The organism is Siphonobacter sp. BAB-5405 (assembly GCF_002872335.1).
Lineage (GTDB): Bacteria > Bacteroidota > Bacteroidia > Cytophagales > Spirosomataceae > Siphonobacter.
This window is the reverse complement of record NZ_NJAG01000002.1, coordinates 288,357-388,897: the sequence shown is the minus strand read 5'-3', so window position 1 is coordinate 388,897 and position 100,541 is coordinate 288,357. Positions and strand designations below refer to the sequence as shown.

Genomic DNA, 100,541 nt, shown 5'->3' with positions numbered 1-100,541 from the left:
CAATCACTTTCACGCCACGTCTTTCAAAATCGCCTTTCAGTAAAGCGGTTTTACCAAGCTCCGTCGTACATACAGGCGTAAAGTCAGCGGGGTGTGAAAAGAGTAAGCCCCATTTATCGCCCAGCCATTCGTGAAAACGGATGTGGCCCTGAGTGGTATCTGCTTCAAAATCGGGTGCGATGTCTCCAAGTCGTAAGGACATAATCGAATCAGTTTAAGGTTTATCGAACGTCCGCAAAGGTTCAACGTTCCGTTGAGATAAACAAGTCAAATACTCTATTAGTTTACCAGACTATTCTATTTTTTACAACTGTACTGATTGTTAGTTGGTTATCAGGCGTATTTTGAGAGGGCAGAACGAAAACGCCGAAAAATGAAAGTTTTCTTCGTCTTTTGCTTGACAAGGCCCTTTCAAAGCCACATATTTGCACCCACATTTCAGAAGGGGATGTAGCTCAGTTGGCTAGAGCGCTTGCATGGCATGCAAGAGGTCGTCGGTTCGAGCCCGATCTTCTCCACTCTTGAAAATCAAGGACTTACAGATATTTCTGTAAGTCCTTTTTTCGTCTACTGTAACATTACTGAAACGAATTCTTGAGATTTTCAGGCGTTTTAGTCGCTAAAAGTTTTTCTGTATTTGGTGAAAAATTTTCGGAGGGGACGTTCGACTCCTGTTCTTTTCTGCGGTTTACAAGCCAAAACCACAGGCCAAAGATTGTAAGCAGGCCAACAATCCAAAACCAGTTGATCCTATCATTTTCATTAGTGGGTTCTTTGTAGGAAGGGTAGCTGACTGGATGAACGACAGTCGGAGTAGAACTTGCCAAGGTGGGAAAAGATACCTGCTTAAACATGGCCTTCTTCCTTTCTGAAAGAGTTAATCAAAACGGTATACACGTCCTTCACGCTTTGTATTTTGATGGAGAGCGTCTTTCCCTGAGCATCATTAACGGATACCGTTTGTCCGTACGATGAAGTGTAGAATGCTTTTAAAATGTCGTTTTCGTAAAAGGCCAATTCCTTCTCAAGGGTGATAATTCGGCTTTTGAGCTTTTCATCCGCTGGACTTTCAGCGTAGACCTTTTTCTCAACTACTTGAGTAGTCGTGTCGTTTCTCATTAGGATTACACTCTCGACGTATTCGCTTAAATTTAAGCCTAGCTGCTGAGCTTCTTGAGCAAGGGTTAATTTGACAGAAGGTTCACACCGGAAACCAAGGGTAACTTTGCTGATGCCACTGGCGAGCTTTTCCAAATCGAGGTTTTTTGAGACTGACGTTTTCATTCGTTAACGGGGTTTGTTTACGACTGAAAATTAGCTCTGTCCATACAAATGAAAAGGCGTTAATGACCGTTAACGGTCATTAACGCCTGATAACGTTAGTTAATAGCCCTATTACGGTTCTCCTAAATGTTGAACGATGAGTTCAATCTGCTTAGGTGTTAATATTCGCTGGCCCGGTGTTAACACTAGGTTAGGTACAATCTTGAGCCATTTAGAAAAGGTACCATACGTTACTCCGTACTGCTGAGCCAATTGAGACTTGGTACAAACGCTTATCTGTTTCATGAGTTGGATAATGGATTGGTTGTAACATCTGTAACGGTTGTATCAATGGTTACGGTTGTTACACGTGTTACAGATTATTCACTAGCAGCGAGGCCTGCCTTCTTCAAGATTCTCGATACCTGTGCCCGGTACATCCCCGGAAAGTGCTCGGCAATTTTGCCAAGGGAAAGCGTAGGATCGTTCAGCTTCATCTCAACGACCTGATTTTTGATGTCTTCCGAAAGTGCAGTTCTCTCTTGAAGATGAATCTTCTCGGACTCATATCCCACAAATTCGAAGCCTAGGAAATTGTCGGGCTTATCGATCCGGCAAACCAGTACATTGTCCATATCGTAGATAATTGCATTGCTACGGCATTTCAATTGCTTAAGGTAGCGTAGATCATTGGCCTGGGTACTGCGGCCAATACAGAAGACGGAATCAGCAAAGTTGGAAAGGTTCTTTGAACCCGCCAGATCGTTCAACCCAAGAGGATTGGTTAGGTGTAGCCTTTTAGGGGTATGAGCTAAGACCAGGATAGAGAGGCCATATCGGAGCTTCATCTGATTTAGGTACCGCATTAGAGGCATAGCTTCCTTTGAGGTCTCGGTGGGTAGTGCCTTTAAGTAAGAAATGTTATCGACAATGAGAACCTTTATATTCCGGTTATAAATGATTTGCTCAATGGATTCAAACAGTTCTTTCTCAAATTGATCGAAATCAGTATAGTCCGTATTCACCGTAACCCGATGAAGCCGATTGCTAAACCTATACTCACGTTGATAATCTCTTGAATATCTACTCTGAAACTGCTTTTCAGATAATTCAAAATCAATCAATGCTACCTGTTGTGGATCTTCTTCACAGATAAGAAATGAATGGTAGCTTCCACCCGAAACTGTATCAGCTATCTGTACTGCGAGGGGAGACTTTCCTACGTTCGTATCCGCAAAGAGAATAGCAAATTCACCACTATACCAAAAGTCGCCTGCTAGCTTTTTAGGAATTGGTATAAGTTTAGCGTCTTCTATGCAAGCATTGGCAGTACGTACATTCAACAATTCCTGTTTCACAAGGTACCTCCTTTCCGTAAGAGGTTAATCGCATCCGTAGGCGTTTGAGGCGTTACGTTATGTCGATTACTTGCTAACCATTCTACCAATTCGGAACGTCTGAAATAAATCTTCTTACCTCCAGGCCGATGGAAGGGGATAGCATGATTAGAGGTTAAGCGGTAAATGGTACTTTTGGCAATGCCTAAGAAGTCGCACGCTTTGTCGATGTCTAGTACTTCTTCTGCTTGGCCTGAATGGGTAGGTAAAAGCTCTTTTAGCAGACTCCGCATTTCTTCCTGAAGCAGACTTCTTAACGCAGAGTGGGTTGTGACGATAATTTCATCTTTCATTTAATTACTACTTTTGGGTTGGATAATGATTTCGTCACAAAGGAATATAAGGAAATGAGTAGTATATACAAGAAAAAAGGCAAGTCGCCTGACGACTCGCCTTTTTCAAGTGGTTAATTTACTGGTAATCAGTAACTTGTAGTTATTTTATTTTTGAAGCTCGAATTTTCTCATAGCCCTGAGTCAAAAGCTTAAGAACCTTGGGTTGTTCTTTAGGCTTCATCTCAAGCAACGTTCTTGAATGAGTGTTTAGCCAACTGGGCCCTAACTCTATTCCAAGTAAATTTGCAACTTGTTCTACTAACTTCGTTCGTTCATTATCTTCGTTGGTAAGCAAACCAGCTCCGTACAAACTATATATTAATTGAACAAAGTTTATATCACTGCCTTTCCATATAATATCAGTAACTGTGACAGTTGATGCGTTTAATTGGATCAACTCATCTTCTAAATACTGTATATACTTATAGGCAAAGTACTGTTCTAAGAGGCCAGATGTATAAATAGATAGTTCATCATTAAGGGTATTGTCCGCTATTTCAACAGATAGGGCTTCTTTATTAAATGTTTGAAGCGTTTCTTTCATAGAATCTTCATTAATAGAATCGTTCTCAGTTAAATTTTCAATTACTTTTAAGTTAACACCATCAAGGTTTATAATTCCAGCTTGAATAAAAAGTACGAACCCTTTTAATATTTCAGGTGAGAAAGATTTCGCGTAGTGTGGATTGCTTTTTATAGTGGCTAAATAAGTTGAGAAGTTTTTATTAGCTTCATATGCAGTATAACTTAATATCTGCATAATTACTTGATTTGTGTCTCCTTCAAAATCTTCAATCTCAGATTTGATTATTAAAATAACATTTTCCTTACTATTATGCAGTTGGATCTTTCTCAATAAGTCATTTGAGTGCTTTTTATATTTAAGGTTTAGAAAATCAATTATACTAGGATTAAGAAATGCATATACATCGATAAACGAAAATGATTTTTGATCTTCTTCAGTCAAAGGTGAGTTTGTTGAAAAGGCTTCGGGTAAAGGGTTGAACGTGAGTTCAGAAAAGGGCTTCATGATTGGTAAATTATTGATATGCAGTGAGTTAATATTTAAATAGAAACGTTTTTATTTTTAAACCTACTTTATTTGTATTTCCTTGTTTTTTTATAAAAAATACTTTTATCAATTTTATAAAAATTGATTACGAGACTTTAGTAATGAATGCAGTTTTTATCAGATTTTTTTGATTTCTATATCGCTTATTGTTTTATTTGAACGTCAATGGCTGCTTCTTCACAACGTACTTCGTATTTCCGCTCAGGCTTTGAGTACACGTTTACAGTTTGGTGAGATGTAGCAAAAGAATTGTCATACACATAAGTATCAATGCCAAACATGATTTTTTCAATTTTGGAGGAGTCAAAGACTGTATGATTTTCTGGAGCTAAGCGATAAATCAATCTTTCTATTTTTTTGATTTTGTAAAGGTTCTCAATGTCCTGAGTATTGTCGTCTGGCATTAAGATAAACAAATAATCTTTTGCCCGGCTAATGGAAACATTAAGTATGTTTTGCTTATTGAGAAACATACCGGGATGTTTACTTATCGAGTATGGAGGATTAAAAATTGATACAATAATATCGCATTCATCTCCTTGGAAGCCGTGAATTGTACCAATTATAATTTGAACTTTTTCAGTATCTTCAAATTGTTGGGCAAGTAGCTTTTCTATTAAGGTAGCCTGAGCTTTGTACGGACAAATAATTCCGATTTTGAATTTGTCTTTGTGGCTTGATTGAATCTGAAAAGCAAGTGATTGGGCGAACTCAACCGTGAACAAAGCTGAATAGACCTGATAGTTTGATTTGTTAAGCGTACTTGGCTTGTAAATGCTTTCAAATTTTGCTACCGGAAATTTGATAATGTTAATGTCCTTGAAATCAAATCCGGTTATGGTTAATGGCTTTTGCTCTGCACTTGTTCTATGGTGTTCGAGGATGCCATTATAAGTGAAGTGACTGAAAACATTTCCAATGGTGGGAACTGCCCTATATTGCTTGCGAAGGTTAACTATTTCAAATTCATGGGGAACTGTTGTTGGCTCTACGAATCTGTCTAGATTGACCATGCTGTAGATATTCATATCCTTCCAATGGTCAATAAGTGTAATTGGTTGAATCTGAAAAGGATCACCTGCTATTACGAATTTTGCATCAGGCTTTTGATAGAGGACATAGGCTATACTGGCCAAGTTCACCATTGAAGCTTCATCAATGATAATGTAGTCCCATTCAAGAAATTTCAGGTGCAGGCGTTCATCATGGATTTCTGGTTGGAAATAGTCGTAAGCAAATCTTGCAATTGTGGTTATTGTGGTATTCTTCGGCTTGGTTCTAATATCGAAAGTTTTATCAATTACAACCGAACTATTTTCCAGTGATTCATCACTGGTATTTCCAAAGCGGAGCAACCAATGGTGATAGGTTTCATCAGCACCCATTTTTTCAATAATACGCTTGGTAAGAACGTCTGCTGCTTTATTGGTTGGTGTGAGTACAAGCACTTTGAGGTTTTCTTCCTGCTGCATGAGAGGTATAATCTCATTGGTTGCCAGATAGGTTGTTTTACCTGTACCAGGAGGGCCAAAGATGAAGCGTATATCCTCCTGTAGGTTTTGCTGTAAATTGTAGTCATCTTCTAAACCAAGCTGATTGAATGCCTTACGAAGTTCTTCAAGAATGAATACAGGATTCTTAATGTCAATGACTATTCGGCTTACTTTAGATAGATCAATCTCTGAAATGTCAGCAGACTTTTTCAGCTTTGCCCGAAGGGTATATTCCTTAACACTCACAACCTCCACGGTGACGATTTTGGATTCATCACCATGATATAATCGAATTTGAAGGTCACCAATATCCTCAATGGATTGGGAGATATATCTGTTTGGATGCTTAAGAATTAATGTCCTTTCTGTAGCCGGTTCTTTTTCTGCTTTTGTGAATTGGATTGAAAATTCCTTTCCCTGAGTGTTGGATTCTGAACTACTCAGATATTCCAGCTCAAGCAAGGCTTTGAACCATGCATAGGAATACATTTCATATTCATCAACAATCTCATTCAATTTTTCAATTCGGGTAAGGTCTTCAATTTGGACTTCCGTCTGTTCTTTGAGCTTGTCAATCTTCTTTTGGAGGTCAACTGAAGGTTTGGTGTATTCATCCTGATCAACCATTGATTCAGCAGATTCCTGTTCTTCCTGTTTGGGTTCTTCTTTCTGATTTTCAGCTCTGGCTTTACGCTTCTTTTTGATACCCTTTTTGAGGCGGTCTAAGGTGTCTTCAATGGCGTCATCCATGAAGTCATCTTCTTCATCTGTATTGGTATTGCCCTGAGAAGCTGCGGACTTCTTTTTAGCTTTTATCATGCTAATTAACTCCCTTAATTCTTCTTCGGTAATTCCTTCCTCTTGAAGTTTTTTGCCAATTAAGTAGCTGCTCGCTGTTCCTCTGAAAGGTCTAAGTCATCTTCTGGGCTTTCAATCCCTAAAAATTCAAGGAATGCCGAAATGTCGTAATCCTGCGATGTGTAGATTTCATTAAGGTCTTCTCGTTGAATTTCTGCGGCTGATTTTAGATTGCCTTCGGTATCATAAAGCCATTTATCATTTTTGAGGATTGATGACAGTGTAGATTCAAACTTTTGGGACTTTAGATATTGATTCCATTTGGGCACATATCGGAAGTTACCCATGATACTTGATTCGAGAGAATAAGAAGACTTCCCGTGTACATGGAATAGCATGTATTCCCAAATCAGGGTAGAAAGTTCGGGATTGATATTTGATACTGCTTCTTCTATTCCTTCCAGAATGGTATCTGTAATAGTTTGGTTTGCAACATAGGTTTGAGACACTTCGATGTCTTCAAGAGCAAATTTTTCTTTGTTTTCGTAGGTTACTAATAGCTCTTTATCAATTAGGCGGGGTTGATTGCTACAACCTAAGGCCAAAAGAAAGGAATAGAACGAGCTTTTGCGAGGGCTATGGATGAAGTCCAGATAGTAATCTTCATCCAAAATATAGACCTCCTTTGCGTGAGCAAAGTATTTGTTGAGTTTTTCGCTCGGAATGTAAATAGACTCAGGAAAGCAAAAGTAAACCGTATCAGGCTCATTGGCTTTTCGGGTTGCTATGAAACAAGTCTCTTGGAGTTTATCGAGATAGTCACTTTGGAGGGAAGCCGGGCAAGCATCATAGTAGGATAAGAAAGAATCGAAGTGGGCTAAGATTTTGTCCTTATCATCATAGTTAAATCCGTCCTTGTATTGCGGAATTATGGTCTTGAAGATTTCTGCTCGTAAGTCGGGCTTACCAATACCCAAACCCTTAAAGAAGTCAAGGGCTTCTTCATCCTCTGTAAATGGTTTGTAAATGGTGTCGTAGCTCGTTGCTCTTTCAGAAAGCAGAAAAATGTTAGGTGCTGTTAAATCATCATTAAAAGGCACAACGGCCTTTCTGTCTTGGTTTAGCAGGATTGGCCGTTTTTGAGCAAGCTTCTCTTTATCATCCCAAAGGGATTTTCGCCCTCCCAAATAGGCATAGAATTTCAATAGCCATTCATCTGATTGTGCTTCCATGAAAGGAGCATCAATTCTCCTCAGAAGTTTTTTAGGTTCTAAGGTGTCGCTAATGATTGAATTGATATAGCTTTCTAAGGTTTTATTAGCTTGGTTAAGTTGCTTTTGTCCTTTGCTTACGAACACCAATCCTGAATCAGGGTTGCCCATTAGCTTGCTGATTTGTTGGTCGGAAAAGAGTTCTGCTAATTCGGGATCTGATGCCCAATATGACTTTGCTGTTTTGTAATACTTCCCATTTCTGCCGGGCAATAATTGGTCGGCCTGAAATTTCTTTAAGATTTCGGTATAGAAAGGTTTGAATGAAATTTTCGCTTTGCTGCCTACGTCTACAAAATCACTTTCCTTGTATGGAATCAGCTCTAAAATGCTGTCGTTGAGTAGGTAGGTTTTATTTCTTTCACCAATGGTTTTGAGTATTGGTAAAGAATTGGCAGCAAGCTTTGCCGCAAGCTGTATGATTTCTATATTCCATTGCTCACCTGCTTTTATGCCCTCTCTACTGTCTGTCAAAAGGAATGGAGCCTGAATAACAAAGCCTAACTTGGTTTCTTCTTTGGTTGGAAAGAAACAAAATGCCTCATAAGTATATCCGGTTTCCAGTTCCTTTTGATCGAAAACAAAGAAACCCACATAAATGCGGTGGTGTGATTTAAGCTGTTTGTGTGAAACACCAGTAGAGAATAGCCATATCAACTCTTTTTTATTGACTTCATTTTCTACGCATTCAACCTCCGTTAAATCAGCACGGATATTGTCAAACTGTTCTGTATTTAATATCCGCTTGGAATAGATGCCTTCTTTTTCATTTGATTTCCAAGTGATCTTTTGAAGATTAGTAAGGAATAAAATGGGCTGAAAGAGTGAATCTAATTTGTCCTCAATCTCGGTATAGGCATCCCCTGGCGACTTTGAAATGTGATTGAAAGGGAAGTAGAAAACTGTTTCACCTGCTGCCCTTTGGCCATTTAAGGATTCAATTTCATTGGGTACTATGTAGTTTTCCAGTTTGAAATTGTAATTATCATCATAAATGTGCGGTGACATGCTGTAAGCAAAAACCGCCTTGAAGCCTATTCCAAACTTTCCGATTTTTTGTTCATCAATTTTGGTTGAATTGCCAATGGAAGTAATGGCGTTTATATGACCAAGGTTGCCAGTTTCTGAATCTTCATCTTCATTGTCCGGGTCTGATATAGAGAAGCGAACAGAGCCATTATGTTTAAACCAAAGTCCGTCTTCTTCAAGGCGAAAATCAACCCAAGTGGCTTTTGTATCATCTGCATTCTGAAGCAATTCATAGACGAAGTGGGCACTGTCGGAATACTTTTTAATTGCTGTTTCCCAGATACCACGGTACGCTTTTTTAAGCAAAACTTCTACGTCTTTTTGCTTAATCTCCTGTAGCCTAAGTTAAAAATTTTTTCTCTATTATCATCTCAGAATGGGTCAATTCTAATTAGATCAAACTTTTAAATCACTCACTGAGCCAACTACGCGATAATTTACATCGTCAATTACTTTAAAATGCTTTTCTGCACATGCTATTTTCAATCGCTCTCTATCGCGTAGTAAAGTGTGGTCTTTCGCTGCCTTCGGGTCTTTGGTTTCAGCAACGAAGTAGATTTTGGCATCTTCTCCGTCTTCTTTCTTTATTAGAGCCCAATCAGGGTTGTAAGGACCGATTGGAGTTTTGACAACAAATGTTCTAGGAAGCTTTACATAAAAAAGAATATCATCCCTGCTTTCGCAATCTTCAGCAAACTTCCTTTCCGGTGAACTGAGTGAATCAATAGCAATGTAATTATAAAGGGTTTTGGCTTGTTTCTTAACTTCCATCAGGTTTTCCAAGTATTGCTCTATTTCGGCTGCTTCAAAGAGTTTCATTTTGTAAACCTGTCCGTCTATCCTTTCGTATTGAATGCCATTGATCTTGATGCGATCAAACTCCTGCTTGATTATGCGTACTACGCTATCCATAAATAGCTGAGGATTGTTGAAGATTTCACCTAAGCGGTTAGATTTCAAGACGATTTGCGTAATAGTATCACGGGTAAGTTCCGTTTTAGATTGGATATAGGCGATAAAATTAGGTATGTCGTAATTTGATTCCTTTACCATTTTCTCTTTTGATCCTTTTTGCTCGCCGCCCAATTCAATCAGCTTTCCCTTAGCGTCCCTAATGAACTTTGCCACATTCTTTTCACGGTAAATCACTGGCCGTTCAATAGGGGGCATTGCTTGCAATGCAGCCACACAATTAGCAATTAGCTCTTTGGTGCTGTAATCAACTTTGTATTTTGTTTTTGCTCTGATTTTCTCCCAAAGCTCAAGGAATAGAGCATCCTCCATCCATTTGTCTTTGAGCCTTACGCTCGTTCTTGCTCTGGCATTTTTGATGCGACCTTCGAACTTTACACCACAATCATCCTCTATTTCTTTTTGTAGGGCTTTGGAGAATGATTCATAGGCTTCATTGGCTATGATGGTAAGCCTATTGATAGCACGGTCAAGGTTTCTTGCTCCGGTTTGGTCAACGCATAAGCGAAGGCCTCTACCTATTTCCTGTCGTTTCTTAATATCCGACTTGGTTTCGTTAAGCGTACAGATTTGGAATACATTGGGATTGTCCCAACCTTCACGCAATGCAGAATGACTGAATATGAATCGGAGAGGCACTTTTTCATCCAATAGCCTTTCCTTATCACGCATAATTAGATTGAAGGTATCATCATCATCCTTGGTAGTTCGGGTTTCTTTGGTGTCTTTGTATTTGCCTGCTTTATCCTGGCTAAAATATCCAGCATGCACTTCATTGGCTTTGAAGCTCATTAAGCCCCTGTAAGCTGGCATACTTTGCCATTTGGTATAGCTTTCTTCAAACCATTCGGCAAACTTCCCTTGCACGGTGTTTCTTGTATCATCATACTCACGGTAGTTTGCCACACGGTCGATAAAGAAGATTGATAAGACCTTGATTCCTTTACCGTGTAACTCCTTTTCTTTCTTGAAGTGGTTCTCTACCGTGGCATCTACCATTTCCCTTAGTATCTGGTCTGTAAGACCGCCAATGGGTTGACCCTGATAAACAATTTGACCACTTGAAAACTCAATAAACTGATTGTCGGCATCTATCTCATTTATTACATAACCGTCTTTGTATATGTCCCAATTTTTAGAAATCTTGTAAAGATTATCTCCAACTTTTGCGGAAACCTGTTTCTTCTGTACTCCTGTTTTTTCATTGACAAATATTGAAACCTTGGCAGTAACTGATTTCTTGGCCATACGGAAACCATCAACACTGATGAAGGCTCCTGAACTGTCGTTTCGGGCTACAACGGAATCAACCTCAATTTGCTTTACCAACCCCAAATCATACGCCTTTACCGGGTCGAGCTTGTAGACCAGGTTGTAAAGGTTCTTGTGGGTTGCTGAATATCTTAGCGTAAATAGGGGATTGAGATTAGCAATAGCTCGCTTTCGAATATCGGTTTCCATATTCTGCGGCTCATCAATAATCACAATCGGATTAGATTTCTGAATGTACTCTATGGGCTTTATGCCTGATTCCCTTACCTGGTTGATGACGTTGACATCTTTGGTGAAGGAATCAATATTGATAACCAAAATTTGAATGGCGTTACTTTTGGCAAAATTGCCCAAGTCTGTCAATCGGCCTGAATCATACACCCTGTAATCCGCGGGTTGGTTTTCGTAGATTTCCTGAAAGTGGTCGAAAGTGATTTGAAGTGATTTGATAACCCCTTCACGAATAGCCACTGAAGGAACTACAATTACAAACTTCTTGAAGCCATACACTTTGTTGAGTTCGTAAATAGAACGGAGATATACATAGGTTTTACCCGATCCGGTTTCCATTTCTACGGAGTAGTTGGGAAACTCGGTTACTATTGATTTACTTTCCAGAACATTTTTTACGGATACATCTTCATTGTACCAAAGCTTTTCTATGGCAGGTGATATTTCGTCTTCCCTTAGCTCATTTTCCTTTTGAACCTTATTGAGGTTTGTGAGCAATTCTTCTTCTGTAAGTGCAAGATTGTTTCCTACACCTGCCTCCGTGAAAGTAATACTGCCACTGTTAGTATCAGCCATAGAGAACTCAAAATCTGAATTGCTCAAGGGCTGGCCGTCAAACAAGTCAATGACTGATTGAATGGCTTGAAGTTGGTATACTTGGTTTTTATCGAACTGTAGTTTCATAAATTTCTATCACTTTAGAAGGTTAATTAAACCGTCTATTTCTTTGTAGTGTATCGAAAGTTCGGTTTCATAATTATCAATTTGGCTAACTGTTCCGAATCGTGTACGTGTACCGGCTTTGATAATTCTACAGGTTCGAATTACTTGTTCAGAAGTATATCCCACAATAACAAGATTTTTTAAACTCTCGATATTCTTAATGTCATCCACAACATAATATGAAAGTACCATGTGGTCTTTTCCAGGCTTATGTGCTTGTATTACCGGGTACATGAAATTCCAAGAAGATCTTGGCTCAAGCTTAGTTAATGCAGTTTTAATATCGACTAGAAGAGTAGCCGAACCTTTTCGCAGTTCTAAATCATATTTATCGTAAAAATATTCTCTCACATACAGAATGTCTGATTCATTTTTAGAATTATACTTTAAGATGTACCTAATTTGGGCTATATCAAATTTGCTTTCCCATGATTCTACTGTTACACCAATAGAAGTATAATTGTTGGATATATATTCACGTAGAAAATACTCAGTTATGTAACCTATGAAACTATCGTGTGAAACGACTGTAAATTTGTCGTAATTCATATCGAATTGCGAAAGATATTTTTTACAATTATTCCGAAGTTCCTCAAACCCGTAAGCAGCAATTACGAGATCTTGCGTTAATTTTTGTTGAAAGGAAATCATACTTTTCCTGTTATATTGTTTTGAAGGTTATTCCATTGTCCTCCAACTTGAGTTGGATATTAGTCTTTTTACTATCTTCATTTTTAAAAGACTTATCAAGGCATATGAATTGGCTTGGTTTGAGCTGGATCAAAAAATCTAAAATAGTATTGTCTATCTCTGAAAATGAAATTGCCAGTTTATAAGAAGTGCTATAATAAATTGTCTTTTCTCCTTTATTCCATTTAGAAATCTTAGATGAAAGTGGAATTCCAGATTTTAAAAGTAATTCCCATAGCATATTGCTATCCAATGAATCGGGAAGAATAGAGCTTTTAAATAACTCAACCTGCTTTTTTAATTCTTCAGAGTTTGAAATATTATCGGTACGCCAAATCTTGAAGTTAGAGTTTTCAAGACGGAAAACACGGAAACCGACTTTTTCATTGTGTTGATTAGTGAAGAGTTCCTTGGGAGAAGAATTTAAAGAATTAATTACTGATTGAATCCGCTTTATTGAAATTGAAGATATTGATTTATAGCCCTTTTGGTGTGGTATTGACTTTTCTTCAACTGGTTCGGGTAGTTGGATGCAAATGAATTTTCTGTTACCCCCGTCTTGTTTATTTAAAGCTAAAACAGCATGTGCTGTTGATCCAGAACCAGCAAAGAAATCTAATATTATATCCCCACTATTAGAGCCAAGCTTTAATAAATGCTTAATTAAATTTGTAGGCTTTGGTGCTGTAAAAAATGCATTTGAACCAAAAATTGTCTCAACTTCTTTTGAGCCCTCTTCATTCGTTGCTATGTCGTCAAGCCAAGTATTTGGTAATAATCCATCTAACTCCGAAAGGAAGATTTTTAAGCGAGGCATTCCTTCTCCTCCTTTAGGAATATATAGTCTATCTTCTTCAACGTATTTTTTAAAAGTATCTGGAGAACAACTCCATTTTGCAGTTATTTTTCTTCCATTAGGCAATTTAAGCTCATAGCTAGGATTGGATGAATTTTCAGGTTGAGCCAATGGACGAGTTTGATAAACCCCACGAGGGTCATTATCTGGATTATTAAAAGTTTTTTTGATAAAATCATCCGAATAGGGAAGCTTATTAAACTCAAGCTTTTCAATATTTTTTGCGTAACAAAGTATGTAGTCGTGTACTGGTGAGATGAACTTTGAAAGGTTAGCTTGAGTCTTCCTCCTTCTCCACATTAGTGTCGAAACAAAATTCTCTTCGCCAAAGATTTCATTTAGCAACAACTTTAGATTCGAATATTCATTATCATCAATGCTTACGAAAATAACTCCTTCATCCTTTAAGAGATTGCGTGCAAGAAATAACCTGGGTAGCATCATAGAAAGCCAATTGGAGTGAAATTGACCATTTTCTTTTCTATTTTGACGAAATAATCCTTCTCTTGTCAGTAATCCATCTTCGTCCTTTTGGTTAATACGCTGAAGATATTCCTCTTTCGATTCTGAAAATTTATCAGGATAGATGAAATTATCAGATCCTGTATTATAGGGAGGATCTATGTAAACCATTTTAATTTTACCGTAGTAAGGTTTTTGAAGAATTTTTAATGCATCCAAATTCTCTCCTTCAATGAAGATATTTTCAGTTTCTTCCCAATTTATTGATTGTTTAAAGTCGGGATTCAATGTTGATTTTGATGTTTCTTGTAGAACCTTATAAGCATCATTTTTTCCTGCCCAGTTCAAATGATACCTTTCGGAATCTGTATTGATGCTTTCACCCAAAAGGTGTTTGAGTTGTTCCACATTTATTTTGTCCTCCGTAAAGGCCCCCGGAATGATTTCCTTCAATTTGGAAATAAGGTCTTCGGTAACATTCAAAGATTTGCCGTCCATACTCATTTATTTTTTAGTGTTTTTAATCCAGTCAATTACCAAGTGAAGGGAATCTGAGGCCAAATCCTCATCATTCACAAAATCAAAAATTTTGTCTGCTAACCAAAGAGTGAGGAGCTGAGGTTTATCCGTATGGAGTAAGTCTGCCAACTGCTCTACTTGTTCACGCTTCGCCTTCCTATCACCACGCTCAATCTTGCTAAACATGGGAGTGTCTATTTCAAGATTGGCTGCTAATTGTCGCTGCAAAAGCCCCTGGCTTTCTCTCAGCTCTCTTATCCTTTCACCGAAGTACATGGCCTGTTAGTTTATGGCTTGTCAATATTTGGCTAATATACGAAACAAAAAGAACAATCAGCTGTTTTGATCGATTTTGAAAGAACAAGGTTTTAAGAGAACGGATGATGGTCAGAAATTGTATACCTAACTCCCTACATTTCCCTATAACTTAATATTCCTTTAATGAGGTATTTATGTAATGTTCATGTATTTCATAGGATATAAAGTCTAATTTGATTTATAAATAGTTTTTTGCTATAGAATTTAATTGTTCATTTTCAAAACTGTCCAAATAAATTTCAGTAGTGCGTTCTGTATCATGTCCCATCATTTCTTTAATGATAGCTGTGGATACACCGCTTTTCTTAAGAACAGAAGCAAAACTGTGGCGGGCTGTGTAGGTAGAAATGGGCAGAGCTGATTCTACCATTTCTCCGATGATCTTCAAATCACGGTTGACGTTCTTGAGAACTTTGTCAATGCGGTTATCGATCTGGATGGGGGTGAGGTGTTTTCTTTTATTCAGGATAGGAAAAATGTAACTTTCTTCGTTTTCATTCAGAATACTTTTCTTATATACGTCAAGAATAGTAACCAGCTCAGGACTCAGGCCTACGTTTAGGCTTTCGTGCGTTTTTCTTCGGATGTAATAGATACTATCATCTATAATGTCTTTCCATTTGAGGAAAGCGATGTCTGAGAAATTGATGCCCCAGGCATAATACGAAAACAGAAAGATGTGTCTGGCAAATTGTAAGGAAGGTTGTTTGGACAAATCCAATGCTTTTATTTTGTCCATGGTTTCTTTAGGTAAGGCACGCTTTTTAGTTTTGACCCTTCTGTATTTAGCGAAGTCTATGTTTTTAAATGGATTGTAATCAGGTTTTACAAAACCATCTTCCTTTGCGTAGTTTAGTACGGTTTTAAACGTTCTTAAATAAAGAAAGACAGTATTACTTTTGTTCCCTTCCGCCTGAAGGTAATCTTCGTAGCGTTTAACAAATTGAGTGGTAATATCAGAAAATTCTAAGTCCTTTCCCTTTCGGAAAATTTTTAGCTTATTGTAGGTTGATCTAATTACATTGGAATTACCTACACGGGCTGATTGAAGTTGGGTTCGAATGGTATCTTCGAAATAATTATATACGGTAATACTGCGTTTAGTACGATCAGAGAAGGCAGCCAGCTTTAATTCTTCCAATGAATATTCACGTCCTTCATTTTCGTAGTTAAGGATGGTTTTCTGAATGTGAAGCCTGAGTTGAGTAATAGCAATGGTCAGCTCTTTGTGATGGGGATGGTTCTTCTTTGGCAAACATAGTTTTTCGTCCCACTGGTCTTTTGTACAGCTTTTAGCGGAGAGGGCGATATACTTGTGCTTACGATCTTTGGTAAGACGAACGTAGATAGGAAGTTCTCCATTTTGGAGCGGTTGATCAGAATTCAGATAAAACTTTACTGTAGTTGCCATGACGTTTCTGGAGGGTGCTATTTGGAGGCAAGAGGTTGTTTCAGTAAATTATCTACTATCATAATACTGAAACATTCCTGCTTATAAACGTCATGAATGTATAACAAAACGATGAAATCAAAAAATTAATATACTGATAATCAAACATGTATAAATATAATAATAGTATCGATAAGATCTTTTTTCTAGCATGGCATGCAAGAGGTCGTCGGTTCGAGCCCGATCTTCTCCACTTCCTTGAAGGCTTTTAGAGGGATTCCTCTGAAAGCCTTTTTTGTTGCATCGGACGAACGAATACGCCTTTAGCCCAGTAATCGGCGTACTGGAAAATGAAAATAGACTTGAGTTTTCCATCACTGGTCTCAAGTCTATTTTCAGAGAATGGTTGAGTTAACCTGCCCGACAGCAAAGATTTCTTTGTCCCTATTACGAATCGCCGAGTTTTGCCCGCAGTACTTTAATTTCCCGCTCCAACTGCTGAATGTACTGATCTTTGGGTTGATTAACCTTTTCCAGCTCCTCCAACGTGTACCGAGGCGTAATGTGCTGCGGACAATTCCAATCGTACGCTTGGATGTGAAACAGCAGTAACCGCTCGGATTTGAATTTATAATCCTCGGGTTTGAGTAATGCGTAAAGCTCTGGGTTGTCGCGGATTTCCACGATTTCGGCCTCGGCATATAGCTTCAAACGGGCCCGTAACGGGTAGGAGAGCAACATCAGCGATACGTTTGGATTGTGTTCGATGTTACCGACTGAAATGTACTGCCGGTTTCCGCTAAAATCCACGATACCGATCGTCTGGTCGTCAAGTACCTTAATAAAACCCTTCGGTCCACCCCGGTGCTGAATATAGGGGAAGCCGTTCGCTCCCGAAGAAGCCAGGTAAAAGCTATCCAGCTGACCGATGAAGTTACGCTCAACGGCGGTCAAGCCTTCCGTGTAGGTCATTCTTTCCATCCGCTCGTAGGCATTGCGACTCCCCATGCGTTCCTGGATTGCTTTGATGCCATCGGTAAAGGCAAGTGCTGCGTAATTCATGGTAGTAACGGTTAAGAATCGACGGAAGTTACTCTACTACAGGGACTGAATTTGTCGGATCATCTGGTTGGTGAAGCCCCATTCATTGTCGTACCACGCCATAACTTTGACCAGATCGCCATCCACCACCCGCGTCATCTCCAAATCAACCGTTGCCGCAAAAGGGCTTTTGACGATGTCACTGGAAACCAGGGGTTCATCCGTAACGGCAAGGACTTTTTCGTACCGGGGCGTAGCCGCTTCTTCGGTCAGAATCTGATTGATTTCCTCAACGCTGGTTGGGCGTTCGGCAATAAAGGTAATGTCCGAAATGGAACCGACGGCCACGGGTACGCGTACGGCAATGCCGTCGAATTTTCCGGCGTACTGCGGTAAGGCTTTCGTGGTGGCAATGGCGGCACCGGTAGCCGCCGGGGCCAGGTTATTGGCCGCTGCCCGTCCCATCCGGGGTTCGCGTTTGGAGGGAGCATCCACTAGCGTCTGGGAGGCCGTGTACGCGTGCGTCGTGTTCAGAATGGCTTTTTTGATACCCAGCCTACGGCCCAGTATTTCGATTACGGGACTGATATTGTTGGTGGTACAGCTCGCACAGGAGAATACGGCGACTTTCCCCGCTTCGGTATTCACGCCGTGTACCACCGTGGGTGTGTCTTTCGTCGGACCCGAGATGACCACGAATTTCGCTCCGGCCGCGAGGTGTTGATTTGCCGCAGCCTGTGAGGTAAAAATCCCCGTGCTTTCAATGATTACTTCGGCTTCCAGTTCTTTCCAGGGCAGGTTTTCAATATCCCGAATGCTGGTATACTGAATGGCTTTACCATCAATTAGGATCGTATCTCCCTCGACGGTGACTTCTTTTTCGTATTTACCGTAATTGGTATCGTATTTAAGCAGATAGGCAGCGTTTTCAATGCTCATGAGGTCATTGATCCCTACCAGTTCCAGATCAGTGGTTTCAAAGATTACTTTAAGAGCGGCCCGGCCGATACGTCCAAAACCGTTAATGGCTATTTTTTTCATGATGCTATGTTTAGGAAGGAAACCAGAGTGATTTCATGCTTCAAAATAGCAGCATAATTCATTGCCGGGGTTAGGCATAGATTCCTGAGGTGGTAGCAATCTTTCCTTCCGAGGTTGTATTCGCTAAAAATTTTTCCCGATACTGAAGGGGGGAGATGCCTTCTTTTTTCTTGAAAAAGCGGCTGAAGGAATGAATGTCCTCGTAGCCAAGCTCGTAGGCAATTTCCTTGATGGACAGGTTCGTGTAGCCAATCTGTCGCCGGGCGTGCATCATAATGCGATCGTGAATGATGTGCTGCGGTCCCCGGCTGGAAATTACAGAAAATACATTCGAAATGGTCTTGGGCGATTTGTTGAGTTGAGAAGCGTAAAAAGCCACGTCGTGGTGCTCGGTAAAATGTCTTTCCACCAAATAGTTGAATTCGCGAATGAGATCGCTTTGCCCTTTTTCCAGCTTATGAAAGTCGGTAGATTTTCGCAGGATCCGGGCCGAAAGAATCAGCATCCGTTTAAGAATGGACTGTAACATATCTTTCTTCAGAATATCGGTTCGTTGCATCTCGGCTTCAAATAATTGCCAGGAGATGTCAAATTCCCAAAGTATTGCTTCATCAATGGAGATAATCGGAATTCCTGAAGCCCCAAAAAAGAGAAAGCCTTTGCTGCCTACTTCATTATCGTGATTGATGATGCAGTAGAAAGGCTGGTTGAATCGAACCATACGGGCGGATTCCAATTCAATGCTATCAATGTGATGAAATTCGGTCAGGAAAATGATCTGATTTCGAGCGAGGCGATAGGGGACTTTATCAACGGTCAGATCCAGTCGTTCTCCGGTATTCCAGATAAACGTCAAATCCGTCGCTTTAACCTCGAAAACCGATGGGCTGTTGCTTGGATCGAGTTCATACACGCGTATACGCTCGTTGGTGTCATGTTCGAAGGTCATAGGTGATCGTAAGGATGGATAGGGTGATACAAAGGAGCTCAATCTATCGTTAGCGATCGCCTCCTATGAACGTTTACCTTCTCCAATGAATAATCTAGAAAGGGATACTAAACATAGTACAGGAGAGAAAAATAGGTTCCCGGATGAATAGATACACTAACTAATAAACGGAAGCAATAGACCTCGACAACGCGTCATAACAGATTTTATATACCCGTCCTTACCTTTCCTACTAACCCTTAAAAATGGCCCCAAATAGAGCCCATCGGTAAATAGTACCATAAAAACGAGAATCTGTACGCTGAAGCGTACCTCCAGCCCTTCTACTTTTGACCCTATCTCCGTAAGCGTTCCCGGGCTTTGCCTGCCCGGCTGCGTTTTGGGTATTATCTGGATGCGATTGTTAGGACAGAGCGAGATGAAAATGCGGTTCTGAATCAACCCAGATGCTTAACGTTCCCCGTATGAAACAGTCAACCGAATCCTTCGCCATTCCCATGGTTAACATCTATTCTTTAGCCGAGTACCGGCCGGAGGATTTTTTAATCAAGCGGTTTGCGGAATATGTACAGGAGCATAAAAACTTGCGGCTGCTACATCGTCACGATTTTTACCATCTGGTTCTGTTTACGGAAGGAGCGGGGAGTCACGCCATTGACTTTGAAAGCTTTCCAGTACTGCCTTTTCAGATTTACTTTATGATTCCGGGACAGGTGCATTCCTGGGATTTTACGGGAGAGGTGGAAGGCTACGTAATTAATTTTTCCAGTACCTTTTTTCAATCCTTTCTGTTGCGTCCGGATTATCTGGACACCTTTTCTTTTTTCAGTGGAATCGCCCGGGAGAGCGTTATTCATCTGCCCGAATCTATTCAGAAATCGCTGACTAGTTTGTTTGAGCAACTCCTGGAAAAACAGCAGGAATCTGTACCGCAGCGGTCGGATCTTTTAAAGGTGCTATTACTACAAATTTTCTTTACCGTCGAAGCACACACGGCTACGAAAACGACACTTCCGATCACCAACTATAACTACGTCATTCTTAAGAATTATCAGAAGTTGATTGACCGGAATTTTATGACGCTGCGTCTGCCCATGGAGTACGCCCGGCTACTGTATATCACGCCCAATCATTTGAATGCTCTGTGTAAGGAACACCTGGGAATGCAGGCCGGAGAGCTCATCCGGAACCGAATTTTACTCGAAGCGAAACGTCTGCTGATGAACTTTGGAATGAATATATCGGAAATCGCCTATGCCTTAAATTTTAGCGATAATTCCTACTTTACTAAGTTTTTCAAAAAATATACGGGAACGACTCCCGAAGAATTCCGTAAACGTAATACCTAACCAAGCACCCAAGTCTAATGAAACGAAGTCAATTGCAGGGAATGGTACTCGCGAAATGTCCCCATTGCCGACAGGGAAATCTGTTTAAATACCCGTTCTGGAACGTAAAAAAATTCGATCAGATGTACACGTTTTGTCCGCACTGTGGACAGCGATACGAGAACGAACCCGGCTTTTTTATTGGAGCCACGTATGTCAGTTATGCCCTCTCCGTGGGGATAGTATTGGGTACGGCCATCGTTCTCTTTAACTTCTTTGGGGACCCCTCCGCCTTTGTTTACATATCCGTAGCCATTGGCTTAATGCTGGCGACTATGCCATTTAACTTTAGAGTAGCCCGCGTAATTTACATTTACTTATTCTCGGGCATTGAATATGAGGAAAATCCCCGCCTGATTACCCGGGAAAAGGAAGTGTAGTTCTAAACGTAGCAAGGAATGCTGAATGTAGTAAAAGTAGGCGTAGTACAGGCTACTCCCGTTTTGTTTGACCTGGAGCGGAGTGTCGAAGTGGTCCTTAGCTGGATTAAAAAAGGTGCCGAGCAGAATTGCGAACTACTGCTGTTTCCGGAATCTTTTCTTCCGGCGTATCCCAGGGGACTCACGTTCGAGGCGATGATTGGCCGTCGTACGGAAAAAGGCCGGGAAACCTGGCTTGATTACTGGAAAAACAGTCCCGAAGTCGATTCGGAGGCCATTCGACGCATCCAGCAAGCGGTGCAGGTGGCTGGAATCATGGTAGGGCTGGGCATTACGGAGAAGGACCCCATCGGCGGATCGTTGTACTGTACGCTTCTCTACATCGGAAGCGACGGAAAGATTCTGGGCAAACATCGCAAACTCAAACCCACGGGACTGGAGCGGTTCATTTGGGGTGAAAGCGATGGAAGTTCGCTAATTACGCTCGATACACGTCTGGGAAAAATAGGTGGACTGATCTGCTGGGAAAACTACATGCCCCTGGCCCGAACGGCATTGTATCAGAAAGGGGTCGAAATTTACCTGGCTCCCACTGCTGATTCGCGGGAATCCTGGCAGTCCACTATGCAGCATATTGCCCTTGAAGGGCGTTGTTTCGTGCTGGCCTGCAATCAATTTGTACGTAAAAGCGACTACCCCGAACGCTACCAAGCCGAGCTGAGTCAGGAGCCCGAGATCATGAGTGCAGGTGGCAGTGTGATTCTTTCACCGATGGGGGAAGTACTCGCGGGGCCGCTTTGGAATCAGGAAGGATTATTGACCGCTGAGCTGGATTTTGCAACCCTTGCCAAGAGTAAGCTGGATTTTGACTGCGTGGGTCACTATTCGCGTCCGGATGTGTTTCAACTCACCGTGCATGGTCAGCCCGATACCCAGAAAGTGGATCGGTAAATACAAAGCGTAAAAGGCCCGGAGCAACGTTCCGGGCCTTGTGCTTTTATCCTTTTGAAGAATAGGTTCTGAAAATGTAATCCCACAGCGGAGACGAAACGCCGTAGTTCAGCGTATCATCTTTATAATGGTGAATCGCGTGATTGATCCAAAGCCATTTGAATAAGTTGCGGGGCGGCTGATAGGCGTGTACGATGAAGTGTACAAACAGATAGCCCGCGTAGCCCACCAGAAAACCGGGAAAGAATGCGTAAGCCGCTTCCCCTAAAAGCAAAAAGGTAACGCCAAATAAAGAGGAGCCAATCAAAACGGCCAGAGCGGGCGGCATGGCTAATCGCGTTTGATCCTTCGGGTACTCATGGTGAATACCGTGGAAGGTATACTGCAACCGGGATTTGATGGCGTTGGTAGGATCCATGTGAAAAATGCCCCGGTGAGTGACGTATTCCACCAGCGTAAAGACGAGTATTCCCAGTCCGAACAAACCGAGTATCATGATCCGCTGTAATGCCGTATGCGTAAAGGCGTACCAGCCCAAACCAGCCGAACTAAGTAGGTAGATCGAAATAGGAACCGCAATATGCGTACGCGACAGGGCTTCCAAGACTGGATTCGTAAAAAGGGATTTGGTACCGGAGTGCTTAGGCCGGGGGTTTTCTGCGTTTATTTCCATAGAAAGACGAGTGGAGCGAATCGATCAGCAAAGGTAGAGCGGCTCTTTTCCCGGCTAATGGTACCCAATAGGGATATCCTGGTACAAGTTAGGCGAAATGCGGTTAACAAGCGGAGCGTCTATACGCCATCTCCTTACTAGGGATTCGGCGGTAAAGAAGCCAGTCATGAATCCGTACGCAAGCGAGTATGAAGTCATTTTGATTCGACGAAAAAAATTGTGTACGGACCAACTTCCAAATAGGAGTATGACCCTATACATTTATACGTAATACCTATAGTAACCTATTCTATACTGCTAATGATGATCCGACATTACCTCTGCCTACTTTTATTAATGCTACCTGCCCTGGGCTTTTCGCAGCAAAAGCCAGCCCTGAAACTTTGGTACAAAGAACCCTCCGGAACCGTCTGGGAAAACGCCTTGCCCCTGGGTAACGGCAGGCTGGGAGCCATGGTGTACGGAAACGTGGGTACCGAAACGATCCAGCTTAATGAACATACCGTCTGGAGCGGTAGCCCCAACCGCAATGATAATCCCAATGCGTTAGCGGCTCTGCCCGAGATACGGCAACTGATTTTTGATGGCAAACACAAGGAGGCGGAGCAGCGAGCCAATCAATCGATTTTGACGAAGAAATCCCATGGACAGATGTTTCAGCCCGTGGGTAATCTGAACCTTACCTTCGAGGGTCATACGGCCTTTACCAACTATTCCCGGGAACTGGATATCGAACAGGCCATCGCCCGAACCACCTACACGGTTGGGGATGTGACCTATACCCGGGAAGCATTGGCTTCCTTTCCCGATCAGGTGATCGTCATGCGGCTGACCGCCAGCAAGCCGGGCAAGTTATCCTTTACCGCTTCTTTTTCTTCCCCGCACCCGAAAGCCGAACGCAACCGGACCTCCAATCGGGAGCTTACCCTTTCCGGAATCACCTCCGATCACGAAGGCGTGAAAGGAATGGTGAAATTTAAAAGCATCGCCCGTCTGAAAACCACCGGTGGAAGCCTTTCGGGTACCGATACGTCGCTGGTTGTCAGTGGAGCCAACGAAGCCGTCCTGTATATTTCCATTGCTACGAATTTCAACAGTTACAAAGACCTGGGTGGTGACGCGGATGCCCGGGCCGCGGCGTACCTGAACAAGGCCTACGCCAAATCCTATCCGGCGATTCGGAAGCCCCATATCGAAGCCTATCAGAAGTTTTTTAATCGAGTGAAATTTGATTTGGGTACTACGGATGCGGCTAGTCATCCGACGGATGAACGGCTGAAGAACTTTCGCTTCGCGAACGATCCGCAGCTCGTGACGCTCTACTACCAGTACGGACGCTATTTACTGATTTCGTCTTCTCAGCCCGGTGGCCAGCCTGCCAACCTGCAAGGGGTCTGGAATCACCGGATGCGACCGCCCTGGGACAGTAAGTACACCATTAACATCAATACCCAGATGAATTACTGGCCGGCCGAGAAGACTAACCTGAGCGAAATGCACGAACCCTTGTTCCGCATGATTCGGGAACTGGCTGAAACAGGCCAGGAAACGGCGAAGGTCATGTACGGGGCCGGGGGCTGGATGGCTCACCATAATACGGATCTCTGGCGAATCAACGGTCCCATCGACGGAGCCTTCTGGGGAATGTGGACGGCGGGTGGAGCCTGGCTGAGCCAGCACCTCTGGGAGCATTATCTGTACAACGGCGATCAGAAATTTCTGGCTTCTGCGTATCCTATTCTGAAGGGAGCGGCCCAATTCTACGCCGATTTCTTGGTCGAACACCCCAAGTACCACTGGCTGGTCGTAACGCCGAGTACTTCGCCCGAAAACGCTCCCCAGGCTCACGGCGGTTCGTCGGTAGACGCAGGTACTACGATGGATAATCAGATTGTCTTCGACGTATTCAGCACGGCCATACGGGCAGCGGAACTCTTGAAACAGGATGCGGATTTTGTAACGATGCTCAAGGAAAAACGGCAAAAGCTGCCGCCGATGCACGTGGGCAAACACGGACAATTGCAGGAATGGCTCGACGATGTGGACGATCCGGAGGATAAGCACCGCCACGTCTCGCATCTGTACGGCCTGTTCCCATCCAGCCAGATTTCAGCCTATCGCACGCCCGAGCTGTTCACTGCCGCCCGGACTTCGCTTCTACATCGCGGTGATGTATCCACGGGTTGGAGTATGGGCTGGAAAGTGAACTGGTGGGCTAAATTTCAGGATGGAAATCATGCGTATACACTGATCCAGAATCAGTTAACGCCGCTTGGAGTCAACAAAGGGGGTGGGGGAACCTATACCAATTTATTCGATGCCCACCCGCCGTTCCAGATCGACGGAAACTTTGGCTGTACGTCCGGCATTACCGAAATGCTACTCCAAAGTGCCGACGGGGCCATTCATTTACTACCGGCCTTGCCCGATGCGTGGCCCCAGGGTAGCATTGCAGGCCTACGGGCCCGGGGCGGGTTTGAAGTCCTGGCGATGGAGTGGGAAAAGGGCCAGATCAAGAAAGTAGTCATTCGCTCGACGCTGGGGGGGAACCTGCGGGTTCGCACGCCCAATGCCTTGCAGGGAACGGGTGGACTCACGTTACATCAGGCTACGGGCTTGAATGTCAATCCCTATTACTACACGGAAGATATTCCGGCGGCGGTCATTTCGGATCAGGCTCCACGTACTAGTCTTACCCTCAAGCCAACCCAACTGTACGACATTCCCACCCGAAAAGGGGAACAGATCACGCTGATCCGTCAGTAGGATAAGGGCGTTTCATCTGTTGGGGAAAGTGGTCTCGTGCGATTTTCCCCAACAGATGGATTCATGAAAACCAACTATTTCCGCACGAGATAACAAGTAAAGATTTGAAGGAATGAGAGACGGATATACGTATACTGGATTAAAAAGATTAACTTTTGGACTTATTTGATAGCACCTCGCCAGGGTTGCTCCGTGAATCCAGCTTTTTCCAGTGGCTGAAGTCCGTTCTTACAACGGTGTATTACTATAGGCTTCACGGCTGGATCAGTGCTTCGATAGCTGCAAGTAGGCATGAAGATAGTCATACGTTTTTTCCTCCTGATCCTCCTAACGATCCTGAATGATGCGGGGTTATTCGCCCAGAAATTGCCGCTGGGTTTTAAGAGCTACTCCAATAAAGATGGACTTTCTTCCAGCACCATCTACAGTTTATGCAAGGATCATTTTGGCTTTCTCTGGCTGGCTACTGAAGATGGACTCAACCGTTTTGACGGTACGAATTTCAAAATCTACCGACATGATGCCGAAAAAAACAAGGGCTTAAAGGTTAATCATATTACGGCACTGTTTGAAAGTGCAAACGGGGATTTGTGGATTGGGACTAACGGCGGTTCGCTCAGCTATTATGACCGACTTTCCGACTCCATAATTCCGTTTGAAGCCGTAGGAGATAAAAAAAAGATACAGCCCGCCATTACGCATATTACGGCTGATGATAAGGGAAATCTCTGGGTGACCAGCTACGGAGCCTTGTACATCATTGATCCCGTTACCAAAAAACTGAATCTTCAAAAGCCCTACCAGAAGCTGCTAAAAAACTTCGAAGGGCAAACTTCGCTCTATACTTTCCAGGATCGGAAGCACCAGACGTGGATCGGGACGGATAAAGGTTTGTGGCTGTACGATAAAAGCTATACTCTCCTTCGGCACTATCGGCACGAAGACCAGGACCCCCGAAGTTTAACGCACAATTACATTTCCGCGATCGTTCAGGATAGCCGTAATCAGATCTGGGTAGGTACCATTGGCGGCTTAAGTAAGCTGGAATCGGACGGGAACCATTTTAAAAATTTCACCTACGCCTCGGGCCAAAACTCAATCAGCAGTAACACCATTTACGCCCTGGTCGCGGATGACAACGGCAAGCTGTGGGTAGGAACCGACGAAGGCCTGGACGTGCTGGATCTGAATACGGAGAACATTGTTAGCTACGGTCCTGACAGTCGCGATCCGCACAGTTTGAGTAGCCGATCCATCCGTTCCGTGCTGGTGGATGACAAGGGCATTTACTGGGTAGGAACGTATCAGGGCGGGCTGAATAAATACGATAAAAGCCAGAGCCATTTCAAACTCAAACAAAGCAACGCGTTTGATCCATTTGGCCTGCGGTCATCCACGGTGACTTCGTTTGCGGAGTACCGGGACCGCGTGTTTGTGGGAACCGATGGTGGAGGTTTACACGAATACCTACCGCAGAAAGAGGTATTCAGACAGATTCAGCTACCCGACGATCGGAAGAACATCAGACACGATTTGAGTATTCTGGCTCTGGAAATGGGCCGTAACCAGCAATTATGGGTTGGTACGTACCTGAACGGATTGTTTTGTTACCAACCCGGTTCGCAGCACTATGCCCGGTTTAAAAAAGGGCCTGGCGAAAAAGATCTGAACTGTAATGACATCTTCTGCCTGAAAGAAGATCGGCAGGGGAATCTCTGGATTGGAACGAACGGTGGGGGAATCAATATTCTCAACGTGCAGACCAGCACCATTGAAAAACTGGTGAATCCGAGTGATCATACGGATGATAAAACCAAACCTTCCAACAACTACATCCGGGCCTTTGAAGAAGACAAGTCGGGCCGAATCTGGGCGGGTACCTTCGGTGGCGGCATTTCGGTGTACGACCCCAAAACCAGAACCTTTACGTTCTACAACAAAAGAAACAGCGGTTTACCCAGCAATTACATCCTGTCCATCAAGGAAGACGCCAAAGGAACGATCTGGGTAGGAACCAACGGAAACGGGCTCGCGTATCTGAGCCCCCAAAGCAGGCAATTCCAGGTATTGTCGGAAAGTGACGGGCTGATTAACGGGGTAGTTCTGAAAATCATCGAAACCCCCACGGGCGAACTCTGGCTCAGTACGAACAAAGGTCTGAGCTGCTTCAATCCGGTTAACAAACGATTTAAAAACTACACCCATCACCACGGCTTGCAGGGTGGAGCTTTTGTGTTGGGTTCGGGTTTACAGCTTTCAACCGGGGAGTTGTATTTCGGTGGACAGGGAGGATTCAATCACTTCAAGCGATCGGATATCAAGATCAATAACCAGATTCCCGAGGTGGTACTGACGGAACTGAAGATTGATAATCAGGCCGTGGTTCCATCCCCGAAGGGGCCGATTAATCAGTCCTTACTGACTGCCAGCGAAATTCGGCTGGCCTACAAGCAGAACTTCTCCATCAATTTCGAAGCCCTCAATTTCACCGTTCCCGAGTACAATCAGTACAAATACAAACTGGAAGGCGTGGATAATCAGTGGATTGACGCGGGTAAGGAACACAGTGCTTATTACACAAATCTAAGTCCCGGGGAGTATACCTTTCAGGTGATTGCATCGAATAACGATGGTCTTTGGAATAACCAAGGCACATCCGTTCGTATCAAAGTAGCACCGCCCTTTTGGCAAACGATCTACGCGTACCTATTCTACGTACTAATCATCTTCGGAATTTTGTACTTAATCCGCCGCCGGAGCATCAACAATCTGAAACAAAAATTTGCCATCCAGCAGGAGCGACTACGGGCGAGTCAATTGCTGGAACAACAGCGTAAAGAGGCCGAATATTCGCGGGAATTTGATCGGATGAAAATCAAGTTTCTGACGAATCTCAGTCATGAATTCCGAACGCCGATTTCGCTGATTGTTGGTCCGGCCGAAAAACTACTCAAACAGAATTTTGACGAAAGTGCTGCCAGCCAGCTAAACCTCATCAATCGAAATGCCCGGCGGTTGAGCAATCTGGTGAATCAGCTGCTCGATTTCAGAAAACTGGAAGAGCAGGAGCTGAAACTTCACCTAAAGCAAGGCCCGATCGTAGCTTTTCTAAAAGACGTCGTGTATTCGTTCAATGACTTGGCAATTCGGAAGAACATCATTCTGTCATTTTCGAGTGAAATGGAGGAAGAGACGCTCTATTTCGATGAAAATAAAGTCGAGCGAATTCTGTTTAATCTGTTGTCCAACGCGTTCAAGTTTACCCCAGAGAAGGGTTCAATTCGGGTAAACCTGGAAGCGTGCCCCGAGGAATCCACCGCTGAGGTCGCCTGCATCTGCGTGTCCATCAAAGACTCCGGCATTGGCATTCCGCTCGAAGCTCAGGACCGGATTTTCGAAAGCTTTTTCCAGCATGATACGGGGCCGGCCATTCTGAATCAGGGTACCGGCATTGGTTTGTCGATTGTGAAAGAGTTTGTCAAAATGCACGACGGACACATCAGCGTGGAAAGTGCCGTGGGACTGGGCAGTAAATTTACTTTTCGGTTACGGCTAAAACGGGAGGTGAGTCAGCAGGTACCCGAAAGAACTGAAACGCTGTTGCCGGTGACGCCTGCGTTAACCAACTTCCCCGGGGTGGAGGTATCCGCCAAAAACGCAGATCAACCTTTGGTACTGATCGTCGAGGACGACGAAGATTTCCGTTTTTACATCAAGGAAAATCTCAAGACGTGTTATCGGCTGTATGAAGCTACGAATGGGAAAGAGGCCTGGCAACGCATCCTGTTTCATCACCCCGACCTGATTGTCTGCGACATCAATATGCCCGAAATGAATGGGCTGGAACTGACGCGAAAGCTGCGAGCCGATAAGCGAACCAAACACATTCCGATCATTTTGTTAACCGCGGCCGTCGAAGAGAATGGTCCGCTGTCGGGTCTGGAATCCGGGGCCACGGATTACATCACCAAACCCTTTGACTTTGCGGTATTACAGGCAAAGATGAATAGCCTGATCGCCCTCAACCGGGTCTTCAAGGATACGTACACCAAGCAGGTCGTCATGACTTCGCCCAATCCGGAAATTGTTCCGGAACGGGAGCGATTCCTGGAGAAAGTACTGGCTTACGTACACGACAATCTGGCCAATCCCCAGCTATCGGTGGAAACCCTAAGCAGTCACTTATCCATGAGCCGGGCTTCGCTGTACAACCGATTGCTTGAGTTTACGGGCATGACACCGGTTGAATACATCCGATCCATCAAGCTGGAACGGGCCGCTTTGCTCTTGCACAAAAGCGATATGAACATTGCCGAGGTCGCGTACGAAATCGGTTTCGCCAACCCGAACTACTTTACCAAGGTGTTCAAAGCTCAGTTTAACATGACTCCTTCGGAATACATTCAGAAAAATAAAGCGAAAGCAGAGAATGCGGTATAACGAAAAAGTCTGGGTATGCTGAATCCTTAACAAACGCAGGATTCGGCTGGGATGCAGCTTGCATAGGGGAGCGAAACCCTGAGATTCGATCGTTTAAAAGCGACACCTGATTGCCTGGATTAAAGCGAAAGGGCATGAGTGGCACATTCGCCACTCATGCCCTTTTTTCATCTTCCGAAAACAAGTGTTTGCTTCCGGATGAAACCGGAAGGAACGCAGAGTTACCTAATAACCCGGATTTTGCTTACCGTTGACTAAAGGGTTATTATCTAACTCCGCGACCGGAATGGGCAGTAATTCATCCCGACCCGCCCGGAAATAGGAGAATGGTTCCTGCGTGAAATAACCCTTGGGTCGCCAGCGGAGAATATCGATGCTACGCATACATTCCACGGAAAGTTCAACCATTTTCTCGTGCATGACGGCTTTGATCACCTGAGCTTTAGTGCTGGTGGGATATTGGCTCGTCGGATACGCGGGCATCGCTACACTTTTGCGGGCTCTAACCTGATTGAGGTAGCCAACGGCCGCCGTAAGATTCCCCAGCTCGGCTTCGCATTCGGCCAGGTTGATCAGTACTTCGGCATAGCGGATAATCCGCTGATTATTACCGCCGGGGTGGTAACTAGCCCGGGATTTGCCTTCCTTGTACAAAATCATAAACTTCCGGATGCTGACTTTCTTGCGAACACCATTGACTACCGATGAATTACCGTTCTGATCCGCATCCGTCAGTACATCCGCATCATTGTTGTAACGATCACCGGTTTGGTAGAAACTGAAATTGAATCGGGGGTCGGTTTTGGCGGCTCCGGTGGCCGTGTTTTCGAATTCATTCAGCAGCTTGTCCGAGGGAATCAGGTTTCGCCACGCTACCGGATTGTACTCCTGGTTACGAATGGTCGATTGAGCGGAGTTGGGGGTATCGTTGCCGCCCCAGTTAAAATCATTATCCCCCTTATCGACGTAGGCAACTTCGAAAATGGACTCGGCATTAAATTCCGTCTCCTCTTCAAAATTGTCCAGGTAGCGATCCGTTAACGTATACGCACCGGAGGTAGTGACTTTAAGCAAGGCTTCCTTGGCTCCGGCATAATCATTTCGCTGCATCAGCACCCGGCCCAGCAACGCATGGGCAGCACCATTGGTGGCTCGTCCTTTATCCGTAGCCGCTTTACCGGGTAAGGCACCGGCCGCCTGACGCAAATCTTCGATGATCAGGGTATAAATCGCATTCACCTCCGCCCGGGGCTGATAGTCGGAAGGGGACTTAACGGGTGACGTGTACAGCGGTACGCCTCCCCAGAAAGTTACCAGTTCAAAATAAGCCCAGGCCCGCAGGAATTTGGCTTCGGCCACCGCCCGGTCGCGTACGGCCACATTATCCGTCACATTAGGGCCGTTTTCGATCACGGTATTAGCCCGGTGAATGACTGTGTATAAGCCATTCCAGACCGAGTTCATGACGCTGTTGGTGGGGTCCGTATTACCGCTCAGAATCTGAAAACGGGGTACTTCCAGCTGACTTCCGCCGGCTGCCACCTCATCGCTTCGCAGGTCATGCAGGAAAAACCATTCCCGGGCCACCAGCGAAATGTTACGCACCGTGGCGTAAATGGAATTGGTGCCCGCCAGAAGTTCATCACTATTTTTGAAATAATCGGTCGTGGATACCACGTTTTCGTTGATGGTATTCAGCGTATTGTCATTACAGGAGTAGAGAATGGGCAGCATCGCCAGTACACACGCCGTCCGAATGCTTCGCTTAGATAGTTTCATACAAGTATACATTAAAAAGTGGCCTGGATTCCTGCTTGAAATGATCGGGGCGTGGGATACTGACCGTAATCCACACCATTCGTCAGTGTTCCGTTCTTCGAGCCGATTTCCGGGTCCAGACCAGAGTACTTGGTAATAGTAAACAGGTTTTGAGCGGAGAGGTAAAGACGCAATCGGCTGAGGCCCAGAGCACCGGTACGTTTCGTCCAGGATTCGGGGGCATTGTAGCCAATCATGACATTTTTAAACCGTAAATACGAGCCGTCTTCAATCCAGCGGGTCGAGGGGCGTACGTTCTGATTCGGATCCCCGTTGACGGCTCGTGGCATATCCGTATTGGTATTCGTGGGCGTCCAAGCGTTCAGGACGGCCACATCGGCGTTGAACAGGCGAGGCATCCCTTCGCGAATAATCCGGGCGGCGTTAAAGATTTTATTACCCTGTACACCCTGGAAGAAGACCGTGAAATCGAAGTTTTTGTAGTTAGCCGCGTAGTTGAGCGAGTAACTGAATTTCGGCAGGAAACTACCAATGAACGTGCGGTCATCGTCATTAATTACGCCGTTGCCATCCAGATCTTTGAACTTCAAATCCCCGGGAGCAGCTCCGCTTTGTGTCGCGTGTGAAGTAACTTCGGCTTCATTCTGAAAAATACCTTCCACGACGTACCCGTAGAATGACTGTACGGCTTTACCTGCTACGGTATTCGTTAAAGGACCACCACCACCAAAGTCGGCATCACCCCCGGCGGTAATGGAGGCATTCTCGTTATTCAGCCGTACCACCTGATTCCGGATGACGCTTACTAAACCCGTTACATTCCAGGTAAAATCGCCCCGTGTTTTCCGATAACCCACCTGAAGTTCGACCCCGTTGTTCTCCATGGCCGCTACGTTGGCCAGGGTTCCGGCCCCGCCAAAACCAAAGCTGGTTGGCGTAGGAACGGTCAGAATCAGGTTGTCCGTTTTCCGCTGGAAATATTCCGCGACAATGCTTAAGCGATTTTCCAGGAAGCCCATATCCAAACCGACGTTGGCTTGCTTGGTTTTCTCCCAGGCCAGATTCGGATTGCTCAGACCATTATAGAATGAACCGTTGCCGTTAATGACCGTACCGTTGAACGGATAAGTGGCCTGATTCCGCTGGATGGGTTGCAGATACGGATAGTTACCCAGCAGCACGCCATTGATGCCGGTGATTCCGTAACCGCCCCGGAGTTTCAGTTCCGAGATACCACGTACCTCTTTCATGAAGTTTTCCCGGTCGATTCGCCAGCCGGCAGAGAAGGCCGGAAAGTTTTCGAACTTCTTACCCGGAGCAAATACGGACAGACCATCCCGACGAAGTGAAGCCGCCAGTATGTAACGCTCGTTGTAGTCATACGTCACCCGACCCACCATGGAGCGGATGTAGTTGGTTTCATAAATGCTGTTGGCGGTCACGTTGTTGGCCCCGTTGAGCGTACGGACCACGTTCGTGCTCTGGGTACCGCTGGCGGTTTCATTCCGCACATTCTGACTCTGGGTTTCGTAGACAACCGTGGCCCCGAGGTTATGGCCTTCGAACGACTTCTCGAAGGTTAACTGCTGGGTGAATAGTTGCGTATTCGTCAACAGCCGCTGATTCTGGATACTTGCCGTTGCCGCAATGGAAGTACCGCCATCGTTGTGGATGGGTGTATAGTTCGTGATGTAGGCATTTGAATAATCCAGACCGTACGTAGACGTGAATCGGAGCCAGGGGGCAATGTTCACTTTTACGTACGCCGTCCCCAGAATGCGGGTCGTATTGTTGATGTTTTCAACGAGGAAAGCCCGCTCCACGGGATTGACCGGATCGGAGGCGTCGAAGCTATTCTGCGGCCCCATGAATCCACCCAGGTTGTTGGGGTTATACACGGGCAGATAGGGCTGCATCCGGATGAGGTTTACAATGGGCGTACGGTTTCCCTGCGAAACGTCGAAACGCTGTTTGGATTGACTGATGTACAGATTTTCGCCGAACGTAAAGATCTTGCTTAGGATATGCTCCGAATTCAAACGATAGTTGAAACGCTTGAAATTAAGGCCCTGAGCAATACCCTGCTGATCAAAATAACCCGCTCCTGTATAAAAACGCGAAGCCCCATTGCCGCCACTCAGGGAGACGTTGTACTGCTGAAGCGGCTGGTTTCTTCTGAAATACTCCCGTTGCCAGTTGGTATTGGTCTGGGCAAAGGTCTGCGTAGCACCTTCGTAAATCGGAAGATTGAAATTAGCCGATTCTAGACGGGGCGGCAATGAACTGCCCGCACCATTCAGGGCTCTTTCGTACTGCGTGTATTGCTGCGTGTTGAGCAGATTGAATTCCCGGGTGGGACTCTGAACCCCGAAATAAGCATCAAAGGAAACCCGCAAACGATCCTGCAAAGAACCTTTTTTTGTCGTGATCAGAATGACGCCATTGGTTGCTCTGGAACCGTAAATGGCGGCGGAGCTGGCGTCTTTCAGCACTTCAGCCGACTGAATGTCGCGGGGGTCGATGTTGGAAATCGCCGTGGGAAAACCGTCCACTACGTACAGCGGATCGGAAGCAAAACTAATGGAGCTAATCCCACGAATGGTAACGATAGGAGCACTCCCCGGCGATCCGTTGTTAGTCACGTTTAAGCCCGCGACCCGTCCCTGCAAGGCCTGATCGATTCCCGCCACCGGTAACTCATTGAGGGCTTTGGAGGTAACCGATGAAACGGCTCCGGTGATGGCTCCCCGGCGTTGCGTACCATAACCCACCACAACGACCTCGCTCAGGACTCGCTGGTCATTTTTCAAAACGATCTCAACCGTCGATCGCGTACCCACGACAAATTCCTGACTGGCATACCCCACGTGCGTGACGACCAGCGTCGTGTTGTCATTGGGGATCGTCAACCGAAACTGGCCCTGTTCGTCCGTGACCGTACCCTGCGTTGTGCCTTTAATGGACAAACTCACGCCCGGAACGGCCTGGCCCTGTTCATCTTTAATACTCCCGGTTATGACCCGATCCATGTTCGTCTTCAATCGACTTCTGTCATGAACGGGAGCATACCTGGCATAGTCGGGTGCTGCACTGGTCGTATGCATGTGTAAGAGCAAACAAACGACGGGCGGAATCATCATCCATCGGATCGGATGTTCTCGGAATGTTACAGGTTTATCCATAGCATTTAATGAAACTTTTGTGAAGTAATGGTATAGGATTAGGAGTGCAGTCAGGTACCTGCAAGGTGGGGTAGATACGCTAAAAATTTCGGGTTTATCGCCGTTTTGAAAAGCCTTACGCTCGTTTAGAGGAGCTGAAATTCTTTAACAAAACTAGAGGGCAGAAGAAGCCAAAAGGTAGCATAAATGTAAAAAAATATAGAAATAATGTAAAAAAAACACCCTTTGGAAGGGGGTGGTATTTAATTAATTAAACATTTTTTCTCCTTTTTTGAAGATTTTTATCCTACCGCTTTTTCTACTTAAGGCTACATTTGAAGCCGGTGCTTTTTCCGCTGACCGCTACAAATGAATGCTGGAGAGTTACGGAATAGTACCAGTACAAAGGAACCTTAACACATCATTGGATCGATCTTACAGAAACATGAGAAAACCTATCCTGTCCATTCTTTTTTTCTGCCTTTGGGGCCTGAATTCTGGAATAGCTCAGAAAACTACTTTAGTCAATCCCATTCTATCGGGTTTCTATCCGGATCCGAGTATTGTGCAGGTGGATAAAGATTATTACCTCATTAATTCTACGTTTTCCTACTTTCCCGGCATTCCCGTTTTTCATAGTAAAGACTTAAAAAACTGGAAGCAGATTGGCAATGTCATTGACCGCCCCTCCCAAATGGATTTCATGGGCGAACGGTTAACCCGCGGCCTGTTTGCTCCGGCCATCAGCTATCACAAGGGCACGTATTACGTGACCTGTACGGACATTGATCACGACGGTAACTTTGTCGTAACGGCTAAAAATCCGGCAGGACCCTGGAGTAATCCGGTCCGGATTCCGCAGGTTCGGGGCATCGACCCTTCGCTGTATTTCGATGACAACGACAAGGCCTATATTCTCTACAACAGCGACGCTCCCGACAACAAACCCCAGTATTCCGGTCACCGCACCATTCGGATGTACGAATTTGATTACCAGAATCTGAAAGTAGTAGGTGAGGAAAAACAGCTGGTCAACGGCGGGGTAGATATCAGCAAAAAGCCCGTATGGATTGAAGGGCCGCATATTCTGAAGCGAAACAACTGGTATTACCTGTATGCGGCCGAAGGTGGCACGTCGGTGAACCACTCCGAAGTAGTGTTCCGGAGTAAATCCGTCTGGGGGCCTTACGTACCCTACGAGCACAATCCCATCCTGACGCAGAAAGGCTTACCCGAAGACCGGAAAAACCCCGTTACTTCCGCTGGCCACGCTCAGTTTGTGGAAGGTCCCGATGGAAAGACGTATTCCATCTTTTTAGCCGTTCGGCCTTACGAGGGTGATTTCTACAATACTGGTCGTGAAACTTTCATTGCCCCCGTAGAATGGAAGGAAGACTGGCCAATCATCAACCCCGATCATAAGGAAATTCAGTATTCCTATCCGGTCAACTACGCCGAAAGCAAGCCGAAAGATCTGCTGCCTCAGTCAGGTAACTTTGGGTATACGATGACCTTTGAAAAATCGCTGGACCCTTCGTTATTATTCATGCGAACGGTAGATCCCGGCTCGTATACGCTTTCCAAAAAGCAGGGCCTGACGCTGAAGCTGAAACCCGAAACCTGCATGGAAATGGGTAATCCGTCTTTCGTTGGAAAACGTCAGCAACACCTGCACAGCACGGCTGAAACCGAACTAAACTTCAGCCCCAAAGCAGAGCACGAAAAAGCAGGACTGGTAGTCCTGCAGGATGAGCATCATTTCTATTTCCTGAGCAAAGGCCAGAAAGACGGAAAACCGGTTATTCAGCTTTTCAAAAGTGTACCTCGCGAAAAATCGATGGAATTAGTAACGGAAGCCCCGCTGAATACCACGGCTGAAAAAGTGAACCTTCGCATTGCTTCGCAGGGCGATTCCTACAGTTTCTCGTATACGACGGACGGTAAAAACTGGCAAGTGCTGAAAGATGAGATGGACGGAAAGTTCCTGAGTACCAAGGTAGCGGGAGGTTTCATTGGCTGCGTGTACGGCATGTACGCTACGTCTTCCGGTGAAAGTAGTTCCAATACCGCTTCGTTCCGTTATTTGAAGTACGAAGGAAAGGATCCAATGTATAAATAAAGTGAGTTGGAAAATGCAGGAATAGGTAGGTCGCCTGGGCGATGTAACCTATTCCTGAGCCCATTTAGGGCTTTCTGTAGGTCCTTTCATTACCTAACCTCTACCCGATACACATGCTAAGAAGCTTTATACTACTGTTTTTGCTTTGCTCAGGTCAGCTTTTGTTCGCCCAGGCCCATAATCCGGTCATCTTCGCCGATGTACCGGATCTTTCCATGATTCGGGTAGGGGATACGTATTACATGAGCAGTACCACCATGCACATGAGTCCGGGCCTACCCCTGATGAAGTCCAAGGATTTAATCAACTGGCAACTGGTGAGCTACGCGTATGATCGATTGGGGGAAATGGATGAACTCAATCTGACGAACGGCAAGAGTACGTACGGCCGGGGTTCCTGGGCCAGTAGCCTGCGGTACCACAAGGGTACGTACTACGTCACGACGTTCGCTCAGACGACGGGTAAAACCTATATTTATTCCACCCAGAATATTGAAAAAGGTCCCTGGAAAGAGGTCTCGTTCAAACCGTCGTACCACGATCACAGTCTGTTTTTCGACGATGACGGTCGGGTCTATATGATTTACGGCGGCGGCAAACTGAAGCTGATCGAACTTTCGGCGGACCTTTCCGGGGTAAAGCCGGGTACTACCGAGCAGGTAATCATTGAAAATGCCAGTGCACCCTCCGGTACGGGTGGAGGACTGCCCGCCGAAGGTTCGCAGTTATTCAAGGTAAATGGGAAATACTACCTCTTCAACATCACCTGGCCCAAGGGAAGCATGCGTACGGTAGTGATTCACCGGGCGGATAAAATTACGGGCCCCTGGGAAGGCAAAGTCGGCTTGCAGGATTTGGGCGTGGCTCAGGGAGGTTTGATCGATACGCCCGACGGAAAATGGTACGCTTATCTGTTCCGGGATTTTGGCGGCGTGGGTCGGATTCCGTACCTGGTGCCGGTACAATGGGAAAATGGCTGGCCCGTGTTGGGAGAGAACGGCAAAGTGCCCGAAAAGCTGGCTTTGCCCGCGAGCAAAGGACTGATTCCGGGTATCGTTGCCTCCGACGAATTCAATCGTAAAAAGGGTGAACCGACCTTGCCACTGGTCTGGCAGTGGAATCATAATCCCGAACCGAAGCTCTGGTCACTCAGCGAACGCAAAGGGTTTTTACGACTGAAAACCGGACGAATCGACACGTCCTTTACGCAGGCCCGCAATACCCTCACCCAACGGACCATCGGACCGGAATCAGCTGGTACGACGGCCCTGTATGTTTCTCAAATGAAGGAGGGTGATTTTGCTGGTTTAGGCCTGTTGCAAAAGGAGTATGGTCTGGTAGGAGTCAAAATTATCCAGGGAAAATCTTCCGTAGTGATGGTTAAAATGAAGGAAGGAAAACCGACAGAGCTTCAAACTATTCCGCTACCTCAGAAGATGGTATACCTGAAGGCTGAATGTAATTTCCGGGATCGGAAGGACACGGCAAACTTCTTCTACAGCCTCGACAACAAAACCTGGACGCGTATCGGAGAGTCGCTTAAAATGCCGTATACCATTCCGCATTTTATGGGTTACCGGTTTGGCCTGTTCAATTACGCCACGCAACAGACGGGTGGCTACGCTGATTTCGATTACTTCCACATCAGTGATACGCTCACTCAACCGTAGAAGCGACCCTTCATGATTGAAATAGCAGACCCTGCTCCAAAGCCTTTTATTTCAAGCAACATAGAAAGGCGTAAGCCAAAAAATAAAGTGGGTTGGATAGGCTTTATCGCTGGGTTTGAGTGAAATAGAGAGAAGTTTCTCCTACCATTAAATCGTGCCTTTAAAAACGCTGGAGGGTATGTCTTCCTTTGCCGGTTCAACCTTCAACCCTTTCAATTGCCCCTAAATCTATGAAAATGATCCGTATCCTTGGGTTGTTGCTCTTCGCCTGGCTTGGTCGTGAACACGCGTTTGCCCAGGACCCTAACTTTCATATTTACCTCTGCCTGGGGCAGTCGAACATGGAAGGCCCCGCGGCGATCGAGGCTCAGGATAGCACAGTCAGTAGTCGGTTTCAGGTACTGGCCGCGGTGGATTGCCCGCAGCTGGGACGAAGCCAGGGCCAATGGTACCCGGCTAAACCACCCCTGTTTCGGTGTAATACCCGCCTGTCACCGGCCGACTATTTTGGCCGTACGCTGATCGCCCATTTACCTGACTCGATACGGGTGGGTGTCGTACCGGTAGCGGTGGGTGGTAGTAAAATCGAGATTTTTGATAAAGTTCAGTATCGGGCGTATCTGGATTCTTCGGCCGCTGAAAGACCCTGGATGATCAATATGGCGAATGCGTACGGCGGCAACCCCTACGAACGACTGCTGACCATGGCCCGACTAGCCCAGAAACAGGGTGTAATCAAAGGCATTTTGCTCCATCAGGGAGAGTCCAATACGGGTGATGAAGCCTGGCCGGGTAAAGTTCAGAAAGTATACGCTGACTTATTAAAAGATCTGGGTCTGGCCCCGGATTCAGTACCCTTACTCGCGGGCGAAGTGGTCAGCCAGGATCAGGGTGGAAAATGTGCCAGTATGAATGCCATCATCGCGACGCTACCCCAAACGATTCCGAATGCCTACGTCATTTCCTCGGCGGGCCTCCCGGCGGTTCCGGATAAACTCCACTTTACTTCCCAAAGCATCCGAGAATTGGGTAAGCGTTACGCCGTGCGGATGCTGTCATTGCAGGGGTATGAGCTGAAGGAATAATGATGTTATTAGCTCTATGTTAAATTTTGATAATCAGTTGTTTGTAAACAGTTGATATTTTCGTTCCATAGGCATGGCTGGTTATTTAGTCCGTATGGAATGCGATAGGACGGGGATTGGGTTTATGCCGTCCATGAAGAGTATTGATTGAACTTTAACAACCACCAAATTCTGACAATTAGTCAAATATTGATCAACTGCCATAAGAAGAAAACCTCTCCCGCCTCTGAGCCATTCCATGGGGTAACTGAACGACCTACGATAGCTGCAACGCGTTGGGCTGAAGCGGACTATCGCCGCCATGGGATGGCCCCCATGGAATGGTTAGGCGTGGAGAGGTCCAACCTAGAAGGCTCAGGGGCTACTAGTCGGTCAGTAAAAAGGACCAAACCCCGTCTAGGTGAATAACGAGGTTTCAACAGATCAAAAGAACCAAGCTTTTTGTAATAAAGCTGCAAACTCTCTTTACTCTAAACCCCTTTAATCCATGAAAAACCATTACCTCAAACCCCGTCTGAACCGATGGCTGTTCAGCGGATTGCTGCCCAGCCTGATAGGGTTTGCCCAGGCCCAGCCACCGAGGGGACCGCTGGTGGTATCGCCCGAGGTTCATGCGGATCACACGGTTACGTTTCGGTATCTGGCTCCAACGGCCCGGGAGGTAAAGCTGAGTGGACAGTTTGAAAAGTCGGCCGTCCCCCTGACGAAAAATGAACAGGGCATCTGGAGCGTGACGGTGGGTCCAATTAAGCCTGACATCTACCCGTACAGCTTTCAGGTCGATGGCGTAACCGTTATGGACCCGGCGAACGTGGCGTTTTTTCCGAACGAGCGTTTCAAAGCCAGTCTGATTGATGTACCGGGCGATACACCGCTGATTCATGCCTTGAAAGACGTACCGCATGGAACAGTGTCGTACGAATATTATCCTTCAGTCGAAGGGACAACGGGCTCGCTGGTCGTGTATACACCACCGGGATACGATCAGAATCCTGCTAAAAAATATCCGGTATACTACCTCATCAGCGGCACCACGGATACGGAGGAAACTTTCTACAAAGTGGGTCGGACGAATCTGATTCTGGATAACCTGCTGGCCGAGGGAAAAACCAAACCGATGATCATCGTGATGCCCTACGGCAACATCGCCGCTCGGGTAGCGGAACAGAAGGGCGGGGCCAAACCCGCCGATCCCGTGGTACGCGACGAAGCCGACGCCGTGAACCGGGCGAATGCCTTTGGCGACGATCTGATCCAGAACATCATTCCCTACATCGAGAAAAATTATCGTACGCTGGCCAATCGTGAAAACCGGGCCATCGGTGGCTTCTCACGGGGTGGGGGACAAACCCTCCGGGCCGCCTTTGGTCACATGGACACCTTTGCCTGGGTATGTGCCTACAGTTCGTACCTCTCGCCTACTGAAATGGAGCGGAGCTACCGGACCATTGCCGGTAATCCAGCCCAAACCAACAAGCAACTGAAATTACTCTGGGTAAGCGTCGGAAGTGACGATTTTCTCTACAAAGGCACTCTCGAATTCATGGAGTATTTGAAGACGAAAAACGTGAACTTCAAAAGCCGGATTACGGACGGGGGACACACCTGGATGAATGTCAAAAAATATTTGGCGGAAACCGCTCCCTTACTCTTTCAATAGACGCAGCTCACCGCTATGAAAAAAGTCATCTATCTTCTGTTCGTACTGCTGGGATCAAGTTTGGCCGGAATGGCTCAGCGTCCGCCCGCTATTAGTTCTCCCGACGTACATCCCGATCATCGCATCACGTTTCGCTATTTCTCCCGGAATGCTAAAAAAGTTACGTTAAATGGTGAATTCCTGGCAGCTCCCGTAGCGATGACCAGGGATACGGCCGGCATCTGGAGTGTAACCGTACCCGCGGTGAAGCCTGACGTGTATCCCTATAGCTTTTCGGTAGACAGCGTTCAGATTGCCGACCCCAGCAATACCTACATCTTTGCCAATGAACGCTTTAAACGAAGCATCGTCGATGTACCGGGCGATCAGCCGCTGATTCATTCCTTACAAAAGGTACCCCACGGCAAAATTAGCTATCGCTACTATCCGTCGGCGACGCTCGGTCGAACGCGTAACGTATTGATTTATACGCCACCGGGTTTCGACCCCAACGGTAAAACGAAGTACCCGGTCCTTTACCTGATTCACGGCGGTTCCGACACCGAAGAAACCTGGACGAAAGTGGGACGGGCTCACTGGATTGCTGATAACCTGATTGCCCAGGGTAAAGCAAAACCCATGGTGATTGTCATGCCCTACGGGAACGTCCGGCCCAGCCCCATGGCTGATTTTACCAAAGACCTGGTCAACGATATTATTCCATTCGTGGAAGCGAATTACCCCGTTCACAAAGACAGCAAAAACCGGGCGGTGGCGGGCTTTTCGGTGGGGGGCGGCCAAACCCTCAACATCGGGCTGACGAACCCCGACAAGTTCGCGTACGTGTGTTCCTATGCCCCGTACACGGCCACGGAAGAGTTTGCGAAAAACTTCACCAACTGGTCGCCGAATGCGGAGCAGATGAACAAACAATTGAAACTGTTTACCATTAGCGTGGGTACGGATGACTTTCTGTATGAACCCGTCAAACAGAATATTGCCATGTTCCAAAGCAAGAAGCTGAATCTGACGCCCCTCATCGTTCCGGGTGGCCATACCTGGATGAACTGTAAGTTGTATCTCGCTCAAACCTTACCCCAACTGTTTAAATAAATCCTCCCTTGTTTCTGATACGGAACCAGGTAGCCAGGGAAGTTTTTTGTATAAACCTTAATAACCTCTAAAAACAAAGCTATGATTCGGAACACAATCGCGGTCGTGTTGGCCTACGCACTGGCCCAGACCGCCAGCTTTTCACAAACGACGGTAACGGAGGATTTTAAACCCTCCACTTTAAATCAACCCGGTCAGGAATACCCGCAGGTCAATTCGCAGGGATATGCCCGTTTCCGCATCAAGGCTCCTCAGGCGGATAGTGTACGAGTAAGTTTAGGCTTGGGTGGAAAAGGAGGAACGCTACTCTCCAGGAGTGACGACGGGTTTTGGGTGGGTACGACGGGTGGGCCCATGGATGAAGGGTTCCACTACTACAATGTGAACATTGACGGAGGAAAATTCAATGATCCGGGGGCGAAGAACTACTACGGCTCCGTACGCTGGGAAAGCGGCATCGAAATTCCCGCTCATGACCAGGACTTCTACGCCCTGAAGGACGTGCCGCACGGCCACGTGCAGCAGGTACTGTTTCCATCCAAGAGTACGAACACCTCGCGTCGGGCTTTTGTCTACACGCCGCCGGGGTACGAAAAAGAATCGTCCAAAAAATACCCGGTACTGTATCTACAGCACGGCTGGGGGGAAGACGAAACCGCCTGGAGTAATCAGGGCCACGCCAATCTGATCATGGATAATCTGATTGCCGAAGGCAAAATCAAGCCCTTCATCATTGTAATGACCTACGGCATGACGAATGAAGTGCGGATGGGAGGGATGCGTAATTTCAAGATCGAGCCCTTCCAGACGGTACTCGTCGATGAGTTGATTCCGTACGTCGATTCCCATTTTCGTACGATGGCCAACCGTTCCAATCGGGCGATGGCCGGACTATCAATGGGCGGCATGGAAACGCATACCATTACCCTCAACAAGCCGGAGGTGTTTGGCTATTACGGACTTTTAAGCGGTGGATTATATACGCCGGAAGAATTAAAGGATCAACCCAAAGCGAAGTTACTCTTCATCAGTTGCGGCAGCAAGGAACGGCCCGAAGCCGTGAAAAAAGCCGCCGAAGACTTGAAAAAGGCGGGATACAACGCCGTTTCCTACGTCTCGGCTGATACCGGACACGAATTCCAGACCTGGCGACGGAGCTTGCATGAACTAGCTCCGCTGCTCTTTAAGTAATCCACTGATCCTTCGCAAAGCCACTAGTTTTGCGAAGGATTCTAGTAACAGGAAGAGTTTTCGTCCCGCTGAGACGACTGGTCATTTAGTCCATAGGCATTGTTTATAAAGATTTTCCAAGAACCAATAACTAGTATCACAGTGTCAGTATTTCGTCCCACAAGCACGGCTGGTTATTTAGTCCATATGCATTCCATGCCGGCACGCCCGCCGCTCTTTTCATCCTGCACTGGGCCACCGCATTGCGGATGAAAAAGGCGGTTTTTCGCGATAGGACGGGGCCTGGATTTAAGTCGTCCATGTCGTCTTTCTGTTGTATTCCAACAACTAACCAATAATTACCGTCAGAAAATGAAAACCTCTCCCGCCCTTGAGCAACGGAGTAACCTGCCTCGCGGGCAATGCGGTAGGCCTGAGCTAAGCTAGGCAGTTACGGAGAGGCTCAAGGGCTACTAGCCAGCTAGTAAGGAGAATCAAACCCCGTCTAGGTGAATAACGCTCTTATAGAGTGAAGCTTATGGCATAAAGATAAGCTATTGGCCATGCTTACGGCACGAAACTCCATCTGTTCAAACGACCTAATTAAACGATCTATAACGCATGAACCTTAAATCCCTATTCCTCAGTACCGTATGGGTCGTAACCTGGGGGACTGCCCTGGCTCAGCCCACGGTAAAAGAAGCCCCCAAAGGTTTTGATGTTTCCCGCTCCGACATCGCCCACGGGAAACTCGATACCGTAAGCTACGATTCAAAAACGGTGGGCGTCAAACGGAAAGCTCTGGTGTACACGCCGCCCGGATACGCCAAGAACAAGAAGTATCCCGTCCTGTACCTGTTACACGGGATCGGCGGCGATGAGAAAGAGTGGCTGAACGGCGGCAAACCTCAGGTCATTCTGGATAACCTGTACGCCGAAAACAAACTCGAACCCATGATCGTCGTCATGCCCAATGGGCGGGCCATGAAGGATGACCGTCCGATTGGCAATATTTTTGACAAGGAAAAAGTAGAAGCGTTCAGTACCTTCGAAAAGGACCTGTTGAACGATCTGATTCCGTTTGTCGAGAAAAAATACCCCGCCTTGAAGGACCGCGAACATCGGGCCATTGCGGGTCTTTCGATGGGCGGCGGACAGTCCTTAAACTTCGGTCTGGGCAATCTTGATAAATTCGCCTGGGTCGGCGGCTTCTCTTCGGCTCCCAATACCAGAAAGCCGGAAGAACTGGTACCCAATCCCGAGGAAGCTAAAAAGAAGCTGAAACTGCTCTGGATTTCCTGCGGTGACAAGGACAACCTGATTACCTTCAGCAAACGCACGCACGACTATCTCTACGAGAAAAAGGTACCACACGTGTACTACGTCGAACCGGGCGTACACGATTTTAAAGTCTGGAAAAACGGGCTGTACATGTTTTCTCAATTTCTTTTCAAGCCAGTTGATGTCGCTTCTCTTTCCAAGTACACGGTGCTGGGTACATCGGCGACTACCAATATTCGCAACGCCTCGTATCCGCAGATTTTACCGGATAATCGGGTGGTGTTTCGGGTAAAAGCACCCGAGGCTCAGAAAGTACAGGTAGACCTGGGTAAGAAGTACGACATGGTGAAAGATACCAGCGGATTCTGGACGGTCACGACGGATTCCGTAAGCCGGGGTTTTCACTACTATTCCCTGCTGATTGATGGAATGGCCGTAGCTGATCCAGCCAGCGAGTCGTTTTATGGGATGAGTCGGATGGCGAGTGGCATTGAAATTCCGGACCCGGACGGCAGCTACTTTGCCATGAAAGATGTACCACACGGAGATATTCGCATGAAACGGTACTTTTCACCCGTGACGAACAGCTGGCGTCGGGTGTACGTGTACGCTCCTCCGGGCTACGACAAAAATACCAGCGAGAAATATCCGGTTCTGTACCTCTTGCACGGCGGTGGGGAAGATGAACGCGGCTGGGCCACTCAGGGCAAAACGGATTTGATTCTGGATAATCTGATTGCCGATCAGCAGGCCAAGCCCATGCTGGTGGTTATGCTGGATGGAAACGTGAGTATGGGCGGCGGACTGGCGGGTTTCAACGAAAACGTACTGAAAGCCTTCGAAAGTGAGTTGAAACAGGCCGTAATTCCCCTGGTGGAAAGTAACTACCGCGTGAAGACGGAAGCGGGCAACCGGGCCCTGGCGGGCTTGTCGATGGGTGGTCTGCAAACCCTGTACGCGGGCGTGAAAAACACCAATCTCTTTTCGTATCTGGGTGTATTCAGCTCGGGTTGGTTTGCCAATAACCCAACGCTCACCGATCCGCAGTACGCGTTCATGAAAACCAATGCTTCGACCATCAATGCCAACCTGAAACAGCTCTGGATTTCGATGGGTGGACCCGAAGACATTGCGTTCCAGAACTGCAAAATCATGCGACAGAAATTCGATGAAATGGGAATCAAGTATCAGTATAGCGAATACCCCGGTGGGCATACCTGGCCCGTCTGGCGGCATGATCTATACTCGTTTGTGCCCTTGCTATTTAAATAAAGTGCTGCCCATCTAACCCCGCAAATCTCTGTTTTCGACGGCTGATAGGCTGGCGTTAAACAGGGGAAATAAAAAAATCCACCCGCCTGGGTGGATTTTTTTGTTCATCATCCGCCTTACTGGTCCGTTCGGAACGGAGAGGCGGGTAAGCCTTCTTTGTTGTAAAGATTCGCATGAACTGGATTGTCCGCCCAGGCGTAACGCACGTACTGGGGATTAGGCACTTCATCACTCCAGACGACTACTTTGTCGCCCTCAATCCGGGCCTGGGCCCAGACAAATTTCTTATCACTGCCCGCAATGGCGAAGTCACCCAGAGGCTCGCCATCGATGGCCTGTAATCCACTGCCGACATTCGTAAAGCTGAGGTTTATTTTATTGCCCTGTATCGTAGCCGACTGAAATAGCGGTCCGGAAGCAACAATATTCTCGTGGTAAACCAGGTTCAGGGCCGTTTGGGCCAGTCGTTCGCCCACGTCTTTTTTGTTATCGGGGTGAATGTCATTCCATTCCCCCAAGTCAATCGCCACCGCCATCGCCGTATGGGGTACCGAAAGCGTTTTCAGCTGAGCCTCTCGCATGGAGGCCCAGTTACTCTCGGCGGGTAAATATTGGTAATCCATGTACCCGGGTAGCTGTACGTACAAAAAGGGCAGGGATTCCTGCTGCCAGAGCCGCCGCCAGTCCTGAATCAGGGCGGGCAACAGTTGGGCATACAGCTGCGATTGTCCGGCATTGGTTTCTCCCTGATACCAGCAAAAACCCTTGATTGCGTACGGAAGAATGGGAGCTACCATGGCATTAAACAAAGCCGCCGGCTGATTATTGGGATTTAGGCCCGCCTGAAACTCGCCCCGAGGCAGGGGTTTAAACACGGAACCAACTTTATACTGCCAGGTTCCTTTCAAATCTACCGTATCGGTTCCGGCGAAAAGGCAGTAGGGTTTGTCCGGCACGAAACCGCCTTTTCCCGCCGTATTCGTCACCCGAACTACGATACTGTTTTTTCCTGCCTTCAGTACGTTCGCGGGAACGGGATAGCGTCGCTGCGGGTACTGATAGGTTGTTTTGCCAATGAGGGTTCCGTTGATGTAGAGTTCATCCGCATCCACAATCCGACCCAGAAAAACCTTGGCGGCTTTCCCCGCCATTGATGCTGGGATTTCCAGTTCCCGGCGGTACCAGACAACACCGTTTAGATCCCTAATTCCCTGGTCTTCCCAGTAGCCGGGTACGTTGATAGATCGCCAGCCCTTGGAGGGATCATTGGTTTCGTACCACTTTGGCGTGGCTTCCATACCGGCATCGATTGGGACTTTGGGGACCGTAACTCTCCGCCTCAGACTTTGTACGTAGGCCGTGTCTTTATTTTTTTGCAGCGTCGCGATTGCATCGGGAAAGTTTCGAAGGCCTTCCTCACTCATCCAGGCTTCGATGGGTGTGCCACCCACGCTGGCGTTGATGATGCCGATGGGGACTTTATACCGTTGATACAGCGTTTTTGCGAAAAAATAGGCGACCGCCGAAAAGGGCCGCACATCTTCACCCACGGCGGCTTTCCACTGGCCCTGCGGTAACTCGGCCTGAGGGCTTTGCAGGTTGGATAGCGTGGGCACCCAGAACTGCCGGATTTTGGGGTAGTTGGCCGTTCTGATTTCCTCCGCATAGGTGACATCGTGAATGTTCAGCTGATGTACCATGTTACTCTGACCGCTGCAAAACCAGACGTCTCCCAACAGAATATCCTGAATGCTAATCCGGTTACTGCCGGCAATCTCCATCTGAAAAGGACCGCCAGCGGGTAGGGCGGGTAAGGTAACCTGCCATTTTCCATCGCTTGGGGTCGTCGCTTTGTAGGTCTTGTTTTTGAAGCGTACGGTTACTTTTTCGCCGGGTTTGGCCCAGCCCCAAATCTTCAATGGCGTATCTCGCTGGAGGACCATACCATCACTAATGAACTTAGGCAGGCGAACCTGAGCGGAAGCCACTACACTGAGTAGAACAAAAAAAAGGAAAGGAATTTTTCGCATCGGATGTTTAGGTATTAGGTGAAAAAGGCCACGGGATGCAGCCTTTTTCGGGGTATGGTGGAGGTAAGAAAACCTAAAACTTCACGACTCCTTCGTAGGCTTTCTTGGGTTGGCCCTTTTCATCGAAGAGTAGCGGATAGTCTTTTCGACCGGGAACGGGAAAATTGTCCAGCCAGGAGTAGCGATCCGATAGATTCCAGAAGGTAATCCCCGTCAGCTTATCCCGATTTTTCCGGAATACGTCAAAAATCATTTTGTACTGAGCCACCTGCTTTTCACGCATGGTCTCGGTGAACTCGCTTTTGTCCGTTTCCCGCCGCTGGCGGCGTTCGTGTTCTTTGGGGTACACCGACAGGTCCAGTTCGGTAATCTGCACTTTCAGGCCCAGACCGGCAAACTTGTCAATAGACGCCTGAAGCTCCTGAGCCGTCGGTTCGTAAATCGACCAGTGGCCCTGCAAACCCACACCGTGAATAGGGATTTTTTTATCCGTTAGTTTTTTCAGAATCTGGTAAATACGCTCCCGTTTGCTGGCATTTTCGGTGTTGTAATCATTGTAGAAGAGCTGAGCGGTAGGGTCGGCTTCGTGGGCGTATTCGAAGGCTTTTTCGATGTAGTCTTCGCCGATGATCTCATAAAACTTCGATTTCCGATACAGGCTTGTCCCCGTATCCGGAACGGCTTCATTGACTACATCCCAGGCGTAAATCTTCCCTTTGTACCGGCCCATGACATCGGTAATATGCCGCTTGAGTCGGGCCAGCAATACCTCGCGACTAACGGTTTTTCCTTCGGCATCGGTAAAGAGCCAGCGGGGCGTCTGGTTATGCCAGCAGAGCGTATGACCGCGTAGTTTGATATTGTTTTGCTGAGCAAAGTCCGCAATCGCATCGGCATCGGCCCAGTTGTAGCGATTTTCTTCCGGGTGAATGGGGCCCATTTTCATGGCATTTTCCGGCGTCATGCTGTTAAACTGGGCTTTGATCAGATCGGCTTCGGGTCCCGGCTGAACCATGCGGGGGTTAACGGCCACCCCAATCGGGAAATAATCTTTATAGTAATCTTTTAAACCCTTTTCCGGAGCTACCAAAGCCGTCGTCAGTAGCAGGACTAGCAGTGAGCGTTTACGCATAATTTAACAGGATTTAGAGGTGAACTGCCAATTAATAGTCTGTACACACGAAAACTTTACTTGTACGCATCAATGGTTTGGATCGTTCCGTCCGGATTATACTTCAGCTCCGTCACTTTCACGTTGCGAAGGTGCGTTTTGCCGGAGAGCTGTACGTCGTGGTAGAACAGGTACCATTTTTTATTTACTTCCACGATGGAATGGTGAGTCGTCCAGCCCAGTACGGGTTTCAGTATAATCCCCTGGTACGTGAAAGGGCCATACGGACTATCACTGATGGCGTAACACAGGTTATGCGTATCGCCGGTGGAGTAGGAGAAGTAGTACTTGCCCTGGTACCGATGCAACCAGGCCCCTTCGAAAAAGCGTTTATCGCTATCTTTTTCCAGGAATGGTTTTCCGTTTTTGTCCAGCAGCTGAACCTCCCGAACGGGCTCGGCGAGTGTCTTCATATCCTGATTCAGACGAACAACGCGGGGGAGGTACGCTACTTCTTCCGGTTTCTTCAGGGCTCCGTCCGGATGATATTTGTTGGCATCCCAGCGTTGTAACTGACCACCCCAGATGCCTCCGAAGTACAGATACGCCTGCCCATCCGTATCCTGAAAAACCGTCGGATCAATGCTGTATGTACCCTTAATCGGCTCCGGTTCAGCCTTGAACGGACCCGTGGGACTTTTGCTGGTTGCCACACCGATGCGGAAAATATCCTGTTTGTCTTTCGCCGGGAAATAGAGGTAATACGTACCGTTTTTATAGGCTACATCCGGAGCCCAAAGCTGACGGCCCGCCCAGGGAACGTCTTTAAGATCCAGAGCAACGCCGTGGTCTTTGACGGGACCTCCGATTTTATCCATGGATAGCACATGGTAATCCCGCATGGCAAAGTGCCCGCCGTCGTCGTCTCTCTTGACGTTTTCCGCGTCAATATCGTGCGAAGGATAAATATAAATTTTTCCGTTGAAGACGTGAGCGGAAGGATCTGCCGTATAGATGTGCGATACGAGGGGTTGGGAAATCGGGTTTTTACCACCATTAGTCTGAGCAAAGCTGGTGAGGCTAGCTGCCATCCAGGCCGCCAGAGCCAGGGGTTTAAAGACGCGTTGCATATGGTTTAACGTTTATGAATTTCAATCTAAAAGACTTGGTGCCACGACTGAAGTGTAGAGGCTCACTTCGCTAGACAAAACTTTTCGGTTTTGGAACTAACAACGCCAACGCTCACCGTACTACCCTAATTCGGGTCGATGAATCGTATATGCCGTATAGGGTCCCGCGTTTTCGCAACCCATCCTTACTCGAACCAGTCCATTTCCTGCCCCACGGAGCGGATTTTTTTCGCTACTAACCCGGAAAAGGGAAGCCGCTGACGTATTGGCCCAAACGCGGATACAGGGGATAAAGTCACTAGAGGTCTGTACCGCATAATTCATCGAAAGCTCAGGTTAAGACGAAGGGATATCAGGTTGGCTGTTTCGTACAGGCTAACCACGGTTAACCCTTCTTGTTGGCTGGTATGGGAATGAGCGGCTGATGGTCCGAAGAAATAGCTTTTACTGCTGTTCCAAGATCGTCAAACGGGTATACCTCCCTGCTTTATACGTCAGATTTTAGTATCATTATTCAATAAAATAGTACAGATCACTACTCCAGCCGAGCCCAGATAACTCAACCCTGAAAAATGAAAAAGTGGTCTCATTAGCTGGAATCTAAGGTTCGTACGGGCATGCCTGATACCGATTAAAATTTTTACGAATTAACGTCTAATTTTTTTAAGTGTCTTGTTGACGCTTTAAAAAACTTTAATAGATTTGCTATTGTATTATGGCAATGAAAAATTGAATCTTCCCTATGATCCTTGAACCGCGGCAAGGAGGCCATACTATGAAAATTATCCACCTATAACCTCTATCAAATAGTTTCTCCTAACAGATTACCCATTAATCTCTAAAACCAATTTATCCTTTACCACTAGGCATCTCTATTCATCTTCCAACCGGAGATGGGACTGGTATTGTTGGGTCCTAACCATCCAATCGTGCGTTCCATCCTTCCGATTATTACACTGAGACTATGCTTCCTTCATAGCCTCCCAGGGATCCTATTTCCAATTTTTTCAGCCAATGGTTTTAACGCTAAACACATGAAAGAAAAACTATTTCCATTCTTAAAAGTGTCATTTTTACACGTATTGACGCTTTGTTCATTACCGATGTCGGCCTGGGCCGTGGTAGAGACCGAAGAACGGATTACTCAGCCTTTGATCGCTATCAAACCAGTCGCGAAGCGGCTAACGGGCGTAATCAAGGACGAGCAGGGGCAGCCCTTACCCGGCGTGAACGTATCCATCAAGGGTACCGTTAAAGGCACATCCACAAATGCGGACGGCGTTTATAGCATAGAAGGAGTACAGGATGAGGATATACTGGTGTTTTCGTACATCGGCTACCTGACGAAAGAACTGGGCGTTGGGAATGCGACCGTACTGGACGTCACGCTGAGTGCCGATACCAAAGCACTCGATGAGATCGTTGTGGTGGGTTACGGTACGCAGAAAAAAGCTACCGTTACGGGCTCCATCAGTAGTATCAAAGGGGATGCCATCGTGCAGGTACCGGTACCGAACATTACGCAGTCGCTGGCGGGACGCGTCTCGGGGGTCAGTATGCGGCCCAACGGAGGTCAGCCCGGCAAGGACGATCCCGATATTCACATTCGCGGGATCGTGACGACGGGTAATAACCGTCCGCTGGTCGTGGTGGATGGCGTACGGCGGGATAACATTCGTCAGGTGGACCCGGCCAGTATTGAAAGCGTGACGATCCTTAAAGATGCGGCGGCCGTAGCTCCGTACGGAATTGGGGGAGCCAACGGCGTAATTCTGATTACTACCAAACGGGGTAAATCGGGCAAGCCTCAGGTACGCCTGAGCTCTTCGTACGGGTTCCAGAATCCAACGTATTTACCGAACGTGCTGAATGCGAAAGATTACATGGCTTTGCAAAATGAAGCCTATCTGAATCAGAATCCGGAAGGAACGAGTCTGCCGAACGACCCTAATCTGGTGAACAATTATGACCGTTTACACGAAGAAGATCCCTGGAAATATCCGAACTCCAACTTTGTGAAGGCTTTCAACAAGAACGTTCCCATTCAGAACCACATTTTGGAACTGAGCGGCGGTACGGACAACGTTACCTATCACGCGGGGCTGAGTTATTTTGATCAGAAGGGGATTTTCGATCCGGTGGGTTACAAGCGGTACAACTACAATTTGAGCGTAGAAATGGCGGCAACCCGGACGACTAAAATTGGGATGTCCTTGCTGGGAAGTATTGAAAATACGAAAGATGTAGATGCCGACGAATCCACTTCAGGCCACTTGTTCCGTAGCTTCTATAAATTTCTTCCGACGCAAAGCCTGATTTATCCGGGAGGCGACAAGTGGGGTGAGTCGTCGGCGAGCACGCCCATTGGGGTACTCCGTTCGCCCGGTTATCGCCGTAACAATGCCAATACCTTACTCGGAACCCTGTTCGTAGAGCAGCAACTTGCCAAGGGACTCAGCGTGAAAGGCGTATTTAGCTATGATCCCTGGCAGCAAAATACTAAGCTCTGGCACGTACCCTTCGTCTACCACAAGATCGACCTGACCTCCCAACCGTACACCTACACCGATGCCATTTCGTTGCAGGAAGGTATGGGACGGCCTTTCCGCTGGCTCGGTTTAGAAAACACGCGGCGTACCAATTATACCACGCAGGGGTATTTGAACTATACGGGTACGTTTGGCTCGCACGCCATTACCGGATTGGCGGTAGTGGAAATGCGGAAAACGACTCAGGAATCCATGACGACCCGACGCAACAACTTTGCCATTGGCATTGATGAGTTGAGTTTCGGGAGTTCCGACAAACTGGATTACGATAACTCCGGAACCTCTTCGACGGGTAGTGAGCTGGGCTTCGTGTATCGCTTAGGCTATACCTACAAGGATAAACTGAGTCTGGAAGCCGCCGGACGTTACGACGGTCACTACTACTTTGCTCCGGGCAAACGCTGGGGATATTTCCCGGCCTTCTCAGCCGCCTGGCGAATTTCCGAGGAGTCGTTTCTGAAGGATGTAGGATTCATTAATGAATTCAAAATCAGAGGTTCCTGGGGGAAAGCGGGTATGTTGGCGGGTTCTCCCTTCCAGTACCAGGCGGGCTATGATTTACGCGGAGGAGCGTACGCGTTTGGGAATGGTACGCTGGTGCAAGCCTCTTCCGTTCCCCGCGAGCCTAACCCTTACATCACCTGGGAAATCTCCACGAAAACGGATATTGGCTTCGACCTGAATCTCTGGAATTCGCTGCTGAACGTGGAGTTTGACTACTTCCACGAAAACCGAACGGGCATGTTGCTGGCTCCTCAGGTAACCCTGCCCGTTGAATACGGCTTGTCGTTGTCGCAGGAAAATAAAGGCCGCATGAACAGTGATGGCGTCGAGCTGAATATTGGCACCCGTCGTAAAATCGGTAAGGATATCGACTTTTCGGTCAACGCTAACCTGACGTATTCCATCAACCGGATGCTGGAAGTATTCCAGACGGATGCGGAAGCCCGTAACCCCAACCGGACTAAAGTGGGTCGGCAATTCGGTACACCCTACGGGTATAAGTCAATGGGTTTATTCAAGACGTCGGATGATGTCAACGGCGACGGCGTAATTGATGCCAAAGATGGCTACAACGTTACCCAATTCGGAGCCCTGCATCCGGGTGATATTCGCTACGCGGATCTGAGCGGTCCGGATGGCATTCCGGATGGGGTCATCAATGATTTTGATTTTGATTTGACCGTCATTGGAAATCCCGTGTATCCCGCTCTTACGTTTGGTATTACACCGAGCATCAACTGGAAGGGATTTGACCTCTCCCTCTTTTTCCAGGGTAGTGGCAAGTCGAGCCTGAATATTCGCCAATTCCTGACGGTTCCTTTCGAGAACAACGGCAGCAATACGGGCTATGAGTACTTAGACAATCGCTGGACTCCCGAGCGTCAAAATGCCAAATATCCCCGGTCTACGCCGGCTCCGTATGCCAACAATACCAAAGACAGCGACTTCTGGATGGTCAATGCCAGCTACCTGCGTCTGAAAACATTGAATTTCGGGTATACGCTGCCGAAATCGCTGTTAGGAAAAGCCCACATTGGCTCCGCCCGGGTGTATTTCACGACGCAAAACCTGCTCACCTTCAGCCGCATCAAGCACGTCGATCCCGAGATGGGCTACACGGATCGGGAAACGGCCTATCCGGTGATGAAAGCCACGACGTTTGGAATTGATCTAACCTTTTAACTGAACCTATACGATGAATCGCTTCCTTACCAATGCAAGGGTACTTGGACTGAGCCTGTTGGTGCTTACCCTGCCCATGTCGTGCGAAACGGATAAGTTTCTGGAGAACGTCAATAAAGCCAATTTAACGGATTTGACGCAGTGGGAGTCGGAAACCAACGCGGACGTTTTCCTGAATGATGTCTATAGTCAGATTCCGAATAAGCTCAATCAAACCGAGAGCCTTGATTACTATACGGATGACTACAACATCAGTCATTACTACACGGCCGCCAACTGGCGAATCGGCATCACGATCGTTCCCTCAACCAGTACCGATAACCCCTGGGGAGGTACGCACGGGCCTACGTACGGCTACACCTGGGAGAATTTTTTCGTGAAAATCCGGAAGGTGAATACGTTCATCCAGAAGATTACGGAAAACAAAGCCAATTACTCGGAAGCCTATTACAATAAACGCATGGACGAAGCCCGGTTCCTGCGGGCCTTTTTCTACAGCGAATTTTTCGTGCACATCGGCGGCCTGCCCATTTTGACGGAACCGCTGGATCGCACCAAAATGAGCACCGAGCAATTACAAAAGCCCAGAGAAACCTTTGCCGATACGTATAATTTTATCGTCAGTGAACTCGATCAGGTGGTAAAAAATGGGAACCTGGACGTGAAGTACAGCCTCTCCCAACGCGATGCCGGACGGGCAACCCTCGGAGCGGCCCTGGCTTTGAAAGGCTGGATAGAGCTTTTCGCGGCGAGTCCGTTGTTCAACACCGCGACGCCTTATTTATCCGATCCGGGAAAGTTTGTCCATTTCGGCAATTACGACCCTTCCCGCTGGGCTAAAGCGGCGGCTACGAACAAAGCCTTTATTGATGCATACGGAAATGGCAAAAACTACAACCTGTTTCCGGATTTGAAAAACCTCTGGCGTACGGCGAATGAGTACAACTCGGAAGTAATCTGGGATCGTCAGGTGGTAGCGAACGTGGCGAATATGGGAGGCAGTTACGAAAGCCGGGGCGGCCCAACCTACGTGCTGGGCGAGTACCGTTCCTGGGGAAACTACAATCCGACGCAGGAACTGGTGGATCAGTTTGCGATGGCGAACGGTAAACCCATTACGGATCCTACCTCGGGCTATAATCCGCAAAACCCCTACGTCAACCGGGAGAAGCGGTTTTATGATTTCATTGTGTACGATGGAGCTCCCTACAAACTGGACTGGATGCCCCGGGCGGATACGATCTACACCCGTATCGATTTGACGTTACCGAACCCTGACCGTACCAATCAGATTGACCTGGCGGGTAAAACGGACGTGGGCGATTCGGGCTATTACCAGAAAAAACGGCTCAATCCTGACGCCGCTCCCGGCAATGATGCTAGTGGCCAGAACTACATTTTCTATCGCTATGCCGAAGTACTGCTCAACTACGCTGAAGCCCAGAACGAAGCTACCGGTCCCGATGGAGGCGTATACGATGCCATCAACAAAATCCGGGCTCGCTCCGAACTGGCTCCCTTACCGCAGGGCTTAACCAAAGATCAGATGCGGGAAGCCATTTACCGGGAAAGAAGGGTGGAGTTGTGTTTCGAAGACAAACGCTTCCTCGACAACAAACGCCTGGCCAAGGCCGAGGAGGTGATGGGCAAACCCCGTCATAACATGGTCATTCGGAATTCCGTACCCGCGAATAATTCAGGGGTTTGGGTGTACACCATCGAACCTGAGAAGAAGTACACGGTGAAATTCGACAAGAAGCAGTACATGAATCCGATTCCGCAGAACGTCCTGGATCAGAACCCAGGCATCAAACAGAATCCGGGATACTAAGCGTCAGGGGAGGCCTTTCATTCTTCTGGGATGGAAGGCCTCGCTTTGCCAGGTGCTAAGTAGTTTTTCTCTTAAACGCTTCGTATGAAAGTGTCTAATGGAAAAATGAAGCGAAATCCTTATCTCATTCTTCATTCTTATTGGTCATGAATCTCATCAAGCTAAACTTCTGGATAGGCCGACGTAAAAAAGGGGTGTTACTGGCCCTTTGGGCCGTCTGCCTTCCCGCAACCCTGCTGGTTGCCCAGACAACTAAAAAAGCCGCCGTCAAGACAGCGTCACCGTCGGCCAGTACCAAGCGGATTCTGGTGTTTTCGAAAACATCGGGATTTCGTCACGCGTCCATTCCGGCGGGTAAAAAAGCTCTGCTCAAGCTGGGCAAGGAGCGGGGATTTCTGGTAGATACGACAGAAAATGCGACGGCCTTTGAGGAATCCAACCTCAAACGGTACAACGCCGTAGTCTTTTTAAGTACCACGGGTACGATTCTCGACGCCTCGCAGAAGGCCGCTTTTGAGCGGTACATTCAGGCGGGGGGCGGCTATGCCGGTATTCACGCGGCGGCGGATACGGAGCATGACTGGCCCTGGTACAATCAGCTGGTCGGGGCCTACTTTCTGAGTCACCCGCAGCAGCAGAACGCGGAGATTGAAATCCTGGATTCCAGCCATCCGTCCACCAAAATGCTCCCCAAACGCTGGAAGCGATACGATGAATGGTATAACTACAAGAGCATTGTCCCCGAAATTAAAGTACTGGGCAACCTGGACGAGAAAACCTACAAGGGAGGCAAGAACGGCGACAATCACCCGTTCATCTGGCACCGGGATTTTGATGGTGGTAAATCCTTTTATACGGGAGGCGGTCATACGGATGAATCCTTCAGCGATACGCTTTTTCTACAGCACATCATGGGCGGGATTGAATCGGTCTGGTCGAGTCAGTTGGACTATAAAAAGGCCCACACGCACCCGTATCCCGAGGAAAACCGCTTTGTGCACGAAGTGTTGAAGGCGGGTCTGGATGAACCTACGGAACTAGCCGTGCTGGACAACGGGAAGGTGCTTTTTGCGGAACGAAAAGGAGCCTTGAAGCTGTACGATCCCGGCAAAAAAACGATTAAAACCGTCGCGAACTTTCCGGTGTATACCAAGTTTGAATACGGCCTGATGGGACTTAACATCGACCCTGATTTCAGGCAGAATAAATGGATTTACGTCTATTATTCCCCCAGTACCGGAAACACGCCCGCCGATACCGCTCAGCACCTTTCCCGCTTTGTGTACGACGAAGGTCGCGATACGGTCATGATGAATACGGAGAAAGTACTCTTAACCGTGCCCGTCAAACGGACGGGCTGTTGCCACACGGGCGGATCGATTGCCTGGGATCGGAAAGGGAATTTATACCTGTCGACGGGCGATGATACCAATCCTTTCAACTCCAACGGCTACGCTCCGATGGACGAACGGGCCGAACGCAGCGGTTGGGATGCCCGGTATACGTCTGCCAACACCAATGACTTACGGGGTAAAATCCTGCGTATTCATCCCGAGCCGAATGGTACGTATACCATTCCCGAGGGAAACTTATTTGCTGCGGGAACGGAGAAAGCCCGTCCTGAAATTTACGTCATGGGGAACCGAAATCCGTATCGCATTGCGGTGGATCAACGTACCAATTACCTCTACTGGGGGGAGGTGGGTCCGGACGCGGGTCAGAATAGCGAACAGTTCGGTCCCCGCGGGCACGATGAAGTAAATCAGGCTCGTAAAGCCGGAAACTTCGGCTGGCCGCTGTTTGTCGCCGACAACCGCCCTTACCGGTCCCGTAGTTTCGGAGATAGTACAACGAAAGCCTTGTTTGACCCGGCAATTCCCATCAATGATTCACCCCATAATACGGGCCTGAAAGAATTGCCAGCGGCTCAGAAGGCCTTTATCTACTATCCCTACGCGGATTCTCCCGAATTCGGCCCCATTGTGGGCAAAGGAGCCCGAAACGCCATGGCCGGTCCGGTGTATTATTACGACGACTATCCCGAAACGGCGGTTAAGTTTCCCCGGTACTACGACGGTAAGTTGTTTGCCTACGACTGGACGCGGGACTGGATTCACCCGGTAACCATGAATCCCAACGGCGATTACGTATCCATGGAAACGTTCATGCCGAACACGAAGTTTTCGCACGTCATCGATATGCAGTTTGCCAAGGACGGCTCTTTGTATACGATTGAATACGGTCAGCAGTGGTTTACGGCCAATGCCGATGCCCGACTATCCCGAATCACCTACAACACCGGAAACCGCAAGCCCGTAGCGAAAGCCATCGCTAGTAAGCTAAACGGAGCCGCCCCGTTGACGGTGAAGTTCGATGCCCGCGAGTCCATCGATTACGACGGCGATGCTTTGACGTACGACTGGAATTTTGGCGGCGGAATCCCCCGGCAAAAAACCGTTACCCCAAGCGTTACCTTTCAGAAGCCGGGTACGTATCCCGTTACGCTAAAAGTAAGCGACCGACTGGGAAATTCAGCGACGACCAACCTCACCATCAAGGTAGGCAATGCTGAACCTCAGGTGGAAATTGTGTTAAAAGGCAACAAAACCTTCTACTTTCCCGATCAGCCTATTACGTACGCGGTCAACGTGAGCGACAAGGAGGATGGGAAAATCCAGCAGGGCATTACCGAAGACGAGGTGACCGTTACCATCGACTATCTCGAAGGCTTTGATAAAACCATGCTGGCTCAGGGCCATCAGGCCAATACGGGAGCTTCGACGGGCAAACGATTGATTGACTTAAGTGACTGTAAGGCCTGCCACGCGGTGGATAAAAAATCAGTGGGTCCTTCGTATATGGATGTAGCCAAGAAATACCGGGGCAATGCCCAGGCCGAGCGGAAGCTGGCCAGTAAAGTAATCGCCGGTGGTGGGGGCGTATGGGGCGAACAGGCCATGAGTGCTCACCCCCAGCTCAAAGAAGAGGAAGCCCTGGACATGGTTCGGTACATTCTTTCGCTGGCGAGTCGAAAGCCCGTGAATCGGCAACCCGTAGCGGGCCAGTACAAGCCCGTATCGCAGAAAAAGGACGGTTCGTACGTACTGACGGCCAGTTACACCGACAAAGGAAACGGACTGATCGGTCCCCTGACCAACTCATCCACACTCGCCTTGCGTTCGCCGTACCTGGAAGCCGGAGCGGCGGATGGAAAAAGTGAAGTAGTGGTGTACGAGATTACGCCTAAAGTTCCTTACGCAATTGGCCTGAAATCCGGCAGTTATCTGCTGTACAAGGGGATTGACCTGACCTCCGTGAAGGAGATTACGACGTCCGTCATTGCTTCCAAAGAGCGATTTGCTGGGGGCGTCTTAGCCGTACACCTCGATTCACCCACGGGGCCCTTGGTAGGAGAAGTGGAGGTGCCTCAGGATAATAAGGGCGAATTGAAGATCCCGCTCCGGCAGGAGATGACGGGTATCCACCCCCTATACTTTGTCTTCAAAAATCCATCTGCGGGGCAGAAACCCTTGTTTGCCTTCAATAAAATTAATTTTCTCGCTTCCAACTAACGCTTCAGGCCCCGGGGAGTCTTCGGACATTCCGGGGCCTGATCTTTTCTAAGGGTTCGTACCATTTTGGCTACAGGATTCTCCAATTTTACTACAAGCCCAAACGGTAGGTAGCGGAGCTTTGTCTTTCGAAAGATGAAACAAAAAGAAATGACAAAGACGATTTTTATTACGGGTGCTTCGGCGGGGATTGGTAAGGCTACGGCAAAATTATTCGCGAGTAAAGGCTGGAAGGTCATTGCGACCATGCGTAAGCCGGAACTGGAGCAGGAGCTAACGCAACTCGATCAGGTGACGCTGCTGCCGCTGGACGTAACCAATCCCGAACAGATCAAAGCAACGACCCAGCAGGCCCTGGCACTGGGCGACATTGACGTCGTGTTCAACAATGCCGGATACGCCTTGCTGGGAGCCTTGGAGGCCATCCCCGATGAGGAGCTGGTTCGGCAGATGGATACTAATTTTCTGGGCGTAGTTCGGGTGACGCAGGCGTTCATTCCGTATTTCCGGGAACGAAAAAGCGGCCTGTTCATTACGACTGGCTCGTCGGCTGGTTTGATGGGCTTTCCGGTAAGTTCCATGTACGACGCCAGCAAATGGGCCCTGGAAGGCTGGAGCGAAAGCCTGTCGTTTGAATTAAACGCCTTGGGAATCGGTATTAAAACCATTGAACCCGGTATGGTAGCCACCGAAATCCAGAACCGATCCGTGATGGCCTCGCATCCGGATTACGATACGCTGTTGCACAAGTTTATGACGGCCATCACGTCTAGTCCCAACGGTTCTACGGCCGAGCAGATCGCGGAAGTGGTCTACGAAGCCGCTACTGATGGAACGAATACGTTGCGGTACGTGTGCGGCGAAGACGCCAAAGCCTTGTATGCCCAGCGGCTGGCTGTGGGGGACGAGGCCTTCCGGGAAGGAATCAGGCAAATGATTACTAAAATTTAATTGGATTCAGGAATTACTGGGTCGGTATTTCGGGTTACACCGAAGTATCGACCTCTAGTTATCAAACCATGAAAGGGGAACTTAAGCCTAAACCACGCGTCTTCCATTCCATCTCCGACTTACACCGGACGTTTGGTTTGCCGCAGCCCAGTCACCCGCTGATCAGTTTGCTGGAGTATAGCAAAGTCCAGCTGACTGCGGCAATGCTGACACCCACGTTTTTGATGGACTTCTACCATATTACCTTCAATGCGTCGGCGGGGTGTTCGATGAGATATGGTCAGACTACTTACGACTTCGACGAAGGAGGACTGTTTTTTACTGCACCGGGGCAGCCCCTGTCCGCCGTTGAAACGTCCGTGGCGACGATGGGCTTTACGCTGCTGATTCATCCCGATTTTTTACGGAACTATCCGCTGGATACCAGAATCAAAAACTACGGGTTTTTCTCGTACGCGGTCAACGAGTCGCTCCACCTCTCTGATAAGGAAAAAACCATCATCACATCCATTGCCCGGAATATTAGTGACGAACTGGAAACGTCCATTGACGATGTCAGTCAGGATGTACTGATCTCCCTACTGGAATTGCTGCTGAACTATAGTCAGCGATTTCACAAACGCCAGTTTATTACCCGGAAGCCCCTCAACAACGCCCTGCTGGAACAGTTAGACCGGATTTTGCACCAGTATTTCAACGATAAAACGGCTTTATTACAGGGCTTGCCGACCGTTCATTTTCTGGCGGAGCAACTGAATGTATCACCCCGCTACCTCGGCGATATGTTGCGTACGCTAACGGGTCATAATACCCAGCAACATATTCATTTGAAGCTGATTGAAAAAGCGAAGGAAATACTCACCCTCAGTAACCTGACGGTAGGAGAGATCGCCTATCAACTGGGATTTGAACACCCGCAGTCGTTCAGCAAGCTGTTTAAATCAAAAACTAATCTGTCGCCACTGGAATTCAGAGCAAGTTTTAATTGAAGCTGGTGGTAGAAAAGTGAATTGAAAATCAGCGTAATGCTGGTCCGTACAAGCGTCAACTTCCTAACAATCCCTAAGCTAACCAGCGGAACGTTCCGGAGGTATTTCACGGGCGAATAACCGTTTGAATTCCAACGGGGAAACGTTTGTTTTAATCTTGAATAATTTGCTAAAGGATTGTGGATGCTCGAAACCTAATTCATATGCTACTTCGCTGATCGACAACGTACTCGCTGACAGTTTTTCTTTGGCTATTTCAATGAGTTTGCCGTGAATATGCTGTTGGGCATTTTGTCCGGTCAGCGAACGAAGCAGATCACTCAAATAAGTAGGCGAGTAGTGCAACTGCTCAGCCAGATACTGAACGGTAGGAATGCCCGAACGTAAGGCCGTTCCGTCGTAAAAATAGCAATTCAGCAGCTCTTCTAGTTTGGGAAGCAACTCGTGGCTGATGGGTTTACGCGTGATAAACTGACGCCTGTAAAACCGATCAGCGTACGTGAGCAGAAGCTCGATTTGAGCAATGATCACTTCCTGGCTCAAGTCATCGATCCGACTGTTTAGCTCCTCTTCCATATGTTTAAAGACGGAGAGAATCGTCGTTTTTTCCTGGTCGGAAAGGTGTAGGGCTTCCGTAAGGGAATAGGAGAAAAAGCCATACTGCCGGATCTTTGAAGCAAGGGGAAAACCCTGTAGGAAGTCCGGGTGAATGAGCAGGGCGTACCCCGCGTGATCGGTCGGTTCCCGATCCCGCCCCATGAGTTGATTGGGAGCCGCAAACAGCATACTTCCTTCGTCAAAATCATAATAACCCTGACCGTACCTGACTTTTCCGCTGCACTGCGTGATGAACGTGATCTTATAAAAGCTCAGCACGTCATACTGGGGAAGTTTATTCGTATCAAACTGCTGATTCGTATTGTCCAGTAAACTAATCAGCGGATGCAGGGGCTTGGGCAAACCTAAGTACCGGTGCACCTCCGCAATGGATTCGAGTTTGATTGGAGTAGGGTGGTTCATTGTACAAGATAAACGTTGGGTTTAAATAGTTCCGTTTTTCGTCTCACGGGCATTGTTAACTAGTAGCACCGGTCCTTTCGGGAGAATTTCATGTTCGGACGATTAACTAACAATTAATTATTGGCGAGTTAGTGTAGTCGACGACATAAACCCGATTCCCGTCCTATCACATTCCATGTCGGAATTCCATTCTGGGGCTCAAGCCGCCTACTTCCTCGGCAATGCGGTGGCACTGAGCAAGAGGAAGTCAGCGGTGGGCGTGCCGGCATGGGATGCCCCGCATGCGATGCCCGGCATGGAATGCATACGGACTAAAAGACCAGCTACCTCTACGGGGCGAAAACACAACTTAAAATAAACCTTCTTTACCAGGGAATCTCCCCCGTCTCCGGATTATGATACTCACTGATAAACCGACCCGTAGGGCCGTCCGCTCCGATGAGGGCATACTTGACAATCCGTTGTCCCGCGTTTTCAGTACTGTCATCGCCCCGGTGATTATTAAAATCGGTGGCCGTGAATCCCGGGTCAACGGCATTCACCTTGAAGGGCGTGTCCCGCAGTTCGTAAGCCAGATCAATCGTGTACATATTCAAAGCCGCTTTCGAGGGTTGATAGATCGCCGCTTTGTGGTGATAAAATCGCCAGTTAGGGTCACTACTTAACGTCAGCGAGCAGCCACTGGACGATACATTCACAATGCGGGGCTGTTCGGCCTTTTTCAGCAGATCAATAAAAGCCTGCGTCACCCGAACCACCCCGTACACATTGACATTGAAGGCCTCCTGCATGCGATCCAGGGATAAGGTCAGGGCCGATTGAGGCATCCCTCCGTTAATACCCGCGTTGTTGATCAGTACATCCAATGCGTCCGTTGTAAGGCCAATCGTCGTGCGGGCCGCTGCTACGGATTGCGAATCGCTCACATCCAGTAGAATAACCTCCGCCTGATCCAGCCCTTCGGCTTTTAGTTGTTCCAGAGCTTTCCGTCCGTTTTCTAGATCGCGACTGCCCAGATACACAAAGTAACCCCGTTTCAGTAGCTGACGTGCTGTTTCCAGGCCAATACTTTTATTGGCACCGGTAATGAATGCTTTTTTCATGTTCATTGAAATAAAGTGAGAAAATCAGGTTATGGTATGTTCACCGTGGAGAAGCGGTAAATGGCTTCGACCAGCCGTGAATGCTTTAAAACTACCTGACAAAGGTCCGGACTAAGGAGAAGGCGGACGTAGCCTAATTCCGGAGATGCGTAGCCAAAATGAGACTGGTGAGCGTAGGGATAAGTAGCAGGTTAGGGGAGCAGCTAGTTTCCTACGCAGGTCATCAGTAGTTGCGGGTAAAATTGAACGTTTAGCCACACTTTTTGAACGTTATCCTATGTTCCACTGCCTTACGGCACGTCTACCTTTGTAGAACCAAAGCACATAAAACAAAGCAGGCAATGAGCTTAGAATCAATGACTACTATCGGGACGTCATCCGCAACATTCACCTTGAAAAGTACAGAGCTGGGCGGACAGCTAACTAACTCACAGTACTTCAATGGGATGGGCTTTTCGGGAGCCAATCAGTCACCCCAGCTTTACTGGGAAAATGCCCCCAGCGAAACGAAAGCCTTTGCCGTAACGATGTACGACATAGACGCCCCAACGGGAAGTGGACTCTGGCATTGGGTGGTTTTCAATATCCCAGCGGAAGTATGGGAACTCCCCTCGGGAGCCGGAGACCCGACGAACAATCAATTACCGAAAGGGGCTCTGCAAAGCAATACCGACCTGGGTACGCCGGGTTATGTAGGGGCCGCCCCACCAGAAGGACCCGCCCATCGGTATCTGATCACCGTTCATGCTTTAAGCAAAACGCTGGAACTGGATCAGAACGCTACCCCGGCCCTAGTCGGATTTAACCTGCACTTTGCAACGCTGGCGAAAGCTTCCCTGGTAGCCTATGGACAAAAACACTAATTAACTGGGTTTTCTAACACATTACGCCAATGAACACACGAGAGCAGATGCTAAGGCAGTTCCGGCTGCTGACCGACTGGTATGTTTCCGCACTAGAAGGTATCAGGGAAGAAGAGGGTAGCCAGGTAATCAGTGAGCATACGAATAGTCTGGAATGGATTGCGGGTCATCTACTGATCATGCGGGCCAGAAATACCGTTCGTTTGGGGCAGTCCGTAGAAAGTTATCCGTATCTGGACCTCTTTGTCGATCCAAACCTGCCGCCGCCCCAGTTCATACCCTTTGACCGAAGCAAAAAATACCCAGGCTTGACGGAGCTGTTACAGGACTGGATCCGGTATTCTGACCGCTTTATCGAGACCCTCGAAGCCGCAGACGATCGGGTGTTACAAACGGAAATTCCCTTGCAGGGACCCACGGGAGGTACCACCGTTGAAGACCTGTTTACTTCGATGGTACTACACGAAGCCTTTCACATCGGGCAAATGAGCATCATTCGCAAGGCACTCGGTTACCAGGCCATGTACTGGTTTCGTCGTCAGGAAAATCGGGAACAAGGTGGTATCTTGAACGAAGTGTAAAGACCATCTTCTACAGATTTAACCTGGAATCAGGAACGGAAGGCATTAAAGAAAGCATTAAACGACTGAAACCTGATCCAATTCTTGAGGGAACGGATTGGGTTTTAGGGCGTATCCTTACGAAGCCATGAAAACCACCCGTATACAAAACGAGCAGGAATCTACGGAAACCGACTTAGAGCCCGTTTCGATCTTTAGTTATGAGTCCCAGATCGACGGGAGCAGGAATCGGATTACCCTCCATCAGCATCTGTTCAGTTTCTTGCTGGAAGGCGAAAAAACGGTGTATTACCCGGGGGCAACGGTGAAGATCCATCCCGGACAGTTTCTTCTGCTTTCGGCGGGAAATTGTTTGATGAGCGAAAAAACCGTCGCTCCGGGGGGCAGTTACCGGAGCATGCTCATTTTCTTCGATACGAACGTACTCATTGATTTTTTCAGTCGGCATCCCGACATGCCTGCCACGAAAATCAGCGAACGGCATCAGGAGCCCGTTTTGCTTTTTGAGAAAGATGCCTTCCTCCAGCATTTCATTGAATCGCTGGAGTTTATGCTGGCCGGGGGCCAGTCTATTTCTCTAAACAGACGGCTGGTAAAACTGGAAGAGTTGTTGCTGTACCTTGGTGAAAACTACCCCGGACAGTTACAGAAATTGCGTATCCTCAGTCAGCAGGCCGACGACGAAAGGCTGATCCGGCAGGCGGTAACGGCCAACCTGAATCAGCCAGTGACCGTAGAAGAACTCGCTTTTTTGTGTCATACGAGTCTGTCTACCTTCAAGCGACGGTTTGCTAAAATTTATGGTACTTCGCCCAATAAGTGGTTCCTGGAGAAACGAATGCAAAAGGCCGCTCAACTGCTGAAACAGGGCGATTATAAAGTCAGTGAAGTGTATTACGAGATTGGGTACGAAAATCTGTCGAGCTTTATCCAGTCCTTCAAACAGGTCTACGGAGTTACGCCGAAGCAGTATCAATTGGCAAACTAGAGGGGTTACTAGTTTTTAGCGAGTCGGTACCGTCGACGGCATAAATCCAGGCCCCGTCTTATTCCATTCCATGGCGGAATTCCATTCTGGGGCTCAAGCCGCCTATTTCCTCTGCAAGGCCGTGGCCTTGAGCAAGAGGAAATGAGCGGTGGGCGTGCCGACATGGAATGTATAGGGACTAAATGAACAGCTGTCTTTAAAGGAAGAAATAGTGATTCTATAAGCTAGTTAATGAAATGCAATGAACTGAAAGGCGAGCCGTATCAGCGGGACTAAAAACAGAACTGTTATTGCATAGAATATATCCCTATTCACCAGCCCCCGCTTTAGCTTTCTCCAACAGCTTCTTCCGGAAGTACGCCGCCGTCGCATTGCCCACTTTGAGTGCATTCGCATGTTTCATCCAGTGGTGCGTATCATTGACAATGATGAGCGTTTCCAGATCAACGCCTTTGGCTTCGAGGCGACGAACCAGATCCGTACTCTGATTGAAGCGGACGTTACGGTCATCATCGCCGTGAATAATGAGTACGGGGGAGGTCCAGGTGTTGATGTAGGCCGTCGGTGAAGACTCCCAGGCTATTTTTCCTACTAAATCAGCGTCGGGGGCTCGCTCGTATCGGTCGGGAGCCGTGACGGACATAGTGCGATCCGTCGTCCAGTCGTGCACCCCATGAATATCGACGCCCGCCGCAAACAGCTTCGAATCCTTGGCCAGGGCCATGGCCGTCAGGTAACCGCCGTACGAACCGCCATAAATACCAATCCGGCTTTTATCCACAAAGGACTGTTTGGCCAGCCAGTCGCCCGCCGCTTTGATGTCGATGTACTCCGCCGCTCCGCTCGTGTTAGCTCCGGCGGGCTGGTGAAATTCAAAACCGTACCCAATACCCAAGCGATAATTAACCGAAAGAACCGCAAAACCCAAGCTGGCGAGGTACTGATTCGTGGCGTAGGCATTGGCGTAATAATCCGAATAATTCCAACCGAGTAACATTTGTCGCATGGGTCCGCCGTGCACGTAAATAATCGCGGGCTTCTGGGCGGGGCCACCCGTCGGCTCAAAAAGCTGGGCGTGTACGGTGAAACCATCGGGCGTCTTATAAATGACTTGTTTGGGCGTGACCAGCGACCGTTGCGGGAAGTTTGCCGGAATCAGGGATTCGCCCAACAGCGTAGGCGTACCTTTGCCAAAGGGCATCACGGCGGGCAGGGGAGGTCGTTGGGCCGTAGCACTGATAAGAGCCAGCGACGTACCATCCCCGGTAACGACCGGAGTCCACTCTAGTCCGTTACCGGGCGTCAGAACTTGCATTTCGGCTTTGTCCACGGGTACCCGGGCCACGTGCCGACGATCCAAATCCTGCGGATCAGAACCTACATTCACACTAAACGTAAGCCACTGACGATCTGGACTCAGGCGAATATGCTCCGTTGTGAACGCCCCCGGCGTAAGCAGCAGGGGCGTGCCGCCCGTGGAAGGCATCGAATACAAATGCGGCCAGCCATCCTGATACGACAGAAAAACAATACGATTCTGAGCGGCCCAGTGGAGGTTAAAACCGCCGTTGGTAGCCGGTACGGAGCCCGCCAAAGTCCGGGGAGCCTGCCAGAGTTGCGTGGCCTTGCCGGAAGCCACATTAACCCGCCAGATGGACCAGGGGCGGTGCTTGCGAACCAGTACGGAATCTGGTACTCCACCCGTACCGGGCGTACGCACAAAGACCAGATTGTTTCCATTCGGCGACCACCGGGGGCTACGGTCGTGAGTGAAGGAAGGGGCCAGCCACCGGAGCGGCGTCTGAGCGTTGGTATAGATTCCAATGAGTGAGTGATCCCCACGATTGGAAACAAAAACCAGCTGGCTACCGTCGGGGGACCATTCCAGCGAATGCGTAGTACCTCGCGTCGAGAAAAGCATTTTTGCGGGTTCACTACCGTTCACGGGTACCGACCAGGGCTGCCCGCCTTTCAGGAAAGCAACGGTTTTACCATTCGGCGACAGCACCGGATAATCGCCATCACTGAGTCGCTTAGGTTCGCCGCCCTTAAACGGAACGGCCCAGATTTCTACTTTGGGGGCAAAGGGCAAACCATCGACGTTTACGCCCAGATGTTCGTCCCAATTTGCCCCATGCTCGCCGCCGCGTACATACACGACCCATTGGCCATCCGCCGAAAGCGTAACACTGGTTAGCTCCTGCCCATCATCTTTAGTATACGGGGTGACTTTGCGGGGTGTATACGACGGACCTTCGGCTACGTAAATGTTGCGTTTGCCCTGTTCGTTGATCGTCCAGGCAATACGGGAACCTTTGGCGGCCGCCGTTAGGTCCGCAGGGAAAGGATAGGATTTAACGGCTTCGAGTGAAAACGATTGGGCGTAGGAAACACTAGAGGCGATACTCAGCAGCCCTACACAACCGAGCAGACGGAATAGAGAAAGCATAGAATCGGAAGGTTCAATGGGTGTATGTACATACGGCGAACATACGAGGCCGTAGGCGTATAGACGAGTAAAGATAGTTTTTCATTCGCCTTTTTCTGTTTTTTCAGATGAAACAGGAGGTATAGAGGACAGGTGGTAAAAGAATGGCTATGTCTTTGAGGTCTAACGTAAACATGCCTTGTCTGAAGCTAGCCTTTATTGGTAGGCCTGTTGTTAGAAAATGAATACGACTTTTTGCCCCTTCGTACCATATTAATTGAATGGGATTGGAATGAACCCATCATTTTCTTGCTTATTGCTCAGTCAGATGGCGTACCTTTGTAGCGGCAACGCAGCATAGATTTGACACCAAAAATTCTCTTCATCACCCCCCCTTTCACGCAGTTAAATACCCCGTACCCAGCCACGGCGTACCTGAAAGGTTTTCTGAATACCAAGGGCTACGAATCGCATCAGGCCGATCTGGGCATTGAGGTGATTCTGCAGTTATTTTCCCGAAAAGGATTGCAAACGATGTTCGATGCACTGGTCGCCAACGACAGCATCGAGCTTTCTGATAATAGTTACCGCATTTATTCCCTGCGGGATGAATACATTCAGACCATCGGTCCGGTGATTCGTTTCCTGCAGAACAAAAATCCGACGCTGGCTCACGCCATCAGTGACCGGACTTACCTGCCCGAAGCGTCGCGGTTTGCTCAGCTGGATGATCTGGACTGGGCCTTCGGAACGATGGGTACGCACGATAAAGCCCGCCATTTGGCGACATTGTACCTCGAAGATCTGGGGGATTTGATTACCGAAGCCGTCGATCCGCATTTCGGCTTCAGCCGATACGCTGAACGACTGGGCCGCTCGGCCACGCATTTTGACGAACTACACACCACGCTCCAGGCTCCGGACACGTTGATTTCAACGATACTGACCGATTTGCTGGAAGAAAAAATCCGGCACTGGCAGCCCACCGTCGTCTGCCTGACGGTACCATTTCCGGGGAATCTGTACGGAGCGTTGAAGTGCGGAAAATACCTGAAAACCCATCATCCCGAGATTGCCGTAGTCATGGGTGGCGGTTATGCCAATACCGAACTCCGCTCGCTGAAGGAAACCCGGGTGTTTGATTACCTGGATTACGTATGCCTCGACGATGGGGAAGCCCCCTTGCTGCATTTGCTGGAGTATCTATCGGGCACCCGGACAGCAGCGAATCTCAAGCGGGTCTTCACGCGAATTGATGGAGCGGTTCATTACCTGAATGGGACCAAAGAACGCGACGTGGCCCAGCGGGATACCGGAACGCCCGATTACCGCGAGTTGCCACTAGCGGATTATTTGTCAGTGATTGAAGTCGTGAATCCCATGCACCGCCTCTGGAGCGATGGTCGCTGGAACAAGCTGACCCTGGCCCACGGCTGTTACTGGGGCAAGTGCTCCTTCTGTGATGTGACGCTCGATTACATCAAACGGTACGAACCCATGACGGCCTCACTGCTTTGTGATCGAATCGAAGAGATTATCGAACAGACGGGGCAGAATGGCTTCCATTTCGTGGACGAGGCCGCTCCGCCCGCCCTGATGCGGGAGCTGGCTCTGGAAATCATTCGCCGAAAACTAACGGTAGTGTGGTGGACGAACATTCGCTTCGAGAAGAGTTTTACGCCCGATTTGTGTAGGTTACTCAAAGCCTCGGGCTGCATTGCCGTATCGGGGGGACTGGAAGTGGCTTCGGATCGGCTGCTTGACCGGATGAAAAAGGGCGTAACCGTGGCTCAGGTGGCTCGCGTGGCCGATGGCTTTACGCGGGCGGGCATCATGGTACACGCCTACCTGATGTACGGATTTCCGACGCAAACGGCCCAGGAAACGATTGATTCGCTGGAAATGGTACGGCAATTGTTTGAGCTGGGTATTGTACAGTCAGGATTCTGGCATCGCTTTGCCATGACGGCCCACTCGCCCGTAGGTTTACAGCCGGAAGCATTCGACGTACAGCGGATTGGCCCCATTGCGGGCGATTTTGCCGACAACGACCTGGATCACGCCGACCCGCTGGGAGCCAACCACGACCGCTTCGCTGAGGGGTTAAGGAAATCGCTCTTTAACTACATGCACGGCGTTTGTTTTGAGTTTCCTTTGCAGGAATGGTTCGATTTTCGGGTACCGAAAACGACGATTCCGCCGAATTATATTCAGCGAAGCGTGGAAGATCAGGAAGAAGACATTCGTCCCAATGCCCTGACCGTCTGGTTGGGAAAGGAGCCTTCGCTGGCTTTTTTTGAGGAAAAACGCGGGAAACACCGGGTCGATCTGGCCGAATTGACCTTCTACGATCGAAAACAGGAGTGGGGCTTCGTAACGGATGCGGCTACGGGTCAATGGCTAACGGATACGTTACCGACCATTCAGGTAACCGAACCGGCGTCGTTCGAAAAACTAAAACAGTCCTACGAAGCAGAAGGCTTGGGCAGTTTTCAGGCCTTTTTATCGTCGGACATCGGCGGTAAATTGCGTGAAAATGGTTTGCTCATTGTATAACTAGGCTTGTCAACCCCGAAGGGGTTCAATATAAATAGACCCGTATGCAATGCGGGCAAACTTAATACACAGGAATAAACTAGTATGAAAGATCCACTCGAAGGCAAAACCCTGCAAATGATTTTATTTCATTTGGTCGATTATTACGGCTGGGATCAACTGGGCTTACGGATTCGGATCAGGTGTTTTACCCATGATCCCAGTATTAAATCGAGCCTGACGTTTTTACGGAAAACGCCCTGGGCTCGTAAGAAAGTAGAAGAATTGTACCTGGAAAGTCTCGATTAGACATTCCGGTAAAACACATGGCCTATGAAATTTGAAGAATATTCCATCGCTCCGGAAATAAAGAAAAGTCTGGTCAAACTCGGCTTCAAGCGGCCGACAGACATCCAGTTTAAATCCATTCCTCCCATTCTAAAGGGTGAGGACGTACTAGCGATTGCCCAGACTGGTACCGGAAAAACGGCGGCTTTCGCCATTCCGGTGCTGAGCATGATTCACAACCGAAAACAGACCAAACGCAGTACTGGCATCAAGTGTATCGTGATGGTACCTACCCGCGAGCTGGCCATCCAGATTACGGAGGTTTTCCAGCAAATCGGTCACCACTCCAAAGTAAAGTCGTTCTGTACCTTTGGTGGCGTAGAGCAGGGACCGCAGATTGCCAAACTGGAAGAAGGCATTGATATTCTGGTAACGACACCGGGACGGATGTTTGATTTGACGAGCCAGGGGTACATTCATATGAATAGCGTAGAAATCCTGATTCTTGATGAAGCGGATCATATGCTGGACCTGGGCTTCATCAAGGATATTCAGGACCTGATCAAGTACCTGCCCAAAAAGCGACAAACCCTGTTTTTCTCGGCCACGATCAACGAAACGATCAAAAAACTGGCGTATTCGCTGGTTACGAATCCCATCCGGATTCAGATTTCGCCGAAAGATCCCGTTTCTAAGAACATCGATCATGCCGTGGCTTTCGTGGAAATGGACGATAAACGTTTCTTCCTGGAACGGCTTATTAACGAACATCCCGAAAGTAAACTACTGGTTTTTGTCCGGACCAAAGTTCGGGCCGAACGCGTCAGCAAAGCCCTTGAACGGATGAACATTGCCAGTCAGACCATTCACGGAGGAAAGGAACAAACGGATCGCTTGTCGGTACTCAATGATTTCAGAAAAGGTGAAACAAAAGTACTGATTGCGACCGACGTCAGTGCCCGGGGCATTGATATTGCCAACGTAGACTACGTCGTCAATTACGACCTTCCGGAACAGGCCGAAAACTACGTACACCGCGTAGGCCGTACGGGCCGGGGTACGCAACGGGGGCACGCCGTATCGTTTTGCAGTACGGAGGAAAAGCCCATACTGAAAGAAATCGAAGCCTATTTGACCAAGCCCATCAAGGTCCTGAACATTGATCAGTTAGACTACGAAGCCACGATTGATCTGGGAGCCGATAGTGAAAAAAATACCGATTGGCGGAGCCTGATTCAGGAAGAGGAAGAACGACTTTCGAAAGTCAAGAAAAAGAAGAAAAAGCAGTTGTAGGTGGGGGTGAGTTTGAGTGGGGTATGAAGTTTAAGGTTTAAAGTTTGAGAAAGGTATGAGGTTTATGGCGGGGAGCTGCTCGCTTTTCAGTCCTCAAAAGCTCAACGTCGAAAAGTGGGTATCTGAATGAATACTACTCCTTGCGGGGTTGAATGAAGAAGCGTCCGGGGTTTTGCCCCGGACGCTTTTTTGTCGATTTAAACCTGGGAGTAGCCCGTAGGTTCCAGAAATACCCGCTGAATTCGGGAAACGGTATTCGCGTATTCGGGGAGTCCGGAAATGCGTTTCCAGTCGGGGTCGCTGCCGAATTTTTTCCAGTTGGCATCGCGTTCTTCCATGTTTTTGAACGTCAGCATGTACGTCAGACAGGGAAGAGAATCGCCGATTTTGACTTCACCGAAGAAAACGGGCGTCAGGCCCACGTTGTTGAATACCTTGATTTCCGCATCATTGAACATGGCAATTTTCCGGCGAACGGCGTCTTCACTGAAGCCTTCGTAGGTACGCAGTTCAAAGATTCGGCTTTGTTTGGTATCCGGAGCTACAACCTGCGGAAAACCCGAAAATCCCTGCATCAGCGACGATTTGTACCGGGCGTACGAGGCTCGTTCGGGCATGAGATTCCGGTAGTTTTCGCTGGCTTTCTGGAAATCCGAATCCTTGGTCAATCGACTGGCCGATTCTGCGTAGGCATTCATCGATGCGTAGGGAATCAGGACATATACCATTGGAGGTTCCGATTTTCCCATCTCCCGAAATACACCTACGGTTTTTACGCCCTGCCGATTCAAAGCGGGAATCAACGCCGTTTTCAGGTACTCGTCCAGAGCATTTCCTCCTTTCAATTCATACACACGAAGTTCAAAAAAAGCCGCTTCAGCCTGGCTAGCAGCCTGAGCGGGTAAGGTAGCAGCCGTGGCCGCAAGTACGGAGGAAGTAACAAATTTCCGGCGATTCATGGATGAGTAGAGGAATGTTTACGTCAAAAACAGCTACAAATATAGTTGAACGTATAGCCATTTGCGTATACCTAAAGTATCCATTATACCGTCAAAATAATCTTTCCGATGTGTTCGCCTTTTTCCATCAATCGGTGAGCTTCGGCCGCTTCCTCCAGTGGGAAAGTCCGGTACACCTCCGTACGTATTTTGCCCTGTTGTACCAGGGGCCACACTTTGGCTTCAATGTCGGCCGCAAGCTGAGCTTTAAAATCAGCGGTACGGGGCGAAAGCATACTACCCGTTAGCTGTAATCGCTTCGACATCACATCCATGATGTTAATTTCCGTTTTCACGCCATCGAGTCCAGCCAGCCAGCACAGGCGACCTTCGGGCCGGAGCAGACGCAGGTGTTTAGCCGTGTAATCGCCGCCCACATAATCAAGCACAACGTCTACACCCGTATCCGAAAACTCGGCCTCAAAATCCTGCGTACGGTAGTTGGCACAGCGATCGGCTCCCCATTTACAGGCAAAAGCACACTTTTCGTCGGTACCCGCCGTGGCATACACGCGTACGCCAAAGGCTTTAGCCATTTGAATCGCCGTCAGGCCAATGCCGCTGGTGCCGCCCTGTACGAGCAGGATTTCGCCGGGTAGTATTTTCGTTCGTTGAAACACATTACTCCAGACCGTAAACACCGTTTCGGGCAACCCCGCTGCTTCGGTCATGGGCAAGTCAGCCGGTAGGGGGAGGCAATGCCGGGCGTCGGCCAGAGCGTACTCGGCGTAACCACCATTCGCAATGAGGGCACAGACGCGTTGCCCTTTTTTCCATTGTTTGACCGTGGGGCCACAGGATTCAATTGTGCCTGCTATTTCCAGACCCAGTACGGGGGGCGTCTCGCCGCTGTATTTTCCCTGCCGCATCATCAGATCGGCCCGGTTAATTCCCGCCGCTTCTACTTTAATGAGTACCTGGGTTTCATTGGGTTGCGGTACCGAACGGTCCTGTACCTGCAATACATCCGGATTACCGGCTTGGGTGACTACTACTGCTTTCATGGGATGGGTAGGGTTTGAAGAGGTTTAAGTGGTGTATAGTTTGAATGACGTTTGAAAAGGCCGAAGGTTTAAGAGGGTTTGAATACGCTTTCAAGTTTGAAAAATGGCCCCTTTCGGGAATGACTTAGCTGGTGGGAACGAGTAAATTATTGCTTCAACTTTCCAGCATTCGAACCGTTACCAGCAACTGCCCTAAATGCCGCATGGTGTGTTCTGCCGAATGTACGTATAAACCCAGTACGGTGGAAGGAAGTTGAGCCCGACCCACACCCCGCGTTTCGGTGAGCGTTTGCACGTCCGTATGGCGGAGCTGTTGCAGAGCTTGATCTACCTGTTGATTGAATTGCTCGACTAAGGCCGTAACGCTTTGTTCATTCGGCAAACTTTCCGTCGCCAGGTACGCGAGCTGTGCTTCCGTCAGGGCTTCGCTCCGGGCGTAGGTATACAATCGATCCAGTACGCCTGTCAGATGCTGGAGGTGAAAACCCGGAGAGGCGACGCCCGAGGGTCGTTCCCACAGTCGTACGTTCGGAAATTGAGCCGTCAGAGCCTGAATTTCTTCCCGGGCCTGCAGCAGGGCATGGGCCACGGGTTGTAACAAATCAGGTAGGTCGGGTAGGGGGCCACGGAGCCAGACTTCACGCAGTTCTGCCATAATACAATGAATAGTTCGGATGGTAAAACGCTAAAAAATCGTTCAAAGGAGCCGCTGGTTTTAGCGGAGCGATAATTGGGCAAACGTTTCCTTACCTTCGGGAGCCTGCTTCAAACGGGTAATCAATTGCAGCGATCGGTCCACGCGTAACTGCGTATGTTTTACCGCGAGTACCGTTCGGATCAAAAAGCGTTGTTTCCCCGGAATGAGTGCCTGAAAACGTCGTTGGCCTTCGTCATCAAGACGCAGTACTTCCTGTAATTCCTCCGGCATTTCCAGTCCGAATTCGCTTTCATCCGGCCTGAGTTGCACGTGTACTTCGCTGCCCGATTTTAACTTTAGTTTCTTGAGTCGTTCCTGATTAATGGTAAGGTAAGCATCGCCCTGTCCGTGAGCGACCAGCCCGCAGGGCCAGGTAAGCGTGCCGTTGACCGTACAAAAAAGACGAATCTTGAACGTGCCGATTTGTTGGACGATCGCTGCCGGTACGGGAATGTAGGCTCCCGCCAAATGCTCAAGCGTACGAATGTCGGTGTAGTACTCGATGGGATCGATGGTTGCCATGCAGAAAATGGATTACCGGGAACATTCTTTTTGCGAATGGACTTGCCGTAAGCTTGCAAAAAAGTACGGAAATGTATGAAAAAACACGTGTACACCCTGGCCTTTGTTCTGGTAACAACGCTCGCCATTGCCCAATCTCCGAAGCGTACGCTGGAAGAAGCGGCTCAGTTTGGGAAATATCAACCCGTAGGATTAGCCATTTCGCAGGAGGGACGCACCTTCGTTACGTTTCCGAAGTGGTCCAGGGATTATAAAAACGCCCTGATTGAAATCAAGTCGGATAGGACTCAGGTGCCGTACCCGAATCAGGCCTGGAATCAGGAAGATTCCTTACATCCCCAGGATCATTTTGTGAGTTTGCAGGCCCTGTATGTGGATGCTGATAATACCCTCTGGGCTTTGGATCCGGCCAATCCGAGTTTCGGAAAATCCATTCCCGAGGGAATTAAATTGTTGAAAATTAACCTGAAAACGAATGCTGTCGAACGTATTTATCGTTTTGAAGACCTGCCCCGGGAGAAAACGGGACTAAATGATGTGAACGTGGATACCAAACGCCAACTGGCGTTCTTATCGGATCCCGGACGGGCCGCCGTGGTCGTGCTGGATTTAAAAACGGGCAAAAGCCGGACAGTACTTGAAAAACATCCTTCTACTACGGCTGATCCCGCGTATAAGCTTACGATTGATGGAATCGAGGTAAAGGATCAGTCGGGGAAACCGTTCAGTAGTAACGTGAATGGCATTGCTCTGGCGGGAGAATATTTTTATTACCGACCGATTACCCAGACTCAATTATACCGCATCCCGACAGCGGCTCTGGCTGATACTTCATTACCGAAAGCAGAACTGGAGTCGAAAGTAGAAGCCGTCGGGAAAGCGGGCATTTCCCACGGAATGTTCGCCGACAACGCTGGAAATGTGTACATGGGGGATTCGGAAAAGAAAACACTGTATCGATTCAACGCCCAGAATCGTACGTTCGAAACGCTGGTACAGGACGAACGATTGCTCTGGCCCGATAGCTTTGCCATTGGTCCGGATGGCTATTTGTACGTAACGGCGGCTCAGTACCAGCGGGCTCCTAAGTTCAACCAGGGACAGAATCGGGTGGATTATCCGTATCGCTTGTATCGGGTGAAATTGTAGGATTTCCCGCATTGCATACGGAATTGTTTACGTTAAAACCCTTCGGAGTTGGGGCGTTCGAATTGAAGAGGGTACGACTGGTGCAAGTTTGCATTGGAGATAACGGGTTCCTCGTATTGCATACGGGGCTATTCACGTTGAACCCCTTCGGGGTTAGGGCGTTCGGGAGAGTACGACTGGTGCAGGTTTCCCAACTTGTACTATCAACTCAGCAGTCTCCAACTGTCTTTCTAATCGATATTCAACTGTCCCAAAGTTATATTTCCTTCACTGCTCAAGGATTTACTCTTTCGTACTATAGTTGTAGTAAACCTATTAATTCAAGAACAGTAAAAGGCGGTCCAGACTATTCCGGACCGCCTTTTACTGTTCTTGAGATCAATAGGATTGAACGAGTGGTGACGTTTAGCGGCCTCCGCCACCAAAGAGCTTGGAAACGACCCAGATTACGACGGCAATGCCTAAAACGACCATGATAATTCCGCTCCAAACGCCTGCCTTAAAGATTCCTTTAATGGCTTCGCAGCTGGTCAAACTCATGGTGATTGATAATAAAACAAGGTACGTGGACCAGCGGGTTAATGTCAACTTTTTCATAAGGTCAAAGATTAATGGTGAGACGTTTCGTTTCAATCGAAGGTAAAAAACGCGTTCCAACAGTACCCAAGGCCATTTTTTCTAACTTTTTCTCCGGAATTTCTTTTATTTTTTATCGACTTCCGAAGCCAGTTTCAAGACTTTATCGCCGTCTTCCTGCTTGATTACCAGGGCCGGATTGTCTTTCGTACCCTTGCGAGTGATGGCTTCTCCTTTGATTTTTCGTTCGATAGTTTCGGTGTGTACGGATTCAATGGTACCATGTGCCTTCCCATTTCCCCACTTCCAGCTTACTTCGTCGCCTTTTTTCATTGGTTTGATTCTTTTTGTTCAGCGTATTAACAAAAGAAACCATGCCAGTTTTGACACGTATGCAAACCGAATCTGAATCATTATTTCCACTGATAGTAACGTTGAAGCTGGAAGCCCCGGCTCAGCAGTACTTCGATGCGTTACGGGAAAAATACTTTCCACCCGACCGAAATTTTCTGAAAGCTCACCTGACGCTATTTCATCAGTTACCGCCTCAGGAACCTATTATCGAAAATACATTACGGGAACTGACGCAACGACCACCCCTGAAACTAGGCGTACGGGAAGTAAAAATGATTGGGCGGGGAGTCGCCTTTGCGATCGAAAGCGAACCATTGAAAGCCCTGCATCGGCAGTTGCAGAACGAATGGGCCCAATGGCTGATTCCGCAGGATCAGCAACGATTGTGGCCCCATATTACGGTTCAGAATAAGGTAAGTCCGGCCGAAGCCAAAGCCCTGCAACAGGAATTGCAGCAGCGTTTTGAACCTTTTGAGATAAAGGCGACGGGACTCGTACTCTGGGAATACCACCAGGGACCCTGGCAGTGGGTGCAAGAGTTTTTGTTTGACCATCCATCCTGAACGTATGGATCAGGATGGATGGTCAAAAGAGCTTAAGGGTTCGTAGACCACAAACCCGCTTCTTTGACAAATACGCGACGATTTAACTTTAAATGAGCGATGACCAGTTCGGCCAGATCTTCGGCCTGCATGACTTTCTCGGGGTTCCCGTCCGTTAAGTTCAGAGCCACCGCCATATCCGTAGCCACGGTACTGGGCGTCAGGGCCGTGACCCGGATGTTGTGTTTACGAACCTCCTGCATCAACGATTCCGTCAGACCCAGTACCGCAAATTTCGAAGCACTGTAGGCACTGGTACGGGCGGCTCCGCGTTGACCAGCGGTGGAAGCGATGTTGATGATGTCGCCGGACTGGTTTTCGATCATACTGGGCAATACGGCCCGGGTGGCGTAATAAACGCCCATCAGATTGACCTGAATGATGTTTTCCCAGGTTTCGGGTTCCAGTTCCAGAAAGCTACCGAAGCTGGCCGTACCCGCATTGTTGATGAGAATGTCGATGGGGCCAGCCGTCGTTTGGATCTGATTGATGGCTGTTTCGACGGAGTTACGGTCGGCTACGTCAGCTGACACCGGATACGCTTTTGTACCCAGTGCTTCCACGGCGGCGGCAACTTCTTTCAGGCTGTCGTTTGAACGGGCCAGCAGAGCGACGTTAACGCCTTCGGCCGCCAGAGCCAGAGCAATGGCCCGGCCAATTCCTTTTCCAGCACCGGTGACGAGTGCCAGCTTTCCTTGTAATGATTGCATAGAATAGAAGAATCGTTTGAGTTGCGACTAACCGCAAAGAAAGGGAGAATAGTTTCAGAAAAACGATTCTCTGCCTTCGGATGGGTTACTTATCTAAGATTGTAAATGACCTTTCAAAGAAGTCATTCCACTAAAAATCAGTAGAAAAGAATGGATCATCTCTAGGAACGTAAGCGTACGTAGCATCGGAAAATACTGGGAGGTTTTGTTTACCTTGACGGCGTAACTAACCTTTTTTCATATGAATTCCGAAGCCATTGACCGTGCCCGGATGCCCGAAGGCACTGCCGCCGTACTCGACCAGCGAACCCTGTCCAGCGATTATCCTACGCTGCTGTCGCTTCTACAACCGGGTATGCGGGTACTCGATGTGGGCTGCGGAACGGGTACCATTTCCAGGGGCATCGCCGATGCAGTCGGACCCGAAGGTTCGGTTGTGGGCATTGATTCCAGCGAACATTTGATTGAACGGGGAAAAGCGTATTTCGCGGAAATCACGAATCTGGAATTACTGACAGAAAATTTATTTACTTACCAGCCCGAGCAACCGTTCGACCTGATTGTATCGGCTCGGGTGTTGCAATGGCTGAGTAATCCGAAAGAGGCCTTGAGTCAGTTCAAAACGTTGCTGAAACCGGGCGGCTGGGTATCGATACTTGATTACAACCACGCACAACTCGAATGGTCACCGACACCACCCGCGAGTATGCAGGTTTTCTATCAGGCTTTTCTGGACTGGCGGGCGGACGCGGGTATGGACAACGAAATTGCGGATCACCTGCCGGACTTATTCAGCGAATTGGATTTTCAGGAAATCCTTGTACTGGATTCCAATGAAGTCTATCAGCGGGGACAAGCTGACTTTACCGCAAAACTCAACCTCTGGACGACCGTAGCCGAGACCCGTGGCCAGCAAATGGTACAAAACGGCTGGCTTACGGAGGAACAGCGTCAGCAGGCCATTACGGAATACCGGAGCTGGGTAGAGCAGGAGGCGGAGTCGATGACGATGAAGCTAAAGGAGGTACGGGGGCGGGTGTAATGGGCCAGGGGTTGAAACCCCTAATTACAAAAGGACCATCCCTACGGGGTTTTGAAGTAAGAGAGAAACAGTCGTTCGGCGAAACCCTAATCAAACCTTAAATCCATACTCAAACTTCAAACGCGTTTTTAACGCCTTTCAAACTTCAAAAAAAGCCCCGGATCGACGTCCGGGGCTTTTCGTGACCTGCTTACTTCAAATCTTTCAAGATCTCCTCAATGGCTCGGTCGAGCTGGGGTTCTTTTCCTTCCAGACGATCCATAAAGGTTTGTTTGACGGTGATGTCCGGCTGGACACCCTCGCGTTCGAGATTCTTGCCGTCGAGGGTATAACAACCCCAGGAAGGCAGACGGTAAAACGAACCATCCACCAGTCCTTTACCCGAGGTGAAAATGATCCAGCGGTAGGTTTCCGTACCAATCAGCTTACCTAATTTCAGAGCCTTGAATCCGGCAGAAGTCATCTCGGCATCGCTCAGGGATTGTTCGTTGATCAGCATCACAATGGGCTTACCCGAGGGGCTAAAGTTCGGCTGCGGCGAGCGGGCACCGCCCCGGTATTGCCATTGCAGATACGGACGCTGACTCAGGAAGTTCAGCACCAGATCGTGAACGTTGCCGCCCGTGTTGTAGCGTAAATCCACAATCAGAGCGTCTTTCTGATTCCAGTCGCGGGTCATGTCAATCACAAACTTCTGGTATTCGTCCATACCCATGTTTTTCATGTGTACGTAACCGATCCGGTTTTTGCTCTTGGTATCCACGTACTTCTGGTTTTGATCGATCCATTCATCGTACAACTGATTCACCAGTGCACCTGAGTACTCAGGGTGGACTTTCACTTCAACGTTTTTGCCGTTTCGTTCGAATGTCAGTTCCATTTCCTGATCCAGCGAAGGTTGCTGGAAATAGAAATCGCGGTTTTGCTTGGGGTTAACCTCCTGTCCGTTCACCTTCACGAGTACGTCACCGGGTTTTACGTCTTTTCCAGTTTTATCGAGCGGTGAATTCTTGACGACAGCCTTCACCCGGTACGGATTTTCATCCTCGAAGATCACGCCGGGCGTAAGCGTACGGGTCGCGAAGAAGTTACTTTCTTCCGGACCGTACGAACTGAAACCCGTGTGCGAAGAATTCAACTCGCCGAGCATATCGTTCATCAGCGTACGGAAATCCGTACGGTTATTGGCCCGCGAAACAAAGGCCTCGTATTTCGGCTTGAGGGATTTCCAGTCGGCTCCGTGGAAGGTTTCATTGTAGAAGTTCTCCTCCACATTCGCCCAGGTTTCTTCGAACATCTGGCGGAATTCTTCCTCGAAATTCTTCCGGAAGGTATGTTTCATGTCGATTTTCTCGACTTTATTGGCATCCAGATTCAGCTTGTGAATGTTTCCGCCCACGATGACGTAATACTTCCCATCGAGTTGAAGAAAATCGGAAGCTCCACGGGTACCTTCGATTTTTTCCGTTTTGTTCGGTACAAAGGGTTCAATCGTCGTTTTCCACCAGCTGGGTTGGCCCTGATCGTGATCTGACTGGAAAAGAACGAACGTTTTGGTGTCTTTTTGAACAACGATGGGATCCACCGCTGTACCGAAATTCGGACTGATCTGCTCCAGGCGATCCATCAAACCGTCGAAGTCAATCACAATCGGATCAATCTTCTTGGGTTCTTCTTTTTTCTTTTCGTCCTTTTTCTCTTCTTTTTGATCCTTTTTGGCGTCCGTCTTTTTCGTACTGGTTTTGCTCGAGTCTGTCTTGGTTTCCTTTTTCTCGTCTTTCTTTTCTTCTTTTTTGAACAGCTCGGCGAATTTGTCGGAACGATACGGCTCTTCCAGCTTGCTCAGCGGCATCCGGTAGACGTGGGCGTCGGCCAGACCAAAGGGATAGGAAGGTTTGTACCGATTGCTGGCAAAATAGATGTACTTGCCGTCGGGCGACCAGTACGGAGCTTCTTCCGTAACGCCCGTGTTGGTCAGGTTATACGTTTTCCCGTCCGAGAGTTTGTGGACGAAAATGTCCTGCTCAAAATTACGGTGAGCCGTGAATACGACGTACTCATCGTTGGGAGAAAACATGGGTGAGGAGTTCTGGAAAGCCCATATTTCATCTTTCACGAGCGTCTTCGAATCGAATGACTTCAAATCCAGTAAGCGAACTTCGTCGCGACCGCTCAAGTACACGGCCTTCGTACGGTCCTTATTCAGGAAGAGATTCCGGTTATTCCGAAGGTCTTTCGTCAGGGCTTTCGCCGAGCCGTTACCATCGGCGGGGATGCTGAAAAAATTCTGGTAACCATTAACGGTCTGGTTGAATACTAGCGTCCGGTTGTCGGAAAGCCATTTTACTTCCAGTACCCGGCCCGTCGGACTGCTGCTGAGTTGCTTGATGTACTTGCCTTCCACGTCGGAAACGAACAGTTGTCCCCTAGAAGAGAACGCCATTTTCTTACCATCGGGTGATACATCGAAGAAATTGATATTGCCCTGTACGATGAAATCCTGAGCCTTGGGAAGCGTAAAGTTCCGAGAAATGGACAGTTGGACGGGCTGAGCTTTTTTGCTGGCGACGTCGTAAATCCAAAGCTGGTAATCTTTCTCAAAGACCACTTTCTGGCCATTGGCACTGACCTGAGGACGCTTGATGGATTCCTTGAACGAGGTCAATGCCGTCTTTTTGCCACCGTTAAAGGCGTACAGGTTGTATTCACCGTTGGCCTCATCGGAAACAAAATAGACCTGACCCGATTTATCGATGGTCGTCCACATATCCTTGCCCTGATAATCCGTATACCGCTTGTAGGCCTTGGTTTTCGAATTGTACGACTGGATATCAGGGTTAAATTCACCCTTGTACCCTTTGCGATAGGCCTGGTTATCGCTTTCCCAGGTATCGTTGAAGTACAGCTCGCCGGTGGTGGGATGTTCGGCAATACTGTGAATCCGGTTGAAGAAATGTCCAAAGATGCGTTTGGGTGTACCACCATCGATGGAAAGGGTATAGGCCGTACCATTGTTGTACGCTCCTGATTCGAAGTAAATCGTTTTCGAATCCCAGCCCCAGCCATCGAATAGATCGTAACTGTCGTGGAAGGTCAACTGCCGGATTTCACCACCCTCGGCGGGCATCACGTACACATCGGCGTTGCCGTACTGCGTGCCCGTAAAGGCCAGCCATTTGCCGTCGGGGGAGAAGCGGGCCCGGGTTTCGCTCCCCTGCATGGCCGTAAGGCGGGTACTGACGCCCGTCGTGAGATCGGTTTTCCAGAGGTCGTTTTCGTAGGTAAATACGAGCGTTTTCGCATCCGGGCTAATACTGGGGTAGGAAGTGAAGTACACCCCCTGGCCGTGCGTAGTGGCCAGTCCCGCTACGACCATAATGGCGGAGAGAAAAATTTTTCGCATACAATGGGTATGAAGTGTTTTTTCGAAAGATACAAAGCAGTGGGAGCCCATGGAAATACACTTGTGACCAATGGTAAGTATTCAGCACAAAAAAAGCCGCCTGGTTTTCCAGACGGCTTTTTTATGTATTAGGAACGGCTTACAACGTCCGAACTTTGATGTCTTTCCAGCGAACTTTAATCCCACCACCATCGTGAATTTGCAGAGCGATACTACCGGTTTTTGAACCGAAAGCAGGATCGGTCATTGTTACCATTTCTTTGCCGTTGAGCCAGGAGGTGACGGTATTGCCCTGTACGCGAATTTTCATCGTATTCCATTCGCCCATTTTCAATGCCTTGTCCTTAGCCGGATCGGGTTTGATGAGCCAGCCCCGTCCGTATGACTCGTAGATACCGCCCGTTGCATGGTTTGGGGGAGCTACCTCTACCTGCCAGCCCGACACTTTGGTGCCTTCGATGGAGGAGTGGAAGAAGATACCGCTGTTGCCATCGGCTTCCTGTTTGAAACTAGCTTCTACTTCAAAATCCTTGAATTGTTCTTCCGTGGCCAGGTAGCCGTACTGTTTGTCGGGACCACTCTCGCAAATGAGCTGACCGTTTTCAACGTACCATTTTTCGGTACCATACACTTTCCAGCCCGTTAGGTCTTTACCATTGAAAAGCGACTTCCATTTGGCTTTTGCGGGTTGATCCGCGAAGGTGAACAAACTGGAGCAGACCAGCACCAGAACGAGTGCGAATGTGCGATGCATACGTTAGAGGTTTAATTGAAATGAAATACTGAATAAAAGGTATAGAAAGCAGTAAAACGATTGAAAAGGTTTGACACGTCGGCTGTTCCAATCCCTTTGTTGAAGGGATGAAACCAGCTCAAACGTAATCAAACCTTTTCAAATAATGCTACAGATTTTACTATTCAATCGTCAGTACCCAGTCATCCTGTTCAACGACGGTACCTTCCGTTAACGTAATAGCTGATACTTTTCCAGCGATGGGAGCCGCTACGATACTTTCCATTTTCATGGCTTCGATCACGAACAGCGGCTGATTTTTCTTCACTTCCTGGCCTTCTTTCACCTGAATGCGTACCAGACGGCCCTGTAAGGGAGCCCCAATCTGCCCCGCTTTCGTAACCTTTTCATTCTGGGCTTTGGTGGCCTTGAACGTCTGGTCTTTGATGGAAATCCGGCGAGCCTGTCCGTTGAGATCGAAGGTTACCGTCCGATGACCCGTTTCGTCGGGCTCGGATACGTAGGAAAGTTTGATCATGATTGTCTTTCCTTCTTCAATCGTCACGAGTACTTCTTCGTCCTGTTTTAATCCGTAGAAGAACGCCGGTGTAGGCAGCTTACTCACATCTCCGTACCGATCCGAAGCGACGTAGAATTCTTCGTATACCTTCGGATACATCTTGTACGCCAGGTAATCGAGGAAGGCTCCGTCGTTGCCCATGAACGTCTCCGCGTTGGGGAATTTCTTCTTGAAGGCTTCGAAATCTTCGTCGATATTCAGCGGCGGTAAACTGTCGTTCGGACGGCCCGTAATGGGTTCGTCGTCTTTCAACACCAGCTTCTGAAGTTTCTCGGGAAAGCCACCCGCGGGTTGACCCAGTTCGCCTTTAAAGAAGCCCTTCACCGATTCGGGGAAACTCAGCGAATCGCCGCGTAAGAAAATCTCATCCGACGTTAGGTTATTGGTCGTCATGAAGATTGCCATATCGCCGACTACTTTCGACGAAGGCGTTACTTTCACGATATCCCCGAAAAGCTGGTTGGCCGTGATGTAGTTTTTCTTGAGTGTCTCAAACTGATCGCCTACGCCCATCGAAATGGCCTGTTGACGTAAGTTCGAGAACTGACCGCCGGGGACTTCGTTGTCGTATACCTCCGCCGAACCGGACTTCATGCCACTTTCAAACGGATAGTAGTACTCCCGAACATCCTCCCAGTACGTAGAATACTGATTCAGCAGGGACAAATCAATCGGATGCTCGCGTTCGTGGCCCTGCATCATGGCTACCACGGAGTTGAAGTTAGGTTGAGACGTCAGGCCCGACATTGCCGCAATCGAGCAATCCACCACGTCCACACCCGCTTCGATGGCTTTCAGGTACGTAGCCGGCTGAATCGAGGACGTGTCGTGCGTGTGCAGGTGTACCGGAATGCTCAGTACTTTCTTCAGTTCACTCACCAGAATGGCCGCCTGTTGTGGTTTCAGTAAGCCCGCCATGTCTTTGATACAAAGCATGTGCGAACCTAAATCTTCCAGCTGACGGGCCAGATCCAGGTAATATTGCAGCGAATATTTGTAGTTCGGATCATTCTTGTGCTGCAGAAAATCGCCCGTGTAGCAGATGGCCGCTTCGGCAATCCCACCCGTGCGTTCCTGTACGGCCTTGATCGATACTTTCATCGAATCAATCCAGTTGAGCGAATCGAAAATGCGGAATACATCCACGCCCGATTCCCAGGATTTTTCCACGAAGGTTTCAATCAGGTTATCCGGATACGCCGAGTACCCTACGGCATTGCTACCCCGGAACAACATCTGAAGCAGCATGTTCGGCATGGCTTCGCGGAATTGCCGCAGACGGGTCCAGGGGTTTTCGTAGAGGAACCGCATCGAAACGTCGAAGGTCGCTCCACCCCAGACTTCCATGGAAAATAGCTGCGGGAACGCTTTCGCAAAACCCGAAGCTACTTCCAGCATGTCGTCGGTACGCACCCGCGTGGCCAGCAAGGACTGGTGCCCATCGCGGAAGGTCGTATCCGTGTACAGAATGGTATTGTGTTCCTTAACCCACTCCGCAAACTTGGCCGGGCCGAGCCGCGTCAGGCGGTCTTTATTCCCCATTGGAAACTCGCTGTACGGGTCCGTGCTGGGAACGATGGGCGTGCGGAACGTCTTCTGGTTTTTGACTTTTACGTCCGGATTTCCGTTCACGATCACTTCGCCGAGGTAGCGTAATAGCTTAGTCGAGCGATCCTGTGATTTACGGAAATTAAAGAGTTCGGGTGAATTGTCGATGAACTGCACCGTACACGATCCTGACTGGAAGGTCGGGTGGGCGAGTACGTTTTGCAGGAAGGGAATATTGGTTTTTACCCCCCGAATCCGGAATTCGACCAAGGCCCGTTCCAGTCGCTGAATGGCTCCCTTGAAGGTACGGCCCGACGAAGAAACCTTCACCAGCATAGAATCGAAGTAGGGGGAAATTTTCATCCCCGGATACGTCGAGCCTTCGTCCAGACGAATACCAAAACCAGCGGCGTTGCGGTACGCAATGATGGTACCAAAATCGGGTTTAAAACCGTTCGCGGGATCTTCGGTCGTGATGCGGCACTGGATGGCAAAGCCGCTCATTTCCACGTCGTCCTGGCTGTGCAGGTAAATGCCGTTGTCGGAGAGCTTGTAGTTCATGGCCACCAGCAACTGACTGCGTACCAGGTCGATACCGGTAATTTCTTCCGTAATCGTATGCTCTACCTGAATCCGGGGGTTTACCTCGATAAAGTAGATATTCTCTTCCTTATCGACCAGAAATTCCACCGTACCGGCACAGGAATAGTTAACGGCCTTACCGATCGCCACGGCGTATTCGTACAGCTTATCGCGGGTTTCCTGCTTGAGGTTGACCGAAGGAGCAATTTCTACGACCTTCTGGAAACGACGCTGTACGGAACAATCCCGCTCGAACAGGTGAAGTAGATTGCCATGCTGATCGCCCAGCAACTGTACTTCAATGTGCTTGGGATTTTCAATGTATTTTTCAATGAAAATCGTATCGTCACCGAAGGCATTTTTGGCTTCGTTCCGGGCTTCATTGTAGGAGCGTTCCAGGGATTCAGCGTCCCGAACGACCCGCATTCCCCGGCCACCGCCACCAGCGGCGGCTTTCAGCATGATCGGGAAACCAATGCGTTCGGCTTCAGAGATGACCTTTTCAATGGGTTCTCCCTTGATTTTCGCGTCCTGGATGATGGGAAGTCCGGCCTTGATAGCGGTATCCTTGGCAATCACTTTATCACCCAGAGCGTGCATGGCTTCGGGTGATGGGCCTACGAAAATGATATTTTCCTCACGGCAACGGGTCGCAAGCGTCGTGTTTTCGCTCAGGAAACCGTAGCCGGGGTGAATGGCGTCGATGTTTTTGCGTTTGGCCAGAGCAATCAGTCCCTCCACGTCGAGGTAAGGCTTGAGCGGGTCTTCATCCCGGCCAATCTGATAGGCTTCGTCGGCTTTATAGCGATGGAGCGAGTAACGATCTTCGTACGTATAGACAGCAATGGTCTGGATGCCCAGTTCGGTAGCGGCCCGCATAATGCGAATGGCAATTTCGCCCCGGTTGGCTACCAGCAGACGCTTGATTTTGCGGACGTATTCAGGAGTCATGCAGCAATGAGGTTAAAAGAAAGACTTATTCGGGTAAGGCTTGTTTTCAAGGATTCAACCTTTAGCACAAGCGTTTATCATACTTAAAAATAGTTGGCTGCAAATATGCAAACTTGCCAAAAGAAATGCCGTAATCTTTGAAAAATTCTGAATATAATTTGGAGAGTCTTGAAAAATTTAAAACGTCGCTCAATTATATCCAATGCATATATTATTAGATTTATTCAAGGGACGAGCATCCAGGGGATAAGACAGCCCTACTCAGAAACCTTGCGGTGAATGAGACCGAGGATACTCCCTGAAGTAAATCTATTGATTTCAGTTAAAAACCCCGCACCACCGACTGCTTTTCCGGAATCGGGCAGCAGAAGGTACGTCGAATTGCGGATAAGATTTCTCATGGGGTACGGAGGGCAGACGCTGAAGAAACCTTTCTGAAGAGAATAAGTTTGAAGAAAGTGCCAATAAAAATACCCCTAAGATCGCAGACCTTAGGGGTATCATATTGAAGAAAACACCAATACTCAACGCAAAATTTAGAGGGCAAACAGTACACTGATCAGTACAAAGACGCCTCCTAAGATGTAAAATACCTTCGGATTAGTACCGGGTACGTGGTCCGTTCCCAGCGTAGCGTCTTCAGGGTTTTCGATGTTGTACCGAACGGGTACCGTCTCGCCGACCTGAATCGGTTGAGAGAGGGCTTCTTCGCCCTGAGCTACGAACTGGTGATTACCTACGCTGAACTTCACCTGAGGAAAAAGGAGCGGGTAGTTGCCCATTTTATCATCCCGGTTGTATTTCTTCAGGACATCCACAATAACGCCTTCGGCAACTGCTGAATGTTGTAACCATTGCTGGCGACGGTTGGCAAAGTAAAATCCAACGCCTACGCAAGCGAAAGCAATGACGAGAAAGGGTAACATAAATTCCGCCCCGGGTTGGGTCATACCAGCGGGCCGGGGAAGAGACATTAATAAGGAACTATGCAAAGAAAAATTCATGGCTTTTCGAATCAGACTGTGTTGAAGAAACGTACGTTCGTACCGTAACGTTCTGTTTTCTGGTTCGAATTACTCTTTATTCCATCAGATTATCAAACAGTTAGCGTAGGGCATGAATAGGTGGGAAGCTTTGAAAAAAGATGGATTTAAGAGACAAAATCGAACTTCACATCGGAACAAGTTTAAATTTTAGTAAGCGGAATTAAATTTTGTTCAATTTTTGAAAAATGAGGTTTCAGAAAAAGGGATTAATTATTTTAAAATTTTTTTACTGATAAATTGAACTATTTGTAGAGTGGTATTTCCCTGTTCTGCCATTTCGAAGAATTCCCTACGGTCATAGCAATGAAATGACAATGAGCATCCAGCATTCAGGCCTTACTATCCAAATAATCTTTTGCGAAAATGATCAGAATTTTTTTTCTGAAAGACACAAAAAAAGGCCTGCTAGCGTTAGCAGGCCTTTTTTTATCTGATGTGTTCAGATTAAAAATGACGGGGCGAATTGTAAGCCGCAAAAGCAGCTCCGACCAGCAATGTGCCTACGATAGCAGTCAATAAATCGCCAAAACCCCAGAGGACAATAGCCAGAAGAAGAAAACCGCCCAACTGAGGTGCTTTAGAAGAGGTTGATTCGCTATGAGATGACATGATGAATTTCTTTTGAGATAATGGGACAAAAATAGAGGCTGCAACCTAAACCGCCAAGTTCTTTTAAGGCTTTTGCTGCTTTTGTTCCCGTCGCCGTTTGACCAGCCGTACGGCCATCATAATAACTACGGCAAAAACAAGCAGACCCACCACGCCGTAAATCCAGTCGAGTGCATTCTTCAGTACCACCAGAAAAACAATGGCAAAGAGCAGAATCGTTGCTACTTCATTCCACAATCGTAACTGAAAAGAGCTGTGCCGGAAGTGATCCTGCCGCAGTTCGTAGATCAGCTTGCGGCAGTAAAAATGGTACGCCACCACACCCGCTACGAAGGTAAGCTTCAGGTGCATCCAGGACTGTTCCAGCCAGGCAGGAATCAAATACAGCATCCAGCTGGCTGAAAGGATGGTGAGCCACATTGCCGGAACCATGATGGCGTTGAAGAGTAGCTTTTCATTTTTCCGGTACTCGGCCAGCAGAATGCCACGGGCTGGCTCGGGCTTGGTATGAGCTTCGGTGTGATAAATAAACAGCCGGGGTAAATAAAACAGACCCGCAAACCAGCTCACCACAAAAATGATGTGCAGGGATTTGAGGTAGGGATACGCAGACTCCATGGAAAAACAAGACCAGTGAAACGATCGTCAAAAGTAAAGCCTGAATGACCGATCCGGTACGCGGACCTGAGAAAAGTCATTGTTTACCCCGGCTCAAACCAGAAAATTTGCGGACAGTTCACCGGCCACTGAGCCGTGCTTTTGGATACGCGACTGATGGATACTTCACTGTTAAAAAAATACGATGTGGCTGGGCCACGCTATACGAGTTATCCCACGGTACCGTACTGGGAAACGGATACGTTTACTACGGAACAATGGAAAGACCGCTTGTTGGATAAATTCATTCGTTCCGACCGATCCGTCAGCTTGTACGTGCATCTGCCGTACTGTGAAAGCTTGTGTACGTTTTGTGGCTGTCATAAACGGATTACGAAAAACCATGGGGTCGAGCGGCCGTATCTGGAAACGGTCCTGCGGGAGTGGCAACTCTACCTGGATCTGTTTCCTTCGCAACCTGCGTTGGCCGAAATGCACTTTGGAGGCGGAACACCCACCTTTTTCACGGCCGAGAATCTGGCCTGGTTTGTCGAGCAGCTACTTAAAGGTACGACGGCGGTTGAGCAGCCGGACTTTGGCTTTGAGGGACACCCCAACAATACCACGTTTGAACATTTGCAGGCCCTCGCGGACCTGGGCTTTCGACGTGTCAGCTTCGGGGTACAGGATTATGATCCACGCGTGCAGCAGGCGATTCATCGCATTCAACCGTTCGAGCGGGTGAAACTCGCTACTGAACATGCTCGCCGGGCGGGCTACTCGTCCGTGAGTCACGATTTAGTGTACGGTTTGCCGTTTCAGACGCAGGCGGGCGTTCGGGATACCATTCAGAAAACCATTGCGTTACGACCCGACCGGATTTCGTATTACTCATACGCTCACGTACCCTGGATTAAGGGTACGGGACAACGCGGTTTTCAGAACGAAGACATTCCACAGGGCGAAGAAAAACGGGCTCTGTACGAAATCGGTCGGGATCTGCTACAGGAAGCGGGTTATACCGAAATCGGAATGGACCATTTTGCTTTGCCTCATGATTCCCTGTATCAGGCCATGCAGAAGGGTACGCTCCACCGTAACTTCATGGGGTATACCACCACGCGTTCGGAGGTGCTGGTGGGGCTGGGGGCTTCTTCCATTTCGGATTGCTGGACGGCCTTCGCCCAGAACCTGAAAGATATCGAAGCGTACACGGCGGCGGTAGAGCAACAAACGTTTCCGATTTTGAAAGGTCATGCCCTGACCGATGAAGATATGCATATCCGGCGTCAGATTCTGGATTTAATGTGTCGCTTTGAAACCCAATGGCAGCCCGGTAGCTCTTCTGAAATAGAAGCGGCTTTGCAGGGATTACAGGACGATCAGTTGATCGAATATACCGTAGACCGCGTGTGCGTTACAGAAAAGGGGAGAGCTTTTTTGCGGAATATTTGTATGGTATTTGACGAAAAATTAAAGAAAAATCAACCCCAGCAACCGTTGTTTTCTAAAACTGTTTGAGTGGATTTTTAATCTAGTAAGCTGTAAGTACAGGTAAAATAAGGCGATACTCAAAACAGAGAATATGCGAGTCAGCCCTGAGCAATCAGGGCTTTTTTCTTGAAAAAAGCTTATATTCACTGTTTAGGGAATAGCGTAATGAAGTACTTATAATACAATCCCAACGCTAAACCGCTTATGTTATGCCAAAGAAAGAGCTCGTTTATCAGGAAACGCAGAAAATGACACAAGCGTGGATCTGGCTACCCTTGCTCGCAATCATGGCGATGTGGGTAGCTGCAATGATTCACGTTGTCATAGGAGGTAATGACCTGAACGGCAGTACGATCAGCACGCCGGCCTTACTGGCTCTGGGTAGTATACCCGTGAGTTTACTGATGCTCTTTTACTTTATTTCACTGAAAACGGTTGTTGTTGGGGATGTACTGGAAATTCAGTTCAGTCCTTTCGTGACCGAACGCATACGTCCCAATGAAGTCGTTCGGACGGAGCTAATTACCTACGGATTCATCGGTTATGGCTACCGCTTTTCAAAGCAATACGGCACCGTTTTTAACGCCAAAGGAAGCACGGGTGTATTGATTTATAAAAACCGGGGTGAAAAAGTACTGATCGGAACCCAGCAACCGGAAGCATTACAGCAGGCCATTCAGAAATGGCGTGCGGGTACTGATTAAATTGAATAGGAATTATAGAGAAATTACCGTTTGAAATGCCTGCTAAACCGAAGTTCTTATTAATTGTCCCCTGGGATTATCAGTTGTACGTAGTGATTGAAAAAAATCTTACGTATCTGGGCTATGAGGTGGTAGTGGTGCATACTAATCAATACGCTTTTACTTACCAGGATAGCTTTCGGAAAATGAATTATCTGGTTAAGAAGCTATTTTCATCCGATAAAAGGAGCCTGAAAGCGGAGTATTTAACCAGTAAACGACGATCGTTAATTCAGAAATATGAACGGTATGAGGTTACGCTCGTCATTCGATCGGATCTATTTTCTACTGAACTTTTACTGGAAGCCAAGGAAAGAAGCGTGAAGTTTATTTCCTTTTTTTATGATGGGTTAACGCTGAATCCTCAGGTGCTTCCCCAAATAAAATGGTTTGATCGTTTTTTTATTTTTGATCGGACGGAAATCAATACGTTCAAAGCTTACGGTGTTGAATACGCTCCTAATTTTTACGTAGATTATCCGGGATTAGATAGCAATCCATTACAAAATAAATCGGCGTATAAAATATACTACATTAGTTCGTATCATCCTTCCCGCGTCGAGATTATTCAATCATTCTACAAATACATAACCACTAAATTACAACCCGTACGGTTTGACTTTGTCTATCAGCCCCAGGATGAAGGAAAGATACCTGCGTTTATAAAAAAGAACTTTAACTGTCTGCACACCATCGTACCCTACGAAGAACAGCTACGCCTGATAAAAAATACGGAAATTATTCTCGATTTTAAGATGGATGCCCACGCAGGTTTTTCGTTCCGGATTTTTGATGGTATTAACTGGCAGAAGAAAGTAATTACGACCAACGATTTAGTAGTAGAAGAGGACTTTTATCATCCGAACAACTTTTTCGTATTAACTGAAACCAATGAAGCGGAACTGGATGCCTTTTTAACGCTACCATATGTTCCACTGAATCCGGCCATCAGAGAGAAATATTCATTCAAAAGCTGGCTCCAAAGGGTTATTGATTACGTGCCTTAATCAAACAGGTTGAGACGGGACCAATACATAGGAGAGCGAACGTAAGTATAAGGTGTAAACTGTTTTAAGTAATCATAATTAAGGGAAATCAGGAAGACTGATCACGAATGAATGGCATTAAAAAGGGGACGAATCCAGCTCGGATTCGTCCCCTTTTTTGATGGAGTACTCGCTACCTAGGCTATAACACCTTGGCATCAAACACGCCCGTAAGTACCCGATTCTCACGTTTAACCTGAACCCAGATCCGATACGCTCCCGATTGGGGGAAGGCATAGGGAATACTCAGGTGGTTGGTATGGCCTTCGTGTTTCATGCCCGGCATGAGAGCCGCGTCCCGGGCGGCTTCGGGCAATGTAGCCAGTTTCGCCAGTACCTGATCGACGCTGTCGCGGAATACCTGCGGGGACGATGGGTTGCGAGCCTTCCGTTCCGTTTCAGCAATCCGATTTTCAAGAATTTGCTGGGAGGCACTGGAAAAAGTACCCGTCGGGTGCAGGTGAATGTATACCTGACCGTCATTTTTAAATACGGCGGCGTGTCCCATCATGCCCAGGTACGGTTGTAAGACGGCGGGTTTGCCGTCAGGCGTCAGAATGGAAAAATTCAGGGAGTAGACCTTACCCGTCTGGAAGGTTTGATTGGGCTGGGCTTCCCAGACAATCGTGGAGCCATCCTGTAGTTTGGTTTTTACACCCGGTTTGCCACACACCGTAATGGCCCGGTCGCCAGGCAAAGGTTGCTGAGTCGTTACCGACGATGTAACCGCGTACGTATCCTCCGGATCAGCGGTAAGGGTTTTGGACGTCGAACGGGGGAGGGCCGGAATATCGAGCGTGTCCGTTACGGTGTACGAAAAGCCCTGGTACCGTACCATGTCGGCGTACAGCAGGTATTTGCCCGCCGGGAGGTCCGGTAAGGCCGCCTGAAACGTCAGCGAATCCAGGCGATTGGGGTGCAAGTGGGCAAAGGCATCCATCGAGCCTTGCCGTACCAGAAACAAGTGCATGAGTTTGCCGTGATCCGGTACCAGATAACTCAGCGAACGTCGGTGCTGGGATGTCGAATCAATACGGAGCGTTAGCACGGGTTGTCCGGCCTGGGTCGTTACGCTGGACGTGGCCTGATACGGTTTATACAGAAAATCCCGGTATTGATCGGCCCGGGCTTTCCACCAGTTATTTCCAATGAACAGAATACCAAAGCAAAACGTAGCTCCCAGTACGGAGCCGGTCACGCGGCGGCGGCGACTGGTTTTCGTATCGGCCTGTCCGGGCATGAGCAGGCTATCGCTCAGGCTGGCTCCGAAGATGGTCGTCATCAAGCCCACTAACAAGACCCCTAAACCCACCAGTACCCAACCCGTTACCGCAGGCATTTCGCGGGTGGCGGTTGATACGGCGACGATGGGTACTACGACGATACCCTTACCCAGACTTCCTTCAATGGTTACCTGTACACTGGCAGAGCCCGTTTCCATAAACCAGACGGACCCTTCAAACTGGCCCGGTTCGCTGCCCACGGGTAGGGCTGGATCAGCCTGGGGTGAACCTTCGTCGCCCGCCGAAAAATAGATGGGCTTGAGACTGATGTGCTCTACGCGACCCATTCCCACCAGTACGGTTACTTTTGCCGTGCCGGGAATAACGTCCGGGGGCTGTACAAACACCTGTACGGGATATTTACCAGCAACCCCTTCGAACACTACGCCCGAACTACCGACGTGAGCCTGAGCCAGCAAGGGCAACAGTAAGCCCACGAAAAAAGAAAAAAAGTATTTCATGAAAATCAAAGTCAGGAGGAGGGTAGGTTAGCGAACAACTTTCTGCATCCATTTGCCCCAGGCCAGCCCCAAGCGGGTTGAAACCAGGGTAATAAGCAGAGCTATACCCAGGCCGGAAGCCAGTTGAGTGGCCGATTCAATAGCCCAGGGGCCGTAGGTATAGCGGTATTTCCAGTTGGGATCGTTGGAAAAATACCAGGTGTAGTTGCCGAAGATTTTATTTCGCGTCAGAGGCGAGGTAAAGTGAAATTCGGAGAAAAACCATTGCGTCACGCCATACACGATTGCAAACACCAAACCCAGGACAAGGGCCTGTAGCCAGTCGTTGCGACCTTTTAGGCGAGCTGCTACCAGATCACAGGCAATGGCCGGTATAACGAGCAGAACGGGAAATCCGTAAAACTGAAAATGCGTAACCGGATTCAGGATCGGTCCGAGTAAAGGCTCGGCCGGAAATTGCTGGAGTATCCAGTTCGTGATCAGCAGTACACTCATGTACACCGCACTGATAATGGTACCACCCCAGCGGTGGCCCGAGGCCCGTCCGGTCGCAAAAAGCAGGAGCGGAAACACAAAACCCGAAACCTGATAATACAGCGATGTGTGACCCCGCGAGTTGTCAATAAATTCGGAGGTGAAGAGGTACACCAGGGCCAGCAGAAAACCCGCCGTCATCATAAACAAAAGCCGTAATCGCTGTACGCGTTGCTGATTTTGTTCATCGCTGAGCGAAGTTACCCGATCTGCCCGATTCAGAATCGCCATGACAATAAATAGGGCTCCCAACTGAATCGTCATGAGTCCAAACACCAGTACGGAATGGGGCGGCGTAAAGATCTCCACGTCGAGGCCATAAGCGGCATGCCACCAGTCGTCGAACGGAGCCGAAGACAGGGCGGCCATACTACCCCAGATGCAGAAAAGTCCGCCCAAAGAGCTGTAAAAAATTCCCCAGAAGTGAACCGAACGGTTTTTCTCTTCCAGCGTACCCCAGAAGGAAGTTTTTAAACACTGATACCCGGCGAACGTACCCGCAAAAGCCGAGCCCAGGTAAATCAACAGGTGAGGGGCCGAAAATAAGCCGTCCCGCCCAATGGACATGTGCCAGGAAATATCCCAGAGTACACCCACAAAAATGCTCAGCGAAGCCAGTACGCAGGCATATACGTACAGTGGAATGCCCAGTAACAAAGAAGCAGAACCTTGGGTGCGATGAGCCCAGGTTTGTGAAACGGATGCAGTGGTAGACATAGGAAAAACGGTTGAGGAATGGGATGAAGCAAGTTAAGATTTAAATATAGATAAATAACCTATTATCAACACTTTATGATTTTTGATAACGAAACAATCCGGAGGGGTTCCGAGTTAATACGGATCAAAGGCTGCACGGGCACCCTGGTTTTTACCGCTTTTCTCAGCATTTAGACATTCCAAGTCCTTGATACCCCTACGCGATGACTTCCTTTTTTAAACTCTTGCCGGTTCTGCTGGTCATGGGTACGGGTTCGGTGGAAGCTCATTCATCCCGCTCCGAAATCGACACCAGCTATATTTCGTCTTATGTGCGAAAGCTGACAGGTCGCGTGTATATGTCACAGAAGTACAGTCGCTTACGAATGAATAATTCCAGAATGCGGCTCACGTACAAACCCAACACCTCGCTCAATCTGGGTGTGGGGGCTACTTATGAATCGCTTACCCTGAATCTGCCTACGGCTTTGATTTTCTAAATCCGGATCATGGGCAGGGGAAAACCAAGTACCTGGATTTGCAATCGCACTTGTACAGCCGGCACTGGGTCACCGACGTGTACGGTCAATTCTACCGGGGGTATTACCTGAAACCCCAGGAAATCAAATCGGATTCGTATTATTTACGACCCGATTTAAAGCTGCGGATGGTCGGAGCTTCGGTATATCGGCTGAGCAATGGCGAACGGTTTTCGTACCGGGCCGCCTTCGTACAGAACGAATGGCAGAAAAAATCGGCGGGTTCCTGGCTCTATGGTGCGGAAATTTACTACGGGGTTATCAAGGCAGACAGTGCTCTGAAACCTTCAGTTCTGGCTCCGGAGTATACCATTGAAAAGGTACGCTTTTATAAGCTCGGACCGGGTGGTGGGTACGCGTATACCTGGGTGCTGAACCGACATTTTTTTGCCACGGGTTCGCTGACGGCCAATTTGAATCTGACGATGAGCCACGAATACGAAGACGATCAGCACGAGACTCGCCTGCACGTACGGCCCAATGTGAATTATCGGGCGGTACTGGGCTACAACAGTCGACTGTGGAATGTGAACGTATCGCTGGTGAATTCGGACGTGAGTCTGGCGGGGGCCAGTCGGACTGAGTACCTCATTCGGACCGGTAATTACCGACTCACCGTAGCCAAGCGATTTGATCCCGGAAAGAAATTGCGGAAACTGGCCCGGGAAAAACGGCGACTGCTCGATTCAGGGAATCCCATACCAAATGAGTAAATAACGTATAGCTTTGGGCTTTACTAAACCTTTGAATGCATGCAAACATTAACTGTAATTTCCATAGGCCTGGGTCTACTTGGTTCGGCTCAACTGATTTCGCCGCCACGTCCAAAAAAAGATGAATATCATCTCCTGATTGGTACCTACACGCAAAAATCCAGTGAAGGGATTTATGTCTATTCCTTTAATACGAAGACCGGCGAATTTGCTCCGGAAAGTGTTGCCAAAGGTTTGAAAAATCCCTCGTACCTGGCCGTGTCGCCGGACGAAAAAAAGGTGTATTCCGTGGGTGAAATGGAAAATGGCGGAGCCGTATACGCTTTTACGTTTGATACTAAGACCGGGACGCTCGACAAACTGAGTTCAGAATCCTCGGGTGGAGCGGGCCCCTGCTACGTAGCCGTGGATCGTACCGGCCAATGGGTGATTGTCGGTAATTACGGCGGTGGCAGTCTGAGCGTTTTACCGGTGCTGGAAAACGGAGGCGTAGGAGCCCCGCAGCAAACCATTCAACACGAAGGAAAAGGACCCAACGAGAAACGCCAGGAAAAAGCTCACGTCCATTCCATCAATATTGCTCCCAATAACCGCGATGTGTTTGTGCCGGATCTGGGTATGGATGAAATCACGTATTACCAGCTCGACGAAAAAACGGGTAAGCTGACCGAAGGCAAACCCACCAAAGCCACTCCCGGAGCAGGACCGCGACATTTTACCTTCCACCCATCGGGTAAATTCGTGTACGCCATTAATGAACTGAATCAAACGGTAACGGCCTACGCCTACAGCAAAGACGGCACCTTAACGCCCCTGCAAAGTCTGTCTACCGTACCAACGGATTTTAAGGGTGAAAATATTTGTGCTGATTTACACGTATCACCGGACGGCAAATTCCTGTACGGTTCGAATCGCGGGCACGATAGCATCGCGATTTACGCCATCGATCCTAAAACGGGTACGCTCAAGCTGGTAGATATTACGTCTTCCGGCGGCAAACACCCCCGGAACTTCATGATTGATCCTTCCGGCGAATTGGTGCTGGTAGCGAACCGCGATACGGATAATGTCGTGGTATTTAAACGCGATGCGAAAAGTGGAAAAATTACGCCCACGGGCAAGGAGATTTCCGTTTCAATGCCCGTTTGTCTGAAAATGATTCCGAAAAATTAGACGAAACAACCCCTGAGGCAATAGATAAAACATCCCGAAAGCCGCGACGCTTCGGGATGTTTTCGTTTCAGACCCTTATTTTTAAAGGCTGGAAGTCAAACGCCGGTTTTTTTCACGTTCATTCCCTCTTGATTGTATGCTATTTCGTCCCATTGAACCGAAAGACAACGCCCGTTTAGCCCAGATTATCCGGAGTTCCATTGAAGAATTTCATGTACCCCTGCAAGGAACTGCCCATACGGATCCTACCACGGACGATCTATTTGCACTTTTTCAAAAACCGGGCTCGGCCTATTGGGTAGCCGAAGAATCCGGCGAAATCCTGGGGGGCTGCGGCGTATCACCGACCAGTGGTCTGCCCGACGGCTGTGCCGAGCTGGTTCGTTTTTTCCTGACACCCGCCTCCCGGGGCAAGGGCATTGGTAAACGCCTCATGCAACAGTGTTTTGATACCGCCCAGTCGCTGGGCTATCGCCAACTGTATCTGGAGACCTTTGCCGAAATGTCGGCCGCAGTGGGCATGTACGAGAAAATGGGTTTTCATTACATCCCACAGGCTTTGGGAAATTCGGGGCATTACAGCTGCACCATCTGGATGCTGAAAGAGTTGTAACCGATACTCGTCGAAAAGCCAGCCCGGCCTACCAGATTCATGCGATCAATTTCCGCCGAATAATTGCGTTTCGTCGATGTAGGCGGTGCGGAGGTTTTATCCCACATGACTCTACTCCGGATTCCATAAAAAAAGGTACTGGCTCGTCAACCAGTACCTTTTTTTAGGAACGTAAGCGAAGCTAGGGCAGCAGGACAAACGAAGCCTGAGCGAGCTGGGTATTCGTACGAATCTTTACGAAAAAGAAACCCGCAGCTAGATGAGCCGTAGGATCAACCTCAAGCTGAAAGTCATCCGATAAAGGCTGATCCTTTCGCTGGTAGACCAGCATGCCCCGTGAATTATATAATTCAACGGCAACCGCTTGGGGAGCTTTTAGTCCGGAGAGCTGAAAGGTAATCTTTTGCCGGACCGCCGGGTTTGGAAACGCTCTTACGGCTAGAACCTGTTCGTATCCCTTCACCGAAACTACTTTCGAAAAAGAGTAGGAGCCATCCGTATCCAGCTGCCTGATGCGGTAATAGGTAATTCCGGCAAACGGGTTGGCATCGATGGATTCGTAGCGAAGCGTCCGGGAGGACGTGTG

General features: G+C 48.2%; 76 protein-coding genes and 1 tRNA gene (1 of these 77 only partly in view). 34 read left to right on the top strand and 43 right to left on the bottom strand.

Annotated features, from left to right (window positions below; all coding sequences use genetic code 11):
* The coding region (locus tag BWI97_RS02660) for a redoxin domain-containing protein (protein WP_146010854.1) at window positions 1-202 on the bottom strand (202 nt) is incomplete at its 3' end.
* A gap of 242 nt (window positions 203-444) precedes the next feature.
* Between BWI97_RS02660 and BWI97_RS02655 the strand changes: the two genes are divergently transcribed.
* Window positions 445-518: transfer RNA gene (locus BWI97_RS02655), tRNA-Ala, on the top strand.
* Window positions 519-578: 60 nt separating this feature from the next.
* Here the strand turns inward: BWI97_RS02655 and BWI97_RS02650 are convergent.
* The 15 genes from BWI97_RS02650 to BWI97_RS02580 all read right to left on the bottom strand — a co-directional run bounded on the left by BWI97_RS02650 (window position 579) and on the right by BWI97_RS02580 (window position 19,122).
* Window positions 579-854: a hypothetical protein gene (locus BWI97_RS02650; protein WP_102199925.1), complete on the bottom strand. Its 276-nt coding sequence runs from the start codon at window positions 852-854 to the stop codon at window positions 579-581.
* Window positions 847-1,284 carry a hypothetical protein gene (locus tag BWI97_RS02645; RefSeq protein ID WP_102199924.1) on the bottom strand — a complete coding sequence of 146 codons (438 nt, stop codon included), beginning with the start codon at window positions 1,282-1,284 and terminating at the stop codon, window positions 847-849. Before BWI97_RS02645 ends, BWI97_RS02650 begins: the two co-directional genes overlap by 8 nt.
* 359 nt (window positions 1,285-1,643) lie before the next feature.
* The gene (locus BWI97_RS02640; RefSeq protein WP_102199923.1) at window positions 1,644-2,621 is read right to left on the bottom strand and encodes an AAA family ATPase; all 978 of its coding nucleotides are present in this window, start codon (window positions 2,619-2,621) and stop codon (window positions 1,644-1,646) included.
* On the bottom strand, window positions 2,618-2,953 hold the full coding sequence (locus tag BWI97_RS02635; RefSeq protein ID WP_102199922.1) for a helix-turn-helix domain-containing protein: 336 nt from the start codon (window positions 2,951-2,953) through the stop codon (window positions 2,618-2,620). Before BWI97_RS02635 ends, BWI97_RS02640 begins: the two co-directional genes overlap by 4 nt.
* Window positions 2,954-3,095: 142 nt before the next feature.
* The gene (locus BWI97_RS02630; RefSeq protein WP_102199921.1) at window positions 3,096-4,025 is read right to left on the bottom strand and encodes an RteC domain-containing protein; all 930 of its coding nucleotides are present in this window, start codon (window positions 4,023-4,025) and stop codon (window positions 3,096-3,098) included.
* Window positions 4,026-4,210: 185 nt separating this feature from the next.
* Window positions 4,211-6,379 carry a DEAD/DEAH box helicase gene (locus BWI97_RS02625; RefSeq protein WP_102199920.1) on the bottom strand — a complete coding sequence of 723 codons (2,169 nt, stop codon included), beginning with the start codon at window positions 6,377-6,379 and terminating at the stop codon, window positions 4,211-4,213.
* A 59-nt stretch (window positions 6,380-6,438) separates the two neighbouring features.
* Complete coding sequence (locus BWI97_RS02620; RefSeq protein WP_102199919.1) at window positions 6,439-8,964, bottom strand: sacsin N-terminal ATP-binding-like domain-containing protein; 2,526 nt, start codon at window positions 8,962-8,964, stop codon at window positions 6,439-6,441.
* Between the two features lie 90 nt (window positions 8,965-9,054).
* The gene (locus BWI97_RS02615) at window positions 9,055-11,817 is read right to left on the bottom strand and encodes a DEAD/DEAH box helicase family protein (protein ID WP_102199918.1); all 2,763 of its coding nucleotides are present in this window, start codon (window positions 11,815-11,817) and stop codon (window positions 9,055-9,057) included.
* A 9-nt stretch (window positions 11,818-11,826) separates the two neighbouring features.
* Window positions 11,827-12,507 (bottom strand): hypothetical protein, encoded by a 681-nt coding sequence (locus tag BWI97_RS02610; RefSeq protein WP_102199917.1) that lies wholly within the window; start codon window positions 12,505-12,507, stop codon window positions 11,827-11,829.
* A 10-nt stretch (window positions 12,508-12,517) separates the two neighbouring features.
* Window positions 12,518-14,362 (bottom strand): site-specific DNA-methyltransferase, encoded by a 1,845-nt coding sequence (locus BWI97_RS02605; RefSeq protein ID WP_158242671.1) that lies wholly within the window; start codon window positions 14,360-14,362, stop codon window positions 12,518-12,520.
* Between the two features lie 6 nt (window positions 14,363-14,368).
* Entirely contained in the window at window positions 14,369-14,659 is a 291-nt protein-coding gene (locus BWI97_RS02600; RefSeq protein ID WP_102199915.1) for a helix-turn-helix domain-containing protein, read from the bottom strand.
* Window positions 14,660-14,879: 220 nt separating this feature from the next.
* On the bottom strand, window positions 14,880-16,112 hold the full coding sequence (locus BWI97_RS02595; RefSeq protein WP_102199914.1) for a site-specific integrase: 1,233 nt from the start codon (window positions 16,110-16,112) through the stop codon (window positions 14,880-14,882).
* 426 nt (window positions 16,113-16,538) lie between these two features.
* Complete coding sequence (locus tag BWI97_RS02590) at window positions 16,539-17,153, bottom strand: pyridoxamine 5'-phosphate oxidase family protein (protein ID WP_102199913.1); 615 nt, start codon at window positions 17,151-17,153, stop codon at window positions 16,539-16,541.
* 36 nt (window positions 17,154-17,189) lie between these two features.
* Window positions 17,190-18,173, bottom strand: a complete 984-nt coding sequence (locus tag BWI97_RS02585; protein ID WP_102199912.1) for a type I glyceraldehyde-3-phosphate dehydrogenase — start codon at window positions 18,171-18,173, stop codon at window positions 17,190-17,192.
* Between the two features lie 70 nt (window positions 18,174-18,243).
* On the bottom strand, window positions 18,244-19,122 hold the full coding sequence (locus tag BWI97_RS02580) for an AraC family transcriptional regulator (RefSeq protein WP_094811237.1): 879 nt from the start codon (window positions 19,120-19,122) through the stop codon (window positions 18,244-18,246).
* Window positions 19,123-19,586: 464 nt separating this feature from the next.
* Between BWI97_RS02580 and BWI97_RS02575 the strand changes: the two genes are divergently transcribed.
* From BWI97_RS02575 to BWI97_RS02565, 3 genes are read left to right on the top strand one after another with little or no spacing between them, the layout of a single operon-like run.
* A complete protein-coding gene (locus tag BWI97_RS02575; protein WP_102199943.1) occupies window positions 19,587-20,471 on the top strand; it encodes an AraC family transcriptional regulator in 885 nt (294 codons plus the stop codon).
* 17 nt (window positions 20,472-20,488) lie between these two features.
* Window positions 20,489-20,890, top strand: a complete 402-nt coding sequence (locus tag BWI97_RS02570) for a DUF983 domain-containing protein (protein ID WP_233207734.1) — start codon at window positions 20,489-20,491, stop codon at window positions 20,888-20,890.
* An 18-nt stretch (window positions 20,891-20,908) separates the two neighbouring features.
* Window positions 20,909-21,841 (top strand): carbon-nitrogen hydrolase family protein, encoded by a 933-nt coding sequence (locus tag BWI97_RS02565; protein WP_102199911.1) that lies wholly within the window; start codon window positions 20,909-20,911, stop codon window positions 21,839-21,841.
* Window positions 21,842-21,887: 46 nt separating this feature from the next.
* On the opposite strand, the gene BWI97_RS02560 is transcribed toward BWI97_RS02565, so the two are convergent.
* Complete coding sequence (locus tag BWI97_RS02560; RefSeq protein ID WP_094811241.1) at window positions 21,888-22,514, bottom strand: sterol desaturase family protein; 627 nt, start codon at window positions 22,512-22,514, stop codon at window positions 21,888-21,890.
* Window positions 22,515-22,817: 303 nt separating this feature from the next.
* On the opposite strand from BWI97_RS02560, the gene BWI97_RS02555 reads away from it, so the two are divergent.
* Both BWI97_RS02555 and BWI97_RS02550 read left to right on the top strand, forming a co-directional pair.
* Window positions 22,818-25,280: a glycoside hydrolase N-terminal domain-containing protein gene (locus BWI97_RS02555; RefSeq protein WP_102199942.1), complete on the top strand. Its 2,463-nt coding sequence runs from the start codon at window positions 22,818-22,820 to the stop codon at window positions 25,278-25,280.
* 291 nt (window positions 25,281-25,571) lie between these two features.
* Window positions 25,572-29,720, top strand: a complete 4,149-nt coding sequence (locus tag BWI97_RS02550) for a hybrid sensor histidine kinase/response regulator transcription factor (RefSeq protein ID WP_102199910.1) — start codon at window positions 25,572-25,574, stop codon at window positions 29,718-29,720.
* 225 nt (window positions 29,721-29,945) lie between these two features.
* Here BWI97_RS02550 and BWI97_RS02545 read toward each other — a convergent pair whose 3' ends face one another.
* Window positions 29,946-31,499 (bottom strand): RagB/SusD family nutrient uptake outer membrane protein, encoded by a 1,554-nt coding sequence (locus BWI97_RS02545; RefSeq protein ID WP_102199909.1) that lies wholly within the window; start codon window positions 31,497-31,499, stop codon window positions 29,946-29,948.
* Between the two features lie 11 nt (window positions 31,500-31,510).
* Window positions 31,511-34,681: a TonB-dependent receptor gene (locus tag BWI97_RS02540; protein ID WP_102199908.1), complete on the bottom strand. Its 3,171-nt coding sequence runs from the start codon at window positions 34,679-34,681 to the stop codon at window positions 31,511-31,513.
* A gap of 424 nt (window positions 34,682-35,105) precedes the next feature.
* Here BWI97_RS02540 and BWI97_RS02535 point away from each other — a divergent pair, with 424 nt between their 5' ends.
* The 7 genes from BWI97_RS02535 (at window position 35,106) to BWI97_RS02505 (ending at window position 46,009) form a co-directional block, all read left to right on the top strand.
* Window positions 35,106-36,779, top strand: coding sequence for a glycoside hydrolase family 43 protein (locus BWI97_RS02535; RefSeq protein ID WP_102199907.1), 1,674 nt, complete (start codon window positions 35,106-35,108; stop codon window positions 36,777-36,779).
* A gap of 113 nt (window positions 36,780-36,892) precedes the next feature.
* Window positions 36,893-38,449 (top strand): glycoside hydrolase 43 family protein, encoded by a 1,557-nt coding sequence (locus BWI97_RS02530; RefSeq protein ID WP_102199906.1) that lies wholly within the window; start codon window positions 36,893-36,895, stop codon window positions 38,447-38,449.
* A 230-nt stretch (window positions 38,450-38,679) separates the two neighbouring features.
* Window positions 38,680-39,534: a sialate O-acetylesterase gene (locus tag BWI97_RS02525; protein ID WP_102199905.1), complete on the top strand. Its 855-nt coding sequence runs from the start codon at window positions 38,680-38,682 to the stop codon at window positions 39,532-39,534.
* A gap of 487 nt (window positions 39,535-40,021) precedes the next feature.
* Window positions 40,022-41,194: an esterase gene (locus tag BWI97_RS02520; protein ID WP_102199904.1), complete on the top strand. Its 1,173-nt coding sequence runs from the start codon at window positions 40,022-40,024 to the stop codon at window positions 41,192-41,194.
* A 15-nt stretch (window positions 41,195-41,209) separates the two neighbouring features.
* On the top strand, window positions 41,210-42,286 hold the full coding sequence (locus BWI97_RS02515; RefSeq protein ID WP_102199903.1) for an esterase family protein: 1,077 nt from the start codon (window positions 41,210-41,212) through the stop codon (window positions 42,284-42,286).
* 81 nt (window positions 42,287-42,367) lie between these two features.
* Window positions 42,368-43,477: an alpha/beta hydrolase-fold protein gene (locus BWI97_RS02510; RefSeq protein ID WP_102199902.1), complete on the top strand. Its 1,110-nt coding sequence runs from the start codon at window positions 42,368-42,370 to the stop codon at window positions 43,475-43,477.
* Between the two features lie 600 nt (window positions 43,478-44,077).
* Window positions 44,078-46,009, top strand: coding sequence for an alpha/beta hydrolase-fold protein (locus tag BWI97_RS02505; RefSeq protein WP_102199901.1), 1,932 nt, complete (start codon window positions 44,078-44,080; stop codon window positions 46,007-46,009).
* A gap of 116 nt (window positions 46,010-46,125) precedes the next feature.
* Here BWI97_RS02505 and BWI97_RS02500 read toward each other — a convergent pair whose 3' ends face one another.
* From BWI97_RS02500 to BWI97_RS27335, 4 genes are all read right to left on the bottom strand, one after another.
* Complete coding sequence (locus BWI97_RS02500) at window positions 46,126-48,039, bottom strand: sialate O-acetylesterase (RefSeq protein WP_102199900.1); 1,914 nt, start codon at window positions 48,037-48,039, stop codon at window positions 46,126-46,128.
* Window positions 48,040-48,112: 73 nt separating this feature from the next.
* The gene (locus BWI97_RS02495) at window positions 48,113-49,171 is read right to left on the bottom strand and encodes an endo-1,4-beta-xylanase (RefSeq protein ID WP_102199899.1); all 1,059 of its coding nucleotides are present in this window, start codon (window positions 49,169-49,171) and stop codon (window positions 48,113-48,115) included.
* Window positions 49,172-49,227: 56 nt separating this feature from the next.
* Entirely contained in the window at window positions 49,228-50,241 is a 1,014-nt protein-coding gene (locus BWI97_RS02490) for a glycoside hydrolase family 43 protein (protein ID WP_233207736.1), read from the bottom strand.
* 159 nt (window positions 50,242-50,400) lie between these two features.
* Entirely contained in the window at window positions 50,401-50,604 is a 204-nt protein-coding gene (locus BWI97_RS27335) for a hypothetical protein (protein WP_146010853.1), read from the bottom strand.
* Between the two features lie 710 nt (window positions 50,605-51,314).
* On the opposite strand from BWI97_RS27335, the gene BWI97_RS02485 reads away from it, so the two are divergent.
* The 5 genes from BWI97_RS02485 (at window position 51,315) to BWI97_RS02465 (ending at window position 61,858) form a co-directional block, all read left to right on the top strand.
* Entirely contained in the window at window positions 51,315-54,515 is a 3,201-nt protein-coding gene (locus BWI97_RS02485; protein WP_233207733.1) for a TonB-dependent receptor, read from the top strand.
* A gap of 13 nt (window positions 54,516-54,528) precedes the next feature.
* Window positions 54,529-56,346: a RagB/SusD family nutrient uptake outer membrane protein gene (locus BWI97_RS02480; RefSeq protein WP_102199897.1), complete on the top strand. Its 1,818-nt coding sequence runs from the start codon at window positions 54,529-54,531 to the stop codon at window positions 56,344-56,346.
* A 146-nt stretch (window positions 56,347-56,492) separates the two neighbouring features.
* Complete coding sequence (locus BWI97_RS02475) at window positions 56,493-59,918, top strand: ThuA domain-containing protein (protein WP_102199896.1); 3,426 nt, start codon at window positions 56,493-56,495, stop codon at window positions 59,916-59,918.
* A 150-nt stretch (window positions 59,919-60,068) separates the two neighbouring features.
* Complete coding sequence (locus tag BWI97_RS02470) at window positions 60,069-60,869, top strand: SDR family oxidoreductase (protein WP_102199940.1); 801 nt, start codon at window positions 60,069-60,071, stop codon at window positions 60,867-60,869.
* Window positions 60,870-60,937: 68 nt separating this feature from the next.
* Window positions 60,938-61,858, top strand: a complete 921-nt coding sequence (locus BWI97_RS02465; protein ID WP_102199895.1) for an AraC family transcriptional regulator — start codon at window positions 60,938-60,940, stop codon at window positions 61,856-61,858.
* Between the two features lie 78 nt (window positions 61,859-61,936).
* On the opposite strand, the gene BWI97_RS02460 is transcribed toward BWI97_RS02465, so the two are convergent.
* Window positions 61,937-62,878 (bottom strand): AraC family transcriptional regulator, encoded by a 942-nt coding sequence (locus BWI97_RS02460; protein ID WP_102199894.1) that lies wholly within the window; start codon window positions 62,876-62,878, stop codon window positions 61,937-61,939.
* A gap of 365 nt (window positions 62,879-63,243) precedes the next feature.
* The gene (locus BWI97_RS02450) at window positions 63,244-63,981 is read right to left on the bottom strand and encodes an SDR family oxidoreductase (protein ID WP_102199939.1); all 738 of its coding nucleotides are present in this window, start codon (window positions 63,979-63,981) and stop codon (window positions 63,244-63,246) included.
* Window positions 63,982-64,373: 392 nt separating this feature from the next.
* Between BWI97_RS02450 and BWI97_RS02445 the strand changes: the two genes are divergently transcribed.
* From BWI97_RS02445 to BWI97_RS02435, 3 genes are all read left to right on the top strand, one after another.
* The gene (locus tag BWI97_RS02445) at window positions 64,374-64,844 is read left to right on the top strand and encodes a YbhB/YbcL family Raf kinase inhibitor-like protein (protein WP_233207732.1); all 471 of its coding nucleotides are present in this window, start codon (window positions 64,374-64,376) and stop codon (window positions 64,842-64,844) included.
* A 29-nt stretch (window positions 64,845-64,873) separates the two neighbouring features.
* The gene (locus BWI97_RS02440; RefSeq protein ID WP_102199891.1) at window positions 64,874-65,425 is read left to right on the top strand and encodes a DinB family protein; all 552 of its coding nucleotides are present in this window, start codon (window positions 64,874-64,876) and stop codon (window positions 65,423-65,425) included.
* A gap of 127 nt (window positions 65,426-65,552) precedes the next feature.
* A complete protein-coding gene (locus BWI97_RS02435; protein ID WP_146010852.1) occupies window positions 65,553-66,413 on the top strand; it encodes an AraC family transcriptional regulator in 861 nt (286 codons plus the stop codon).
* Between the two features lie 307 nt (window positions 66,414-66,720).
* Here the strand turns inward: BWI97_RS02435 and BWI97_RS02430 are convergent, their stop codons facing one another.
* Window positions 66,721-68,862 carry a prolyl oligopeptidase family serine peptidase gene (locus BWI97_RS02430; RefSeq protein WP_102199889.1) on the bottom strand — a complete coding sequence of 714 codons (2,142 nt, stop codon included), beginning with the start codon at window positions 68,860-68,862 and terminating at the stop codon, window positions 66,721-66,723.
* Between the two features lie 342 nt (window positions 68,863-69,204).
* Between BWI97_RS02430 and BWI97_RS02425 the strand changes: the two genes are divergently transcribed.
* The 3 genes from BWI97_RS02425 (at window position 69,205) to BWI97_RS02415 (ending at window position 72,957) form a co-directional block, all read left to right on the top strand.
* Window positions 69,205-71,397 carry a radical SAM protein gene (locus tag BWI97_RS02425; protein WP_102199888.1) on the top strand — a complete coding sequence of 731 codons (2,193 nt, stop codon included), beginning with the start codon at window positions 69,205-69,207 and terminating at the stop codon, window positions 71,395-71,397.
* Window positions 71,398-71,481: 84 nt separating this feature from the next.
* Window positions 71,482-71,685, top strand: a complete 204-nt coding sequence (locus tag BWI97_RS02420; protein ID WP_094812906.1) for a VF530 family DNA-binding protein — start codon at window positions 71,482-71,484, stop codon at window positions 71,683-71,685.
* 24 nt (window positions 71,686-71,709) lie between these two features.
* Window positions 71,710-72,957: a DEAD/DEAH box helicase gene (locus BWI97_RS02415; protein WP_102199887.1), complete on the top strand. Its 1,248-nt coding sequence runs from the start codon at window positions 71,710-71,712 to the stop codon at window positions 72,955-72,957.
* Between the two features lie 197 nt (window positions 72,958-73,154).
* Here the strand turns inward: BWI97_RS02415 and BWI97_RS02410 are convergent, their stop codons facing one another.
* From BWI97_RS02410 to BWI97_RS02395, 4 genes are all read right to left on the bottom strand, one after another.
* A complete protein-coding gene (locus tag BWI97_RS02410; RefSeq protein ID WP_102199886.1) occupies window positions 73,155-73,916 on the bottom strand; it encodes an NIPSNAP family protein in 762 nt (253 codons plus the stop codon).
* A gap of 83 nt (window positions 73,917-73,999) precedes the next feature.
* Window positions 74,000-74,959 carry an NAD(P)H-quinone oxidoreductase gene (locus BWI97_RS02405; protein ID WP_102199885.1) on the bottom strand — a complete coding sequence of 320 codons (960 nt, stop codon included), beginning with the start codon at window positions 74,957-74,959 and terminating at the stop codon, window positions 74,000-74,002.
* A 154-nt stretch (window positions 74,960-75,113) separates the two neighbouring features.
* Window positions 75,114-75,614, bottom strand: a complete 501-nt coding sequence (locus BWI97_RS02400; RefSeq protein WP_102199884.1) for a DinB family protein — start codon at window positions 75,612-75,614, stop codon at window positions 75,114-75,116.
* Between the two features lie 60 nt (window positions 75,615-75,674).
* On the bottom strand, window positions 75,675-76,178 hold the full coding sequence (locus tag BWI97_RS02395; RefSeq protein WP_102199883.1) for a YdeI/OmpD-associated family protein: 504 nt from the start codon (window positions 76,176-76,178) through the stop codon (window positions 75,675-75,677).
* Window positions 76,179-76,253: 75 nt separating this feature from the next.
* Here BWI97_RS02395 and BWI97_RS02390 point away from each other — a divergent pair, with 75 nt between their 5' ends.
* Complete coding sequence (locus BWI97_RS02390; RefSeq protein ID WP_102199882.1) at window positions 76,254-77,327, top strand: L-dopachrome tautomerase-related protein; 1,074 nt, start codon at window positions 76,254-76,256, stop codon at window positions 77,325-77,327.
* A gap of 405 nt (window positions 77,328-77,732) precedes the next feature.
* On the opposite strand, the gene BWI97_RS02385 is transcribed toward BWI97_RS02390, so the two are convergent.
* Window positions 77,733-77,924 (bottom strand): hypothetical protein, encoded by a 192-nt coding sequence (locus BWI97_RS02385; RefSeq protein ID WP_094811919.1) that lies wholly within the window; start codon window positions 77,922-77,924, stop codon window positions 77,733-77,735.
* A gap of 105 nt (window positions 77,925-78,029) precedes the next feature.
* The gene (locus BWI97_RS02380; RefSeq protein ID WP_094811921.1) at window positions 78,030-78,236 is read right to left on the bottom strand and encodes a DUF2945 domain-containing protein; all 207 of its coding nucleotides are present in this window, start codon (window positions 78,234-78,236) and stop codon (window positions 78,030-78,032) included.
* Window positions 78,237-78,295: 59 nt separating this feature from the next.
* Between BWI97_RS02380 and BWI97_RS02375 the strand changes: the two genes are divergently transcribed.
* A complete protein-coding gene (locus BWI97_RS02375; protein WP_094811923.1) occupies window positions 78,296-78,820 on the top strand; it encodes a 2'-5' RNA ligase family protein in 525 nt (174 codons plus the stop codon).
* Between the two features lie 32 nt (window positions 78,821-78,852).
* Here BWI97_RS02375 and BWI97_RS02370 read toward each other — a convergent pair whose 3' ends face one another.
* Window positions 78,853-79,569 (bottom strand): 3-ketoacyl-ACP reductase, encoded by a 717-nt coding sequence (locus BWI97_RS02370; RefSeq protein ID WP_094811925.1) that lies wholly within the window; start codon window positions 79,567-79,569, stop codon window positions 78,853-78,855.
* Between the two features lie 241 nt (window positions 79,570-79,810).
* Between BWI97_RS02370 and BWI97_RS02365 the strand changes: the two genes are divergently transcribed.
* Complete coding sequence (locus BWI97_RS02365; RefSeq protein ID WP_199181978.1) at window positions 79,811-80,611, top strand: methyltransferase domain-containing protein; 801 nt, start codon at window positions 79,811-79,813, stop codon at window positions 80,609-80,611.
* A gap of 190 nt (window positions 80,612-80,801) precedes the next feature.
* Here BWI97_RS02365 and BWI97_RS02360 read toward each other — a convergent pair whose 3' ends face one another.
* The 6 genes from BWI97_RS02360 to BWI97_RS02340 form a co-directional block, all read right to left on the bottom strand.
* The gene (locus BWI97_RS02360; protein ID WP_102199881.1) at window positions 80,802-84,014 is read right to left on the bottom strand and encodes a S41 family peptidase; all 3,213 of its coding nucleotides are present in this window, start codon (window positions 84,012-84,014) and stop codon (window positions 80,802-80,804) included.
* 139 nt (window positions 84,015-84,153) lie between these two features.
* Window positions 84,154-84,768 (bottom strand): DUF1080 domain-containing protein, encoded by a 615-nt coding sequence (locus BWI97_RS02355; RefSeq protein WP_094811929.1) that lies wholly within the window; start codon window positions 84,766-84,768, stop codon window positions 84,154-84,156.
* Between the two features lie 160 nt (window positions 84,769-84,928).
* Window positions 84,929-88,408: a pyruvate carboxylase gene (locus BWI97_RS02350; RefSeq protein ID WP_102199880.1), complete on the bottom strand. Its 3,480-nt coding sequence runs from the start codon at window positions 88,406-88,408 to the stop codon at window positions 84,929-84,931.
* A 536-nt stretch (window positions 88,409-88,944) separates the two neighbouring features.
* The gene (locus BWI97_RS02345) at window positions 88,945-89,412 is read right to left on the bottom strand and encodes a DUF3592 domain-containing protein (protein ID WP_094811933.1); all 468 of its coding nucleotides are present in this window, start codon (window positions 89,410-89,412) and stop codon (window positions 88,945-88,947) included.
* Window positions 89,413-89,898: 486 nt separating this feature from the next.
* Window positions 89,899-90,063: a hypothetical protein gene (locus BWI97_RS27585; RefSeq protein WP_158242670.1), complete on the bottom strand. Its 165-nt coding sequence runs from the start codon at window positions 90,061-90,063 to the stop codon at window positions 89,899-89,901.
* Window positions 90,064-90,126: 63 nt separating this feature from the next.
* Window positions 90,127-90,681, bottom strand: a complete 555-nt coding sequence (locus tag BWI97_RS02340) for a CopD family protein (RefSeq protein WP_094811935.1) — start codon at window positions 90,679-90,681, stop codon at window positions 90,127-90,129.
* 135 nt (window positions 90,682-90,816) lie between these two features.
* On the opposite strand from BWI97_RS02340, the gene hemN reads away from it, so the two are divergent.
* The 3 genes from hemN (at window position 90,817) to BWI97_RS02325 (ending at window position 93,904) form a co-directional block, all read left to right on the top strand.
* A complete protein-coding gene (hemN, locus tag BWI97_RS02335) occupies window positions 90,817-92,181 on the top strand; it encodes an oxygen-independent coproporphyrinogen III oxidase (protein WP_369826525.1) in 1,365 nt (454 codons plus the stop codon).
* Between the two features lie 182 nt (window positions 92,182-92,363).
* A complete protein-coding gene (locus BWI97_RS02330; RefSeq protein ID WP_102199878.1) occupies window positions 92,364-92,858 on the top strand; it encodes a hypothetical protein in 495 nt (164 codons plus the stop codon).
* A 35-nt stretch (window positions 92,859-92,893) separates the two neighbouring features.
* Window positions 92,894-93,904, top strand: coding sequence for a hypothetical protein (locus tag BWI97_RS02325; RefSeq protein WP_102199877.1), 1,011 nt, complete (start codon window positions 92,894-92,896; stop codon window positions 93,902-93,904).
* A gap of 181 nt (window positions 93,905-94,085) precedes the next feature.
* On the opposite strand, the gene BWI97_RS02320 is transcribed toward BWI97_RS02325, so the two are convergent.
* Together BWI97_RS02320 and BWI97_RS02315 are read right to left on the bottom strand one after the other, a co-directional pair.
* Window positions 94,086-95,687 (bottom strand): hypothetical protein, encoded by a 1,602-nt coding sequence (locus tag BWI97_RS02320; protein ID WP_102199876.1) that lies wholly within the window; start codon window positions 95,685-95,687, stop codon window positions 94,086-94,088.
* Between the two features lie 27 nt (window positions 95,688-95,714).
* Window positions 95,715-96,938 carry a hypothetical protein gene (locus BWI97_RS02315; protein WP_146010851.1) on the bottom strand — a complete coding sequence of 408 codons (1,224 nt, stop codon included), beginning with the start codon at window positions 96,936-96,938 and terminating at the stop codon, window positions 95,715-95,717.
* 203 nt (window positions 96,939-97,141) lie between these two features.
* Here BWI97_RS02315 and BWI97_RS28895 point away from each other — a divergent pair, with 203 nt between their 5' ends.
* From BWI97_RS28895 to BWI97_RS02295, 4 genes are all read left to right on the top strand, one after another.
* Window positions 97,142-97,417: a DUF4421 family protein gene (locus BWI97_RS28895; RefSeq protein WP_094811948.1), complete on the top strand. Its 276-nt coding sequence runs from the start codon at window positions 97,142-97,144 to the stop codon at window positions 97,415-97,417.
* Between the two features lie 38 nt (window positions 97,418-97,455).
* Complete coding sequence (locus BWI97_RS02305) at window positions 97,456-98,169, top strand: DUF4421 family protein (RefSeq protein WP_255157834.1); 714 nt, start codon at window positions 97,456-97,458, stop codon at window positions 98,167-98,169.
* A 39-nt stretch (window positions 98,170-98,208) separates the two neighbouring features.
* Window positions 98,209-99,342 carry a lactonase family protein gene (locus BWI97_RS02300; RefSeq protein WP_102199874.1) on the top strand — a complete coding sequence of 378 codons (1,134 nt, stop codon included), beginning with the start codon at window positions 98,209-98,211 and terminating at the stop codon, window positions 99,340-99,342.
* Between the two features lie 136 nt (window positions 99,343-99,478).
* A complete protein-coding gene (locus BWI97_RS02295) occupies window positions 99,479-99,955 on the top strand; it encodes a GNAT family N-acetyltransferase (RefSeq protein WP_102199873.1) in 477 nt (158 codons plus the stop codon).
* Here the strand turns inward: BWI97_RS02295 and BWI97_RS27580 are convergent.
* Complete coding sequence (locus tag BWI97_RS27580) at window positions 99,919-100,062, bottom strand: hypothetical protein (RefSeq protein ID WP_158242669.1); 144 nt, start codon at window positions 100,060-100,062, stop codon at window positions 99,919-99,921. The two genes, BWI97_RS02295 and BWI97_RS27580, sit on opposite strands and share 37 nt — an antisense overlap.
* 74 nt (window positions 100,063-100,136) lie before the next feature.
* Window positions 100,137-100,541: the 3' end of a T9SS type A sorting domain-containing protein gene (locus tag BWI97_RS02290; RefSeq protein ID WP_146010850.1), read on the bottom strand. It continues 429 nt past the right edge of the window; 405 of the gene's 834 nt are visible here — the last part of the coding sequence; its start codon lies off the right edge, out of view; it ends in the stop codon at window positions 100,137-100,139.

Excerpts from the sequence above, each read along its gene's own strand:
- BWI97_RS02650 (WP_102199925.1), bottom strand. The coding sequence starts at position 854 with ATGTTTAAGCAGGTATCTTTTCCCACCTTGGCAAGTTCTACTCCGACT.
- BWI97_RS02645 (WP_102199924.1), bottom strand. The coding sequence starts at position 1,284 with ATGAAAACGTCAGTCTCAAAAAACCTCGATTTGGAAAAGCTCGCCAGT.
- BWI97_RS02635 (WP_102199922.1), bottom strand. The coding sequence starts at position 2,953 with ATGAAAGATGAAATTATCGTCACAACCCACTCTGCGTTAAGAAGTCTG.
- BWI97_RS02630 (WP_102199921.1), bottom strand. The coding sequence starts at position 4,025 with ATGAAGCCCTTTTCTGAACTCACGTTCAACCCTTTACCCGAAGCCTTT.
- BWI97_RS02625 (WP_102199920.1), bottom strand. The coding sequence starts at position 6,379 with ATGATAAAAGCTAAAAAGAAGTCCGCAGCTTCTCAGGGCAATACCAAT.
- BWI97_RS02615 (WP_102199918.1), bottom strand. The coding sequence starts at position 11,817 with ATGAAACTACAGTTCGATAAAAACCAAGTATACCAACTTCAAGCCATT.
- BWI97_RS02610 (WP_102199917.1), bottom strand. The coding sequence starts at position 12,507 with ATGATTTCCTTTCAACAAAAATTAACGCAAGATCTCGTAATTGCTGCT.
- BWI97_RS02605 (WP_158242671.1), bottom strand. The coding sequence starts at position 14,362 with ATGGACGGCAAATCTTTGAATGTTACCGAAGACCTTATTTCCAAATTG.
- BWI97_RS02600 (WP_102199915.1), bottom strand. The coding sequence starts at position 14,659 with ATGTACTTCGGTGAAAGGATAAGAGAGCTGAGAGAAAGCCAGGGGCTT.
- BWI97_RS02595 (WP_102199914.1), bottom strand. The coding sequence starts at position 16,112 with ATGGCAACTACAGTAAAGTTTTATCTGAATTCTGATCAACCGCTCCAA.
- BWI97_RS02590 (WP_102199913.1), bottom strand. The coding sequence starts at position 17,153 with ATGAATTACGCAGCACTTGCCTTTACCGATGGCATCAAAGCAATCCAG.
- BWI97_RS02585 (WP_102199912.1), bottom strand. The coding sequence starts at position 18,173 with ATGAAAAAAATAGCCATTAACGGTTTTGGACGTATCGGCCGGGCCGCT.
- BWI97_RS02580 (WP_094811237.1), bottom strand. The coding sequence starts at position 19,122 with ATGACCTTCGAACATGACACCAACGAGCGTATACGCGTGTATGAACTC.
- BWI97_RS02575 (WP_102199943.1), top strand. The coding sequence starts at position 19,587 with ATGAAACAGTCAACCGAATCCTTCGCCATTCCCATGGTTAACATCTAT.
- BWI97_RS02570 (WP_233207734.1), top strand. The coding sequence starts at position 20,489 with ATGAAACGAAGTCAATTGCAGGGAATGGTACTCGCGAAATGTCCCCAT.
- BWI97_RS02565 (WP_102199911.1), top strand. The coding sequence starts at position 20,909 with ATGCTGAATGTAGTAAAAGTAGGCGTAGTACAGGCTACTCCCGTTTTG.
- BWI97_RS02560 (WP_094811241.1), bottom strand. The coding sequence starts at position 22,514 with ATGGAAATAAACGCAGAAAACCCCCGGCCTAAGCACTCCGGTACCAAA.
- BWI97_RS02555 (WP_102199942.1), top strand. The coding sequence starts at position 22,818 with ATGATCCGACATTACCTCTGCCTACTTTTATTAATGCTACCTGCCCTG.
- BWI97_RS02550 (WP_102199910.1), top strand. The coding sequence starts at position 25,572 with ATGAAGATAGTCATACGTTTTTTCCTCCTGATCCTCCTAACGATCCTG.
- BWI97_RS02545 (WP_102199909.1), bottom strand. The coding sequence starts at position 31,499 with ATGAAACTATCTAAGCGAAGCATTCGGACGGCGTGTGTACTGGCGATG.
- BWI97_RS02540 (WP_102199908.1), bottom strand. The coding sequence starts at position 34,681 with ATGGATAAACCTGTAACATTCCGAGAACATCCGATCCGATGGATGATG.
- BWI97_RS02535 (WP_102199907.1), top strand. The coding sequence starts at position 35,106 with ATGAGAAAACCTATCCTGTCCATTCTTTTTTTCTGCCTTTGGGGCCTG.
- BWI97_RS02530 (WP_102199906.1), top strand. The coding sequence starts at position 36,893 with ATGCTAAGAAGCTTTATACTACTGTTTTTGCTTTGCTCAGGTCAGCTT.
- BWI97_RS02525 (WP_102199905.1), top strand. The coding sequence starts at position 38,680 with ATGAAAATGATCCGTATCCTTGGGTTGTTGCTCTTCGCCTGGCTTGGT.
- BWI97_RS02520 (WP_102199904.1), top strand. The coding sequence starts at position 40,022 with ATGAAAAACCATTACCTCAAACCCCGTCTGAACCGATGGCTGTTCAGC.
- BWI97_RS02515 (WP_102199903.1), top strand. The coding sequence starts at position 41,210 with ATGAAAAAAGTCATCTATCTTCTGTTCGTACTGCTGGGATCAAGTTTG.
- BWI97_RS02510 (WP_102199902.1), top strand. The coding sequence starts at position 42,368 with ATGATTCGGAACACAATCGCGGTCGTGTTGGCCTACGCACTGGCCCAG.
- BWI97_RS02505 (WP_102199901.1), top strand. The coding sequence starts at position 44,078 with ATGAACCTTAAATCCCTATTCCTCAGTACCGTATGGGTCGTAACCTGG.
- BWI97_RS02500 (WP_102199900.1), bottom strand. The coding sequence starts at position 48,039 with ATGCGAAAAATTCCTTTCCTTTTTTTTGTTCTACTCAGTGTAGTGGCT.
- BWI97_RS02495 (WP_102199899.1), bottom strand. The coding sequence starts at position 49,171 with ATGCGTAAACGCTCACTGCTAGTCCTGCTACTGACGACGGCTTTGGTA.
- BWI97_RS02490 (WP_233207736.1), bottom strand. The coding sequence starts at position 50,241 with ATGGCAGCTAGCCTCACCAGCTTTGCTCAGACTAATGGTGGTAAAAAC.
- BWI97_RS27335 (WP_146010853.1), bottom strand. The coding sequence starts at position 50,604 with ATGAATTATGCGGTACAGACCTCTAGTGACTTTATCCCCTGTATCCGC.
- BWI97_RS02485 (WP_233207733.1), top strand. The coding sequence starts at position 51,315 with ATGAAAGAAAAACTATTTCCATTCTTAAAAGTGTCATTTTTACACGTA.
- BWI97_RS02480 (WP_102199897.1), top strand. The coding sequence starts at position 54,529 with ATGAATCGCTTCCTTACCAATGCAAGGGTACTTGGACTGAGCCTGTTG.
- BWI97_RS02475 (WP_102199896.1), top strand. The coding sequence starts at position 56,493 with ATGAATCTCATCAAGCTAAACTTCTGGATAGGCCGACGTAAAAAAGGG.
- BWI97_RS02470 (WP_102199940.1), top strand. The coding sequence starts at position 60,069 with ATGACAAAGACGATTTTTATTACGGGTGCTTCGGCGGGGATTGGTAAG.
- BWI97_RS02465 (WP_102199895.1), top strand. The coding sequence starts at position 60,938 with ATGAAAGGGGAACTTAAGCCTAAACCACGCGTCTTCCATTCCATCTCC.
- BWI97_RS02460 (WP_102199894.1), bottom strand. The coding sequence starts at position 62,878 with ATGAACCACCCTACTCCAATCAAACTCGAATCCATTGCGGAGGTGCAC.
- BWI97_RS02450 (WP_102199939.1), bottom strand. The coding sequence starts at position 63,981 with ATGAAAAAAGCATTCATTACCGGTGCCAATAAAAGTATTGGCCTGGAA.
- BWI97_RS02440 (WP_102199891.1), top strand. The coding sequence starts at position 64,874 with ATGAACACACGAGAGCAGATGCTAAGGCAGTTCCGGCTGCTGACCGAC.
- BWI97_RS02435 (WP_146010852.1), top strand. The coding sequence starts at position 65,553 with ATGAAAACCACCCGTATACAAAACGAGCAGGAATCTACGGAAACCGAC.
- BWI97_RS02430 (WP_102199889.1), bottom strand. The coding sequence starts at position 68,862 with ATGCTTTCTCTATTCCGTCTGCTCGGTTGTGTAGGGCTGCTGAGTATC.
- BWI97_RS02420 (WP_094812906.1), top strand. The coding sequence starts at position 71,482 with ATGAAAGATCCACTCGAAGGCAAAACCCTGCAAATGATTTTATTTCAT.
- BWI97_RS02415 (WP_102199887.1), top strand. The coding sequence starts at position 71,710 with ATGAAATTTGAAGAATATTCCATCGCTCCGGAAATAAAGAAAAGTCTG.
- BWI97_RS02410 (WP_102199886.1), bottom strand. The coding sequence starts at position 73,916 with ATGAATCGCCGGAAATTTGTTACTTCCTCCGTACTTGCGGCCACGGCT.
- BWI97_RS02405 (WP_102199885.1), bottom strand. The coding sequence starts at position 74,959 with ATGAAAGCAGTAGTAGTCACCCAAGCCGGTAATCCGGATGTATTGCAG.
- BWI97_RS02400 (WP_102199884.1), bottom strand. The coding sequence starts at position 75,614 with ATGGCAGAACTGCGTGAAGTCTGGCTCCGTGGCCCCCTACCCGACCTA.
- BWI97_RS02395 (WP_102199883.1), bottom strand. The coding sequence starts at position 76,178 with ATGGCAACCATCGATCCCATCGAGTACTACACCGACATTCGTACGCTT.
- BWI97_RS02390 (WP_102199882.1), top strand. The coding sequence starts at position 76,254 with ATGAAAAAACACGTGTACACCCTGGCCTTTGTTCTGGTAACAACGCTC.
- BWI97_RS02385 (WP_094811919.1), bottom strand. The coding sequence starts at position 77,924 with ATGAAAAAGTTGACATTAACCCGCTGGTCCACGTACCTTGTTTTATTA.
- BWI97_RS02380 (WP_094811921.1), bottom strand. The coding sequence starts at position 78,236 with ATGAAAAAAGGCGACGAAGTAAGCTGGAAGTGGGGAAATGGGAAGGCA.
- BWI97_RS02375 (WP_094811923.1), top strand. The coding sequence starts at position 78,296 with ATGCAAACCGAATCTGAATCATTATTTCCACTGATAGTAACGTTGAAG.
- BWI97_RS02370 (WP_094811925.1), bottom strand. The coding sequence starts at position 79,569 with ATGCAATCATTACAAGGAAAGCTGGCACTCGTCACCGGTGCTGGAAAA.
- BWI97_RS02365 (WP_199181978.1), top strand. The coding sequence starts at position 79,811 with ATGAATTCCGAAGCCATTGACCGTGCCCGGATGCCCGAAGGCACTGCC.
- BWI97_RS02360 (WP_102199881.1), bottom strand. The coding sequence starts at position 84,014 with ATGCGAAAAATTTTTCTCTCCGCCATTATGGTCGTAGCGGGACTGGCC.
- BWI97_RS02355 (WP_094811929.1), bottom strand. The coding sequence starts at position 84,768 with ATGCATCGCACATTCGCACTCGTTCTGGTGCTGGTCTGCTCCAGTTTG.
- BWI97_RS02350 (WP_102199880.1), bottom strand. The coding sequence starts at position 88,408 with ATGACTCCTGAATACGTCCGCAAAATCAAGCGTCTGCTGGTAGCCAAC.
- BWI97_RS02345 (WP_094811933.1), bottom strand. The coding sequence starts at position 89,412 with ATGAATTTTTCTTTGCATAGTTCCTTATTAATGTCTCTTCCCCGGCCC.
- BWI97_RS27585 (WP_158242670.1), bottom strand. The coding sequence starts at position 90,063 with ATGTCATCTCATAGCGAATCAACCTCTTCTAAAGCACCTCAGTTGGGC.
- BWI97_RS02340 (WP_094811935.1), bottom strand. The coding sequence starts at position 90,681 with ATGGAGTCTGCGTATCCCTACCTCAAATCCCTGCACATCATTTTTGTG.
- BWI97_RS02330 (WP_102199878.1), top strand. The coding sequence starts at position 92,364 with ATGCCAAAGAAAGAGCTCGTTTATCAGGAAACGCAGAAAATGACACAA.
- BWI97_RS02325 (WP_102199877.1), top strand. The coding sequence starts at position 92,894 with ATGCCTGCTAAACCGAAGTTCTTATTAATTGTCCCCTGGGATTATCAG.
- BWI97_RS02320 (WP_102199876.1), bottom strand. The coding sequence starts at position 95,687 with ATGAAATACTTTTTTTCTTTTTTCGTGGGCTTACTGTTGCCCTTGCTG.
- BWI97_RS02315 (WP_146010851.1), bottom strand. The coding sequence starts at position 96,938 with ATGTCTACCACTGCATCCGTTTCACAAACCTGGGCTCATCGCACCCAA.
- BWI97_RS28895 (WP_094811948.1), top strand. The coding sequence starts at position 97,142 with ATGACTTCCTTTTTTAAACTCTTGCCGGTTCTGCTGGTCATGGGTACG.
- BWI97_RS02300 (WP_102199874.1), top strand. The coding sequence starts at position 98,209 with ATGCAAACATTAACTGTAATTTCCATAGGCCTGGGTCTACTTGGTTCG.
- BWI97_RS02295 (WP_102199873.1), top strand. The coding sequence starts at position 99,479 with ATGCTATTTCGTCCCATTGAACCGAAAGACAACGCCCGTTTAGCCCAG.
- BWI97_RS27580 (WP_158242669.1), bottom strand. The coding sequence starts at position 100,062 with ATGTGGGATAAAACCTCCGCACCGCCTACATCGACGAAACGCAATTAT.